General features: G+C 70.5%; 87 protein-coding genes and 1 pseudogene. 43 read left to right on the forward strand and 45 right to left on the reverse strand.

Annotated features, from left to right (window positions below):
- Together ACFVYN_RS24445 and ACFVYN_RS24450 are read right to left on the reverse strand one after the other, a co-directional pair.
- A partial coding sequence (locus ACFVYN_RS24445; protein ID WP_390001812.1) for a HAMP domain-containing protein occupies window positions 1-409 on the reverse strand: 409 nt, incomplete at its 3' end.
- A 244-nt stretch (window positions 410-653) separates the two neighbouring features.
- Window positions 654-1,031: an STAS domain-containing protein gene (locus ACFVYN_RS24450; RefSeq protein WP_390001813.1), complete on the reverse strand. Its 378-nt coding sequence runs from the start codon at window positions 1,029-1,031 to the stop codon at window positions 654-656.
- Window positions 1,032-1,191: 160 nt separating this feature from the next.
- On the opposite strand from ACFVYN_RS24450, the gene ACFVYN_RS24455 reads away from it, so the two are divergent.
- Window positions 1,192-1,671 carry an ATP-binding protein gene (locus tag ACFVYN_RS24455; RefSeq protein ID WP_390001814.1) on the forward strand — a complete coding sequence of 160 codons (480 nt, stop codon included), beginning with the start codon at window positions 1,192-1,194 and terminating at the stop codon, window positions 1,669-1,671.
- Between the two features lie 295 nt (window positions 1,672-1,966).
- Here the strand turns inward: ACFVYN_RS24455 and ACFVYN_RS24460 are convergent, their stop codons facing one another.
- On the reverse strand, window positions 1,967-2,425 hold the full coding sequence (locus tag ACFVYN_RS24460) for an SRPBCC family protein (protein WP_390001816.1): 459 nt from the start codon (window positions 2,423-2,425) through the stop codon (window positions 1,967-1,969).
- Window positions 2,426-2,568: 143 nt separating this feature from the next.
- Here ACFVYN_RS24460 and ACFVYN_RS24465 point away from each other — a divergent pair, with 143 nt between their 5' ends.
- Both ACFVYN_RS24465 and ACFVYN_RS24470 read left to right on the forward strand, forming a co-directional pair.
- The gene (locus ACFVYN_RS24465) at window positions 2,569-3,069 is read left to right on the forward strand and encodes an SRPBCC family protein (RefSeq protein ID WP_390001818.1); all 501 of its coding nucleotides are present in this window, start codon (window positions 2,569-2,571) and stop codon (window positions 3,067-3,069) included.
- Window positions 3,062-4,681 (forward strand): phytoene desaturase family protein, encoded by a 1,620-nt coding sequence (locus ACFVYN_RS24470; protein WP_390001820.1) that lies wholly within the window; start codon window positions 3,062-3,064, stop codon window positions 4,679-4,681. The genes ACFVYN_RS24465 and ACFVYN_RS24470 overlap by 8 nt, the downstream gene beginning before the upstream one ends.
- A gap of 126 nt (window positions 4,682-4,807) precedes the next feature.
- Here the strand turns inward: ACFVYN_RS24470 and ACFVYN_RS24475 are convergent, their stop codons facing one another.
- From ACFVYN_RS24475 to ACFVYN_RS24500, 6 genes are all read right to left on the reverse strand, one after another.
- Entirely contained in the window at window positions 4,808-5,734 is a 927-nt protein-coding gene (locus ACFVYN_RS24475) for a hypothetical protein (protein ID WP_390001822.1), read from the reverse strand.
- Window positions 5,735-5,978: 244 nt separating this feature from the next.
- Window positions 5,979-6,635 carry a TetR/AcrR family transcriptional regulator gene (locus tag ACFVYN_RS24480; protein WP_390001824.1) on the reverse strand — a complete coding sequence of 219 codons (657 nt, stop codon included), beginning with the start codon at window positions 6,633-6,635 and terminating at the stop codon, window positions 5,979-5,981.
- Window positions 6,636-6,713: 78 nt separating this feature from the next.
- Complete coding sequence (locus ACFVYN_RS24485; protein ID WP_390001826.1) at window positions 6,714-7,472, reverse strand: SDR family oxidoreductase; 759 nt, start codon at window positions 7,470-7,472, stop codon at window positions 6,714-6,716.
- A complete protein-coding gene (locus ACFVYN_RS24490) occupies window positions 7,469-8,257 on the reverse strand; it encodes an enoyl-CoA hydratase/isomerase family protein (RefSeq protein ID WP_390001828.1) in 789 nt (262 codons plus the stop codon). Before ACFVYN_RS24490 ends, ACFVYN_RS24485 begins: the two co-directional genes overlap by 4 nt.
- On the reverse strand, window positions 8,254-9,897 hold the full coding sequence (locus ACFVYN_RS24495) for an AMP-binding protein (RefSeq protein ID WP_390001830.1): 1,644 nt from the start codon (window positions 9,895-9,897) through the stop codon (window positions 8,254-8,256). The genes ACFVYN_RS24490 and ACFVYN_RS24495 overlap by 4 nt, the downstream gene beginning before the upstream one ends.
- Window positions 9,894-11,651 carry a CocE/NonD family hydrolase gene (locus ACFVYN_RS24500; protein ID WP_390001832.1) on the reverse strand — a complete coding sequence of 586 codons (1,758 nt, stop codon included), beginning with the start codon at window positions 11,649-11,651 and terminating at the stop codon, window positions 9,894-9,896. The genes ACFVYN_RS24495 and ACFVYN_RS24500 overlap by 4 nt, the downstream gene beginning before the upstream one ends.
- A gap of 165 nt (window positions 11,652-11,816) precedes the next feature.
- Between ACFVYN_RS24500 and denD the strand changes: the two genes are divergently transcribed.
- Window positions 11,817-12,833, forward strand: a complete 1,017-nt coding sequence (gene denD, locus ACFVYN_RS24505; RefSeq protein WP_390001834.1) for a D-erythronate dehydrogenase — start codon at window positions 11,817-11,819, stop codon at window positions 12,831-12,833.
- A 39-nt stretch (window positions 12,834-12,872) separates the two neighbouring features.
- Here denD and ACFVYN_RS24510 read toward each other — a convergent pair whose 3' ends face one another.
- From ACFVYN_RS24510 to ACFVYN_RS24525, 4 genes are read right to left on the reverse strand one after another with little or no spacing between them, the layout of a single operon-like run.
- Window positions 12,873-13,886 carry a DUF5914 domain-containing protein gene (locus ACFVYN_RS24510; protein WP_390001836.1) on the reverse strand — a complete coding sequence of 338 codons (1,014 nt, stop codon included), beginning with the start codon at window positions 13,884-13,886 and terminating at the stop codon, window positions 12,873-12,875.
- Window positions 13,883-14,890: a phytoene/squalene synthase family protein gene (locus tag ACFVYN_RS24515; RefSeq protein ID WP_390001838.1), complete on the reverse strand. Its 1,008-nt coding sequence runs from the start codon at window positions 14,888-14,890 to the stop codon at window positions 13,883-13,885. Before ACFVYN_RS24515 ends, ACFVYN_RS24510 begins: the two co-directional genes overlap by 4 nt.
- On the reverse strand, window positions 14,887-16,410 hold the full coding sequence (gene crtI, locus ACFVYN_RS24520; protein WP_390001840.1) for a phytoene desaturase family protein: 1,524 nt from the start codon (window positions 16,408-16,410) through the stop codon (window positions 14,887-14,889). Before crtI ends, ACFVYN_RS24515 begins: the two co-directional genes overlap by 4 nt.
- Complete coding sequence (locus ACFVYN_RS24525; RefSeq protein ID WP_390001842.1) at window positions 16,407-17,729, reverse strand: polyprenyl synthetase family protein; 1,323 nt, start codon at window positions 17,727-17,729, stop codon at window positions 16,407-16,409. Before ACFVYN_RS24525 ends, crtI begins: the two co-directional genes overlap by 4 nt.
- Window positions 17,730-17,978: 249 nt before the next feature.
- On the opposite strand from ACFVYN_RS24525, the gene ACFVYN_RS24530 reads away from it, so the two are divergent.
- The 7 genes from ACFVYN_RS24530 (at window position 17,979) to ACFVYN_RS24560 (ending at window position 24,721) form a co-directional block, all read left to right on the forward strand.
- The gene (locus ACFVYN_RS24530) at window positions 17,979-18,566 is read left to right on the forward strand and encodes an RNA polymerase sigma factor (protein ID WP_390001844.1); all 588 of its coding nucleotides are present in this window, start codon (window positions 17,979-17,981) and stop codon (window positions 18,564-18,566) included.
- A 150-nt stretch (window positions 18,567-18,716) separates the two neighbouring features.
- Entirely contained in the window at window positions 18,717-19,910 is a 1,194-nt protein-coding gene (locus tag ACFVYN_RS24535) for a lycopene cyclase family protein (RefSeq protein ID WP_390001846.1), read from the forward strand.
- A gap of 63 nt (window positions 19,911-19,973) precedes the next feature.
- Window positions 19,974-20,705 (forward strand): methyltransferase domain-containing protein, encoded by a 732-nt coding sequence (locus ACFVYN_RS24540; protein WP_390001848.1) that lies wholly within the window; start codon window positions 19,974-19,976, stop codon window positions 20,703-20,705.
- Window positions 20,702-22,288: an FAD-dependent oxidoreductase gene (locus ACFVYN_RS24545; RefSeq protein ID WP_390001850.1), complete on the forward strand. Its 1,587-nt coding sequence runs from the start codon at window positions 20,702-20,704 to the stop codon at window positions 22,286-22,288. Before ACFVYN_RS24540 ends, ACFVYN_RS24545 begins: the two co-directional genes overlap by 4 nt.
- 5 nt (window positions 22,289-22,293) lie before the next feature.
- Window positions 22,294-23,094, forward strand: a complete 801-nt coding sequence (locus ACFVYN_RS24550; RefSeq protein WP_390001852.1) for an alpha/beta fold hydrolase — start codon at window positions 22,294-22,296, stop codon at window positions 23,092-23,094.
- Window positions 23,095-23,096: 2 nt separating this feature from the next.
- A complete protein-coding gene (locus tag ACFVYN_RS24555; RefSeq protein WP_390001854.1) occupies window positions 23,097-24,386 on the forward strand; it encodes a PP2C family protein-serine/threonine phosphatase in 1,290 nt (429 codons plus the stop codon).
- Window positions 24,383-24,721 carry an STAS domain-containing protein gene (locus ACFVYN_RS24560; RefSeq protein ID WP_390001856.1) on the forward strand — a complete coding sequence of 113 codons (339 nt, stop codon included), beginning with the start codon at window positions 24,383-24,385 and terminating at the stop codon, window positions 24,719-24,721. The genes ACFVYN_RS24555 and ACFVYN_RS24560 overlap by 4 nt, the downstream gene beginning before the upstream one ends.
- An 18-nt stretch (window positions 24,722-24,739) precedes the next feature.
- Here the strand turns inward: ACFVYN_RS24560 and rph are convergent, their stop codons facing one another.
- Window positions 24,740-27,343 (reverse strand): rifamycin-inactivating phosphotransferase, encoded by a 2,604-nt coding sequence (gene rph / locus ACFVYN_RS24565; protein ID WP_390001969.1) that lies wholly within the window; start codon window positions 27,341-27,343, stop codon window positions 24,740-24,742.
- 253 nt (window positions 27,344-27,596) lie between these two features.
- Between rph and ACFVYN_RS24570 the strand changes: the two genes are divergently transcribed.
- Entirely contained in the window at window positions 27,597-28,100 is a 504-nt protein-coding gene (locus ACFVYN_RS24570; RefSeq protein WP_390001858.1) for a MarR family winged helix-turn-helix transcriptional regulator, read from the forward strand.
- A gap of 8 nt (window positions 28,101-28,108) precedes the next feature.
- On the opposite strand, the gene ACFVYN_RS24575 is transcribed toward ACFVYN_RS24570, so the two are convergent.
- From ACFVYN_RS24575 to ACFVYN_RS24605, 7 genes are all read right to left on the reverse strand, one after another.
- Window positions 28,109-29,296 carry a PP2C family protein-serine/threonine phosphatase gene (locus tag ACFVYN_RS24575; RefSeq protein WP_390001860.1) on the reverse strand — a complete coding sequence of 396 codons (1,188 nt, stop codon included), beginning with the start codon at window positions 29,294-29,296 and terminating at the stop codon, window positions 28,109-28,111.
- Window positions 29,274-31,136, reverse strand: coding sequence for a PP2C family protein-serine/threonine phosphatase (locus ACFVYN_RS24580; RefSeq protein WP_390001861.1), 1,863 nt, complete (start codon window positions 31,134-31,136; stop codon window positions 29,274-29,276). The genes ACFVYN_RS24575 and ACFVYN_RS24580 overlap by 23 nt, the downstream gene beginning before the upstream one ends.
- Complete coding sequence (locus tag ACFVYN_RS24585; RefSeq protein WP_390001863.1) at window positions 31,120-32,205, reverse strand: SpoIIE family protein phosphatase; 1,086 nt, start codon at window positions 32,203-32,205, stop codon at window positions 31,120-31,122. The genes ACFVYN_RS24580 and ACFVYN_RS24585 overlap by 17 nt, the downstream gene beginning before the upstream one ends.
- Window positions 32,202-32,645: an anti-sigma regulatory factor gene (locus ACFVYN_RS24590; RefSeq protein WP_390001971.1), complete on the reverse strand. Its 444-nt coding sequence runs from the start codon at window positions 32,643-32,645 to the stop codon at window positions 32,202-32,204. The genes ACFVYN_RS24585 and ACFVYN_RS24590 overlap by 4 nt, the downstream gene beginning before the upstream one ends.
- Window positions 32,645-33,070 (reverse strand): STAS domain-containing protein, encoded by a 426-nt coding sequence (locus ACFVYN_RS24595; protein ID WP_390001865.1) that lies wholly within the window; start codon window positions 33,068-33,070, stop codon window positions 32,645-32,647. Before ACFVYN_RS24595 ends, ACFVYN_RS24590 begins: the two co-directional genes overlap by 1 nt.
- Entirely contained in the window at window positions 33,067-33,966 is a 900-nt protein-coding gene (locus ACFVYN_RS24600; RefSeq protein ID WP_390001866.1) for an STAS domain-containing protein, read from the reverse strand. Before ACFVYN_RS24600 ends, ACFVYN_RS24595 begins: the two co-directional genes overlap by 4 nt.
- A gap of 131 nt (window positions 33,967-34,097) precedes the next feature.
- On the reverse strand, window positions 34,098-35,273 hold the full coding sequence (locus tag ACFVYN_RS24605; RefSeq protein ID WP_390001868.1) for a PP2C family protein-serine/threonine phosphatase: 1,176 nt from the start codon (window positions 35,271-35,273) through the stop codon (window positions 34,098-34,100).
- A gap of 187 nt (window positions 35,274-35,460) precedes the next feature.
- On the opposite strand from ACFVYN_RS24605, the gene ACFVYN_RS24610 reads away from it, so the two are divergent.
- Window positions 35,461-35,895: a MarR family transcriptional regulator gene (locus ACFVYN_RS24610; protein ID WP_390001870.1), complete on the forward strand. Its 435-nt coding sequence runs from the start codon at window positions 35,461-35,463 to the stop codon at window positions 35,893-35,895.
- 283 nt (window positions 35,896-36,178) lie between these two features.
- Here ACFVYN_RS24610 and ACFVYN_RS24615 read toward each other — a convergent pair whose 3' ends face one another.
- On the reverse strand, window positions 36,179-37,285 hold the full coding sequence (locus tag ACFVYN_RS24615) for a hypothetical protein (protein ID WP_390001871.1): 1,107 nt from the start codon (window positions 37,283-37,285) through the stop codon (window positions 36,179-36,181).
- Window positions 37,286-37,287: 2 nt separating this feature from the next.
- Entirely contained in the window at window positions 37,288-38,355 is a 1,068-nt protein-coding gene (locus tag ACFVYN_RS24620; protein WP_390001873.1) for a hypothetical protein, read from the reverse strand.
- 184 nt (window positions 38,356-38,539) lie between these two features.
- Between ACFVYN_RS24620 and ACFVYN_RS24625 the strand changes: the two genes are divergently transcribed.
- Window positions 38,540-38,887 carry an antibiotic biosynthesis monooxygenase family protein gene (locus ACFVYN_RS24625; protein WP_390001875.1) on the forward strand — a complete coding sequence of 116 codons (348 nt, stop codon included), beginning with the start codon at window positions 38,540-38,542 and terminating at the stop codon, window positions 38,885-38,887.
- Window positions 38,888-38,927: 40 nt separating this feature from the next.
- Here the strand turns inward: ACFVYN_RS24625 and ACFVYN_RS24630 are convergent, their stop codons facing one another.
- Together ACFVYN_RS24630 and ACFVYN_RS24635 are read right to left on the reverse strand one after the other, a co-directional pair.
- Window positions 38,928-41,240: an FdhF/YdeP family oxidoreductase gene (locus ACFVYN_RS24630; protein ID WP_390001877.1), complete on the reverse strand. Its 2,313-nt coding sequence runs from the start codon at window positions 41,238-41,240 to the stop codon at window positions 38,928-38,930.
- A 63-nt stretch (window positions 41,241-41,303) separates the two neighbouring features.
- Window positions 41,304-41,924, reverse strand: a complete 621-nt coding sequence (locus ACFVYN_RS24635) for an SRPBCC family protein (protein ID WP_390001973.1) — start codon at window positions 41,922-41,924, stop codon at window positions 41,304-41,306.
- Between the two features lie 420 nt (window positions 41,925-42,344).
- Here ACFVYN_RS24635 and kdpF point away from each other — a divergent pair, with 420 nt between their 5' ends.
- From kdpF to ACFVYN_RS24655, 4 genes are all read left to right on the forward strand, one after another.
- Entirely contained in the window at window positions 42,345-42,434 is a 90-nt protein-coding gene (kdpF, locus tag ACFVYN_RS24640) for a K(+)-transporting ATPase subunit F (protein WP_037775329.1), read from the forward strand.
- An 8-nt stretch (window positions 42,435-42,442) separates the two neighbouring features.
- Window positions 42,443-44,143 carry a potassium-transporting ATPase subunit KdpA gene (gene kdpA, locus ACFVYN_RS24645; RefSeq protein ID WP_390001879.1) on the forward strand — a complete coding sequence of 567 codons (1,701 nt, stop codon included), beginning with the start codon at window positions 42,443-42,445 and terminating at the stop codon, window positions 44,141-44,143.
- Between the two features lie 98 nt (window positions 44,144-44,241).
- A complete protein-coding gene (gene kdpB, locus ACFVYN_RS24650) occupies window positions 44,242-46,344 on the forward strand; it encodes a potassium-transporting ATPase subunit KdpB (RefSeq protein ID WP_390001881.1) in 2,103 nt (700 codons plus the stop codon).
- Between the two features lie 5 nt (window positions 46,345-46,349).
- The gene (locus ACFVYN_RS24655) at window positions 46,350-46,982 is read left to right on the forward strand and encodes a potassium-transporting ATPase subunit C (protein WP_390001883.1); all 633 of its coding nucleotides are present in this window, start codon (window positions 46,350-46,352) and stop codon (window positions 46,980-46,982) included.
- Between the two features lie 33 nt (window positions 46,983-47,015).
- Here the strand turns inward: ACFVYN_RS24655 and ACFVYN_RS24660 are convergent, their stop codons facing one another.
- Both ACFVYN_RS24660 and ACFVYN_RS24665 read right to left on the reverse strand, forming a co-directional pair.
- Complete coding sequence (locus ACFVYN_RS24660; protein WP_390001885.1) at window positions 47,016-47,300, reverse strand: hypothetical protein; 285 nt, start codon at window positions 47,298-47,300, stop codon at window positions 47,016-47,018.
- Between the two features lie 227 nt (window positions 47,301-47,527).
- On the reverse strand, window positions 47,528-48,427 hold the full coding sequence (locus ACFVYN_RS24665; protein ID WP_390001887.1) for an NAD(P)-dependent oxidoreductase: 900 nt from the start codon (window positions 48,425-48,427) through the stop codon (window positions 47,528-47,530).
- 130 nt (window positions 48,428-48,557) lie between these two features.
- On the opposite strand from ACFVYN_RS24665, the gene ACFVYN_RS24670 reads away from it, so the two are divergent.
- Window positions 48,558-49,154, forward strand: coding sequence for a TetR/AcrR family transcriptional regulator (locus tag ACFVYN_RS24670; RefSeq protein ID WP_390001889.1), 597 nt, complete (start codon window positions 48,558-48,560; stop codon window positions 49,152-49,154).
- 34 nt (window positions 49,155-49,188) lie between these two features.
- Here the strand turns inward: ACFVYN_RS24670 and ACFVYN_RS24675 are convergent, their stop codons facing one another.
- Together ACFVYN_RS24675 and ACFVYN_RS24680 are read right to left on the reverse strand one after the other, a co-directional pair.
- The gene (locus ACFVYN_RS24675) at window positions 49,189-49,737 is read right to left on the reverse strand and encodes a GNAT family N-acetyltransferase (protein ID WP_390001891.1); all 549 of its coding nucleotides are present in this window, start codon (window positions 49,735-49,737) and stop codon (window positions 49,189-49,191) included.
- A gap of 43 nt (window positions 49,738-49,780) precedes the next feature.
- Complete coding sequence (locus tag ACFVYN_RS24680) at window positions 49,781-50,338, reverse strand: TetR/AcrR family transcriptional regulator (protein ID WP_390001893.1); 558 nt, start codon at window positions 50,336-50,338, stop codon at window positions 49,781-49,783.
- 113 nt (window positions 50,339-50,451) lie between these two features.
- Between ACFVYN_RS24680 and ACFVYN_RS24685 the strand changes: the two genes are divergently transcribed.
- From ACFVYN_RS24685 to ACFVYN_RS24705, 5 genes are all read left to right on the forward strand, one after another.
- Complete coding sequence (locus tag ACFVYN_RS24685; RefSeq protein ID WP_390001895.1) at window positions 50,452-51,474, forward strand: NADP-dependent oxidoreductase; 1,023 nt, start codon at window positions 50,452-50,454, stop codon at window positions 51,472-51,474.
- A gap of 136 nt (window positions 51,475-51,610) precedes the next feature.
- Window positions 51,611-51,853 (forward strand): DUF5302 domain-containing protein, encoded by a 243-nt coding sequence (locus ACFVYN_RS24690; protein WP_390001897.1) that lies wholly within the window; start codon window positions 51,611-51,613, stop codon window positions 51,851-51,853.
- A 221-nt stretch (window positions 51,854-52,074) separates the two neighbouring features.
- A complete protein-coding gene (locus ACFVYN_RS24695) occupies window positions 52,075-52,953 on the forward strand; it encodes an LLM class flavin-dependent oxidoreductase (protein ID WP_390001899.1) in 879 nt (292 codons plus the stop codon).
- A 105-nt stretch (window positions 52,954-53,058) separates the two neighbouring features.
- Window positions 53,059-53,199 carry a hypothetical protein gene (locus tag ACFVYN_RS24700; protein WP_390001900.1) on the forward strand — a complete coding sequence of 47 codons (141 nt, stop codon included), beginning with the start codon at window positions 53,059-53,061 and terminating at the stop codon, window positions 53,197-53,199.
- A 133-nt stretch (window positions 53,200-53,332) separates the two neighbouring features.
- Window positions 53,333-53,590: an acetyl-CoA synthetase gene (locus ACFVYN_RS24705; RefSeq protein WP_390001902.1), complete on the forward strand. Its 258-nt coding sequence runs from the start codon at window positions 53,333-53,335 to the stop codon at window positions 53,588-53,590.
- Between the two features lie 45 nt (window positions 53,591-53,635).
- On the opposite strand, the gene ACFVYN_RS24710 is transcribed toward ACFVYN_RS24705, so the two are convergent.
- On the reverse strand, window positions 53,636-56,290 hold the full coding sequence (locus tag ACFVYN_RS24710) for a glycosyl hydrolase (protein ID WP_390001904.1): 2,655 nt from the start codon (window positions 56,288-56,290) through the stop codon (window positions 53,636-53,638).
- Between the two features lie 390 nt (window positions 56,291-56,680).
- On the opposite strand from ACFVYN_RS24710, the gene ACFVYN_RS24715 reads away from it, so the two are divergent.
- Window positions 56,681-57,112 (forward strand): ATP-binding protein, encoded by a 432-nt coding sequence (locus tag ACFVYN_RS24715; RefSeq protein WP_390001906.1) that lies wholly within the window; start codon window positions 56,681-56,683, stop codon window positions 57,110-57,112.
- Between the two features lie 207 nt (window positions 57,113-57,319).
- Here ACFVYN_RS24715 and ACFVYN_RS24720 read toward each other — a convergent pair whose 3' ends face one another.
- Window positions 57,320-58,459, reverse strand: coding sequence for a PucR family transcriptional regulator (locus ACFVYN_RS24720; RefSeq protein WP_390001908.1), 1,140 nt, complete (start codon window positions 58,457-58,459; stop codon window positions 57,320-57,322).
- Between the two features lie 87 nt (window positions 58,460-58,546).
- On the opposite strand from ACFVYN_RS24720, the gene ACFVYN_RS24725 reads away from it, so the two are divergent.
- The 3 genes from ACFVYN_RS24725 to ACFVYN_RS24735 all read left to right on the forward strand — a co-directional run bounded on the left by ACFVYN_RS24725 (window position 58,547) and on the right by ACFVYN_RS24735 (window position 61,683).
- Window positions 58,547-59,602, forward strand: a complete 1,056-nt coding sequence (locus ACFVYN_RS24725; RefSeq protein ID WP_390001909.1) for a ferredoxin reductase — start codon at window positions 58,547-58,549, stop codon at window positions 59,600-59,602.
- Between the two features lie 7 nt (window positions 59,603-59,609).
- The gene (locus ACFVYN_RS24730) at window positions 59,610-60,728 is read left to right on the forward strand and encodes a fatty acid desaturase family protein (protein WP_390001911.1); all 1,119 of its coding nucleotides are present in this window, start codon (window positions 59,610-59,612) and stop codon (window positions 60,726-60,728) included.
- Between the two features lie 658 nt (window positions 60,729-61,386).
- Window positions 61,387-61,683: a hypothetical protein gene (locus ACFVYN_RS24735; protein ID WP_390001913.1), complete on the forward strand. Its 297-nt coding sequence runs from the start codon at window positions 61,387-61,389 to the stop codon at window positions 61,681-61,683.
- 125 nt (window positions 61,684-61,808) lie between these two features.
- On the opposite strand, the gene ACFVYN_RS24740 is transcribed toward ACFVYN_RS24735, so the two are convergent.
- A complete protein-coding gene (locus ACFVYN_RS24740) occupies window positions 61,809-62,540 on the reverse strand; it encodes a dienelactone hydrolase family protein (protein WP_390001915.1) in 732 nt (243 codons plus the stop codon).
- Between the two features lie 495 nt (window positions 62,541-63,035).
- On the opposite strand from ACFVYN_RS24740, the gene ACFVYN_RS24745 reads away from it, so the two are divergent.
- Genes ACFVYN_RS24745 through ACFVYN_RS24755 form a run of 3 tightly spaced genes read left to right on the forward strand, consistent with a single transcriptional unit; the run spans window position 63,036 to window position 65,608 of the window.
- A complete protein-coding gene (locus ACFVYN_RS24745; protein WP_390001917.1) occupies window positions 63,036-63,833 on the forward strand; it encodes a hypothetical protein in 798 nt (265 codons plus the stop codon).
- Window positions 63,775-65,235, forward strand: a complete 1,461-nt coding sequence (locus tag ACFVYN_RS24750; RefSeq protein WP_390001919.1) for an aminotransferase class I/II-fold pyridoxal phosphate-dependent enzyme — start codon at window positions 63,775-63,777, stop codon at window positions 65,233-65,235. Before ACFVYN_RS24745 ends, ACFVYN_RS24750 begins: the two co-directional genes overlap by 59 nt.
- Before the next feature lie 37 nt (window positions 65,236-65,272).
- Window positions 65,273-65,608, forward strand: coding sequence for a hypothetical protein (locus tag ACFVYN_RS24755; protein ID WP_390001921.1), 336 nt, complete (start codon window positions 65,273-65,275; stop codon window positions 65,606-65,608).
- An 86-nt stretch (window positions 65,609-65,694) separates the two neighbouring features.
- On the opposite strand, the gene ACFVYN_RS24760 is transcribed toward ACFVYN_RS24755, so the two are convergent.
- A complete protein-coding gene (locus ACFVYN_RS24760; RefSeq protein ID WP_390001923.1) occupies window positions 65,695-66,396 on the reverse strand; it encodes a TetR/AcrR family transcriptional regulator in 702 nt (233 codons plus the stop codon).
- A gap of 148 nt (window positions 66,397-66,544) precedes the next feature.
- Here ACFVYN_RS24760 and ACFVYN_RS24765 point away from each other — a divergent pair, with 148 nt between their 5' ends.
- Both ACFVYN_RS24765 and ACFVYN_RS24770 read left to right on the forward strand, forming a co-directional pair.
- Entirely contained in the window at window positions 66,545-67,618 is a 1,074-nt protein-coding gene (locus tag ACFVYN_RS24765) for a medium chain dehydrogenase/reductase family protein (protein WP_390001925.1), read from the forward strand.
- A gap of 952 nt (window positions 67,619-68,570) precedes the next feature.
- Window positions 68,571-69,635, forward strand: a complete 1,065-nt coding sequence (locus ACFVYN_RS24770) for an inositol monophosphatase family protein (protein WP_390001927.1) — start codon at window positions 68,571-68,573, stop codon at window positions 69,633-69,635.
- On the opposite strand, the gene ACFVYN_RS24775 is transcribed toward ACFVYN_RS24770, so the two are convergent.
- The 3 genes from ACFVYN_RS24775 to ACFVYN_RS24785 all read right to left on the reverse strand — a co-directional run bounded on the left by ACFVYN_RS24775 (window position 69,568) and on the right by ACFVYN_RS24785 (window position 72,278).
- Window positions 69,568-71,430, reverse strand: a complete 1,863-nt coding sequence (locus ACFVYN_RS24775; RefSeq protein ID WP_390001929.1) for a protein kinase — start codon at window positions 71,428-71,430, stop codon at window positions 69,568-69,570. The two genes, ACFVYN_RS24770 and ACFVYN_RS24775, sit on opposite strands and share 68 nt — an antisense overlap.
- Window positions 71,431-71,746: 316 nt before the next feature.
- Window positions 71,747-71,974, reverse strand: a complete 228-nt coding sequence (locus tag ACFVYN_RS24780; RefSeq protein ID WP_390001931.1) for a response regulator transcription factor — start codon at window positions 71,972-71,974, stop codon at window positions 71,747-71,749.
- Window positions 71,975-72,059: 85 nt separating this feature from the next.
- On the reverse strand, window positions 72,060-72,278 hold the full coding sequence (locus tag ACFVYN_RS24785) for a hypothetical protein (RefSeq protein ID WP_390001933.1): 219 nt from the start codon (window positions 72,276-72,278) through the stop codon (window positions 72,060-72,062).
- 124 nt (window positions 72,279-72,402) lie between these two features.
- Between ACFVYN_RS24785 and ACFVYN_RS24790 the strand changes: the two genes are divergently transcribed.
- Window positions 72,403-74,829 (forward strand): SpoIIE family protein phosphatase, encoded by a 2,427-nt coding sequence (locus ACFVYN_RS24790; protein ID WP_390001934.1) that lies wholly within the window; start codon window positions 72,403-72,405, stop codon window positions 74,827-74,829.
- A 158-nt stretch (window positions 74,830-74,987) separates the two neighbouring features.
- Here the strand turns inward: ACFVYN_RS24790 and ACFVYN_RS24795 are convergent, their stop codons facing one another.
- Genes ACFVYN_RS24795 through ACFVYN_RS24805 form a run of 3 tightly spaced genes read right to left on the reverse strand, consistent with a single transcriptional unit; the run spans window position 74,988 to window position 78,079 of the window.
- Window positions 74,988-76,118: an OmpA family protein gene (locus ACFVYN_RS24795; RefSeq protein ID WP_390001936.1), complete on the reverse strand. Its 1,131-nt coding sequence runs from the start codon at window positions 76,116-76,118 to the stop codon at window positions 74,988-74,990.
- 18 nt (window positions 76,119-76,136) lie between these two features.
- Window positions 76,137-76,883, reverse strand: coding sequence for a hypothetical protein (locus ACFVYN_RS24800; RefSeq protein WP_390001938.1), 747 nt, complete (start codon window positions 76,881-76,883; stop codon window positions 76,137-76,139).
- Complete coding sequence (locus ACFVYN_RS24805) at window positions 76,880-78,079, reverse strand: hypothetical protein (protein WP_390001940.1); 1,200 nt, start codon at window positions 78,077-78,079, stop codon at window positions 76,880-76,882. Before ACFVYN_RS24805 ends, ACFVYN_RS24800 begins: the two co-directional genes overlap by 4 nt.
- 200 nt (window positions 78,080-78,279) lie before the next feature.
- Between ACFVYN_RS24805 and ACFVYN_RS24810 the strand changes: the two genes are divergently transcribed.
- From ACFVYN_RS24810 to ACFVYN_RS24820, 3 genes and pseudogenes are all read left to right on the forward strand, one after another.
- A complete protein-coding gene (locus ACFVYN_RS24810) occupies window positions 78,280-78,714 on the forward strand; it encodes a hypothetical protein (RefSeq protein ID WP_390001942.1) in 435 nt (144 codons plus the stop codon).
- 106 nt (window positions 78,715-78,820) lie between these two features.
- Window positions 78,821-79,240: a hypothetical protein gene (locus ACFVYN_RS24815; RefSeq protein ID WP_390001944.1), complete on the forward strand. Its 420-nt coding sequence runs from the start codon at window positions 78,821-78,823 to the stop codon at window positions 79,238-79,240.
- Window positions 79,241-79,813: 573 nt separating this feature from the next.
- Window positions 79,814-80,898 (forward strand): annotated as a pseudogene (locus ACFVYN_RS24820) (protein kinase family protein).
- A gap of 461 nt (window positions 80,899-81,359) precedes the next feature.
- On the opposite strand, the gene ACFVYN_RS24825 reads toward ACFVYN_RS24820, so the two are convergent.
- Window positions 81,360-82,085 (reverse strand): sugar isomerase domain-containing protein, encoded by a 726-nt coding sequence (locus ACFVYN_RS24825; protein WP_390001946.1) that lies wholly within the window; start codon window positions 82,083-82,085, stop codon window positions 81,360-81,362.
- Window positions 82,086-82,167: 82 nt separating this feature from the next.
- On the opposite strand from ACFVYN_RS24825, the gene ACFVYN_RS24830 reads away from it, so the two are divergent.
- The 3 genes from ACFVYN_RS24830 to ACFVYN_RS24840 all read left to right on the forward strand — a co-directional run bounded on the left by ACFVYN_RS24830 (window position 82,168) and on the right by ACFVYN_RS24840 (window position 85,798).
- A complete protein-coding gene (locus ACFVYN_RS24830) occupies window positions 82,168-82,875 on the forward strand; it encodes an SDR family oxidoreductase (protein WP_390001948.1) in 708 nt (235 codons plus the stop codon).
- Window positions 82,876-83,950: 1,075 nt separating this feature from the next.
- Complete coding sequence (locus ACFVYN_RS24835) at window positions 83,951-85,147, forward strand: MFS transporter (RefSeq protein WP_390001950.1); 1,197 nt, start codon at window positions 83,951-83,953, stop codon at window positions 85,145-85,147.
- A 258-nt stretch (window positions 85,148-85,405) separates the two neighbouring features.
- Window positions 85,406-85,798 (forward strand): peptidase inhibitor family I36 protein, encoded by a 393-nt coding sequence (locus ACFVYN_RS24840; protein WP_390001952.1) that lies wholly within the window; start codon window positions 85,406-85,408, stop codon window positions 85,796-85,798.
- A 464-nt stretch (window positions 85,799-86,262) separates the two neighbouring features.
- Here ACFVYN_RS24840 and ACFVYN_RS24845 read toward each other — a convergent pair whose 3' ends face one another.
- Window positions 86,263-87,168: a LysR family transcriptional regulator gene (locus ACFVYN_RS24845; protein ID WP_390001954.1), complete on the reverse strand. Its 906-nt coding sequence runs from the start codon at window positions 87,166-87,168 to the stop codon at window positions 86,263-86,265.
- A 127-nt stretch (window positions 87,169-87,295) separates the two neighbouring features.
- Here ACFVYN_RS24845 and ACFVYN_RS24850 point away from each other — a divergent pair, with 127 nt between their 5' ends.
- Together ACFVYN_RS24850 and ACFVYN_RS24855 are read left to right on the forward strand one after the other, a co-directional pair.
- Window positions 87,296-88,105, forward strand: a complete 810-nt coding sequence (locus ACFVYN_RS24850) for an inositol monophosphatase family protein (RefSeq protein WP_390001956.1) — start codon at window positions 87,296-87,298, stop codon at window positions 88,103-88,105.
- A gap of 54 nt (window positions 88,106-88,159) precedes the next feature.
- Entirely contained in the window at window positions 88,160-88,804 is a 645-nt protein-coding gene (locus ACFVYN_RS24855; protein WP_390001958.1) for an NADPH-dependent F420 reductase, read from the forward strand.
- A gap of 583 nt (window positions 88,805-89,387) precedes the next feature.
- Here ACFVYN_RS24855 and ACFVYN_RS24860 read toward each other — a convergent pair.
- From ACFVYN_RS24860 to ACFVYN_RS24875, 4 genes are all read right to left on the reverse strand, one after another.
- Window positions 89,388-89,600 (reverse strand): hypothetical protein, encoded by a 213-nt coding sequence (locus tag ACFVYN_RS24860; RefSeq protein WP_390001959.1) that lies wholly within the window; start codon window positions 89,598-89,600, stop codon window positions 89,388-89,390.
- A gap of 147 nt (window positions 89,601-89,747) precedes the next feature.
- On the reverse strand, window positions 89,748-90,209 hold the full coding sequence (locus ACFVYN_RS24865) for a hypothetical protein (RefSeq protein WP_390001961.1): 462 nt from the start codon (window positions 90,207-90,209) through the stop codon (window positions 89,748-89,750).
- Window positions 90,210-90,226: 17 nt separating this feature from the next.
- Window positions 90,227-91,102: a hypothetical protein gene (locus tag ACFVYN_RS24870; RefSeq protein ID WP_390001963.1), complete on the reverse strand. Its 876-nt coding sequence runs from the start codon at window positions 91,100-91,102 to the stop codon at window positions 90,227-90,229.
- Window positions 91,099-91,995, reverse strand: coding sequence for an aminoglycoside phosphotransferase family protein (locus ACFVYN_RS24875; protein WP_390001965.1), 897 nt, complete (start codon window positions 91,993-91,995; stop codon window positions 91,099-91,101). Before ACFVYN_RS24875 ends, ACFVYN_RS24870 begins: the two co-directional genes overlap by 4 nt.
- A gap of 532 nt (window positions 91,996-92,527) precedes the next feature.
- On the opposite strand from ACFVYN_RS24875, the gene ACFVYN_RS24880 reads away from it, so the two are divergent.
- Window positions 92,528-92,701 (forward strand): hypothetical protein, encoded by a 174-nt coding sequence (locus tag ACFVYN_RS24880; protein ID WP_390001967.1) that lies wholly within the window; start codon window positions 92,528-92,530, stop codon window positions 92,699-92,701.
- Window positions 92,702-92,864 lie beyond the last annotated feature (163 nt).

Genomic DNA, 92,864 nt, shown 5'->3' on the forward strand with positions numbered 1-92,864 from the left:
TCTCGCCGCGGGCGTCGACGGTGATCTTCTGGGAGAGGTCGCCCTTCGCCACCGCGGTCGCCACCTGGGCGATGTCACGGACCTGGGTGGTCAGATTGCCCGCCATGGCGTTGACCGAGTCGGTCAGGTCCGCCCAGGTGCCGGAGACCCCCGGGACCTCGGCCTGGCCGCCCAGCGTGCCCTCGGTGCCCACCTCGCGGGCCACGCGGGTGACTTCCGACGTGAACACGGAGAGCTGGTCGACCATGCCGTTGAAGACCGTGGCGATGTCCCCCAGCAGACCCTGTCCGTCGGACGGCAGCCGTGTGCCGAAGTCGCCGTCGCGCACGGCGGTCAGCCCGGCCAGCAACTGCAGTAGCTCCTGCTCGCCCGGCGCCTGTTCCCGGGCCTCCGTCGACGTGCTGGTCATGCGCACCCTCGTTCCGCTCCCCACGAGCCCCCGCACCGAGGACTCGGAACCGTGCCGGGCTCGTGAAGGGCCCGCTCACCAGCAACAATCCCGCACCCCACGGAGCTGCGCGATGAGAAATCCGATGAAGATTAACCCAGGTGCCGAGCAGCGACAAAAGGTTGACGGAAGCTTGGCGACATGACGAAAAAAGGAAGGGTGAGGGTGGCATGAGGGTGGCGAGGACGGGTACTCGGCCCGGTTTTCACTGCCCCGGCCGTGTCGCGAGGGCGTCCTCCGGGGTCGGGTGGAAGGGGATGACGGTGTCGAGGCCCACGAGCTGCAAGGTGCGCAGCACAGCGCCAGGCACCACCACGAGCCGCAGCCATCCGCCCGAGGCCCGGGCGGTCTGGAAAGCGGCGATCAGGGCGTTGACACCGCTGGAGTCCATGAACGTGACCCGGCTCAGATCGATGACGACCCGCCGGCCCACGGAGGCGTCCGCCGGAGCCAGGGCCCGTGTGAGGCCGCTCACGCTCTGGTGGTCGATCTCTCCGTCGAGGCCGAGGACGGTGATGCCGTCGACGTCGGTCCGGACCACGGACAATTCGCCGTGACCCGCTGCTTCCCGCTTCTCTGCCACTCGCGTCCTTCGCGCACTCGATGGGGTGTGCCACGTCCTTGGTGCCACCGCTGCCCCAAAAGTCCCGGCGCGATGCATGAGACGGCCCTCGGGTTCGTCCGCAGCACAGGAACAGCGCTGCACAGGAGTAAGGCATGAAACACGGGGTATCCGCGCGCTCATGAACGGGGTACTGGAGATGGTCGGCAGGGTGCGGGTCCTGCCTGAGGAGTGTTCGCGGATGCCGGAAGCCGCACCTGCCGAGGTGACCGTGGCCCTGGACGGAGCGGACGGCTGTATCGCCGACGCTCGGGCCCAGACATCGAAGTTCCTGACGCGGGTGCAGGGCGAGTACGGGCTGCCGGTGTCGGCCCGCACCATGGACCTGGGGCAGCTGGTGGTCAGCGAGCTGGTCACCAACGCGCTGAAATACGCGCCCGGGCCGGTGCTGCTGCATCTGCGCATCAACGACGGCATGCTGGAGATCGAGGTGTGGGACACCGATCCGACACTTCCGCTGGCCCGCGCCGCCGACGCGGGGCGGGTGGGCCAGCACGGTCTGGAGATCGTGATGGCGGTCGTCCAGGGAATCGAGGTGCGCCGAGAGCCGGTGGGAAAGTGCGTCACGGCCCGCCTCACGTTGTCCGACGATCCGATGTAGGGGTCGGCCGAGGGGCGGCGGGCCGTCGCCGGGGCGGCCAGAGCCGGCGGGAGTGACGTATGCCCGCCGGGGCGGTGCTCCGCGCCCTGGCGGGCGAGGACGGCGGGACGGTCCGGGTGCACAGCGCGCCCGGCCGCGGCACCAGGGTCACCGTCAGTCCATCCGTACCGCCCGGAGCGCGAGCCCGGCCGGCCGCCGTCCGCCGCCCGGCCGGGATCACGGCGGGCACGAGGGTGCGCGGCGTCCGAGGGCCGCCCCTCGGCGAAGGCGCCGCCCGCCCCACGCACGAGGAACGTCAGCCGGGACCGATGTCGTTCTCGGCGGCCGTCTTGATGCGGATGCCGAAGGCGGGGGCGTCCTTGCCGGCCGCGGCCAGCGCCAGGCCGACCAGCAGCCTGCCCACACCGTGGCCCTCTAGGACGTTGAAGACACTGACGCGAGTGCGGCCCTCGGCCAGGGACTCCAGGTCGTAGCCGCCCTCGCGCACGGTCACGCTGTTCTTGCTCGCCTCGGTCCAGCGGAGCCTCACCGGCGCTTGGAGTCCGGTGATGCGGAACTCCCGGGCGGTCTTCATACCGGCGTCCTTGACGGTGCTCCGGAAGACCGTGCCCACGGCGGTCGGGGTGTCCGGGATCCTCTCGATCTTCAGGACCCGGGGGCTGAACCGAGGATCGTTGCGCCCGTCGGCGAGGTAGGCGAACACCTCCTGCACCGGCCGGTCGACGTCCACCACCGCTTTGAACTCTCCGGACATGGGCACTCCTCATCGGTCGAGCCGCAATGGGTGCCCGCCGACCCTGTGGGAGGACCGGACATCACGCGAGACGAACGGTGACGGTGCATCCGGCCGACGGATCACGAGGGAAGTTCTCTGCACACACAGTCCGGGAGGTATCCGTGGCTCGTCGCCATCGTCTGATCCGTGTCAGTCCGAGTGCCGTGTGGGACGTCCTCGCCGACGGTCACCGCTATGCGGAGTGGGTCGTGGGAACCAGTTGGTCCGAGCCGGTCCGGGGGAAGTGGCCGCACCAGGACGCGGCGATCCGCTTCCAGGTCCGGCTCGGCCCGGTCCGACTGACCAACGAGACGGTCGTACGCCACTGCGAGGAAGGCGCCCGTCTGGAGCTGGAAGCCCACGCCGGTGTGCTGGGCACGGCCCGCATCGCGATCGAACTGCTGCCCTGGGGCGAGCACTGCCTGGTCATCGTGGACGAGCACCCCCTGCAGGGAGCCGGTGGCCGGCTGCACAACGTCGGCTTCGACGCGCTGATCCAGCTGCGCCACCGCACCATGCTCGCCCGACTGGCCAGGCTGTGCGAGAACCGGGACCGCGACGCCCTTCGTCCGGTGCCGATCCGGTCGGCGGTACCGGGCGCGGAGGGCGCCGGTCATGCCTGACGCGGTGGTGATCGGCGCCGGCCCCAACGGTCTGGTCGCCGCCAACGTGCTGGCGGACGCCGGGTGGAGCGTCGAGGTGCTGGAGGAGCAGCCGGAGCCGGGCGGCGCGGTGCGCCACGACCACGGGGTCGATCCGGCCTTCGTCAACGACCTCTTCAGCTCCTTCTACCCGCTCGCCGCCGCCTCCCCGGTGCTGGCCGCACTGCGCCTGGAGGACCACGGACTGCGCTGGAGCAACGCGCCGAGCGTGCTCGCCCACCCCCTCACCGACGGCAGCTGCGCCCTCCTGGACCGCGATCTCGACACCACCGCCGGGTCCCTGGACGCCTTCGCGCCGGGCGACGGGGACGCGTGGCGGCGGCTGCACGAGGTGTGGCTGACGGTGCGCCCCGACCTTCTGGACGCGCTGTTCACGCCCTTCCCGCCGGTCCGCGCGACGGCCCGCCTGGCGTGGCGGCTGCGGGCCGCGGGCGGTCTGCGGATGGCCCGGACCCTGGTCCTTCCGGTACGGCGGATGGGGGAGGAGGAGTTCCGCGGACAGGGCGGCCGGCTGCTGCTGGCGGGCAACGCCCTGCACGCCGACCTCGCCCCGGAATCGGCGGGCAGCGGCGGCTTCGGCTGGCTGATGGCCATGCTGGGCCAGACGTACGGCTTCCCCGTCCCCGTCGGAGGCTCCGGCGCCCTCACCCAGGCCCTGGTCCGTCGTCTGCAGGCCAGGGGCGGGCGGATCCGCTGCGGGCAGCGCGTCGAGGAGGTCGTCGTCCGCGGCGGCCGGGCCGTCGGCGTACGGACCGCGGCCGGCGACGCGGTGCCGGCCCGCCGGGCGGTGCTCGCCGACGTGTCGGTACCCGCCCTGTACGGGAGCCTCCTCGACCCCGAGCACCTGCCCGCGCAGCTCCTGGACGACCTGCACCGGTTCCAGTGGGACTTCTCCACGTTCAAGGTCGACTGGGCGCTCGACGGCCCGGTGCCCTGGCGGGCCGAGCAGGCGTCGCGGGCCGGCACCGTACACCTCGCCGACGGCGTCGACGAACTCACGCGGTTCGCCGCGCAGCTCGCCATGCGGCAGGTCCCGGACCGCCCCTTCCTGCTGTTCGGACAGATGACCACCGCCGACGCCACCCGCTCCCCGCAGGGCACGGAATCGGCCTGGGCCTACACCCACGTCCCCCAGGAGATCGGTGCCGACGCCGCCGACGAAGGCATCACCGGCCAGTGGGACACCAAGGACCAGGAGCTCATGGCCGACCGGGTCGAACGCCAGGTGGAACGGTTCGCGCCCGGCTTCCGCGCCCTGGTCCGCGCCCGCCGCATCCTGGCGCCCCCGACCCTCCAAGCGCTGGACGCCAATCTGGGCGGCGGCGCCATCAACGGGGGTACGACCGCACTCCACCAGCAGCTCGTGTTCCGACCCGTGCCCGGCACCGGACGTCCGGAGACGCCGGTCCCCGGGCTCTACCTGGCGTCCTCCGGCGCCCACCCGGGCGGCGGCGTGCACGGAGCACCGGGCGCCAACGCGGCACGGGCCGCCCTGCACCGCAACCGGCCCCCCGGCCTCGCCCGCGCCCAACGACTCCTGACCCACCGCGACCGCACGGGAAGCAAACGCTGACCCGCGGCGGGTCGCCGCGACGGCAGTTCCACCGCATTCCCTTGCCCCGGCTGAGCGGGTGTGTCGGTGCCTGGGGGCGAAACTGCCGGATGCGTCACCGCGTGGCGGTGCCGGGAGCGGTCCGGGTCAGGAGCGGTGTGCGCGGCGGGTGCCGTAGAGGGCGGCGGCGCCGAGGGCGATCACGGCGGCCGCGCCACCCGCTATCAGGCCGACCGGCGCGCTGGAACCGGTCTCGGCCAGCGGCGGGGTGCTGTCGCTGGGCGAGGGTGCCGGGGAGGTCGGGGGCGTCGACTCCAGCGGCGGGACGTCGGGCGTGGTGGGCGGGGTGCTGGAGGAGGGGGGCGGGGTGCTGGACGTGGCCGGCGGAGTCGTCTCGTCCGCGGGCGGTTGGCCGGCCGACGGGCTGCTCGGGCTCTCCGGCGTGGACGGGGGGGCCGGGGGAGTGGGGGAGTTCGGCTGCTCGGGGGTGCACGACTTGTCGCCGCCGTTCCACGCGGCGATCAGGTGGTAGGGCGTGACGACGTTGTCGGGCTGGTAGGGCGCGGGTCCGTGACCCTCTCCCGACCCGCCGTCGTAGATGACGTCGTCGCCGTACAGGTCGATCTGTCCGTAGCAGTCCGGCGTCTTCACCGTGAGCTTCTGCCAGGTCTGCTTGGCGTCGTCGGCGCCGGGAAGGTCCGCGGCACCGAGATAGACGGTGGCGTGGTCGACGAGGGTCTGGAGACCGGAGGTGGGCCAGTTGGGGCCCTCGGTGGTGTATTCGGCAAGCGAGACCGGGTACTTGCAGCCGTCGCCGACCGTCTGGCCGGGAGCCAGCCGCACCTCGACGGTGCCGGGGGCGGCGGACCACTGGTGGAAGCCGCCCTGCGAGGTCCAGTCGGCGTCGACCGGCTTTCCGGCGGCGTCGACGATGCGGTACTGCACCGTGGCGGACTGGCAGCCGCCCGCGGGTGTGGCGCTGGCGGCAGCCGCTCCGAAGAGGGGAGTGGCAGTGGCGAGGAAGGCGGTCGCGGCGACGGCGGCCGACGTTCTGGAGCGAGAAAGGCGCGTCAAGATAGGCCCTACCGGTTTTGAGAGTGTGGGAGGTGGCAGGACGCGAGCGGCCGCGGCAGGCGGGAAAGGGGACTGCAAGCCGTGGCGAGCCACGCGTGTCACTTCGCTCGCTTCAGTCGCAGCGAGCGAGCCGCATTCTTGTCGGTCTTCACAATTCCCGTCAATCTTTCACGAGTTCGGCACGCGACGGCGTCCTGGCTTGGGAGTTCTGCGCCGGTATTCGCAGGTCCTGCGGCCGGTTCGGTCAGTCCGTCGTCGGTGCGGGTCCTGACCGGCCCTGCCCCGAACTCAGCCCGTCCAGCAGGAGGTCGCCGAGCTCGGAGAAGGCGTCGCCGGCGGTCAGGCCGGTGCTCTCCAGAAGGACCCCGGACTGGACCGCGTCGATGGTCACCGCCACGACCTGGGCCGCGAAATGCCCGTTGAGTGCGCGGAAGACGCCGGTCCGGACGCCCTCTTCGATCAGTTGGTGGACCCGGTGCGCCGCGGCGGCGGAGTTCTTGCGGTAGATCTGCGCGGTCGGCTCGTAACCGACCATGTCGTCGTAGAAGGCGTGGGAATGGCGGCGCATGGCCGTGCCGACGCCGGCGAGGTAGACCCGGATGCGGTGCCGGGGGTCGGGCTCGGACTGGACGGCCTGTTCGATCTCGACCGTCGCGTCCCGGAAGAAGGCGCGGGTGACCGCGAGGACCAGTTGTTCCTTCGTGGAGGCGAGGCTGTACAGCGTCGCCTTGGAACACCCGAGCCGCTGGGCGAGCTCGTCCATGGTCACCGCGGTGAACCCCTCGGCCAGGATGATCGCCTCGGCCTGGCGCAGCAGTTCGTCCCGCCGACGGGTGTCGACGACCCGCTTGCGTGTCGTCCGGCGTGGTCGTCGGTCGCGCGAGTCAGTTTGGGCCGTCACCGCAGCATTCTCCCATGCGTGCGCCCGCCGGAAGCGGCGGGTGACCCCACCGCCACCGCGCCTACCGTCGAAGCGACGTCACCTGATCGAGGACCCGATGGAGATGCCGCCGTCCACGTCCAGGACGACGCCGGTGATGTAACCGGCGGCCTCACTGGCGAGGAAGGCCGCGGCTTCGGCGATGTCCTCGGGCCGGCCGGTGTGGCGCATGGGGATCTTGTTCGTGAGTTTGTCGCGGGCGGGGCCGTTCATGGAGGCGAGCATGGGGGTCTCGATGAGGCCGGGGGCAATCGCGTTGGCGGTGATGCCGTGGCGGGCGCCCTCCAGCGCGAGGGTGCGGGTCATGCCGACGATGCCCGCCTTGGCGGCCACGTAGTTGGTCTGGCCGAAGTTCCCGCGCCAGGACATGGAGGAGAAGCTGACGATGCGTCCGTAGCCCTGGCGTTTCATGGGCCCGAACGCGGCCCGGGCGCAGTGGAAGCCGCCGGTGAGGCTGACGTCGATGACCGCGTGCCAGTCGTCGTCGGTGATGTCCTCGACGCGGTTGTCGCGGATGATGCCGGCGTTGTTGACCAGCACGTCGAGGTGGCCCAGAGCGTCGGTGACCCCGGCGATCCAGTCGTTGACCTGGGCCGACCTCGTCACGTCCACCACGTCGGTGCGCAGTTCCGCGTCGTGGGCGTCGGTGATGGTCCTGGCGGCGTCGGTGAGGGCCTGTTCGTTGACGTCGGCCAGCGCGACCGTGGCGCCCTCCCCGGCGAACCGGGCCGCCATGGCGAGGCCGAGACCTTGTGCGGCCCCGGTGATGGCGACGACCCGTCCCTGGTAGCGCTTCACGTGTTGTCCGCTTTCGTGGTGGGGGGAGTGAGGAAGGCCCGCAGGGCGTCGGCCACCGAGCTTGCCGGCCAGTTGTCGGCGAAGGTGGCCAGCTCCTCGCGCAGGGCCTGCTCAGGGGCCATGCCGTCGATGCGGTGCAGCAGCGTCTTGAGCCGTTGCTGTGCGGGGCTGTGGCGGTCGGCCAACCGGTGGCAGAGGCGGGTGGCCGTGGCGTCGAGGTCGTCCTCGGGCACGATCGCCTGTATCCAGCCGGTGTGCGCGAAGGCGGTCGCGGGCAGCAGTTCGCCGGTGAGCAGGAGCCGGCGCGACAGGCCCCGCCCGACCGCGCCGGGCAGCCGGACGCTCGACCCCCCTGCCGGCACCAGGCGCCGGTTGAGGTGCCCGTCCCCGATGAGCGTGGTGTCGGCGGCGACGACGACATCGCAGGCCAGCGCCAGTTCGAGACCCCCGGCGACGGCGTGACCGTGCAGCACGGCGACCCATGGCTTCGGGCTGGCCGCGATACGGCTGAAGCAGGCCGACACGTCGGTCAGGAAGTCCACCGGGTTCTCGCCGCGGTCGTGCATCTGGAGGAACTGGTGGAAGTCCCCGCCCGCACAGAAGCTCCGTCCCCTGCCCGCCACCGCGATCACCGCCGTGCCGGGGTCGGCCTCCGCGCTGGTGATCTGTTTGTCCAGGGCCTCGATGAGGGTGACGTCCAGGGCGTTGCGCCGCTCGGGGCGGTTGAGCAGCAGCCATCGGACGGGGCCGCGTTGTTCGACGAGCAGTGGTTGCGTGCCGGTCACGGTGACTCCGGAGTGGCGAGTTCGGTCCGTCGGCGTCGGCGCAGCAGGTAGCGCTGCGTCTTGCCGCTCGGTGTCTTGGGCAGGGCGTCGATGAAGTGGATCCGGCGCGGGTAGGCGTGGGCGGCGTAGCGGGTCTTGACCAGCAGTTGGAGTTCGGCGGCCAGCTCCGGTGAGGCGTCGATCCCGTCGCGGAGGACGACGTACGCCTCGATGACCTCGCCGCGGACCTCGTCGGGGGCGCCGATGACACTGCATTCGGCGACCGCGGGGTGCTGGGCGAGGACGCTCTCGATCTCGAACGGCCCGATCCGGTAGCCGGCCATGATGATGACGTCGTCGTCGCGGGAGGAGAAGAAGAAGTCGCCGTCGGCGTCGACGCGCCCGGCGTCGCCGGTGAGGTACCAGCGGCCGTCCGCGGTGAACTTGGCGTCGGCCTGCCCGGGGATCTGGTAGTCGCGGAAGGTCATCAGCGGGCTGGCGGCGACGTCGATCGCGACCCGGCCGAGCACGCCCGGCTCGACGGGCTCGTCCTCCTCGTCGGCCAGGACGGTCAGGTTCCAGCCTGGCCCTGGCCGGCCCATGGACCCCGCCTTGAGGGGGCGGGCGAGTTCGGGGTGGTGGGGGTTGACCAGGGGCATGCCGACCTCGGTCTGGCCGAAGTGATCGTGCACGGCCAGGCCGAGCGTGGCCCCGGCCCACTCGTTGACCTCGGGAGTCAGGGGCTCACCCGCGCTGGACAGCCGCTGCAGTCGCAGGTTCTGCGGCACGGGCGCCGACGAGGAGCGCAGTCCCCGGTACACGGTGGGGGCCGCGCTGAAGTCGGTCACCTGGTGGTCGACGAGCGTGCGCCAGGTCGCCTCCGGGGAGAACCCGCCGGACAGCAGCAGACTGGGGATGCCGGCGGCCATCGGGGCGACGATGGCCGCGTACAGCCCGTAGGCCCAGCCGGGGTCGGCGGCGCACCAGTAACTGCTGCCCCGGCTGACTCCCAGGCCGTACTCCAGGTAGACCTGCCATCCGGCGACGTAGGAGACGGGGTGGACGACCCCCTTGGGCTTGCCGGTGGTGCCGGAGGTGAACATGTGCACCAGGGGTCCGTCCCCGCTGGTGGTGACGGCGGGTACCGGCTCGGGTGCGGCGGCCGCGACGAGGTTGCCGAGCGACGCGTCGCCGTGGGAGGCCGCGGTTCCGGTGACGACGACGCGGCGTCGAGGGTCGTCCGGCATGTCGGGCCCCGGGTCGAGCTTGTGGCGCTGGTCCGGGTCGACGACCACCACGTGCGCCCCCGCACCCTCCAGACGCAGGGCGATGGCCTGGGGCGCGAACGCGGTGAACAGCGGGACATAGACCGCGCCCAGCCGCCAGATCGCGAGGAGGACGGTGACCAGGTCGGTGCTCTTGCCCATCAGGGTCGCCACCCGGTCGCCCGGACCGACGCCGAGCCCCTGCAGCGCCCGTGCGCAGCGGTGGGAGTCCGCGGCGAGAGCACCGAAGGTCAGCGCCGAAGCCTTGCCGTCGCCGTCGACCACGGTGAACGCGACGTTCTCGGGGGCGTGCCGGTCGCACAGCAGCCAGGGCACATTCAGGGAAGGAGCCGTGAAGGTCGCGGCGAGTTCGGCGACCCGGTCGGCGGCGCTCACTGCTGGTCCTCGCGGTCGGGCCGGTCGATGACGGGCAGGACCAGGCGGCTGGGGTGGTTCGGGCCGTGGTGGATGTGGTTGACCGCGGGAATCATCTGCTCCTCGCTCTCGCGGGCGATGACGCCGCCGGTGTTGGTGTTGCGGTCGTAGCGCGGGAAGTTGCTGCTGGACACGTCCACGCGGATGCGGTGACCGGGAAGGAACACGTTGGAGGTGGCGGTCATGTCGACGGTGATCTCGTAGACCGTGCCGGGCTCCATGAGTTCTTCGGTGGCGAGGCCGCCCCGGTAGCGGGTGCGCAGGATCCCGTCGCACAGGTTGATCGCCTTGCCGTCGGGGAACACGTCGACGAGCTTGGCGGTGAAGTCGGTGTCCACCGCCGACGAGGAGACGAACAGGGTCAGGCTGACCGGGCCGGTGACCTCCACGGCCTCCTCGAGTACCGGGCCGGCGAAGCACAGCACGTCCTCGCGGCCGGCGACCGTCCGCTGGTCGACCGGGCCGCAGAACCCCGGTGTCGTCGGCATGGACGCCCCGCCGGCCGAGGGAACCGGGCGGCGCGGGTCGTACAGGTAGGTCTCGTGCCCGGCGGTGGTCGGCGGTTCGGTCGTCAGGACCCCGTCGCCGTCCGCCGTGTTGGCGTGGCCGGTGCTGGTGAGGTGGAAGTCGGTCCACCTCGTGTCGGGCAGCGGCCACTCCTGCTCGTCGCGCCACTGGTCGATGCCCATCACGAAGATCTTCACCGGGGCCACGTCGTCCAGAGCGGTGGTGTCGCCGCGGAGCCAGCGGTCGAAGAACTTCAGCTGCAGGGCACCGAGGCCCGCCATCTGGGCACTGGCCAGCGGACCGAAGGAGCGGTCGCGGTACACGCCGGTAGGAGAGGGGTTGTGATCCCACGGACCGATGATCAGCCGTTGCCCCTCGCGTGCCTGCGCACTGCCTGCCTGTCGGCGGGCGGTGGTGTAGGTGCGCACGGTCTGTCCGATGTAGAGGTCGTACCAGCCGCCGATGTTCAGGGCCGGGACGGTGACGTTCTTGAGCTCGGGCGTGAGCTCCATGGCGTCCCAGTACCCGTCGTGGGAGGGGTGGGCCATCCAGTCGTCCCACCACTTGCCGTACTCCGCCAGGACCGGAACCTCGCCCGTCGGCAGCACGTCGTTGAGAGGCTCGGGGTACAGCGCCGCCTGAGCGAGCTGCTGCAGCTGGGACACGGAGCCCTTGCCGGCCGCCAGGGACCGCTGCGCGTCGGCCATGTACATCAGGGCGTTCCACATCGTGACCAGGCTCAGTGACATCGCGCCGCCCGCGGAGAACCAGGGCGACTCGTAGTTGTCGATCGAGGTGAGGGCGGGCGCGATCGCCTTGAGGGCGGGAGCACCGGTCACCGCGGTCTCCCACTGGACCATCCCCAGGTAGGAGGCCCCGAACATGCCCACCGTGCCGTCCGACCACGGCTGGTCGGCGATCCAGACGACGGTGTCCTCGCCGTCGGCCCGGTCAGCCATGTGAGGAACGAACTCGCCTTCCGAGCGGTGCGTGCCCCGGCAGTCCTGCACCACCAGCGCGTAGCCGGCCTCCAACAGAGCCCCCAGGTCGGGCATGGAGCCGTGACCGAGGGCCAACACGTCCTTGCCGTACGGCATGCGCACGAGCAGCGTCGGCGCCTGGCCCTGGGCCGGATGCCACACGTTGGCGGCGAGCGCGACGCCGTCACGCATCGGGACCCGGACGTCTATCTCGTACAGGTGCTGCATCGGTACTCCTCGTCGAGCCGACGGCGTTGTTCAGGATGTGGGTACGTTAGGCAGTACTTTCGTACCCTGTCAATTACCCTGACGTGAGCCCTGACGTGAGCCCTGGCCGGGGCCGACAGGGGTAGACATCGGGGGGATCGGCCCGCCTGCGGAGGAGATGAACCGGTGAGAATCGTCGTGACGGGTGCGTCCGGGTTCCTCGGACGACTGCTGGCCGGTGCGCTGGCGCGGGCGGGGGTCTTCGGCGGGGAGCCGGTCAGCCGTCTGGTGCTGGTCGACCGGCTGTCCCGCGCCAGCGCGGCACAGGGTGACGAGGTGCCCGTCCAGGTGGTGCACGGAGAACTGCCCGAGCACCTGGACACGGTGTTCGCCGAGCCGGTGGACGTGCTGTTCCATCTCGCCGCCGCGGTGTCGGCCGAGTGCGAGGCAGACTTCGACCTCGGGATGCGCGCCAACGTGGACGTCACGCGCGCTCTGCTGGAGGCGACCCGGGCGCAGTCCCGCTCGGGCGGGCCGGTGACGCGGATGCTGTTCGCCAGCAGTGTCGCCGTCTACGGCTCCCACCCGGCCCTGCCTCTGCCGGCGGCGGTCAGCGAGACGACGGTGCCGGTACCGCGATCTAGTTACGGCACCCAGAAGCTGATCTGCGAACAGCTCATCGCGGACTGCACCCGACGCGGCTTCGTCGACGGGCGTGTCGTGCGGCTGATGACGGTGGCGGTACGTCCGGGCAGGCCCAACGCGGCCGCCTCCGGATTCCTGTCCGGCATCGTCCGTGAGCCACTTGCGGGGCTACCCGCCGTCTGCCCGGTCGATCCCGCGCTGAAAGTGGCGCTCTCCTCGCCCCGGCGCACCATCGAGGGCATCCTCCGGGTCGCCGAGGCCGAACGCGGCACCGGGCCGGGCCACTTGGAGGGCCCGCTACCGGTGAATCTGCCCGCCCTGACCGTTTCGGTCGCCGACATGCTGGCGACCCTGCGACAGGTGGCCGGTGACACGGTTGCCGACCGGGTCACCCTCGCTCCCGACCCCGCGGTCGAGTCGATCGTCGGCTCATGGCCGGCCGTGTTCGACCACCGGCGCGCCGCCGCACTGGGACTCGGCCCCGACCCGAGCTTCCTGTCGGTGCTCCGGGACTACCTCGCCGATCACCCCGGCGCGGTCACCGCCCCGTTCGACTGAAGTCCGTCAGCAGTCCGTCAGCAGTCCGTCAGCAGTCCGTCAGCCGGGGAAGCGCCCCGTGGAGCGCAGCAGCCAGCGGCGTTCGGCGTAGGCCAAGTCGTCACGCCACAGCCGCCCGGCACCCGCCGTCATCAAGCGGCGCAGGACCGGGGCAGCCGAGCGGGCCACGGCGAAGCCGGGACGCGCGGAGGAGGCCACGACCGCTTCGACGACGGCGGTGCGGGGCCGGCCCAGCTCGTCCGGGCCGAGCGGGGTCACGTGGGTCTCGACCACGGAGCCCAGACCCTCGCCCTCGGTGATGCGCATGAGGACTGTCCGTGGCTCGGGCGTGGTGAACCTGGCCCGCACCGGCACGACGAACCGCCCGGCGACCTTGAAGGACACGTCCACGGTGAACCCGTCCTCGACCGCCCCCTCGGCGCCGGGCGTGCCGACCACGGTCAGATCGACGAAGGAGTACGGGTGGAACCAGGCCCCGTGCCACGGGTCCAGCCGGTTGGCCAGGACATCCTCGGGCTCGCAGATCCCCACCCCGGCATAGACGGCGGCGACGGAGCGCGACAACCGCGGCCGGGGCGCAACGACCGGTGCCCGTGTCGGCGGTTCACCGCCGACCTGGTCCAGACGCACCCAGACCAGCACTCCGTCGTCGTGCACGGGCAGCGGCTCCCAGCCGGCGAACGGCCCGCCGTCCAGGGCGAGTCCGTGCCAGTGGCAGACGAGGGTCCCGCAGCGCACCGGGCTGTCGGCGAGCGGTGCCCCCAGGTGCGGGCAGATGCCGGGACCCGCCGCGAGCCGCCCGTCGGCGGTGCGCCACACCACCACCTCCTGCCCGGCCACCGTCGCGGACAGCGGCCGGTCTGCGCGTACGTCCCGGGCGGCACCGACGACGTACCAGTTGCCGGACGAGCGGGCCTGGGCCCGCTTCAGTGCCTCGGCGATCACGCCGGGCCGGGCCTGCCGCCACGTCGGCTGCTGCTTCTCCCAGCGCACCGGGCGGCGCCGCAGGGCGAGCGGGAAGCGGGCACGGTCTGCAGGTCGCCGGGCTTTCATGCGATCCTCCGCAAGGGTGAGGGAGTGTCGGCCGCCGTGCCCGGTACGGGTGCAGCCCGGTCGCCGGCCCTCCTGTGCCGCAGCCGTGCGGCGACCACCCGGACCAGGCCGTCGAGGGCCACGACGGCGCGGCGGCGTCCCGGGACCACCGCACGGCGCTGCACCGAGCGGTACCCGTCCGCGGCGACCGCGTCCAGGATTCCGCCGTACAGGACGAAGGCGGTGCGGATGCACGGGCGGGAGACCGGGTCGAGCATGGCCGGGCCCGGGGCGGCCGCACGGTAGAGCTCACGGGTCAGCCGCTCGAACTCCCGCAGGGCGGCGGTGATCCGGTGGTCGGGCCGTCCGGTGTCCCGGCTCCAGCGCAGCAGGTGCCGGTCGACGCCGTGGGCGGCCAGCAGGTCGGCTGGCAGATAGACGCGGCCTCGGTCGAGGTCCTCGCCCACGTCCCGCAGGAAGTTGGTCAGCTGGAACGCCACGCCCAGGGCCGCCGCGTGCGGTGCCGCCTCCTCGCGCGGGACGACCGTGCCGAGCACCGGCAGCATCTGCAGACCGATCACCTCCGCCGAACCGTAGGTGTAGGCGCGCAGGTCGGTGTAGGTGGCATAGGCCGTGGTGTCGAGGTCGGCGCGCATCGCCGTCATGAAGTCGGTGAAGTGGCGGTGGTCGATGTCGTAGCGCAGCGCGGTGTCGGCCAGGGCGCGGACGACCGGTTCGGCGCTGTCGCCCGTGCTCAGTCCTTTTTCCAACTGGTGCTGCAGGCGGGTCAGTTGCTCTGCTCGCTCGGCGGGTGTGGTCGTGGCGTCGAGCGTGTCGACGATGTCGTCGGCCCAGCGGGCGAACCCGTACAGCGCGTGCACGGCCGGTCGGCGTGTCGGCGGCAGCAGACGGGTGGCGAGGAAGTACGTCCTGCCGTGCCGTGCGTTGAGCTGCCTGCATCGGGTGTACGCCTGCCGCAGGACCGGATCGGTGACGCCTGCCGCGTCGAGTTCACGGGACGTCATACGGGCCTCCGTTCGCGCGTTGCACGTACTGCGGGGAGGGCACGGCCGGTGATGCGTGCGGCGGCGAGCTTGCCCGACAGCAGGACGGTCGGCACGCCGACGCCTGGGGTGGTGCCGCAGCCGGCGAGAACGGCGTTGACCGTGCCGCGCACCAGGTTGCGCGGGCGGAACGGACCGGTCTGCGCGAAGGTGTGGGCGGCGGAGAAGGGCGAGCCGGCCGCATGGCCCTGGGCCTGCCAGTCGGCCGGAGTGACCAGGCACTCCTCGTCGATGGCGGCGGCGAGGCCGTCCAGGCCCCGCCGTTCCAGTTCCGTGAGCAGACTGTCGCGGTAGCGCGGCCCCAGTTCGCCCCAGGCGGCCGGGCCGGGGCCGAGCGCGGTGTTCGGGCAGGGCGCCAGGATGTAGTGCAGATGGTGGCCGGGCGGGGCCAGGCCCGGATCGGTGGCGGTCGGACGCGTGATGAGCAGGGACGGATCGCTCATCAGGCGGCCGGTCTCGGTGAGTTCGGAGAACGTCTGCCGCCAGGCCGCCCCGAAGGAGAGGGTGTGGTGGGCCAGCCAGGGCCAGGTGCGGTCCGTGCCGGCGTGCAGGATCACGGCGGACGGCGAGAACCGCAGCCCTACCGGCCGTTTCGGGGCGCGGCCCAGCAGCCGGTAGGTGACGGGAAGGTCGGGAGTGAGGACGACGGCGTCGCAGGCGATACGGCCGGTGTCGGTGACCACGGCGGTGATCCGTTCCCCGGAGCGTTCCAGGCGCGTGACCGCCTCCCCGAAGCGCAGGTCGGCCCCCGCGTCCGCGGCGGCGGCCGCCATCGCCCGGGGCAGGGCGTGCATGCCGCCGCGCGGGAACCAGACGCCCGCCACCGTGTCCATGTAGGCGATGACGGCGTACGCGGCCAGGGCGCGTTCCGGGGCCACCCCCGCGTACAGGGACTGGAAGGAGAAGACGCGCCGCAGCCGCTCGTCGTGCAGGAAGCGTCCGATGCGCGCGTCCAGACGCCCGAACCCGCCGAGCGCGGCCAGGCGTGCGAGGTCGGGATGGAGCAGGCGCAGGGGCGAGTCGAAGTCGGCGTCGATGAAGCGCCGCATCTGCACCCGGTACAGCCGCTCCAGCCAGGCGCGCAACCGCCGGTATCCGGCGGCCTCGCGGGCCCCGGCGAAGCGCTCGATCTCCGCCTCCATCGCCTCCGCGCCGGTGTGGACGTCCAGGGTGCTGCCGTCGGCGAACCGGGCCCGGTAGGCCGGGTGCAACGGCACCAGTTCGATCCGGGCGCGCAGGCTGTCGCCGACGGCGGCGAACGCCTCGTCCGCCAGGTGGGGCATCGTCAGCACCGTGGGTCCGGTGTCGAAGTGGTAGCCGCCGCGGACGATCCGCCCGGCACGCCCACCGGGTGACGCGTCGCGTTCCACCACGGTCACCCGGCGTCCCGCCCCGAGCAGGTGCAGGGCGGCCGCCAGTCCGGACAGGCCGGCGCCGACGACCACCACATGGTCGGTGCGCCCGGGCACGGTACGAGTCATCGGTCGGCCCCTTCGCCGGTCGCCGGGTTCAGGGAGAGGGGGACCACCTCGGAGGCCGCGGTGTCGGCCACGCCGCCCGCGGAGCGCAGGAGCCCCCGCAACCGCCTCGCGGGTCCGGGTTCGAGTGAGGCCGCGTCCAGGTGGCGCAGTCCCTGGGCGACCAGCCCGCGGATCTTCTCCTCGACGGTGTCGCGCGCGCCCGTGGACACGAACACATGGAGCACAGCGGCGAGTTCGGCGTCGGAGGCGTCCGTACGGCCGAGTGTGTCGCGCAGCAGGTCCTGGGCACGTCGGTCACCCGAGGCCTCGGCTCGCGCCTGCGCGACGGCGGCGAGGTAGGTGGGTTTGCCGCTGCGGATGTCGCCGCCCCGGGGCTTGCCGGTGTCGCGCGGATCCGCGAAGGCGTCGAGGAGGTCGTCGCGCAGTTGGAAGGCCAGCCCGACGCGGCGGCCCGCCGACGACAGGGCCCGGGTGGCGGCGGGGCCGGCGTCGGCCAGGGCCGCCCCGAGCGCGAGCGGGCGTTCCACGGAGTACCGGGCGCTCTTGAGGCAGGCGGCGCGGATCGCCCGGGCCCCGGAACGCGCCGAGGTGGCCTCGCCCTGCACGTCCAGGTACTGCCCGGCCACCATCTCCGTGCGCAGGGCGCTCCACAGCTCCCGGACCCGTCGCGCGGCGGAGCGCGGCATCTCGGTGTCCGCCACCACGTCGTCCGCCCAGGCCAGGGCCAGGTCACCGGCGAGGATCGCAGCTGCCTCCCCGAGGCGCCCAGCGCGCCCCGGGGCACACGCACCGGCGTACTGGGCCGCCACGTCGACATGCAGGGCGGGCTGTCCGCGGCGCAGCCGCGCGCCGTCCATCACGTCGTCATGGACCAGGGCACAGGTCTGGAGGAGCTCCAGGGCGGCACCGATCCGCAGCGCGGCCTGCGCCTGCCAGGGCTCGCCGCCGCCGCAGGCCCGCAGCGCCCACCACACGAAATGGGCACGGCCGAGTTTGCCGCCGCTCCGCGTGAAACGGGCGACCCGCGCGGCCAGGTCCTCCCCGAAGAGCGGATCCACGGCCTCGGCCGCGGCCACGTGATGCTCGAGCAGATCGCCGAGGACCGCGCGCACGGCGTGCGGCACGTCCGCGTCCACAGCACGCGGGTCGTCGCCGTACGCCGGAGGTGTCTCGGGCGGGGAGGCGCGCTGGTGATCACCTCGGCCGTGGCCCGTCTCCGCGGCCGTCCGGTGGGCCGGAGCGGGGGAGACCTGCTCGGCGGTCGCCGGTGCGCACGGACTCCGGTCCGCGCGGTGGTCCTTTGCCACGGTGGAGCTCATGCCGGTTCCCCTCGGGATTCTCGTGTTCGGAGCTGGCGTCGTCATGACCGGTTCGCCTCGGATGGCGGAGACGGATGCGGGGCGGAACGGGAAGGCATGGAAGGGACCGGGTCCCACGCGGGTGCGTGTTCCCCTCGCCGGCTCGATTCGATGCGAAGTCGATGCAAGTTGCCCCATACGCGTGGAATCCGCACGGTGGAAGGGCCTCGGTCGCTCTCGACGACCACCAGGCCCAGCGGAGGAGTGACGATGACGACCGCACAGCGAACCGGCCGGGACATCGACGAGCGCGAGCTCGTGGACGGGTTTCGCACAGGGGACGAGGCATGCCTCGCGGCCGTGCACCACCGGTGGGGCCCCCTCGTCCACGCCCTCGCCCGGCGCTCCCTGGGGGATGCGAGGGAGGCGGAGGATGTCACCCAGCTGGTGTTCCTCGCCGCGTGGCGGGGCCGGGCCGGATTCGCGCCGGACCGCGGGACCCTGCCCGGCTGGCTCACGGGCATCGCCCGCCGGAAGATCGCCGACGCGCTCGCCGCCCGCACCCGGCGCAACGAACTCGTCGCCGCCGTAGGCGCCCAGTTGCTGCTGCGGGCCCACGACGAGGCCGTGCTGCCGGAGACCGCCCTCGACCGTGTCCTGCTCGCCGACGAGATGTCACAGCTGCCGGCACCGCAGCGCCGGGTGCTCAACCTCGCCTTCTACGACGACCTCACCCAGACCCAGATCGCCGAGCTCACCGGCTGGCCGCTGGGAACGGTCAAGAGCCACGCCCGACGGGGGCTGCGGCGCCTCGCGGGGCGGCTCCGCACGGACGATCCCGTCGAGTGCGCGGCGTGACATCGACGCGGAATCGATCCACATCGTCACCGTGGGAAAAGGTGACACAGCAGGTGACATAGCCAGGTGACATCCGCATCCGGACGGGTATCGCGACCGGAATATCACCACACGGCGGCACGGCGAGGGCGCGGAGGGGAGTGAGCGGCCATGGACGAGGCGGACGTCGCCATCATCGGAGCAGGAGCCGCGGGCCTGTCCCTGGCCCACCGCCTCTCGCACCCCGCCCCCGGCGCGCGGCGCCTGTCCGTCGTCCTCGTGGACGCCCCACCAGGACCGCTGCGCCCGCCCCGGCGCACCTGGTGCTTCTGGGAGACCGGCCGCGGACCCTACGACGCCGCGGTCACCAGGTCGTGGCAGCGGCTGTGCGTGCACCCGCCCACGGGGGAGCCGATCGAGCACGACATCTCCCCGCTGCGCTACAAGATGATCCACTCGGACGATTTCGAGTCCCTGATCGAGCACGAGCTCGCCCGCAGCGGACAGGTGCGACGCGTCGAGGCCACGGTCGAGAGCGTCGAGGGACTCCCGCAGGGTGCGCGGATCGACACCCGTACGGCGGACGGGCGCCCCGAATCCCTGCAGGCCCGCTGGGTGTTCGACTCCCGGCCGCTGGGCAGCGTCCCCGCGGCCCGGACGACGCTGCTCCAGCACTTCCACGGCTGGTTCGTCCGCACCGGCCGTCCGGTCTTCGACCCGGCCCGCGTCGAGTTCATGGACCTGCGCACGTCCCAGCCCGCGGAAGGCCTCTCCTTCGGCTACGTGCTGCCCACCCGCCCGGACCAGGCCCTGGTGGAGTACACCGAGTTCTCGTCGGCCGTCCTGTCCGCGGACGCGTACGACAAGGCCCTGGACCACTACACCGGCACCGTGCTCGGGCTGCGGGACTTCGAGGTGACCGGCACCGAGACCGGCGTCATCCCGATGACCGACGCCAGGTTCGCACGGCAGACGGGCCCGTCGGTCTTCCGTATCGGAGCGGCGGGCGGAGCCACCCGGCCCTCGACCGGCTACACCTTCGCCGGCGTGCAGCGGCAGACCGCGGCCGTCGCGGCAGCCCTGCTCCGAGGCCGGCGGCCCCTGCCCCCGCTGCCGCACTCGCCCCGCTCCCGCGCCATGGACGCGGTCCTGCTGCACGCCCTCGACAGCGGCCTGGTCGACGGCGCGGACTTCTTCGCACGCCTGTTCACAAGGATCCCCATGACCCGGCTCCTGCGCTTCCTCGACGGCGGAACCCGACCGCACGAAGAACTCGCCATCGGTCTGCGCACCCCCGTCCTGCCCATGCTGCGAGCCGCCGCGCAAGTGCCCCGGCTGCCCCGACGCCCCTTCCCCAGACCCTGACCCGCGGTGCGGCCCGCCGCTCCCCGACTTCGACTCCGCGACCGACCCGCCCCAGGAGGCAGCGTGACCGTGCTGCGTGACGCGGACCTGGCCGCCGCATTCGACCACGCGGCGCACAGGTACGACACACTCGTGGCCGCCAACCCCGGCTATCACGCCCAGCTGCGCCGCTCGGCCCGCCGGCTCGGCCTGCCCCACCGGGGCACCCGGCTGCGCGTGCTGGACCTCGGCTGCGGGACCGGAGCCTCCACCGCCGCGCTCGCCCGCGTGCTGCCCGACGCCGACATCACGGCGGTGGACGCCTCCGCCGGGATGCTGGACCGTGCCATGGCCAAGCCGTGGCACGGCAAGGTCAGGTTCGTGTGCGCGCCGGCGGAGGCGCTCGCCGAGGCGGGCGTGGACGGACCCTTCGACGCGGTGTTCGCCGCCTACCTCTTCCGCAACGTCGCGGACCCCGACGCCGTGCTGGACACCGTCCACGACCTGCTGGCCCCGCACGGCCGGCTCGCCGTGCACGAGTACACCCTCAGCGGCCGCCCGCTCGACCGGGCCGTCTGGACGGCCGTGTGCCGCGGCCTGGTGCTGCCCGTCGCCACCGCCCTCGGCGACGGCGACCTGTACCGCCATCTGTGGCGCAGCGTCGTCGAGTTCGACACGGTCGACCGTTTCACGGACCGCGTGCGAGCGCGGGGGTTCGACCGCGTACGGGCCCTGCCCCTGCCCGGCTGGCAGACCGGCATCACCCACACCGTCGTCGCCCGCCGCGCCGCCCCGTCCGCCGGGAGCGGCCGGTGACCGCCGCCACGGCGGGCCCCGCCCGCCCCGGACGGGACCGGCACGCCGTCCTCCTGCCCCCGCCGCCCGGAGCGACCCGGGTCGGCGGGCAGCCGCGCAGTACCGCCGTCGTCGGCGGCGGCATCGCCGGCCTCGCCGCCGCCACGGCGCTTGCCGAACGCGGCGTCGACGTCACGCTCTACGAACGCGAGGCCTACCTGGGCGGGCGTGTCGGCGGCTGGAGCACCGACCTGTACGACGGGACCACCGCGACCATGAGCCGCGGCTTCCACGCCTTCTTCCGCCAGTACTACAACCTGCGCAGCCTGCTCAGCCGTACCGGTAACCCTCCGGGCCGCCTCACCGGCCTCCCCGACTACCCGCTGCGGCACCGCGACGGACTGCGGGACAGCTTCCGCAGAGTGCCGCGCACCCCGCCACTGAGCGCCCTGGGCTTCGTGGCGCTGAGCCCCTCCTTCCGCTGGCGGGACATGGCGCGCATGAGCCCCGCACGGGCCCTTCCCCTGCTGGACGTCCGCGTCCCCGACGTCTACGCCGAACTGGACGCCGTCAGCGCCCACGACTTCCTCGCGTCCCTGCGCTTCCCGGCGGCCGCACGCCACCTGGCCTTCGAGGTCTTCTCCCGCAGCTTCTTCGCCGACCCCCGCGACCTCTCGGCCGCCGAGATGGTCCTGATGTTCCACATCTACTTCCTCGGCAGCTCCGAGGGACTTCTCTTCGACGTGCCCGACGACCCCTTCCCGACCGCCCTGTGGGACCCCCTCGCCAAACACCTCGCTCACCACGGCGCCGACCTGCGCCTGTCCACCCCAGTCGAGAACGTCTCGCCCACCGCGGACGGCGCCTTCACCGTCGCCACGGACCGCGAGGAGAGGCGGTACGACACCGTCGTCCTGGCCCTCGACACCGCGGGCCTGCGCTCCCTGGTCGGCCGCTCACCCGGGCTCGCCGACGCCGCCTGGCGTGAACGCGTCGGCCGGCTCCGCACCGCCCCGCCCTTCCTCGTCTCCCGGCTCTGGCTCGACCGCCCCGTCGACGCCGGCCGGCCCGGATTCCTCGGCACGGCCGGATACGACTCGCTGGACAACGTCAGCGTCCTGGAGCGCTGGGAGCAGGAGGCCGCACGCTGGTCCGCCCGCACCGGCGGTTCCGTGGTCGAACTCCACGGCTACGCGCTGCCGCAGAACGCCGACCCCGACGCGCAGGCCCGGCACCTGATCACACAGCTGCGGAACGTCTACCCCGAGACCCGCGAGGCGCGCGTCCTCGACGCACGGCACGAGTGGCGGCAGGACTGCCCCCTGTTCCCCGTCGGCGGATACACCGACCGCCCCGCCGTACGCACCCCGCAGCCCGGCCTGATGCTCGCGGGCGACCTGGTGCGTACGGACCTGCCCGTCGCCCTGATGGAACGCGCCGCCACCAGCGGATTCCTCGCCGCCAACGCCATCCTGCAATCGTGGGCGGTACGAGGCCACCCCCTGTGGACGGTGCCCAACGGCGGCCGCAACCGCCTGCTTCGACGGCTCGGCCGGGGCGGTGGAGGGGGCGTCACGGCGCGCGTCGGCGACTTGAGAGACTGATGGGTATGGACATCCTCAGCAGAAACCATGTGACCGTCACCGGCAACGCGCAAGGGCCGACGGTGGTGCTGGCACATGGCTTCGGCTGCGACCAGAACATGTGGCGGCTGACCGTGCCCGCCCTGGCCGACGACTATCGCGTGGTGCTGTTCGACTACGTGGGGGCGGGCCGCTCGGACGCGACCGCGTTCTCGGCGGACCGGTATGCCTCTCTGGACGGGTACGCCCGGGACGTCGTCGAGGTGTGCGAAGCGCTCGACCTGCGCGACGCGGTGTTCGTGGGCCACTCCGTCAGCGCGATGATCGGCGTACTGGCGGCCGGCTTGGCTCCGGAGCGGATCGGCGCGCTGGTGATGGTCGCGCCGTCCCCGCGGTACATCGACGACGAGGGCTACCGGGGCGGGTTCAGCGCCGAGGACATCGACGAACTGCTGGCGTCCCTGGAAGCGAACTATCTCGGCTGGTCGGCCGCCATGGCCCCGCTGATCATGGGCAACGCCGACCGGCCGGAGCTGGGCGACGAGCTCAAGAACAGCTTCTGCGCCACCGACCCGGACATGGCACGCGTCTTCGCCCGGACCACGTTCCTCTCGGACTCCAGGGACGACCTGAAGAACGTGAGCGTGCCGACGCTGGTGCTGGAATGCACCCAGGACGTGATCGCCCCCCGTGAGGTCGGCGCCTTCGTCCACGAGACGATTCCCGGCTCGACCCTGGTCACGCTCGACGCCACCGGCCACTGTCCGCACCTGTCCGCCCCCGAGGCCACCAACCGGGCGATCGTCGGCTTCCTCGCGAGCCTGTGATGATGTGCCGAGCCGGCCGGCAGCCCGACCCCCAGGACGCCGACCGCGACGACACCGCGGACGCGGTGTTCGCCGCACTGCTGGAGGACAGCGCCGAGGACCTCTACGAGGACGCCCCCTGTGGATACCTCTCCACGCTGATGGACGGTACCGTCGCGAAGATCAACGGCACCCTGCTGGACTGGCTCGGCCTGGAGCGGGAGGCCGTCGTGGGCCGGATGCGGTTCACCGACCTGCTGACCGTCGGCGGCAAGCTGTATCACGAGACGCACTTCGCGCCACTGCTGCGGATGCAGGGCGAGATCAGCGGAATAGCCCTGGAGATGAAACAGCCCGGCGGCGGCCGGATCCCCGTGCTGGCGTCGTCCGTCATCAAGAACGGCACCACCGGGCAGCCCCTGCTGATCCGCACCACCGTCTTCGACGCCCGGGACCGCCGCGCCTACGAAGAGGAACTCCTGCGCCGCCGTGAAGCGGCCGAGGAAGCACGCCGGCAGGCGGAGGCCGACCGCGCCCGACTGCAGGAGGCGCTCGCCGTACTCCAGCAGTCGCTGCTCCCGGACACCCTGCCGCCGGTACCCGGTGTGCAGACGGCCGCCCACTACCACACGGCCTCACCCGACCGGCTGGGCGGCGACTTCTACGACGTCTTCCCCCTCGACGGCAAGCGCTTCGGGTTCTTCCTCGGCGATGTGTGCGGCAAGGGACCCCAGGCCGCCGCACTCACCTCGCTGACCCGCTACACCCTGCGCGCCGCGGCACTGCACGACCCCGAGCCCGTCTCCGCCCTGAGCATCCTCAACACGGTGCTCCACGAGCGGTACGCAGGCAGCGGCGACCCCCGCTACTGCACCGCCGTCTTCGGCACCCTCGAACCCGATCCGGAGACCGGGCAACTGGCCGTCCACCTCGCCGCGGGCGGTCACCCACCGGTCATCGTCCTGCGCGCGGACGGCACGGCCGACTTCCTGCCCACTCCCGGCGGCCTTCTCGTCGGCATCCTGCCCTCCGCGCGCTTCGCCGACGCCAGGACCGTGCTCGGCCCCGGCGACACGCTTCTTCTCTACACGGACGGCCTGACCGAAGCCCGCACCGGCCAGGACCGCACCGCTCTCTACGGCGACGAGGCGCTGCTCGCCTTCGTCACCGGGCACGCGGGCAAGTCACCGCACGCCCTCGTCCAGGCCCTGACCGGACTTCTGGACAGTTTCGGCGACGGCCTCGACGACGACACCGCCCTGCTCGCGATCGGTGTCCCCGCCTCCGACCCTCGGACGAGAAACGAACGATGAGCCCGCTGAAAATCACCACCCGAGACGCCGCGACCGGCCCCGTTCTGAAGCTTTTCGGTGAACTCGACTACGCCAACGTCGCCGAACTGCGCGCGGTCCTCGACGAGCTCTCCCTCCAGCCGGGCCAGTGCCTGGTCCTGGACATGAGCGGACTGGAGTTCTGCGACTCCAGCGGCATCACCGCTCTGATCGCCGCGCGCAGCAGCGCACAGGCCGTCCAGGCGGACGTCGCCCTGGCGGCCGTACCGCCGCACACCCTGCGCGTGCTGCGCATCGTCGGCCTCGATCAGATCTTCACCATCCACCCCGACGACGCGAGCGGCGCTCGAACCTGAGCCGATCGGCCGGCCCGGTCAGTCCAGGATCTCGATGTACCCGTCGGTCCCGTGCACGCGGATCCGCTGCCCGTCCCGGATCCGCCGGGTGGCCTGTTCGACGCCCACGACGGCCGGCAGGCCGTACTCCCGGGCGATCACCGCGCCGTGGGTCATCAGACCGCCCACCTCCGTCACCAGGCCGGCGATGGCGACGAACAGCGGCGACCAGCTGGGGTCCGTGAAGGTGGTGACGAGGATGTCGCCCGCTTCGAGGTCGGCGTCCGCGATGTCGAGGACGACGCGGGCCCTTCCCTCGACGGTCCCGGTGGAGACGGGCAGGCCGACCAGGGCGCCGGCCGGCACGTCGTCGCGCCGGTACGCCCCGTTGAGAGCCTCGCCGTCCGAGGTGAGAACCCGGGGCGGGGTGAGCGCCTGGTACGAGCGGAACGCCTCCTTTCGCTGCCGGACGAGCCGGTCGTCGACCCGCTTCGAGCTCACGGCGTCGCGGAACTCCTCGAAGGTGAGGTAGGAGACGTCCTCCTTCTCGGCGAGCACGCCCGCCTCCACGAGGCGCTCGGCCTCCGCGAACAGGGCCTGCTTGTAGACGAAGTAGCGGCTGATGATGGCGTACTTCGGGTACTCCCGGTACCCGATGAAGGTGCGGACCCGGTCGATCATGCCCTTGGTCTCGTCGGCCTTCCGCTCCCCGTCCGGCAGGGCTCGCAGACGCGACAGGACCTCCTGCTCCTTCTTCTGCGCCCGTTGGCGCCCCTGCTCGAAGCGCCGCCGGGCCGCGCCCGGTTCGAAGTTCCTGACGTGGTCGAGGATCACCGGAACGAGCGTGCCGGGGCGCTCGCGCCAGCGCGGCCTCGTGATGTCGATCTCGCCGACGCAGCGCATGCCGTACCGGTCGAGGTAGGCCTCGATGGCGTCGCGTGCCTCGGTCCCGCCCGGGAGCTTCGCCAGCTGGTCGAGGAAGCCGTCGTCCCCGACGCTCTCAAGGAACGCGACCACCTCCGGATGCGGGCGGATCACGTCCGCGACGTCGAGCAGCGCGAGTCCCATCTCCGAGGTGACGTTGCCGGGGGCGGACAGGGTCAGCGTGTCAGCCGCGTTCTTCTCGCCGAGCCACTCCTCCAGCTTGTCGTTGAGCCACCATGTGGCCTCCATTCCCGCCATGATCGCCTTGAAGTTCAGCGGATCGGTGAGGACTCGTTTCTGTTCCTCGAAGGCCTCCAGCAGGAAGTCGAACAGCTCCGGTCCGCTCTTCGTCCGGATCTCGCGGCGGAGGGCGGCGATGGACGCCTGGCTGCGCTCGATCAGCCCGGTGACGACGGCCGGATCGGTCTCGACCGGGTCGGACGCGCCGCCGGTCCGCGGCCTGCCGACAGGTACCTCTGCGTCCGGGAGCGAGGGGACGAAGTCCTCGCGGTCCAGGACGGTCTCCAGCGCGTCCCTGACCAGCGGATCACCCTTGCCCATGAGGTCCAGCAGGCCGGCCCGGCTCGCGGGCGAGGCCAGGCGCCGGGTGATGTCGACGAACAGCCTCCCGCCGGCTTCGTACATCTGCACGATGGCTGCCATCTGCCACATGGACAGGCCCAGCGGCTTCATGGGGTCGGTCATCATCTGCTGGTGGCCGACGGAGACGTAGACGTGATTCTCCTGGTCACCGCTGTCCGGGACGGGGAACAGCGTCGTGATCGGCCGGCTCTGCACGATGTGGAAGTCGTCCCCGACCAGACACCATTCGATGTCCTGCGGGCGGCCGAAATGCGCTTCGATCCGTCGCCCGAGCTCCACGAGCCGGACCGCCTGCGCATCCGTCAGCGCCGGCTGCTCCTGCCGCTGCGCGTCGACCGCCACCTCCCGCGTACCCCCGGCCGGCAGAGCCTGTACGGCCCGCTGCTTGGCGGAGATCGTCCTGGCGACGACCTCGCCGTGCCGCACCTTGAAGACGTCCGGGTTCACCAGACCGGAGACAAGGGCCTCGCCCAGGCCGAATCCCGCGTCCACGGTGGCGACCGTCCGGTTGCCCGTGACGGGATCGGCCGTGAACAGGATGCCGGACGCCTGCGGGAGGACCATCCGCTGCACGACGACGGCCATACGGACCGTACGGTGGTCGATGCCGTTGCGCCGGCGGTACGTCACCGCCCGCTCGGTGAACAGGGAGGCCCAGCACCGGCTGACATGCCGGAGGATCGCCGTCGGCCCCACGATGTTCAGGTAGGTGTCCTGCTGGCCCGCGAAGGAGGCCGTGGGCAGGTCCTCCGCGGTCGCGCTGGACCGGACGGCGTAGGCGGCCTGCTCATCGGACCGGGCGAGCGCACCGGTGATCGCCTCCGCCAGATCGTCCGGGACGGCGATCCCCTCGATGGTCCGGCGGATCTCCGCGCTGAGCGTGCGGATCGCCTCCTGGTCGTACGGATCCACGCGCGCGAGCTGATCCAGTTGTGCGTCGAGCGACGGCGTCGACTCCACGACCCGCCGGTAGGCGTCCGTCGTCACGCAGAAGCCCGTCGGCACGCTGATGCCCTCCATCCGCGACAGGCTGCCCAGGTTCGCCCCCTTGCCGCCGACGACGGCGATCCGGCTCTCGTCGACCTCCTGTAGATCCAACACGTACTGCTCGGTCAGGTCTGACAACACGTCGTTCCCCCATTTACGCAGGTTGTGGCCTCGGCCGACGATTCTGCGGGGTGACCGGGGGCTTGCCGCAAGCCCCCCTGCGCGCTATAACTTGGGTAACGGCAAGGAGAGTTCTCTCCTTGCCTTTTCCTTTTGCCGTCCTCCGGAGCGGACCACGTGCTTGCTCGACGGCGCATCGGGTACCGCGTTTGAATGAGGGTGGTATCTGCATGGCCAAGCGATTACTGAAAGCGATGGGTGTGTGACTCGTCTCAGTGGCTCGGGGGACGACCAGTCGAGCGGACCGGGTGACGACCCACTCTCCGTCGCGCTCGAGGTCGCCGACGCCGTGGACGGTCTCGCGAACCTGTGGTCGGTGGCCGCGCAGGGAGCGAGCCTGAGGCTGTCACCCCACCAACTGAGGGCGCTGCGGATCCTGGAGTCGGAACCGGGGCTCAATCTCACCACCCTGGCGGAGAGCATGGAGATAGGCCCGCCGACCGCCAGCCGGCTGTGTGACCGCCTTGAGGCCGCCGGTCTGCTGGAGCGTCTGCTGCACCCGCACCGGCGACGCGAGGTGCAGCTCGTTCTCACGGTGCGCGGCCGGCACGTGCTCGACGAGGTGGCCGCGCGCCGGTCGCAGGCGCTCGCCGCGGTCCTCGCGGCCATGGGGCCCGGCGAGCGGGCGGCGCTGAGCGGGGGGCTGCGGGCCTTCCTGAGCGCTCAGGGCGACACCGACAAGGACACCGACGGCCCCGGACGCTGACCGCGGGGTCAGCCCTGGCGGCCGGTCCAGTCGAGGCACACCACGGCGGCGTCGGACAGCAGTTCCTTGCTGCCGTAGTGCTCGATCAGTGCGCCGACGACCGCGCGTGCCGTCTCGTGCGGCGGCGCGGCACGAGTGGCGCCGAGGACCTGGCGCAGCACCCGCTCGCCGAACAGGTCACCCGTGGCGGAGCGGGTGCCGTGGACGCCGCTGCTGACCGCGATGAGCCGGTCGCCGGGCTCGACCTGGAACGTCTGCTCCGTGTAGAGGGTCTCCTCGAACATGCCGAGCGGCATCTGCGCCTCCAGCTCGACCCGCTCGGTGCGGCCGCCGCGCTGCTGGAACAGTTGCGGAGAGCCCGCGTCGACGGCGTGCACGAGGCCCGTGGCCAGCTCGAAGCGCAGCAGCAGGGTGGAGGCGTACGCCTTGCCGCCGTACTGGGCGTAGACGGCCTGGTCGGCGAGGCAGGCCTGGTCGGCGAGACGTATGCCGGCGCGGCGGGCGTTGCGCAGGGCGCCGGTCGTGAGACCGGCGAGCAGGGAGGCGTCGATGCCCTGTCCCATGCCGTCGGTCATGGTGAGCACGAGGTCGTCGGCGCCGGTGGACCAGTCGAAGGTGTCGCCGCCGATGGCGTAGGCGGGTTCGAGGTGGGCGCCGATGACGTACTCCTCGCGGGCGCAGCCGCGGCCGGGCAGGAGCTGCCACTGCATCTCGGCGGCCAGGGTCAGTCGACGGGTGCGGCGGGCCCGGAGGTAGAGGTCGGTGTCGCGGTCGGCGGTGGCGACCTCGTGTCCGAGCGCCGTGGCGAAGTCGCCGAGCTGGAGCACGGTGCGCGGGTCGACGGCGCCCGCGGGCAGATGCACGGAGAGGACGCCGAGACGGTCGCCGCGCACGGTGATGGGCAGATGCGCCCGCTGGCCCGCCGGGTCGGGAAGGACTTCGAGCACCGGTTTCTGGGTGAGGAAGGCACTGCCCGCGGGCCCCTCGTGGGCGGAGACCGCAGGGCCGGTCTGCGGCAGGTGCGTCACCGGCTGCAGGACGGCCAGGCCGTAGTCGGCGAGGAGCACGCTGACCTCCTGGGCACCCACCCGCTCGGCGAGCAGACGGCGGGCGGTGGCCACGAGTGCGTGCGGCGCGGCCGCGCGCAGTTGTGCTTCCGCGGACGGCTGCGGTTCAGAGACTTTCACGGAATCCACCCTCTCGCCTTGTGTCCTTCACGCTACCGCGCGGGGACGGGCCGACAGGCGGTTCGCAGTCGGAGGGCGAGCGGTCGGAGGGAGAGCGGCCGGCTGTGCGGGGCCGCTCCCGCGCCGCGGGGTTCACGGTGTGGCACAGCAGCAGGCAGACGTCGTCGTCGCGTTCGGAGTCGTACAGGAGGGGTTTGAGCAGCGCGTCCGCGGCGGCGTCCAGGTCCTGTTCCAGCTCCGGTGTGGTCAACGCCTCCAGGGCGCGGCAGAGCCGTCCGATACCGGGGTCGATGCCCTGTCCCCGGCGTTCCACCAGGCCGTCGGTGTACAGCACCAGGGACGAGCCGGGGGGCAGGTCGGTCCGGTGGTCCGTGTACACGTAGGGCAGCGGGATGCCCAGCATCACGCCGGGTTTGGCGTCCAGGACCCGTACGGTGCCGTCGGCGGCGCGCACGACGGCGGGCGGGTGGCCTGCCGAGGCCCAGACGACCTCCGGTTCGCCCGGCCGGAAACGGGCGATCAGCGCGGTGGCGTACAGGTCCGGCTGGAGGTGGCCGAGCATGTGGTGGAGCCGCGTGAGGATCTCGCCGGGGGTGGCGTTCTCGACGGCGTAGGCGCGCAGGGCCGTGCGCAACTGGCCCATCACGACGGCGGCGTGCAGCCCGTGGCCGGTGACATCCCCTATGACGGCCAGCAGGCTGCCGTCGGGCTGGAGGAAGGCGTCGTACCAGTCGCCGCCGATGTTCATGCCCCAGGTGGCGGGAAGGTAGCGCGCGGCGAGCAGCAGTCCCGGCGGGGTGGGCAGGTCCGTGAGCTGGGCGCGCTGCAGGGCTTCGGCGGTGTTGCGGGACCGCTGGTAGCGGTGGGCGTGGTCCAGGGCGACGCCCACGCGGCGGGCCAGCTCGACCAGCATCACGGAGGTGTCCTCGTCGAATCGGGGGCCGGGGGCGGTGAGGGTGAGGACGCCCAGCAGGCGCTGTGCGACGAGGGGGATGGCCAGCAGCGGCCGCTCGGGGGACAGGGCGGACGGCGGGAGATCGTCGACGCCGGGAAGGCTGCCCGGGTGGGCGGCGGCGTGCTGGGGGCGGCCCGTGCGGGCGGCGGCCACGGCGGCCGCGGAGTGCTCCCGGACGCGGTGCGCGCGCTCGTCGTCGTGTTCCTCGTACTCCTCCTCGTCGAAGAGCCAGACGTCGAGGCGTTCCGCGTACTCGGGCACCAGCACCTCGGACAGGCGGCGCAGGATGGCCGTACGGCTGAGGGACGACGTGATGGCGGCGCTGGCATCACCGAGGAAGGTCAGCAGGCGGCGGGCCTTTTCGGCCGCGGCGCGTGCGGTCCGCTCGGCTTCCAGGAGCTCCTGCTGAGCGCGTGCCGCGGCCTCCAGGTCGGCGTGCAGCGCCAGAACGCCCTGGTTGGTCTGGTGCAGTTCCTCCCGGTGCAGCCGGACCAGGTTCTCCTGCTCGTCGAGGAGGCTCAGCACGGCCGCGGTGTTCTCGTCGGCGCTCAGCAGGGCCTGCGGCAGCGAGGGGGCGACGCGGCGGCGCTTCCGGACGGGCCCGTGCGGCAGCGAGCAGGTGAGTAAGGGTGTCTCGTCCGGTGGGGCCTGCTCGCGCTCGCCGGCCGGGCTCAATGACACCTCGAGCAGACCGGACTGCCGGACGTGGAGCCGGAGTTGCCACTCACCGCCCTGGCCGAGGCAGTGGCGCAGACGTGCCGTGAGCGCCGTCAGGAAGCGGGCCCGCTCCAGGGTCGGCGCCCCGCCGTCCGTGGCGATGCGGTCGACGGCGGCGCGGGCCCGGGCGGCGTCGGCCACCGACGCGATCTTCCAGACGTCAGGGGATGCGGTCATACGGGTCCGTCCGGGGGTCAGGGGCCAGTACGGCCACACTGGCGTCGTCGCGCAGGGGGCGGGCGGCGCTGCCGGCGTCCCGCAGGACGACCGCGGCCACCACGGCCGGGTCGTGGGCGGCGAGTCGGGGATCGCCGGGGGGCTCCCAGCGACTGGGGAGCCCGTCGCTGTGCAGGACGAGCAGACTGTCCGGCGTCCAGACGCTCTCGCGCAGGGGCACGGTGGCGGGGAAGTGGGCTCCGACGATGCCGGGGTGGGAGATGAGGGGCTGCCACGTGCCGTCGGTGCGCAGCCTGGCGCCGATGTTGCCGACCCCGGCGAAGGAGAGCCGGCCGCTGTCCTCGTCCAGCTGTGCGACGCCGACGGCCGCGCCTCGCGTGGCCCGCAGCGCGGTGTGCAGCCGCCGCAGGATCTCGGCCGGCGGCAGATCGGCGCACCGGCGCAGTTCCTCCACGGCGGCCGTGGAGGCGTCGGCCGCCTTGTCCCCATGGCCGAGTCCGTCCACGAGCATCAGCGTGACCCGTGGACCGGAGCGCACGTGGCTGAAGGCGTCTCCGGAGTTCTCGGCGTAGGCGAGGGAGGTGGTGATCCCACCGGCCCGGGTGCCCGAACCCGACCGGGCCTCCTGGGGGCGAGAGCGGCCGGGGCCCCGTGCCGGGGTGATGCGGGCCACCGCGACGGTGCCGCTCCCCGGTCTGCTGTGCAGGTCGAACTCGGCGGCGATGCGCCGGCAGGTGCCCAGGCCCGCACCGAGGGACGAAGAGGCGGTGGTGTGACCGTCCCGCATCGCCGCCTGGACGTTGTCGATGCCGGGTCCGTGGTCGAGCGAGGCGATCTGCACGCAGGGCACGTCCTCGGCGAGCGTGTCGGAGAGGGCGGCCAGGTTGATGAGGATGTGGCCGCCCCCGGCGTGCTTGACGAGGTTGGTGCCCAGTTCGGTGGCGACCAGCGCCGCGACCGCGGTGGCGTGCGCGTCCAGGCCCGCCGCGGCGCAGGCGGCTTCGGCGGCGACCCGTACGTCCCGGACGCGGGTGCTGTCCTGGACCGGGATGTCCCAGACCCGGCTCAAGAGGCACCTGTGCGGGGCGCGGGCAGGCCGGAGACCCAGTCGGTGATGGTGACGGTGGTGCCCTGACCGGGGCGGGTGTCCAGAGCGAACTCCTTGACGAGCCGCTTGGCCCCGCTCAGTCCCAGGCCCAGGCCGTTCCCGGTGGTGTAACCGTCGGTCATGGCGAGCTCGACGTCCCGGATGCCGGGGCCCTCGTCGACGAAGGACAGCCGCAGCCCGCGATGGGTGCCTTCTGCCAGTACGGTCATCTCCATGTGGCCGCCGCCACCGTGGACGAGGGTGTTGCGGGCCAGCTCGCTGGCCGCGGTCACCAGCTTCGTCTGCTGGACCAGGTTGAAACCGAGGTCGGCAGCGCTCTGGCGCACTTGTTGCCGTACCCAGGACAGGTCCGCATCCGAGGCGATGGACAGGCGCGTGGTCGAGGCGATGGGGGCATGCATCATGCACCCTCTTCCGGATGAGCGGTCGGAGCTGCCGAGGACGCGCGGCCCAGCAGGGACAAGGCTTTCTCGACGTTCAGGGCGGTTCCCAGGCCGGGCAGGGTCAGACCCATCTCGACCAGGGTGATGGCCACGACGGGACGCATGCCGGCCAGTACGGTCCGGGCGGCCAGCAGGCGTGCGCTCGCGGCGATCTCGGCCAGGACGCGGCCGAGGAAGGAGTCGACGATCTCCACCCCGGAGATGTCGATCACGACACCGTTCACCGGCGTCGCGCTGGACGCGATCCGCTGGGAGATGTCGTGCTGGAGCTGTTCGGCCACCCCGTCGCGCAGCTCGCCCTGCAGGGTGACCAGCAGGACGTCTCCCAGCGCCAGTACCGGCACCGGGCCGGGGCCGGATTGCGTGGCGAGGAAGCCGGTCACCGCGGACTCGCTCCCGCCACCGGGCGTGGGGAGACGACGATGCCCTGCTGGGTGAGCGCGTAGGCCAACGCGTCGGCGAGACCGGCCCGCGTGATGATCGAGCCGAGGTCGATGCCGAGGTGGACGATGGTCTGCGCGATGGCGGGACGGATCCCGGAGACGATGCACTCCGCGCCCATCAGCCGGGCCGCGGCGACCGTCTTCATCAGGTGCTGCGCCACGAGGGAGTCCACGGTCGGGACGCCGGTGATGTCGAGGATGGCGTACGCGGCCCGCTGGTCCACGATGGCTTCCAGCAGGCTCTCCATCACGACCTGGCTGCGGGCGCTGTCCAGGGTCCCTATCAGCGGCACGGCGACGACGCCGTCCCACAGCTTGATGACCGGTGTGGCCACCTCCATCAGCTGCTGGCGCTGCCGTGCGATGAGCTCCTCGCCCGCGCTCACCGTCGTCTCCATGATCACCAGGCGGAGCGTGGCCATGAGGACCGCCAGCGCCTGGGCACACGCGTTCCCCAGCATGTCGTCGGCGGCGTCCTCGAACTCCGAGCGCAGCAATGCGGTCACCGGCTCGCGCAGATCCGCGACCTCGCCGGCGATCTGCACCGGCGTGAACCCGGCCCGGGCCCGGGCCGCGGCCATCCGGCCGAGCTGGTCGCGCACGGTGCCGAAGCCGGGAGCGTCGACATCCTCGAGACGTCCGGAGCGGGCCACCTCGGCCAGGGCGTCCACCACGGCTTTGCCCGCCTCGACCGCCTCGTCCCGGGAGACGGTGAACACCGTACGGAACAGGGCGGCGTCCGCCCAGCGCTGGGCGATCTGCTCACGACGCCGCTCCAGGAAGGCGCCCAGCTCCTTCGCCGTCTCGAGGGCTGTGTCGTGCTCCGGCACCTGCATCGTCTCCTGCCTGCGAGCCCATTCGGCCCGCCGAGCGGTCAGGCCACGTGGCAATTATTGCCGCATGGCAAACGTTAACGCGAGCGTGTGCGGCGAACAACATGCCCCCGCCGCAACGGACAGGCTCGCGGTCAGTCGGACTGCTGCGGCCTGCCGTGCCAGTCCAGGCACACGATCAGCGCGTCGTCGTCCGGCATGGCGTCACCGCGGTGTCCGGTCAGCTCCCGCAGGACGGCGCGCGGCACCTCGGCGGCGGGCAGCAGGCGTGTGGAGTGGATGGCCCGGACGAGAGCCGCTTCCCCGTACGCCTCGCCCCTCGGGGAGGCCACGGCATGGACCCCGTCGCTGACGAAGACGAACCGGTCACCGGGCTCGGCGTGGAAGTCCTGCGCGATGTAGTCGGTCTCCTCGAACATGCCCAGCGGGAGCTGGGCGTCGAAGGCGACCCGCTCCACGGCGCCGCCGCGCAGCCGCAGCAGCTGGGGGGAGCCGGCGTCCACGACGCTCGCCCGGCCGGTGGCCAGGTCGAACTCGAACATCAGGACGGACAAGTAGCAGCGCCCCCGGTAGTGGGCGTAGACGGCCTGGTCGGCCAGGGCCGCCTGGTCGGCGATGGACAGCCCGGCGCGCCGGGCGTTGCGCAGCGCGTTGATGGCGAGGTTCGTCAGCAGGGACGCCTCTATGCCCTCGCCCATGCCGTTGGTGACGTACAGCGTCAGCCGGTCGGCGGTGGCGGACCAGTCGAAGTTGTCGCCGAAGATGGCGTAGGCCGGTTCCAGCTGGGCACCCAGCTCGTACTCGGGGCGGGAGCAGGCGCGGCCGGGGAGCAGCTGCCACTGCATCTCGGCGGCCAGCGTCAGCCGGTCCTTGCGGCGCGCCTGGAGGTACACGTCGGTGTCGCGCTCCGCCACGACCACCTCGTGCCCCAGCACGTCGGCGATGTCGGCCAGCTCGGACTCCCACCGCTGCGTGGCGTCGCTGTCGGACAGGGTGACGGACAGCACGCCGAGCCGGTCGCCGCGCACACTGACCGGCAGATGCAGACGGGTTCGCCCGCCCTTCCCTTCCTCCCGGTACGGCTTCTGCGAACCGAAGGCCCGGCCAGCCGGGCTGTTGTGCACCGACACCGGTTCCAGGGTGTGCGGCAGGACCGACACGGGCTGGAGCACGGTCAGGCTGTAGTCGGCCATGAACAGCTCGACGTCCTCCGCGCCGTACTGCTCGATCAGTACGGCGCGGATGGCGTCGAGCAACTCGTGGGGGGCCGCTGTGCGCAGGGCGCGTTCAACGGCCAGAAATCTCTTCATGATGACAAAACACCTGTCCTTCGCCGGACGACGTACGGGCCTCACTCACGAGGCCGGCTCGCTTCCACCGTCCCGGTCCTGTGTGGTCAGCGCGCGCGCCTAGTACGCTGACAGGCACCCCGGTGCCTGCGAGAATGTGATCGTGACTGCCTTCCGTCGCCGCTCAGAGCCTGATGAGGTCGCACGCGTGACCACCACGGCCGTCGAGCTGCTGGAGCTCGTGTGGGGCCGGGCCTCGACCTCGCCCACCTCCGCGTCGCAGCTGCGGGTGCTGCACGTCCTCGAGCACCACGACGGCATCAACCTGCGCACCCTCGCCGAGTGCCTCGCCTCGACCCCGCCGTCCACCAGTCGGCTCTGCGACCGGCTGGTGGCGGCCGGGTTCGTCGAGCGGGTCGTGAGCGAGGAGAACAGGCGTGAGGTGCGGCTGCATCTCAGTGGCCGGGGCCGCGCCTTCCTCGTCGACCTGCGTGCCCGCAGGGAGAGGCAGTTGCAGACCGTGCTGGCCGATATGCCCGCCGCCAAGCGGGTCGCGCTACTGGAAGGACTGGAGGCCTTCTGCGTCGCCGCGGCGACGCAGATACACGACGACACGGCGGAGCCCGGCAACCGGACCGCCTGACCCGACGGTCGCGCCGACGGCGTCTTTGTCACCTCTCGACATGGGTGACCAGTACACGGAGTGGTCTCCGTCCACCGGAGCATTCCAGGTCCTTCCCCGTACGTCCGACACGGCTACTGTGTTGGTTCCCGGCTTTTGTTGTCAAACGGCAACAGTGTGCGTCCGACTGCCTTACCCGGACTCGGATACCCCGTCGCGGCGAGTTCTTCGGCGGGTGTGCGGTATGTCTCTCGAACGAGGGAAGCCGGGCATGCCCGCAGCCGTGCGGGGAAGGAGATTCTGCTCAGCCGAAGCGCAGCGTACGCGGGGCGAAGGCGCCCTCGGGGCCGTCGGCGCGGCCGACCGACCACACCGTGTCGGTGCCTGGCACCGGCGCGAGCCGCAGTGTCCGGGAGTCTCCCTCGCCGGCCACCGCCGGTTCGTCGTACTCGGTGAAGGACTGACCGTTCCAGGCGAGGAAGTCCGGTCCGGAGACCAGCGGCGGAGAGCCCGGCGGGCCCCATTTCTGCGAGCGGGCCACCGAGACCCAGGCCAGCTCGCCCGATGTGGAGGCCGCCAGCGAACTGACCCCGCCGAAATCGGTGGGCACGGTCACCCTGCTCCACGTCTGTCCGTCGAAGCGGAGCAGCAGCGGCGGGATCGGCCGCCCCGGCGGACCTCCGATGAACCCGGCCGTACCGCCCGCCCACACCTCGGTCGCGGAGACCGCCAGCACACTGCCCACGGCCGAGCGCGGGGCCCCGTCCACGATCGTCTGCCGCCACGCCTGCCCGTCCCAGTGGGACACGGCCGCACCCGAGTCGGTGGCGCCCGCGGCCCAGACGTCGTCGGCGGCTTTGACGTGCAGGCCGTAGACGACTCCCGGCGGCACGGGCATGTCCCGCCAGCCGTCCTCGTCCCGGCGCAGCAGTGCCTGGGCGCCGCCGCGCGAACCGATCAGCCAGGTCTCACCGCCGCCGGCGACGACCTCGGTCAGCGCCACACCGGACGGGGGCCGGCTCTCGGACCAGGCGGTCCCGTCGAAGCGCAGCAGACGGGCGCCGCCCGCCGCGTCGCGGCCCACCGCCCAGACCGCGGTCGGGGAGGTGGCGGCGACGGACAGCAGCTCACCCTGCCAGCCGAGTCCGGGCAGGCTCTGGCGGTGCCATGCGGTTCCGTCCCAGCGCAGCACCAGCGGGAAGCCCGGCGCCTCGCGCCCGACGGCGTCGGCGCCCACCGCCCAGGCCAGGTCCGGGCCGAGGGCCACGGCCTCGTTCAGCGCGGCCTGCGGGCGGACCTGGGCCGGGACCGGAACATGCTGCCAGGACAGGGGTTCCGCCGCGGCCGAGCTCATGACGGCGATGAGGGTCATGGCGACGGCGAGGGCCGCGACGAGAAGTCTGCGTGCCATGGTCAGCCTCCCAGCCGCTCGCTCATCAGGTTCGGTTTCGAGCCGTAGATCTCGACGGTGCCGAACGCCAGCAGAGCCGACCCGGCCCTGGCCAGCGCACGTGGCTTGACGTCGATCGCGTTCGCGCGCTCCGGGCCGTAGGAGAAGGTGGTGCGCGGGCCGTCCACGCGCGCGTACTTCGACTGGAACGCGCGGTCGCTGCGCACCGGCAGCCACAGCGCGCCGTCCGGGCCGCGCACCATGGCCTCGGTGGAGGTGTCGCCCAGCGGCGGGTACGTGGTGCGCCAGGCGTGCCCGTCGAACGTCATCAGGTAGGTGCGGCCCACGCCGTCGGTGTACCGGCTGCCGCCGATCGTGATCCGGCCGGACGGTTCGAGCAGCAGGGTGTGCACGTTGCTGTCCGGCGGCAGCGGCACCTTCGCGTCCCGCCACGCCGTGCCGTCCCAGTGGAGGACGGTCGTCCCGGTGCTGGTGTCCGCCCAGGCCCAGGCGTCCGTGGCGGTACGCGCGGTGATCCCCATCAGGTACAGCACGCCGTCGGGGGTGGCCTGCGTGGTCCAGCCGGAAGCGTCGTGGCGCAGCACCTTCAGCCCGGTGTCGTCCTCGCCGACCACCCAGGCGGCTCCCGGTACGGCGGTGAAGTCCTGGTAGGTCCACAGGGTCTGCGGCAGCGGGACGGTGCTCCAGCCGCCCGCCGACCGGCGCAGGATCTCGCCAGCGCCCGCGCGGTTGTGGAGGATCCACACGTCCGCGCCGACGAACTGCACCTTGCCGAGCCAGCCCGGCTCACCGGCGCCGGGGAAGGTGGTGTCCCGGCTCCACGCCGTGCCGTCCCAGCGGTACAGCATCGGCCGCAGGCCATCAGCGGCCTGCTCGTACCCGGTCGCCCACGCTTCGCGCGGCCCGCGGGCGGCGACGTCGGACACGGTCACGGGCGGGGTGGCCGCCGGCACCGGCAGCGCCGACCAGCTCGGCGTCATGCCCTTGTCCGGTGTCACGGCCGCGGCCGGCGACACCACCGCGGCACACGCGACTATCCAACAGACGACGACCGCACGGAGACCGTTCACGAGACCTCCCAGAGCACGCAGGTCGCACAGGCTATTGGCGTTCACGACCGGTGGACAGGCGGCATTCGGCCGATCGTGGCCCGTGGGAACACGGTTCGTCGGCCGGGTAGGAGGGTTGTGCGGTCGGGCCGGGACGGGAGATCGTTTGAGGCCATACCGCCGGTGCCGTCCGTGGAGGACCTCCGTGACCGATCCTGCGCCGGCCTCGCTGCCCGCCCCGCCCTACTACGCCGTGGTGTTCACCGCCGTGCGGACCGCCGACGACAACGGCTACCGGGACACGGACGAGCGGTTGTTCGAACTGGCCGCCGAGCAGCCGGGATTCCTCGGTGTCGATGCCGCTCGCGGTGCGAACGGCCTCGGGATCACGGTGTCGTACTGGAAGGACGAGGACTCCATCGCCGCTTGGCGCGAACATGCGGAGCACGCTCTGGCCCGCGCGTACGGACGCGAGCACTGGTACGCCTCGTTCTCGCTCCACGTGGCCAAGGTCGAGCGCGCCTACGGGTTCACCCGCCCGGCAGACGTATAGGCCCCGTCGCTGCCCGTCCCTTTCGGCTTCGGCGTGCTCCTCAGACGGAAGCCGGGGCCGCCCGGTCGGACGTGGGCTCCAGGCGGACGACGATTCCCTTCGACGTGGGCTGGTTGCTGATGTCGGCGACGCTGTCCAGCGGCACCAGGACGTTGGTCTCGGGGTAGTAGGCGGCCGCCGAGCCCGGTGCCGTGGGGTAAGGGACGACCTCGAAGTCCTGGGCGCGGCGCTCGGTGCCGTCCGCCCAGACGCTCACCAGGTCGACGCGGTCACCCTGCGCGAGGCCGAGTCCGGACAGGTCGGCCGGATTGACGAGTACGACGGTGCGGCTGCCGTGGATGCCGCGATAGCGGTCGTTGAGCGTGTAGGGGACGGTGTTCCACTGGTCGTGCGAGCGCAGGGTCTGCAGCAGCAGGTGACCCTCGGGCGCCTTGGGGACCACCGGCTCGTTGCGGGTGAACAGCGCCTTGCCGACCGCGGTGTTGAACACGCCCTCGTTGACGGGGTTGGGCAACTGGAAGCCACCGGGGCGCGTCACCCGCGCGTTGAAGTCGTGGAAGCCCGGCACGATGCGGGAGATGCGATCGCGGATCGTGCCGTAGTCCCCTTCGAACCGGTCCCAGGGGATGTCCGGCTGGCCGCCGAGGGTGCGGCGGGCGAGCCGGCACAGGATCGCGACCTCGCTGAGCAGCAGGTGGGAAGCGGGTTCGAGGCGCCCCTGGGAGGTGTGCACCTCGCTCATGGAGTTCTCCACCGTGACGAACTGCTCGCCGTCGGCCTGGACGTCACGCTCGGTGCGGCCGAGCGTCGGCAGGATCAGCGCCGTGTCACCGCAGACGGTGTGCGACCGGTTCAGCTTGGTGGAGATGTGGGCCGTCAGCCGGCACGAACGCATCGCCTCCTCGGTGACCTCGCTGTCGGGAGCGGCGCGTACGAAGTTGCCGGCAAGGGCGAGGAAGACCTTGATGCGGCCCTCGCGCATCGCCTTGATCGAGTTGACCGAGTCGAGCCCGTGCGGGCGCGGCGGGTCGAAGCCGAACTCCTTCTGGAGCGCGTCGAGGAACGAGTCCGGCATCTGCTCCCAGATGCCCATCGTGCGGTCGCCCTGGACATTGCTGTGCCCGCGCACCGGGCAGACACCCGTACCGGCCCGCCCCAGGTTGCCGCGGAGCATCATGAAGTTGACGATCTCCCGGATGGTAGGCACGCCGTGTTTGTGCTGGGTGATGCCCATCGCCCAGCACACGATGACGCGCTCGCTGCGCAGGACCTCGTCGCGGACCTTCTCGATCTCCTCGCGGGTCAGGCCGGTCGCCGCGCGCACGTCGTCCCAGTCGACGGTGCGGGCGTGCTGGGCGAACTCCTCGAAGCCGGAGGTGTGCGCGTCGATGAAGTCGTGGTCCAGGACGGTGCCCGGCCGGGCGTCCTCGGCTTCCAGCAGCAGGCGGTTGAGGGCCTGGAACAGGGCGAGGTCGCCCCCGGGCTTGATGTGCAGGAAGCGGTCGGCGATCTGGGTGCCGCGTCCGACGACCCCGCGTGGCTTCTGCGGGTTCTTGAAACGCCGTAGCCCCGCCTCGGGCAGCGGATTGACCGCCACGATGCGGGCACCGTTGCGCTTGGCCTCCTCCAGGGCGGACAGCTGACGCGGATGATTCGTGCCGGGGTTCTGCCCGACCAGGAAGATCAGGTCGGCGTGGTGGAGGTCGTCGAGACTGACCGTGCCCTTGCCGGTGCCCAGCGTCTCGCTCAGGGCGAAGCCGCTGGACTCGTGGCACATGTTGCTGCAGTCGGGCAGGTTGTTGGTGCCGAAGGCGCGGGCGAAGAGCTGGAGGACGAAGGCGGCCTCGTTGCTGGCCCGGCCCGAGGTGTAGAAGACGGCCTCGTCGGGGGAGGAGAGCGCGGTGAGTTCCCCGGCGAGCACGCCCAGGGCGTCGTTCCAGCCGATGGGCTCGTAGTGGTCGGAGCCCGGCCGCTTGACCATCGGCTCGGTGAGCCGGCCCTGCTGGTTGAGCCACATGTCGGAGCGTCCGGCGAGGTCGGAGACGCTGTGCTCACGGAAGAAGTCGGCGGTGATCCGGCGTCGGGTGGCCTCGTCGTTGATGTGCTTGGCGCCGTTCTCGCAGTACTCGTTGCGATGGCGCTGCCCCGGGGCCGGATCCGCCCAGGCACAGCCGGGACAGTCGATCCCGCCCACCTGGTTCATGGCCAGCAGGTCCACCCCCGTCTTGCGGGGGGACGTCTGCTCCAGGGAGTACTCCAGCGCGTGCACGACCGCGGGAACCCCGGCCGCCCACTTCTTGGGCGGTGTCACGGAGAGGGTGGTCTCCGGCTCGTCGCCGGGCGGGTTCTGCATCGCATCGCCTTTCTCTTGCCGCGACTCGCTCGCCGCTGTGTCCTGCCGCGTCCGGTACGAGGGTCAGCCGACGGGCCACTGGGCCACCCGGCTCCTCGGCGGTTCCGGGTGGTCGTGCTGTACCCGGCCGTTGCGGATGGTGCCGCGCCAGGCCCCGCCCTCCTGCCCCAGCCCCTCCATGAACAGCTTGAAGTTCTGGAGCTCACGGCGCACCAGCCGGGTGATCACCTGGGTGACCCTGGACGAGCCGGTGAACCGTTTCGCGGTTCCGCGTGGCTCCAGCAGCATCCGGACGGTGATGGCCGTGCCGCCCGACTCCGTCGGCCGGAACTCGACCTCGCCCTGGTGGGAGGGCCGCTGCTCCAGGCCGCGCCAGGCCAGGTAGGTGTCGGGGTCCTGCTCCACGATCTCCACCGCGAAGCGACGGCGCAGCGGCCCGTAGCCGATGGTCCACGTGGTCACGGTGGGCCTGACCTGCTCCACACCGTGCACCACGCTCGAGAACCGGGGGAACGTCTTGAACTGCGTCCACTGGTTGTACGCCGTCCGCACCGGCACCGCGACCTCGACGGTCTCCTCGACGTGCTGCCTGCGCAGCGGCCGGCGGCGCGTGACGCCGTCGGCGTCGGGGCGCATCCCCGGCGTGTTCGGGACGGCCTGCTGGGAGTCGTTGTCACGCGCCATCGTGGCCTCTCCTCCGGTGAGGGATCCGGTGCGTCGCACACCCGGCCCCTTCGTGTGTCAGGGCTTCTCTACCGGTTCCCACATCGGCGTTTTCGAGTCGCCCCAATGCGCGTCGCCCCGATGCGAGGCACCCCGATGCGCCGGATTCCCGCTCGGGCTCGGCTGGGGAGCTGTAGTGGGCTCGACTCCCGGGGCTGGTTCCAGCCGTCCTCGGCGTAAGAGTCCCGTCAAGGGGGCGGGGGCCGCCGTAAGGGAGCCGTCAAGGGCAGACCGCATCCGGTGACGTGCGGGGTTTGCTCGTCCTGTCCGTTTTTCTCCGAGCCTCTTCCAGGAGTTCGTGATGGCCGATCTGGCCTTCGTCCTCACCACGGTCGCGGTCTTCGCGCTGGTGGCCTTCGTCGCCAAGGGGGTGACGAGGCTGTGACCGCCGAGAACACCGTCGGCCTGGTGGTGGCCGTGGCCCTGCTGGGCTATCTCGTCCTCGCCCTGATCTTCCCCGAGAGGTTCTGAACCACCCCATGGGTCCCGTACTCGCCGGCGTCCTTCAGCTGCTGGCCCTCATAGGGGCGCTGGCGCTCGCCCACATCCCCCTCGGCACCTACATGGCCGGGGTCTACTCCTCCGACAAGCACTGGCGCATCGAGAAGTGGATCTACAAGGCCATCGGCGCCCACCCCGACACGGAGATGCGCTGGCCCGCCTACCTGCGCGGAGTCCTCGCCTTCTCGGCCGTGTCGGTCCTCTTCCTCTACCTCCTCCAGCGGCTCCAGGGCGTACTGCCGCTGTCGCTCGGCTTCAAGGCCATCGACCCGGACCAGGCGTTCAACACCGCGGTCTCCTTCGTCACCAACACCAACTGGCAGTCCTACTACGGCGAACAGGCCATGGGCCATGTCGTGCAGACCGCCGGCCTGGCCGTGCAGAACTTCGTCTCGGCGGCGGTCGGCATGGCCGTCGCCGTGGCGCTGGTGCGCGGGTTCGCGCTCCCCCACTCTCGGCTTCGCTCGAGCGGGGGGACCCCCATCCGCACCGGGGAACTGGGCAACTTCTGGTCCGACATGGTCCGCGGTGTCACCCGCATCCTGCTGCCCGGCGCGTTCCTCGCGGCGATCGTGCTGGTCGCCTGTGGCGTGATCCAGAACTTCGCCGGGATCCATGAGGTGGGCCAGTTCATGGGGGGCTCGCAGCAGTGGAACGGGGGCGCCGTCGCCTCCCAGGAGGCCATCAAGGAACTCGGTACCAACGGGGGCGGCTACTTCAACGCCAACTCGGCGCACCCGTTCGAGAATCCGACGCCCTTCACCAACCTCCTCGAGATCTTCCTGCTGCTGGTGATTCCGTTCTCGCTGACCCGCACCTTCGGGGTGATGGTCGGCTCGGTCAAGCAGGGCTACGCGATCCTCACGACCATGGCCGTCATCTGGGTCGGCTTCGTCGCCCTGATGATGTGGACGGAATTCGCCCACCACGGACCGGCGTTGCAGATCGCCGGCGGCGCGATGGAGGGCAAGGAGGTCAGGTTCGGCGTCGGTTCCTCCTCGATCTTCGCGGTGTCCACGACCCTGACGTCGACAGGCGCCGTGGACTCGTTCCACTCGTCCTTCACCGGGTTCGGCGGCGGCATCACCATGCTCGGCATGATGCTGGGCGAGATCGCGCCCGGCGGCACCGGCTCCGGGCTCTACGGGATGCTGGTCATGGCCGTCATCGCGGTGTTCATCGCCGGTCTCATGGTCGGTCGTACCCCCGAGTACCTGGGCAGGAAGATCGGCGCCCGCGAGATCAAGCTGGCCGCCTGCTACATCCTCGTCACCCCGGCGCTGGTGCTCGTCTTCACCGCCGCGGCGATGGCGCTGCCCACGCCGGGCAACTCGATGACCAACACCGGGGCGCACGGGTTCTCCGAGATCCTCTACGCCTACACGTCCGCCGCCAACAACAACGGCTCGGCCTTCGCCGGACTGAACGCGGACACCCAGTGGTTCAACACCACCCTGGGTCTGGCCATGGTCCTCGGCCGCTTCCTGCCCATGGTGTTCGTGCTGGCGCTGGCCGGCTCGCTCGCCGAGCAGCAGCCCGTGCCGGCGACGGCCGGCACCCTGCGCACCGAAAAGCCGCTGTTCACCGGGTTGCTGGTGGGCGCGATTCTCATCATCACCGGTCTGACGTACTTCCCGGCGCTCGCGCTGGGCCCGCTGGCCGAGGGGCTGGCGTCATGACCACGCGTACGGGGACCACGCGTACGCGGACCAGACGTACGGGGACCACGCGTACCGGGACCACACGCTCCCGGACCGCTCGCGACGAAAGCGAAGAGATGTCCACAGCCACTCCCACCCGGGCGCCGCACAGCGACGACGTCCCCACCGGGCACTCGTCTCCCGAGGGCCGTGTCGGCGCGGGCCTCTTCGACCCGAGGCAACTGCTGAAGTCACTGCCCGACGCCTTCCGCAAGCTCGACCCGCGGGTGATGGTCAAGTCGCCCGTGATGTTCGTGGTGTGGATCGGCTCCGCCCTGACCACCGCCTTCTCCTTCAAGGACCCCGGCGACTGGTTCGGCTGGACCATCAGCGCCTGGCTGTGGCTGACGGTTCTCTTCGCCAACCTGGCGGAGGCGGTCGCCGAGGGCCGGGGCAAGGCGCAGGCCGACACCCTGCGCAAGGCCAAGACCGACACCGTCGCCAGACGTCTCGTGGGCGATCGTGAGGAGCATGTGCCCGGCACCGGTCTGCGGATCGGGGACCTGGTCGTCTGCGAGGCCGGCGACATCATCCCCGGCGACGGTGACGTCGTCGAGGGAGTCGCGTCGGTCGACGAGTCGGCGATCACCGGTGAGTCGGCCCCCGTCATCCGGGAGTCGGGCGGCGACCGCTCGGCGGTCACCGGCGGCACCAAGGTCCTCTCCGACCGGATCGTCATCAGGATCACGACGAAGCCGGGCGAGACCTTCATCGACCGGATGATCAACCTGGTCGAGGGCGCGGCCCGGCAGAAGACGCCCAACGAGATCGCCCTGAACATCCTGCTGGCCTCGCTGACGATCGTCTTCCTGCTGGCCGTGGCCACGCTGCCGCCGCTCGCCGACTACGCGGGCACCCACCTCACGATGGTCGTGCTGGTCGCCCTGCTCGTCTGCCTCATCCCCACGACGATCGGCGCGCTGCTCTCCGCGATCGGCATCGCGGGCATGGACCGGCTCGTCCAGCGCAACGTCCTGGCGATGTCCGGCCGGGCGGTCGAGGCCGCCGGTGACGTCTCCACGCTGCTGCTCGACAAGACCGGCACCATCACCCTCGGCAACCGGCAGGCGGCGGAGTTCCTTCCGGTGAAGGGCAGCACCGAGGCCGAGCTCGCCGACGCGGCCCACCTGTCGTCGCTGGCCGACCAGACGCCCGAGGGCCGCTCCGTGGTCGTCCTGGCGAAGGAGAGGTACGGGCTGCGTGAGCGCCATCAGGGTGATATCGCGGGCGCCGACTGGATCGCCTTCACCGCGCAGACCCGCATGTCCGGCGTGGACGTCGACGGCAGGAGGGTGCGCAAGGGCGCGGCCGGTTCGGTCATCGCCTGGGTCGAGGAGCAGGGCGGCACGGTCGCCGAGGACGCCGGGACCCTCTCCGACCGGATCTCCGAGGCCGGCGGCACTCCGCTCCTGGTGGCCGTCGAGGACGAGCGGGGGGCCCGGGTCCTCGGAGTCGTCCACCTCAAGGACGTGGTCAAGGAGGGCATGCGGGAGCGGTTCGAGGAGCTGCGCCGCATGGGCATCAAGACCGTCATGATCACCGGTGACAACCCGCTGACGGCCAGGGCGATCGCCGAGGAGGCGGGCGTCGACGACTTCCTCGCGGAGGCCACTCCCGAGGACAAGATGGCCCTCATCAAGCGCGAACAGGCGGGCGGCAAGCTCGTCGCGATGACCGGTGACGGCACCAACGACGCACCGGCCCTGGCGCAGGCGGACGTGGGCGTCGCGATGAACACCGGGACGTCGGCCGCCAAGGAGGCCGGCAACATGGTCGACCTCGACTCCGACCCGACCAAGCTGATCGAGATCGTCGGGATCGGCAAGCAACTCCTCATCACCCGGGGCGCGTTGACGACGTTCTCCATCGCCAACGACGTCGCCAAGTACTTCGCGATCATCCCGGCGCTGTTCGCCGCGGTCTACCCGGGCCTGGACAAGCTCAACATCATGGGCCTGTCGTCGCCGGATTCCGCGATCCTGTCCGCCGTCGTCTTCAACGCGCTGATCATCATCGCTCTCGTGCCGCTCTCCCTGAAGGGCGTGCGGTACCGGCCGGTGAGCGCGGACAAGTTGCTGCGGCGCAACCTCGGGATCTACGGCCTCGGCGGGCTGATCGCGCCCTTCGTCGGCATCAAGATCATCGACCTGCTCGTCTCGCTCATCCCCGGGATCGCGTGAAGGCCATGAACAACTCCTTTGTGAACACCGCCCGTCTGCTCGGCGCGGGTCTGCGGGCACTGCTGGTGTTGACCGCGCTCACCGGCATCCTCTACCCGCTGGCCGTCACAGGTGTGGCCCAGGCGTTCTTCCACACCGAGGCCAACGGCTCGGAGACCAAGGCGGACGGCAAGGCCGTCGGCTCCTCCCTCATCGGTCAACAGGGCTACAGCCTCGGCTACTTCCAGCCCCGGCCGGCCGACGGACTGGGAAAGAACTCGGTCAACACCCAGTACACACTGATCCTTTCCGGCGCCACCAACCGCTCCGCCGACAACCCCGAGCTCGTCACGTGGGTGAAGGAGGCCAAGGCCAGAGTCGTCAAGGACAACTCCACCGCCGACTACAAGGTCAAGCCGTCCCAGGTACCCGCCGACGCGGTCACCTCCTCGGGCTCCGGCCTCGACCCGGACATCTCCCCGGCCTACGCGCGGCTCCAGGTCCACCGGGTCGCCGAGCGCAACGGCCTGTCCGTCGCGCGGGTCGAGAAGCTGGTCGAGGACCACACCGAGGGCCGTACGCTCGGCTTCATCGGCGAGCCCCGGGTCAACGTCCTCGAACTCAACATCGCCGTCAAGGAACTGGTGGCGAAGACGTGAGGGCGTGACCCGGCTGCGCCACCTGTCCGAGGCTCAGCGCGTCGCGGCGCGTGTCCCGCGGCGGCGCAGGGCGAACACCGTGGTCGTGGCGACGGCGGTGGTGAGGGCGGCGGCGAGGGTGATCGGCAGGGCCGGTGAGGAGCCGCCGGTGCCGACGACGTTCTGTGCCCTGGGATCCGCGACGTAGGGCGCGTACGGCGCCTTGGCCGATGCGGCTGATGCGACCTGTGCGCCCCTGGCCGCACCGGTGTCCACGGCGGTCAGTACGCCCGCCGTCACCCCTGCCGCGACCAGGAGGGCGCCGGCCGCGAGCAGCACGGGACGCCGCCGCAGGACCGGGACGGGTGGAACGGTCCTGGCTCCGGCTCGGGTGGGGACACGCCGGGGCTCCAGTGGGTCGTACGGGATGCGTCGGGGGCGCCGACAATCGCAAGCGGGCCGCCGGTCGCGAGGCGTGTTCCCGACCAGCTCCTGACCGGAGCAAAAGCCGGAGTTCGTCGGCAGTTCATCCATGGCGCGCGCCGGGCGGCGCCACGCGGCCCGGCTCAGGGTCGCCTGGAGACTCCTCCAGCCCTCGGGCCGGTGCGGCTCTCCAGGGCGTGCAGGACGGCCACCATGTCCTCGTCGCCGTGGCCCTGCTCGACGGCCTCGCCGTACAGGGCGTGGCAGACGTCGAGGAGCGGGGAGGCCAGACCGGCCTTGCGGGCGGCCTCGGCGATCAGCCGGTTGTTCTCCAGGACGTTGGTGGCGGCGGCCTGCACGGTGAAGTCGCGGGCCAGCAGCTTGGGTCCCTTCACCTGTGAGACCGCACTGGCCATCGGGCCCGCGTCCAGGACGTCCCGGAGCAGGCGCTGGTCGAGGCCGTGGCGGTCGGCGAAGTGGAACGCCTCGGCCAGCCCGGTGACGAGGGTGATCAGGAACAGGTTCACCGAGAACTTCATCAGCAGCGCGCCGGGGACCGCGCCGCAGTCGAACGTCTCCCGGCACATGGCGGCCAGCAGCGGGCGTACGGCGGCGACGGCGTCTTCGTCACCGGCCGTCATCCCCACCAGTTCACCCTGCTCGGCGGGGATGCGGGAGCCGGAGACGGGAGCCTCGACATACCGTCCGCCCGCCGTCCGGACGGCGTCCTGCAGACCGGCCGAGTACTCGGCCGAGGTCGTGCCCATGTGGATGACGGTCCGTCCGGCCACGAGAAGGACGAAGTCCGGGGTACCGCGACCCAGTACGGCGTCCACGGCGGCCTCGTCGGCCAGCATGAGGATCACGGCCCCGGCCCGGGCGAAGACCTCGGCCGGGCTCCCGGCGACCTCCGCTCCGGCGGTACCCAGGGCCTCGCTCCGGCCGGGAGTGCGGTTCCACACGACGAGAGGCGTCCCGGCCCGGACGAGGTTGAGGGCCATGGGCTGCCCCATGGTTCCCAGGCCGATGAATCCCACGGACACGAGGCACCGCCATTTCCGGCTCACGCCGAAGCCGAGCCGTTGCCGCACGCTATGACAGCGGTCATAGTAAGCGCGGCTATGACGGCGGTCATAGAGTGCATCCGAACAGAACCGGACGTGGAGGTCGGAGATGGCGGTGTCCGAGAGGGGAGCTCGGGAGCGGATGGTCTTCAGCGCGGCCCAGCTCATCCGGCGCGACGGGGTGGCCGCCACCGGCATGCGGGAGGTCGCCGCCCACGCCGGTGCGCCGCGCGGTTCGCTCCAGCACTACTTCCCCGGCGGCAAGGAGCAACTGGTCAACGAGGCCGTGGAGTGGGCCGGCCGGTACGCGGGCAACCGGGTCGCCCGATTCCTCGCCGCCCTGCCCGAGCCGACACCGAGCGGGCTGTTCGCCGCGATGGTGCGCCAGTGGACCGACGAGTACGAGAGCGCCGGGTTCGCCGGCGGCTGTCCGGTCGCCGCCGCCACGGTGGACTGGGCGGAGTCCACCGCGTCCACGCGGACGGCGGTGGCGGAGGCGTTCGCGACCTGGACCGGTCCGGTGGCCCGGGCACTGGCCGACATGAACGTGCCCGAGGAACGCGCCGGAGCGCTGGCCACCCTCATGGTCAGCGCCTTGGAAGGAGCGATTCTCATGGCCCGGGCGGAGCGGGACATACGTCCGTTGACGACCGTGAGCCGCGAACTCGGCCCCCTCCTCGACGCCGCGGTGAGCCGGGAGGGCTGACCGGTTCTGCCACGGCGGGAAGGAGTGGTACTCCCTACGCCGGCGGCGTCACCGGAGCCCACATGCCCATCCACTGCTCGGCGTCCCACTTCACGAACCGTCGCACCTCGACGAACCCCAGCTTTGCCGCCAAGGACATCGAGCGGGCATTGGCGGTCTGGGTGTAGAGCACGACAGGCACCCCGGGAACGGCGTCCGCGAACCAGTCGAGTGCCGCTGCGCACGCCTCGGCCGCGTACCCGCGCCCCCATGCCCGCGGAAGGAACAGATAGCCGATCTCGGCCTCGCCGGCATCCGGCCGCACCTGCCCCCGGCGCTCGGCATCGCGCCGGCTGACCTCGACGGTTCCGATCATCGCTCCGTCGAGCTCGATCACGAAATGGCCGGGGCGCTGCCCCGGCGTCTCGGGCACCGAGCGCTCGAGCTCATCGCGCGGTTGCGGGCCGCCGAGATAGGTGTGCACCTCCGCTGAGGAGAGCAGCTCGATGAACGCCGGACGGTCCCTCGCTTCGGACGCGCGCAGCACGAGCCGCTCCGTTCTGATCGGGTCAACTGGCCAGGAGGCAGGGGCGAGTTGAGTCATGGTGGGCAACATATCGTGCGGCCGTCAGAGAACTCGATCTCGGCTAGGGGGCCGGGGACGGCGTCAGGAGCGCGCTCGTGACCACCTCGAAGAGGTGATCTGCGCGGGCGGCGAGCGAGGGCTGATCGCTGAGCCAGGCCAGTGAGCCGGCCAGCGCGAACAGGTCGGTGCCGTCGACGTCGCCGCGTGCCAGGCCCTGCGCCTGGGCGCGGGTGAGGAGGTGCGTGCCGGCGGCGCGCATCGCGACGCACGAGGCGTGCAGCGCGGACTCCGGGTCCTCGATGGCCGTCACCATCAGCTCCACGACGCCGCGGTAGTTGTGCGCGCAGGCGACGAAGTCGCGCAGCCACGAGATCAGCGCGTCGTCGGGCTCCCTCGACGTCTCGAGGACACCCGCCTTGACCGCCAGTTCGTCGAAGTTCGTGCGCAGCAGCGCTTCGAGCAGGGCCTCGCGGGTGGGGAAGTGACGGATCAGCGTGGCGAGTCCCACGCCCGCCCTGCGGGCGATGTCCCGCAGCGACGCGTCGACGCCCTGCTCGGTGATGACGGCGCCCGCAACGGCGAGCAAGTGGTCGTGATTCTTTCTGGCGTCGGCTCGCATGTGCCCCTCTTGACTATCCGGATCACTGATCCATATATTCGGATCAGTGGTCCGGATAACCGGATCGCTGATCCGGACAAGCGTATCCCGCCGCGCGGACAGAGGAGAAAGTGATGCCGACACACACGATGAGGGCGATCCGTCTGCACGAGTTCGGTGGCCCCGAGGTGCTGCGCCACGAGGAGGTGCCGGTTCCCGAACCCGGCCCGGGTGAGGTGCTCGTGCGCGTACACGCCATAGGCGTCAACCCTCCTGACTGGTACGCCCGGGGAGGAATGCCCGACGTATCTCCCGAGCTCAAGCCCCCGGTCGAGCTCCCCCTGATTCCGGGGACCGACGTCTCGGGCGTAGTGGAAGCCGTCGGCGCAGACGTCGACGACTTCGCGGTCGGAGACGAGGTGGTCGGCCTTCTGCGCTTTCCCACCGCACTCCAGGGCAGCGCCTACGCCGAGTACGTCACCGCGCCGGCGTCCGACCTCGCGCGCAAGCCGGCTTCCGTCGACCATGTGCACGCCGCCGCTCTGCCCATGTCGGGGCTGACGGCGTGGCAGTTCCTGATCGAACTCGGGCACGACCACCCCTCGCCGTTCCAGGCGACCCGGCACCGGCCGATGCCGCTCGACCGCGAGACCACCGTGCTCGTCAACGGCGCTGCCGGCGGAGTGGGCCATCTCGCACTCCAGCTGGCCAAGTGGAAGGGGGCCCGCGTCATCGCCGTGGCGTCCGGCGCCCACGAGGCGTTCCTGCGCGAACTCGGCGCCGACGAGTTCATCGACTACACCAAGGAGCGTCCGGAAGAAGTCGCCCGGGACGTCGATCTCGTCCTGGATGCCGTCGGGGGCCCCGACAGCAGGCGCTTCCTGCGCACCCTCAAGCGCGGTGGAGCCCTCTACCCGGTGTACTTCGGAGAGTTCGACGACGACGAGAACACGAGGCTGGGCGTGACCGTCACGGCCACCCAGGTCCGCTCGAACGGCGCGCAGCTCGCCGAACTGGGACGCCTGCTCGACGCGGGCACGGTCCGCGTCGCGATAGACAGCACGTTCGCGCTCGCGGACGCCAGGGCGGCCCACGAACGCGCCGCCCGCGGACATATCCGGGGCAAGATCGTGCTTACGGTCGCTGAGAACTCCTGACGAGGGGGTTCCCGTGTGAGCTCCAGGTCTGGGCGGTCGACGCCGGTGGAGCGGCCGGGTGGACGGACACCGGCGCCACGTAGGGCGCCCGGCATGACAAGCTGTGCTTCCCACTGCCCGAACCCAGGAGGTCACGATGACCGCAGAAGCTGCATCCCCAGAAGGTTCGGAGCCGGCCGAGCCCGAGACGTCACCGCTCGCGCCCGACAGCGACGGCAACTACGACCTCAAGCAGAAGTTCCGCGAGGCACTGGCGCGCAAGCGCGGTGCGCAGGCGGAGGCCGCCGACCTCGCCGCCAACCCCAACGCGTCGAAGATCCGTGGGACACACGGCCCGGCGTCGAGCCAGCGGTCGTTCCGGCGCAAGAGCGGGGGCTGAGCCGGAGCGGCACCGGAATCCGAGTGGGGCGCTCGATGTCCCCGCGACCGTTTCCGGGCACCTCACGCCGTGCCGTCGGCTGAGGTGCCCGGAGCGTGTCTCCGCGCGACGATCTGCGTCGCGTGTGGAACGGCCCCGCGCCGACAGACCGGTGGTCGTGGCCGAGGGCCGGCCTCGATACACCGTTGATCGATGTGTCAACGCCACATAGGTTCCGGCGTATGACAAACGTACGGATCGGTGTGATGTACGACCGCGACTGGGCCCCCGAGGGGCTGCCCGGGTTCGCGCGGCAGGCCGAGGCTCTTGGCGTGGACGACGTGTGGGTGGTCGAGGACCTCGGCTGGAACGGCGGGGTGTCGGCGGCGGCCGTGGCCCTGGGAGCCACGGAACGCATCAGGGTCGGCATCGGCATCGCCCCCGCCCCCTTGCGCAGCCCGGCGCTCCTGGCGATGGAACTGGCCACGCTGGCAAGGGTGTTCCCCGGACGCCTGGTGGCCGGGATCGGGCACGGCGTGCAGGAGTGGATGGCCCAGGTGGGAGCCGCGGCGCGCTCCCCGCTGGCCCTGCTGGAGGAGACGATCACCTCCGTACGCGCGCTGCTGCGCGGCGAGCGGGTGGAGCTGGCAGGACGCGAAGTCCACCTGGACGGCGTCCAGTTGACGCATCCCCCGGTCGAGGTCCCGCCGGTGGTCGCGGGGGTGGTGCGCTCTCGTTCCCTGGAACTGTCCGGACGGGTCGCGGACGGCACCGTCATCGCGGAGGGACACGGCCCGCACGACTTGGAGAACGCCCGCGCGTTGACCGTCAAGGGCGGCGCCGCGTCCGACCACACCCTGACGGTCTTCGCCTTCGCCTGCGTCGGTGACGATCCCGATCAGGTGGCCCGGACCCTTCACCCGCACGTCGAGGGCCACGGCGCCTGGCTCGGCCGCCCGCCGCACGAGGTGTTCACCGTCTCGGGCCCCGCACCGCAGGCCGCCGGACACATCCGCGAGCTGGCGACGGCCGGTGCCGACACGGTCGTACTGCGGATCACCGGCGCTGATCCGCTGCGGCAGCTGAAGGCCGTACTGGAGGCGGTCGGGCAGCAGGACTGAGGGGTGGGGCATGCTGGTATCCGGTGGAGCCGGGCCGGGAGGTGCACGGATGCGACGAGGATGGGCTGGGGGCTGGATGATCGCGGGGATGGTCGTCCTGGCGGCGTGCGGCGGCTCGTCCGGCGGGGCGTCCGGGAGCGGCTCCGCGACGCCGTCGACGGGTGCGCCGACGTCCGCGTCCGGGACGCCGCCCACAAGCCCCGCAACGAGCCCCGCTGCGAGCCCCTCTGTGTCACCGACCGCTAGCCCGACCGGACGGACCCCGTCCGCGTCGGCCTCCGCACCCTCCTCGCCGAAGGGCTGTGCCAGCGGGCACGTGGACGTCACCGTGTCCCCAGGTGATCCGCCCCGGCGCGAGGTGTGTGTACGACCCGGGACCGTGGTGTCGCTCGTCCTGCGCCCTCGCACGGACGGCAAGCGGTGGACCGCCATACGCAGTTCGGCGCGGGCCTTCGTCCTGCCGTCCGGCTGGCAGCTGGACGCGGACGGCACCGCGAGGGCCGCGCTGCGGTGCGCGGGCACTCGGGGTGGCGCCGCCGACATCACCGTCCTGGCGAAGGAACCGGATCTGGCGGGCACGGGCAGCGTGGCCTTCACGCTGCAGGTGAACGTGGTGCCGCACACGACGGCGGGGTGACCCCGGAAACCGGGATCACCCCGCCGTCGCGACACCGATGGTGCCTCAGTCGCAGTCGCGCACCTTGATCGAGTAGATGCCGCGGCCGTGGGTGGCCGCGTACAGTGTGCGACCGTCGGGGCTCAGCTTCAGCTGGAGCACGGCGACGGCCGGGAGCGAGCCGACACGCTGCCAGCTCGAGCGGCCGGGCGCACGGTAGACGACGCCGAGGTCGGTGCCGACGGCGAGGCCGCCGTTCGGCGTGACGACCGCGGAGTCGGCCGGCACGTCGGGGAAGTTCTTCGAGATGTCCTTCCAGGTGGTGCCGCCGTCCTTGGACTCGAAGACGTGGCCGACGCCGGCCCCAGGCCCCTCGGTCCACTGCCGGGAGAACCCGCTCACCGTGAGGTACACGTGGGCGGCGTTCTTCGGGTCCACGGCGAAGCCGCTGAGGTAGCGGTTGGGTACGGTGCCGTTCGCGCCGGTGGCCGGCAGGGCGATGTCGTGCCACCCGGTACCGTCGGCGTTCCCGACGGCGATGCCGCGGGTGAAGCCCTGGTTGTTGCAGGGGCCGCACCAGGCCGCGTACACCTTGCCGCCCGAGGCGGCGACGGCGGTCGCGGTGTGGCCTTCGCCGAGGTCGTAGACGCTCTTCCACTCGTCGCCGCTGCGGATGGCGTAGCCGTGGGTCTGCACCCAGACGTGACGGCCGCCGGCGATCCAGGTCGAGCTGTTCTTCGCGTCGGCGGCGAGGGGGGCGATGAAGCGTGCCTCGCCGGTGGCGTTGTCGGCCGGGGCGACGTTGTACGACGTGGCCTTGCTCGGATCGTCGATCCAACTGCCGTCGTTGACCGCGCAGTTCTGCGTCACCTGAATGGAGAGGTAGACGTACTCCTCGGCGATGTTGCAGCCGTTGGCGGGGTCGGTCAGGGTGTCACCGCCGTCGCCGCCGAAGTTGGAGCCCATCACCTTGTCGTTGCTGCGCAGGACGGACTGGCCGTTGTCCTGCAGACCGCCGGTGACGGAGACGCCGCCGTGGTCCAGGTCCTTGCCGACACCGACCGAGTAGTACTGGAGGGTGTCGATGGTGCCGTCGTTGAGCGAGGTCCAGTCGGTGGCGTGCCCGGAGGAGTCCTGGGAGCCGTTGACGGGGCGCTTGTAGACGCCTCCGTCGTTGCCGACGTACACGAAGCTCTTGCCGTGGTAGCGGCCGATCGCGACGCCGTGCTGGTCGGAGTGGGTGGTCGGGTTGCAGTCACCGGTCTGCTTGGCCGGGTCGATGCTCCAGCAGGGGAAATTGAAGTTCCAGTACGGCCCGACGGTCGACCAGCTGCCGCCGCCGTCCTTGGTCTCGTAGACCTCCTCCAGACCCGCGTACACGTGCTCGGGGTCGGCAGGGTCGACGGTGAGGAACTGGTTGTACCAGGCCTGCACGCCGGGCATGTAGCCCGGAGAGGTCAGCGCCGAGCCCGAGGCGGCCAGGCCCTGGTAGTCGGCGATCTTCGTCCAAGGACCGCCGGGAGAGCCCGACTTGGAGACGTAGATGCCCTCCAGACCGCTGTCCGGATTGGTGTTCAGCTGCTCCGGCGACTGGTCGATGGCGTAGTACCGGGAGCCGTCGGCGGAGCGGGCGAAGGTGACGCTGCCGACGTTGTCCGCGTCGGTCGGCAGGTCGCCGAAGCCGCTGGTGATCCGGGTCCAGGCGCCGTTCACCTTGGTGTAGAAGCCGTTGTAGTCGTCACCGCTGCGCCAGCCGACCGCGAGAACCACCTTGGAGGGGTTCTTCGGGTCGATCGCGATGTCGTTGGTGATGTTCTTGTACGCGGCGCTGGGATCGGCGGCCTTCGAACCGCCGGGCAGATAGTCGGGGTTGGGCGCGAACTCGAGCTTCCAGGCGCCGCCGAGCTTCTTCGTGGAGTGGCTCCACACGCCCGCGCTGGTCGCCGCCCACACCTTGCCCCCGGCGAAGCGCAGCTGGTGGACGGTGGTGGACTCCAGTTGGTCCCCGCCGACCCGGCTGCGCTTGGAGAACGTGCCGTGGTGGGGGTCGGACAGGACGTAGACCCCGCTGCCGAGGTAGGCGTCCGCGTTGGTGGTCGCCTCGCCGGTGCCCAGCCACAGCCGTCCGCCGCCGTCGAGCGCGAGCGCGCCCGTGGACTGTGAGGGAAGCCGGTCGCTGATCGGCTTCCAGTGGCCGCCACCGCCACGGGAGCGCCACACGCCGCCGCCCGCGCTGCCCGCGTACACGTACCCGTCGTCATCGGCGGCCACCGCGGCCATCCGGCCGGTGACATTGCCCGAGCCGCCGCTGGAGTTGGAGTCGATGTCGCGGTAGCGCGGGTCGTCGGAGTTGTACGGCAGATCGGTGACATTGCGCCAACTGCCGCCGGTACGCGGCAGTTTGCTGAGGCTGCTCCATGCGGCCCCGTACGCTCCCGGGGCGACGATGCCGGGCGAGGTGCGGGCCTCGGCGTACTGATCCGCGCCTTCGGCGATCTCGTCGGCCTCGTTGCCGTCGTCGCCGTCGTCCTCCTTCACCTTGGGGCTCATGGCGCCCACCGACTGCGCGCGCTCAGCGGCGAGTTGGGCGAGTGTCCGGGCTCCGAAGGGGCTGCTGCCATGTGTGCCGGGCGCGGCGCTCGCGGGTATCGCGATGAGTCCGGCGGTTGCGGTGATGGCGCAGGTCGTGAGCCATCGTCTTCTATGAGTTGGTGCTGACACCAAGTCCTCCCAAGCGGGCGGTGATACGGCCGTCGCTGGAGACCTGATCACGCGCGGGAGGGACCATCCGGGGGTTTGGGCAAGCCTTGACCGGAACCTGCCCGCGTGATGCGCAAGCACTTCCGAGGTGAACGAACCAGCCGGCAGTGCTGGTTGCGCGGACTGGACGATTGGTACACCCTCTGGCCCTCACTGCTGTGGCGTTCCGCCGTAGGGCCGAGCCTGGTTCGCGTGCCTCGGCATCATTCCGATCGAACGCATCGTGACCGACAACGCCCCGCACGTGCCCTGTCCGGCTCCACGAAAGGCCTCGTCATGCCTGTTGGCACGAGGGCCGGGTACACGGTGCGTGCACGGGACGTTTCGTGGGCCAAGAAAGGAAGTCGGCCAGTGGCGGTGAAGGCGATGGGGTGGGCGCACTCGTTCCCCATGTCCCAAGGAGTGCGCGTCGGCCGGGAGTGGACGCGCAGGCGTCTTGAGTCGCTGCCTTGGACCGCTGCCGAACCGGACACGGTGGACGCCATCGTGCTGGCGGTGTCCGAGCTGATCACCAATGCGCACATCCACGCGCACAGCGACGCACAGATGGTCCTCACCTGGGACGGTGACTGTCTTCAGGTGAGTGTCCACGACGAGGACCCGTCGCTGCCGCAGCAGCGCGAACCGGAGAAGGGCGCGGTCTCCGGCCGCGGGGTGTCCATCGTGCGCAAGCTCGCCGATGAGTGGGGGATGAGGTGTCAACGGCACGGCAAGACGGTGACGGCATGCTTCCGCCCCGCCGACCCCGCTGCCACCACCGGCCCCGAGGCAAGCGGCAGTTGAGTTCTGCTCAGTGGGGATGAAGCCCCCTGTGGAGGACAGGTGTCACGTGTCCGGCATGAGGATCAGGTGACGACCCGTACGTCCGACTCTGGATTTCGCTCGGCTGCGGCCGACCGGACAACGCGTGGTGGGCACGAGTCCTGGACGGTTCGTGGACGCGGTCGTGGACTCGCTCGTGGACTCGCTCGTGGATGGTCGAAGCCCGCGTCAGCTGACCCGAAGACCGACCGCCAGCGTCAGTTCAAGGACCCGGTGCGGCGAGGCGAGATCCGGAAACAGCTCCCGCACCTGCGACATCCGGTACCGGACGGTCTGGGGATGGACGAACAGCGCCGCCGCCACCTCGTCCCGCCTGCCCTGGTGCAGCAGCCACGCCCGCAACGTCTCCTCCAGCCGCCGTGCGGTCGCGTCGGGCAAGGTCCGCAGCGGTGCGAGGGCTCGGGCGCGCAGGTCTGCGAACGCGTCCATGTCGGCGCTCAGGACCAGTTCGGGCAGGTGGTCCTCGGTGTCGCGAATATCGGAGGAGAGAGAGCGCGCGCGTACGGCTCGGGCGTACGAGGCGGACGCACGAGTCCATGGCCGGGCCGGACCGACCACGGCGGTGCGGTCGGTCAGCTGCCGCAGGAGATGGGCGCGGTCGGCATCGGGGACGAGCAGCACACCGGTGGCATCCGGCAGATCGTCGAGGACGAGGGTGCTCGGGTCGAGCGCGCGGTAGGCAGGCCGGGCCTGGGCGGCGGGCAGCAGGACCGCGGTCAGCGCGACCGGGGGCTGCCATCCGGCCCGTTGGGCAGAGGCCAGCAGCACGTCCGGGCTCGCGCCGGCGAGGAGGTCGCGGGCCAGGTGTTCCAGGTGGCGCTCGTGGTCCCTGCCGCGGGCGGCCAGTTCGTCGGCGTGGCCCGCGGCGCTCGCGGCGGAGAGCTCGTCGATGTAGGCGAAGGTCAGCTCGGCGAACTTGGCGACCTCGGCGGCGGGCAGACCTGCGGGTACGGCGCCCGCCGCCAGGCATCGCCAGGCCACGCGGGCGCCGACGCGGTAGGCGCTGAGCAGAGCGTCCATCGAACGGCCGTCGCGCACCTCGCCGCGGCCCAGCTCGTAGGCTGCGTCACCGGCGTCGACGCCCTTGGTCTTTCCGCTCGCCAGGTCCAGATAATGGCCCAGGGCGGTGCGGACGGCTCGGCGGATGGTGCCGCCCATGCTGCCCGAGAGGGCGTTGGCGTAGGGAGGGACCTCGTCGATGATCGCCTGGACGACCTCGTCGGCGGTGGTCTTCAGTGCGCCCCGAAGTGCGGTGACCGTCGTCTCATCGAGGGCCAGTTCGCTGGCCCTCTGGATTGCATGACTCACGTTTCTATTCCCTGCGAACAAATCAGCCAGCCAGATTTACGTCCTGCGGTCAGGACTTTACGCCTTGAGGCGCAGCAAGCTGGGGGTATGACGAGTACAGCCCTCCGCAGCAGGGCGTGGAAACTGCTGGAGATGGTCACGACGCCGCTGCTGCCGTCGGACTACCTCGACCTGGTCAGTCCGCTGCGTGCGGGCGCTGACCTGCGTGGGCGCATCGAGGCCGTGCACCCCGAGACAGCTGACGCCGCGACTGTCGTGATCAGGCCGGGACGGGGCTGGCGCGGTCACACGCCCGGTCAGTACGTGCGGGTCGGCGTCGACGTCGACGGGGTGCGCCTGTGGCGTGCCTACTCCATCACCTCGCCGACCGACCGCCAGGACGGGCGCGTCACGATCACCGTGAAGGCGATCCCGGACGGCAAGGTCAGCAACCACCTGGTCCGCAGAGCGAAGCCGGGCACGCTGATCCAGCTCGACCAGCCGACCGGTGACTTCGTGCTGCCGCGGGCCAAGCCCGCCAAGGTGCTCTACCTGACGGCCGGCAGCGGCATCACGCCCGTGATGGGCATGCTGCGCGACACCGAGTTCGACGACGTCGTCATGGTCCACTGCGCGCCCCGGCCGCAGGACGTGATCTTCCGCAACGAACTGCACGACCTGGTCGGGGACAAGAAGCTGCGGCTCACCGAGGTGCACACCGACACGGACGGCCAGCTCGACATCGCCCGGCTCGACGAACTCGTGCCCGACTGGGCCGAGCGCGAGACCTGGGCCTGCGGGCCCACGGGCCTGCTCGACGCCGCCGAGAAACACTGGAGCGAGCACGGCGTCCCCGAGCGCCTGCACATCGAACGCTTCCGCCCCAGCATCGTCGTCGCCGGTGACGGCGGCGAGGTCACGTTCAGCGTCAGCGGCAGGACCGCCGACGCGGACGGCGCCACGCCGCTGCTGGACATCGGCGAGGAGGCCGGCGTGCTCATGCCCTCCGGGTGCCGCATGGGCATCTGCTTCGGCTGCGTCACGCCCCTCAAGGCGGGCGCCGTCCGCGACCTGCGCACCGGCGAGATCACCGAGGCCGAGCCGGGCGTCCTCATCCAGACCTGCGTGTCCGCCGCGGCGGGCCCCTGTGACATCGAACGGTAGGAGCACCTTGACCGCCATCGACCCCACCGCCCACCTGACCGCGGAGCAGATCGAGGAGCTCGGCCGCGAGCTGGACGCGATCCGCGACGAGGTGATCGCCGGCCGCGGCGAGAAGGATGCCGCCTACATCCGCAAGGTCATCTCGGCGCAGCGCAAGCTCGAGCTGGTCAGCAGGGGCGTACTGCTGTTCTCGCTCTTCCCGCCCGCGTGGCTGCTCGGTACCGCCGGACTGTCCGTGGCGAAGATCATGGACAACATGGAGATCGGCCACAACGTCCTGCACGGCCAGTGGGACTGGATGCGGGACCCGAAGATCCACTCCACCACCTGGGACTGGGATCACGTCTCGCCGGCCGAGCAGTGGAAGCACTCGCACAACGAGCTGCACCACACGTACACCAACGTGATCGGCAAGGACAACGACCTCGGCTACGGCATCATGCGCGTCGACGAGGACCAGAAGTGGCACCCGATCCACCTCGGCCAGCCGCTGTGGAACTTCATCAACGCCTGCTTCTTCGAGTACGGCATCGCGGCGTACGACCTGGAGCTCGGCAAGAACCTGGACAAGCGCCGCCGCAAGAGCCCGGAGTTCCGCGCGCGGGCCAGGGCCGTGGGCCGCAAGATCCGCAAGCAGGTGCTCAAGGACTACGTGATCCACCCGCTGCTGTCGGGCCCGTCGTTCCTCCCCACGCTCGCCGCCACGTTCACCGCGAACCTGGTCCGCAACATCTGGTCCCACTCGGTGATCATGTGCGGGCACTTCCCCGAGGGCGTACAGGTCTTCGAGCGCCGGTCGATCAAGGGCGAGACGCGCGGCCAGTGGTACCTGCGCCAGATGATGGGCTCTGCCAACATCAGCGGCAGCAAGGCCATGCACTTCATGACCGGCAACCTGTCGCACCAGATCGAGCACCACCTGTTCCCGGACCTGCCGAGCAACCGGTACGCCGAGGTCGCGGTGAAGGTGCGCGCGCTGTTCGAGAAGTACGACCTGGAGTACGTCACCGGTCCGCTGCCCAAGCAGGTGTTCTCCGCGTGGCACAGGGTCTTCCGGCTCTCGCTGCCGAACAGGAAGCCCGAGGTCAAAACGCCGGACCGCGAGCGGGAGCTCGTCGCCGCCTGATTGCCGGTACGGGTTCAGGCCTCCCGGACGTACCGGCCGTACCTGCGGCACCGCCGGGTTCGGTGAGATGCGGTGCGGACGCTGGGCTATCTCGACGTCAGACCGTACGACACGGGATCCGGCGCAGCCAGTGTCCGGCCGCGCCGGGCCCCCGGCGAGGTGTTCCAAAGCGCTGGGCGTGAACTGCTGGTGCCGGGCCTTCGCCGCCGCCAACGAGGGCCTGCTCGTCAAGACCCCTGATGGCGGGGCACATCGCCGGGGCTGCCGCACTGGCCCTACGTCCAGGCCGTCGATGCCGCCCTTGCCGGCCTTGCCGTGCTGAGCAACCCGCCGGGTCCGTCCGGGCCAGCTCCTCGGCAATCTTGGCCACCGTCTCCCGATGGTGCAGTGCGAGGTGAGCAGTTCTGGACGACGAACGCGACGGCCGGGCCCGGCTCAACCGACGCAGTGAGGGAGACGACCTGTGCGAGCCGACGTCCACGCCGCCACCACCACCCTGGAGCACGACGGGCCGCCCTACGTCCAGGGACTCGTCAACCGCGGCGCCATCCAGACCCAGTAGCCCCGCACCACCTCGCACGGGCCCGGCCACCACTCAGGCCGGGCCCGCCGCCGTCTCCGCACCCTCGTTGTCGGTGGCGGCTGCAAAGCTGATCGGATGAACGGAGACGAGCAGTTGCTGAACGGCCGGGTCTACGGTGCCGACCACGACGACCCCAACCCCGGCCCCCTCCCGCACCGGACCTACGCCGAACTGGTCGGCGGGCCGCTGGACGGCCTGCTGCTGGACATCCATGGATGGCGGACCGAGGAAGTCGACGATGGCGTCGCCCTGTCCACCGAGCTGACGCGGTGGCCCGGCGGCCGTGCCCTGTACGACCCGCACCCCAACGAGCCCCGCATGCCCGGCCCGGGTGTGATGTGCCGCTTCTACTACTCAGGCGACACGCCCTGACCGCCCACCCGGCCATGGCCGGAGCACCCGGACCACGGGCCCGGCCATGGCCGGAGTAACCAGATCTCAGTCCCGGCCATGGCTGGTCAGCGCGCCGGCGAACCCTGACGCCGGTGGCAGCGGGTTCAGCCGAGATGCCGGGCGAAGAACCTCAGCGTGCTGTCCACCTCGAATGCCGGGACCTCCCCGTGCTTGCCGGGGTTGGCATGCAGCGTCTTCTCGGCCGAGGCCAACGCTTCGAACAGAGCCAGGCTCTGGGCTCGCGGCACTCGCTCATCGTCCCACTGCACCAGGAACTCCACCGGGACGGTGATCTGTCCGGCGACCTCGGCTGATGCCAGAGCCCCGCCCAAGCCCAGCACCGCCGCGCGGACCCGGGGTTCGGCGGCGACGAACGGAACGCCGAGCCCGCACCCCAACGAGACCCCCCAATAGCCCACCGGACCCGCGCCGACGTGCTCGAGTTGTTGGACCGCGTCCAGAACCGCCCGCCATTCCGGCACCGTCTGGCGGGCTACGAGCGCCTGGAAGTCAGCGATCAGCGGAGCCAGTTCTTCACCGGCCTCCACGCGAGCCTGGTTCTCGGCCGCGAGCCGGTCGTACTCCTCGACCTTCGGCCGGTCGCCATGGGCGGGCACGTCGACCGCCACGACCGCGAAGCCGCACTCGGCCACGAACCGGCGTGCACGGGACAGGATGTCAGGGGCCTTTTTGTGCTGACCACCGCCGTGTCCCATCATCACCATCGGACGAGTACCGGCTGAACCTTGCGGCGTCCACAGCACGCCGGGAATCTCACCGAGGACGAAGAACTGCTCTCGGACGCCGTCGCACGACGTCTCAAGGGTGAAGCGCATAGCGTTTCAAGCCTTTCGGGATGCCTCCGCGGGCACTCCCTGGGCCATGCAGGGGAGGGAGGCCCGACCTGTCAAAGTGTTGATCGGTCTCACCTCCTTGAGTTCGCAGCAGCGCACGGCGGCGGAAAAGGTACCACGAAGGGCTTCGCCCGCGCCGGGACAGCAAGGTTGCCCGACAGGGCGAACGCGCACCTGATGCGGCATTAACTGCTCAGCTGTCTCGTGAGGTTGGTGCCGCCGGCCTTCAGAGGCTTCCTCCGACAACGTCGCACCCCGCCGGCCACCGCGTCCGCCGGCGCCACCAGGGAAGGTCCCCACGCGGCCTCACCCCCTACCCGACAGCTGCCCGGCCGGTAGGCACCGTGCCGATGGGTACTCGGCGTGTCCCCGCGTACGGGCGTGCGGCGGCAGGCATGTGCGTGAGGGGACGGCAGCAGGGCGCAATGCGTCGATGCCTCACCGCGGGGGAGGCGTCGACGAGAGAGGGAGATGGTGATGCCGGGGACCTGGTTGATCGGTGAGCGTTCCGCCAAGGCGGGCAGCCGGCAGGAGACGCGGTCGCGGCCGTGGCGGGCGGTGCCGCTGGGTCACGCGGAGCGGGACGGGTCGGGTCCGACGGAGAGGGACTCGCTGGACGAGCTGGAGCGCCTGACGGCGACCGACGGGACGGCCGACCCGGTCGCGGAGCCCTCCGCCGAGGAGCGCCGGGGCATGGCCGCGATCGCCTTCGACACCGACGAGTGGCTGCAGCGCACCCGCACCCGCACCGTGCAGGGCGGGGCCGGCCACAGCGTGCTGGAACGCGTGTGGACCCGGCCCGCGGCGGAAGCCGTCACCCTGCCCGGCGGGGACCCCGACGATCCCGCCCGCGACGTGATCCCGGCGGTCGTCTCCGCCGACATCACCCTGCGCCCGGTGCCCGACCAGCACGCCGACGACGTCATGCGGCAACTGCGGCACGGGGTGGCCGAACACACCAGGGACGGCTTCGAGTACAACGTCCCGCACCGCACATCCGCAACGGCGGGGGAGCGCCCGCCGCCCTGCTCGCCGAAACCGTCGACGCCCCCGTCCTCTTCTACGGCACCGGACTGCCCGAGGACCAATGGCACGACTCCGACGAGAAGGTCGAGGTCCAGTCACCGCTCCAGGGCGCCGAGACACTCGCCCACCTCCTCGAAGACCTCCCCGACCGTCTGCACCCAGGACAACACCGGACAGAAGGAGAGCAGTGATGGACCACTCACGTGTCCCCGTGCTGGAGGCTCTGCAGGAGTTCCGGCGCCGTGGTGACGTGGTGTACGGGCCTCCGGGGCACAAACAGGGGCTGGGGGCCGATCCACGGGTGGTGGACATCGTCGGCGAGGGCGTGTTCGCCTCGGATGTGCTCTCCCTCAACGGGCTCGACGACCGTCGCGAGTCGCAAGGGGTTCTGACGCAGGCCGAGGAGCTGATGGCCGACGCGGTCGGCGCCGAGCAGGCGTTCTTCTCCACCTGCGGCAGTTCCCTGTCGGTGAAGACCGCGATGCTGGCGGTCGCCGGTCCGGGCGAGAAGCTCCTCATCTCCCGCAACGCCCACAAGTCCGTGATCGCCGCGGTGATCGTCAACGGCGTGGAACCGGTGTGGGTGCATCCGAAGTTCGACGCCGAGCGGCATCTGGCACACCCCCCGGAGCCGGAGGACGTACGGCGCGCGCTGCGGGCGCACCCGGACGCCAAGGGCATGCTGCTGATCACGCCCACCGACTGGGGCTCGTGCGCGGACATCCGCGGTGTCGCGGAGGTCTGCCACGAACAGGACGTCCCCCTGATCGTCGACGAGGCATGGGGGGCGCATCTGCCCTTCCACCCCGATCTTCCGTCCTGGGGCATGGACGCCGACGCCGACCTGGTCGTCACCAGCGTCCACAAGATGGGCGGTGCCATCGAACAGAGCTCCGTCTTCCACCTTCAAGGCGACCGGGTCTCCCCGGAGGTGCTCAAGCAGCGCGAGGACCTGCTGGGCACCACCAGCTCCTCGTCCCTGGTGTACGCCACCCTCGACGGCTGGCGCCGTCAGATGGCCGAGCAGGGCTACGACCTGCTGGACGCTGCGCTGCGCCGCGCCGCACGCATCCGCAAGGCCGTCGCCGACCTGCCCGGACTGCGCCTGATGGGCCAGGAGGTCGTCGACGCGGGCCTGACCGCGGAACTGGACCTGTTGAAGATCACCATCGACGTGCGGGAACTGGGCATCAGCGGCATGCAGGCCGCCGAATGGCTGCGCGCCCACTGCCACGTCGACTTCGGCTCCTCCGACACCTGCCGGATCAGCGGACAGATCACCCACTCCGACAACGACCGTACCGAGAACCTGTTCATCGACTCCCTGCAGCGCCTCGTCGACCACGCTGACAGCATCGAGACCCAGCCCGCCGTGCGGCTTCCCGAGCCGCCCGCACTGGAGCTGGAGCAGGCCATGCTTCCGCGCGACGCGTTCTTCGCGGCCGCGGAGCATGTGCCGGCCCGTAAGGCCGTCGGACGCATCGCCGCCGAGACGATCAGCCCCTACCCGCCCGGTGTGCCTGTCGTGGCCCCCGGGGAAGTCATCACCGCCCCCGTCGTGGACTACCTGACCAGCGGCGCAGCCGCCGGCATGCTCCTGCCCGACGCCGCCGACCCGACCGCCGAAACCCTACGGGTGACGGCTCAGTAAGCGATACGTACCGAAGGCTCACAGAAAGGAACTGTCCATGACGAAGGACCAAGGAAACCCTCACTCCGAGCAGCAGGCGGAACAGGCCGCCCGGAACGCCCGTCAGGCAGAAGAGGAACGCGCGGAATCCCAGCCGTTCAGCTATCCGTATCCGGAGCGCCGCGCGAACGTCCGGGCCACCCGCCACATCACGCGGGAGGAGGCCGACGCGGACGTCACTCCGGGAGTCCCGGGCGGTTACGGCAGCACCGGGGGCGGTCAGCCGGGTGGAAGCGCCGGAATCAACCCCGACCGTGAAGGCACATTGGACCCGTCCGAGTACGCGGACACGATCGGTGCCGGGGACGTCGCCGGCGAGCGCGACCAGGACTGAGTGCTCGGACCAGACCAGCCACTCGCGGACCTGCCCTGCAACGGCAGGGCAGGCCGGTCGTGAACGGTGACCTGAGCGTGCGCCGCTCAGGAGCCGTCCGGTTCCAGTGACCGGACGGCGTTGTCGATCTCCGAGTCAATCAGCCGCTGCGCCTCCAGAGGACGGTTGTCGAAGACGCCGGTGAGTTCGAGGCTCACGATCCCGTGCACCCGTGACCAGATCAGGATCGCGGCGCGTGCGGCGCGCGGTGAGGTGTCCGGCCGCTGCTGGGAACGCGCCCACTGCCGCAACTGCCCGTCCAGCGTGCGGTCGCCGCTGCCGCTGTCGGCCGCCGGGCTTCCCTGCACGGCCGTCAGCAGGTCGATGAGCAGCGCCATCGCCTGGTCCAACGGCGTCCGTGCGGTGACGTTGCCGGGCAGCTCCCCGGCCTGCTCGCCGAAGAGCATCCCGTAACGACGCCGGTACCGCAGGGCCCAGTCACGGTATGCGCCGACCAGCTGCCGCAGGCGCGCCCGGGGCGCCCGCCTGCTGCCTTCCACCGCCTGGCTCATCGCTGCCACGAGCTGCTCGTAGGAGAGCGTCACCAGGTGTGCCACCAGCGCGTCACGCGACGGGAAGTAGCGGTAGACGGCCGGTGCGGACATCGCCATGCCCCGGGCCAGCGCCGCGATCGACAGGGCGTGGATGCCGTCCGCGTCGATGATCGCGAACGACGTGTCCTCGATCTCCTTGAGGGTCTGCGCCCGAAGCCGCTCGCGCCTGGTAGTGGTCTGCGGTGGGTTAGTCATAGTCACATCGTAAGTGACCATCGGGGTTCGGACTGGCCGTTCCTTCTGTTACGACCCGTAGCTGAATGCTTGACAAGTCTGACGTGCAGTCGCATAGTTACGGTCATTAACAGAGCGACGCAGATTCGCATCTCTTGAGGAGTCGACCATGGCCGAGTTGAACGCCGTCACCGGTGACACCACAACCGTCACCGAGGTGGTACTGCCGGGCAAGGTCGCACCGACCGGCCTGCAACTGTCGCGGCGGGCGCTGCCCGCGCCCGCCGCCGGGCAGGCACTGGTGCGGGTCGAGTCGACCGCGGTGTCCTTCGCGGAGAGCGCGATGCGCCGGGGCCGCTACTACGGCCAGCCCGCCTTCCCGTTCGTCCTCGGATACGACCTCGTCGGCGTCGTCGAGGCAGTCGGACCCGGCGTGGACCGCACCCTGGTCGGCCGCCGGGTCGCCGCGCTGACCAAGACCGGCGGCTGGGCCACGGCCGTACTGCTGACCGCCGCCGACCTGGTCGAGGTGCCCGACGGAATCGACCCCGACGAGGCGGAGACGCTGATCGTCAACGGTCTGACCGCCTACCAGATGCTCCACGCCAAGGCGAAGGTGCGGGCCGGACAGACCGTCCTCGTGACGGGCGCCGCCGGGGGAGTCGGCTCGGTCCTGGTCCAGCTCGCCCGGCACGCCGGTGTCCGCGTGATCGGCACGGCGAGCCCGCGCCAGCACGAGGCGCTGCGCGCCCTCGGCGTGGAGCCGGTCGACTACCGCGACCCCGACCTGGCCGCTCGCGTCCGGGAACTGGCCCCCGACGGCGTGGACGCCGTGTTCGACCACCTCGGCGGCGCGAGCGTCACCCTCTCCTACCGACTGCTCAACCGCACCGGCACGCTGGTCTCCTACAGCATCGCGGCCGCGCTCGACGGCACCCGCCCGATACTGCTCGACTTCCTGCCCCTGCTCGCCAAGCTGGCGTTCTGGAACCACCTGCCCACGCGCAGGCACGCGAGCTTCTACGACATCTGGGCGGGCGCCGGCAAGCCGGACTCGGCCAAGCGCGAAGCGTTCCGGGACCGGACGCGCAGGGACCTCACCCACGTCCTCAACCTGCTGCGCGACGGCGTGCTCACCGCACAGATCGCCGCCCGCTTCCCGTTGGCCGAGGCGGCCGCGGCGCTGGAACTGGCCGAGTCATCCGCCCGCACGGCCCCCGGCAAGGTCATCCTCACGCCCTGACGGCCGAGCCCGGACGGCGACCCGAACGAGTGCCCGAAGGGCTTCTCGAATGAGTCATCCGGTTCTGCGGGTGCAGGGCGAGCACGCCGACGGCGCGGTGCGCGTGTCGAAGGCGTGGCGGAGCGGATCGCCGGGTGCGGGCAGCCCGTGGACCGCGAGGGTCCAGTCGTCCTCCGGCTGAGCGAAGCCGGGCTGCCCTGTCACAAGCGTCTACCAGACGGCCTCGGCGTCATCGGCGGCTGCGATGATCAGCCTCTGTTGGGTGCGGATGAGGGGGGAACCCGTGCGGGATCCGCGGGCCGGACAACGGCGATCCCCACCCGGGGCCGCCCTCTTGAGCCTTCCGCCGATGAGCGTGTGAGCAAGTCAGGCGTCTCGCCGAGGACCTGCTCGAAAACGGAAGGTCATCCAGGACACGGTCCACCACCAGGGCGCCACTGGCCTGGTGCTGCGCGTCCTGTCGCCCACGCCGACCCTGGCGGCGCCGATACCTCATGTGTCCTTCCCTTCGCTTCCTCCCCGTGTTCGGGACGCAGACCTGTCCGTGACCGAACGCGAGGCGAAACCGAGCCCGTACAGCAGGACACCGGTCAGGGAGCTGCCGGAGTCGTAACCGGTATTCCAGCGCGGTGCCGAGGAACGTGTACTTGCCCCACCAGCCCAGCATCACCAGGAAGGTCGCCAGTACATACGCCGGGACCCGCGGCGTCAGAAAGGCCCGGCCCGCCACCGTGTCCATCCCGCCGACGGCCCGGGGTGCCCTCCGGCGCGCAGGCGGAAGCCGTTCGGGGCCGCTCTCCCCGGCCGGTCAACTGCCGCCGTGGACCGACAACAGGAAGATCCAGGACGGCTCCGACGCAGTGTCACAGGAGCCACGAATTGATAATCTCACCGCGCCTGCACGCTCCGTCCGGAGCCTCAACGGTGGACCATGGCGGGAAGGGCAAGTCCCGTGAGGGACCTGACGGACCTGGGAATGGCTCACCGTCTCGCCGACCATGCGGATGTCATCGCCCGACACCACTTCTCGACCGCGGCGGTCGGTTCCGGGATCAAGAGCGATGGGAGCCCGGTCACCGAAGCCGACCGGGAGATCGAAATCGTCCTTCGCTCCCTGGTCCGTCAGGAGTGTCCCGACGACGCGTTCATCGGTGAGGAGTTCGGCGCCCATGGACACGGCAGACGGCGCTGGATCATCGATGCCGTCGACGGCACCACGAGCTTCCTCGCCGGTGAACCCGAGTGGAGCACATTGATCGCTGTCGAGGAGGACGGCCGCATCACCCTGGGCATGGTCTCTGCTCCTGCCCTGGGGCGCCGGTGGTGGGCAATGCCGGACGCGGGCTCCTGGACAGGGCCATGCCCCTGCACTCCAGACGCTACGGCGCACCGATTGGCCCTCAGTGAAGGTGGAAGTGCCCAGAACGCGGTGATCGGCATCTGGCCGCCGCCGCCCAGGCTGAACCAGCAAGAACGCGCCGTGGCCGAGCGACTGGCCCGTGGTGTCGACCAAGTGCGACCGCCGATCGACTGGACTGCGGCAGAACCCACCACGCCGGCACCCCGCAAACCGTCCACCGGGTCCGGCACCTGCCACGGCGCCCTCCTGGTCGCGAGCGGTCAACTGGACGCCTTCCTCCTGATGAGAGCCGGCCCCTGGGACATCGCGCCGCTGATCCCCATCGTCCAAGAAGCCCGTGGCACCTTCAGCGACCTCACCGGCCGGCACCGGAGCCGCGCTGTTCGCCCGCCCCGGGCTCCACCAGCAACTCCTGGACATCGCAGTCCCCGCCAAATGAGCGGCACCCGACCTCGCCTTCGTAGCCCGTCTGCTGACGAGAAAGACCGCAGGGCGGCGTTGAAAATGCCGACAGGGGCGGCGTTCCCGATGCCGACGAGGGATGACGACGGCGCCCCGCCGTCTTCGACGGCGGACCGGATCAGTCACCTCACTTGGACAGTGCTGAACCGGGCGGGAGTTTTCGTCCTGCTTCAGGCATCGCCAGCTGGCACATGACGTATCGGAAGCCTTGGTTCCATGTCTCTTCGGCGTGAATCCAACCGGACAGCTCGCGCGTGGAGCTCTTGTACGACCCGAACCGCTTGGTGCACAGATCGTAATACGCGTCCCACGCGCCGAACTTCAGGTTCGCGGGCGCTTTGACGTAACCCAGACCCTGAAACTCATGCGGTTTGTCGCAGTTCACCAGGAGAAAGGCGTAGTTGTTCTCTCCCAGTTTCTCGGTGTTGTAGCAGTCACCGGTCGCGCTGTTCTCGACGAAGATCTGTTCCCCCTGCTTGCGGTAGTCACCCACCTCGCCGTAGAGGCTGACGGTCCGCCCGAAGAGCAGGCAGGCCGTGTTTCGGACGCCGCTGTTCCAGCCCGCCTCGCTGGGGACCAGAGCGAAGGGCTGGACATCGACCATCTTGCGCACTGTGTTCCGCAAAAGGCCTGTGCAGATCCCCGGGCCGTTGGTCCTCGCATCGGCCAGAGAGGTAGTTGCGTTCACGTCCAGGACCTGGCCGTCCGGGTAGGTCTTGCAGTTCACGATGGTCAGTCTGGGCAAGCCTTTGAGTCTTCCCTCGGGCCAGGAGGCATGGACGCAGTCCCCGGGTTTCAGCGTGCGGGTCAGCCCCACCGCCTCCCCGTACGGCTGGCCCGGATCGCTCTTCGGGGCCGTGGTGTCCGGACCCTGGAGCAGTTTGGTCCCCGCCCATACTCCGCCGCCGATGAGCACGAGTACGGCGGCGACGACACCCCAAGCCCGGCCTGAAGAGAGCTTGGCGCTCCGGTGATGTCGCGGTCGCGGCGGAGTCTTCGCGGGCGACGGGCTCTCCTCGGTCGGTGGCGCGCCAGGAGGCGGCCGTGAGGCCGCTTCTTCCGGCAGCGGCGTCGTCTCCGGCTCCGCGACGGCCCGCCTGTGTGCTCTCGGTTCCTCACCCGGCGTGGGGGTAAGCCCGGCGAGCCTGCGCATCGCCTCGTCGCCCCCCATCCGCTGTTCGGGATCCTTGGCCATCAGGCCGGTGAGCACCGGTCCCAGCTCTCCGGCACGGGACGGCGCTGAGGGTTCCTCGAAGAGCAGCGCCGAGAGGGTCTCGTAAGGCGTCGGCCGGTCGAAGGGCCCGTCCCCCTCCACGGCGTAATACAAGGTGGCGCCGAGTGAGAAGAGGTCGGAAGCCGGGCTCGGTGCCACGCCGCGGGCGCGCTCCGGTGCCAGGAATCCTGGGGTTCCGATGAACCCCGACGTTGCGGTCAGCCGTGTTTCGCCCGAGTCCGGCTGCAGCGAGATGCCGTAGTCGGCCAGCAAGATCTGCCCGTCGGCCGCGCTGCCTCGGGTCTGGGCGTCGGGTGCCGTCAGCAGGATGTTGGCCGGTTTGACGTCCCGGTGCAGAATCCCGGCCTGGTGGCCCGCCGTCAACGCGTCGAGGACAGCCACACCGATTCGCGCAGTGTCGGCGGGGGAGAGCGGTCCCTGGTCACGCACCACCTCGGCGAGATCCCTCGCCCCGGGCACGAATCCCATCACAATCCAGGGCAGGCCGTCTTCTTCCACGATGTCGTACACGGTGGCGACGTGCGGATGGCTACGCAGCCGGGCAGCGTGTCGCGCCTCGACTCGCGCACGGGTGATCCGGGCGCCCAACTGGTCCTCAGGGATTCCTGTGGGGAGGGTTATCTCCTTGAGGGCGACCTCGCAGTCGAGTGTCTGGTCGTAGGCGAGCCACACCCGCCCCATCCCCCCGGCCCCCAGCCTGCGCAGCAGCCGGTACCGCGCCGCTACAAGGCGCTCGGCACCGTTGCCCTCCGCCATGGCGGACCTCCATCATGTCCCAACACCATGATAGATCTATAAATACTACTAAATTGCCTTACGTGCTCACCAGTTACTCGGGGTGCTTCGACTCGGCGTGCCATTGCCTGAGTCCTGCGTTCGCGTTCCAGAGCGGTGTCAGTCCTGACGCGCTGGGGTTCACGGGTAAGGGCCGTTTTCCCGCACGCGGGCTGGCCCGGCCGGCTGAGGCCATGCGGGCCGGGGGGCCAGCCGTGCACCCGATTCGGTGCCGCGTGTCGCCAACCGTTTCGAGATCGCCGACACTCATGACGGCTTTCCGTCAGGTGCCCGGGCGTCACAGCCCCAGCGAAACGGCCAGCCGCGTGAGTTCCGCCATGCTGTTGATGCCGAGCTTGGCCCGGATGCGGCGGAGATAGGCGTCGACCGTGTGCTGGGAAAGTCCCATGTGGCGCGCCGTTTGAAGATAGGTGCACCCTGCGGTGATGTGCCGCAGGGTCTCCCGCTCCCGTGGGGCCAGGGAAGGCACGAGCGCCTCCGTGTGCGGCGTGGCTGTGAAACTCATGGAATGTCTCCGGCAGGTCGGCTGGGCCCTGACTGCTCACCCTTGAATAGGGGACGCTTGAGGCAAATGCACCTTTTGGTAGGTTTCACGCGTGGAGGTCGAGGTTCGGTTCCACGCTGCCGCACGTTTCCTGGAGATCTTTTCGCGCGGTCCCCACCATCGAGAACGTCCAGGCAATGAGCGGCAACGCGGCGCGACGCAACCGATGAGTGTGGGCAACGCGGTCGGGCACTTCATCGGCGCGCCGGATCCAGGCATGCGGGACGGCGGCGTTGCGTTGGTGTTCCGCGTCGCGCAGGATCATGCTGGTCGGTAGAGCCCTGGCCGGAACCGCTGCCGGTGGCTGCCACCCATACGACGATGATCACGACGATAGGTTCCTGCGGCGCGTCATGACCTCGGAATGAGCAGGGGCGAGATGATCGACGATGGAGCGAGTGCCAAGCCCTGAACGGCCGGACGAGCCCGCCGACGAGTCGGCGTTCACGGCCACTGCCACCCTCAATGAGCAAGGTGTTGTGACGGGGTGGAGTGAAGGCGCCCGGCGGCTGCTCGGATACGCGGGCTCCGAGGTCGTGGGGCGGCCCGCCGCCGGGCTGCTCGCAGATGGAAACCGCGACACGAACGCGTGGCTCCGGGGCGCGCGGGAGCGGTGCAGCGGCACTGTGGCGCTGCGGCACCGGGACGGTCAGCGGCTGGAGCTGCATCTCCTCGCGCACCATCAGGCCTCGCACGGGGGGACGGCCGAGTGGCATCTTGTGTCCGCTGCGTCCGCTCTGTCCGGGAAGCCGTATACGCCCGACGGTGAACCGCTCAAGGCATGGGCGTTCTCTCAATCGGCTGACGTCCTGGCGATCTTCGACACTGACCTGCGGATGGTGGCGGCGAGCGTCGGCATGGAACGTGCGCTGTCCTTTCCCGAGGCCGAGATGTGCGGACTGCGCCTGCCGGAGATCGCGCCGTGCGCCATGAGCGACGAGGTCGAGAGCAGGATGCGCCTGGTGGTGAAGAGCGGCGGGCAGCAATACCTGGAGGCCTCCATCGCCCCCACAGGGATCAGTCCGGAGAGCGACTGGTCGACATCTCTGGCCCCGCTGAAGGACGCGGACGGCCAGGTGCGTGCCGTGTGCCTGACGGCGCACTCCAGGCCCGAGGGGTACCGCGTCAGGCGGCGGATGCTGTTGAACGACGCCCGCGCCCGTATCGGCACCACGTCGGACAGGGCGCGTACCGCGCAAGAACTGGCCGAGACCGCCGTTCCTTTGCTCGCGGACTTCACAGCCATTGACCTGCTGGACTTCCCCCAGCAGGGCCACGAGCCAGGCTCGGTCCCCTCGCCGGTACCGGTCACCGTGCGCCGCAGCGCTGTGCGCTCGGTCCTGGAGGGGAGCCCGGAGTCCGTGGTCGCGGTGGGCGAGGCGGTCACCTACGCGGCACTGACACCTCCCGCCGAGTGTCTGGCCGCGGGCCGACCTGGGCTGTACCAGATGACCGACTCATCCTTCGCCCGGTGGGCAGACCAGGACCCCTCAGCCGCCTGGATCCACACCTACGGAACACACTCCATGATGATCGTGCCGTTGCGTGCCCACGGCACCACGCTCGGCGTGGCCCTCTTCAGCCGCCACCAGCGGCGGCAACCCTTTACACCGGACGACCTGACGCTGGCCGGGGAGCTCGCGGCGACAGCGGCCGTCAGCATCCACGACGTCCTGCGGGCCGCGCCGGAGCGCACGTCGACCATGACTCTGCAGCACAGCCTGCTCCCGCACGCGCTGCCCGGTCGGACGGCACTCGAGATCGCCTATCGCTACCTGCCCACGGGCACCGCCGTCGGCGTGGGCGGCGACTGGTTCGACGTGATCCCGCTGTCCGGGGCACGGGTGGGTCTCGTGGTAGGTGATGTCGTCGGCCATGGCATTCGTGCTGCCGCCACCATGGGCCGCCTGCGCACCGCAGTGCGCACTCTGGCCGATGTCGACCTGCCGCCGGACGAGCTGCTGACCCACCTCGATGATCTCGTCATCCGCCTGGCCGCCGACGAAGGCGATACGGACCCCTCTGCCGAACCCACCTCAGGAATTGGTACTACCTGCCTGTACGCGGTCTACGATCCGGTCTCCCGCCGCTGCACCCTGGCCCGTGCGGGCCACCCCCTACCCGCCGCAGTCACTCCGGATGGCACCGTCTACTTCCTCAATGTACCCCCAGGCCCACCACTGGGACTGGGCGGTCTGCCCTTCGAGACCCTGGACATCGAACTGCCCGAGGGCAGCATCCTCGCCCTCTACACCGACGGTCTGCTCGAAGCCCGCGACCATGACATCGACGAAGCCCTCGACCACATGTTCACGGCCCTCTCTTCCCGCGCCCCGACTCTGGACACGGTCTGTGACAGGATTCTCGCGCCTGTGCTGAGAAACAGCCCCGCGGACGACATCGCCGTGCTCCTCGCGCGTACCCGAGCCTTGGGCGCCGACCAAACAGCCGCTTGGGACCTGGCTTCCGACCCCGCCATCGTTGCCCAGGCCCGCAAACACGCCACCGACCAGCTGACGGCCTGGGGACTGGACCATGCTGCCTTCGTCACCGAACTGATAGTCAGCGAACTCGTCACCAATGCCATCCGCTACGGCAAACCACCTATCCACCTGCGACTGATCCACGACGGCAGCACCCTGATCTGCGAAGTCTTCGACTCACGCAATACCTCCCCGCACTTGCGGCGGGCCCGGGCCTTCGACGAAGGAGGGCGCGGCCTGCTCCTGGTCGCCCAGCTCTCCGAGCGCTGGGGCACACGACATGCCACCACCGGCAAAACCATCTGGGCTGAACAGTCGCTTTCAACGCCATAGGCATACGAATCGGCGGCGCAACCGTTCCGGCTCCCGCACGTCACCGGCCCGGGCCGTCAGTGCTCTCGCCTCCGGCCGGTGCCGCGCCGCCTGCGGCCGGACCGGTCGGCTCCGGGTGCGGAACCCGGAGCCGACCGCAATGCCCACACGACGGGCGATCAGTGAAGAGTGCAGGTGATGACGACCCTCCTGTTGGCGCGGCGTCCCTCTTCGGTCCGGTTGCTCGCGACGGCTCCGCTGATCCCGCGTCCGACGGCCTTCAGCCGTGAGGGGGAGACCCCCTGCGTCTGGAGGTAGCGGCTGACAGCCCTGGCCCGCGCCAAGGACAGGTCCCGTGCCTTGTCTGCCGAGCCGCCGGGGACCGAGGCCGCGTACCCGGCTACCTCGGCGGTGGCGGCGGGGTAGGTGCGGGTCAGGACGGTGGTGATCCTCGCGAGGTCGCGCTGGGCCGTGGAACGGAGGACGGTGCTGTCACCGGCGAAGAGGACGCCTGCGGGAAGCGGCACCATCACCTGGTGCTTCTTCACCCAACGGGCCCGGGCGATTTCGGTGCCGGACCCGGGGAGGGAAAGGAGACTGTCACTGCTCCACTCCACAAGCCGGCCTCCGCAACGGGAGAACATCTGCCGGAACAGTTCACGCAACTGGACCTCGCGCAGTGAGTCCAGGGCACCTGTGGGCGTCCGAGCGGCGCCGACCATGTGCACGCGCCATCCCTTGCACTCACTGATCATGCCTTGTCGGGCAACGGCCGAAAGGGTGGTTTCCGGGTCAGCGAGGGCCACCGGATCTGTCAGCTTGAGTGGTGGCGTGTCCTGCAGCCCGCTCCCGAAGAGGACGACGTCGGTGATCGGCGGGCGGTGCGGAAGGGCGTGAAGGCTGTCGGAGAGGTCACGGATCCCGCTGAGGACGTCGACCCGGCCGGTGGGAGCGTTCCGCTGGGACGACAGGACAGCGCGGACGAGTTCTCGCTGGAGCTTCTTCCGCTGAATCTCCTTGAGCAACTGATTGGGGCCATGCCCGACGACCTGCTTGTTGAAGGCAGTCGCCGGTGCCCGGCCGGCAGTGACGTTCTTGAGGACCACGTGCGCGCCGCTGCGTCCCGCATCCTCGGCGATCATCTTCGCGTCCGCCGTATTGGCGTGACTGGCGGTGCCGGTCACCAGGCCGATCACAGACGTTTCGTCGCCGCTCGCGTCGGCGGAAGCGGCCGCGGTGGCGGGTTGGCTGGTCAGGGTCAGGAGCATCGTCAGCAGGACGCCGACGAGGGTGATGATCTTGGCTTTCACAAGGGTCTCCGGGTGGGGTCAGCAGGAGGCGGACAAGGGACGCAGCTGCAGCCCGAGAGCGCCGGCGAGAACGGAGCCCGCCTGCCAGGTGAGGGCCTGGTTGTCGAACGCGGGCAGTCGGGTGATGGAGGCGACGCCGGGCGCTTCCCAGCCGACGTGTCGGGCGCCGTCGCCGACGAGCATGAGGTGGACGACGTGCTCCGGAAGGCCGGCGAGGGCTTCTTCGAGGCCTTCGCCGGGATCTTCCCCGTCGGTGATCAGGAGCACCGCATGGACGTCGCCGGGGGCGGCCTTGGGGAGCATCCGGGCCGCCCGTCGAAGGGCTGCCGCCGGCACTGTCAAGCCCAAGTTCGGTCTCTGGTCGAGGGCTTGGCGCAGGGTGCGCATCCGCCGGCTGACGGGCACCGGGCCGGCAGCGAGACGTGCGGGTGCGGTGCTGCCCCAGTGCAGTACTCCGCACCGGCCACCGCCGTGCCGGCGCATCCACTCGATCACCGAACGCGAGGCTGCATAGCGGACGGAGCGGGGGTCGGTTCCGTACGGAGGCTGAGTGGAGCCGCTGTCATCGATGGCAAGGATCACGGTGAGGCGACGGAACGCGTCCTCGACGGCGGCCGGGGTTGCCCCGCTGACGCCGGGCAGGCGGACCACGGTCTCCGGCTTGGCAAGGGCGGCTCGGGGGAATGCCGGCAGGGGGTGGGTGAGGCCCTTCATGTGGGCGACGGACACCCCGCGCATCCTGACGGTCCGCATCCGGACGGTCATGCGTCGACCTCCCCGAGGTAGTCGTCTTCGTGCACGAGGTGCAGCGGCTGAGTGCGCGAGGAGGCAGTCCCGACCTGCAGAGCCGCCCAGCGGCGATCGAGGGTCTCGCAGCTCACCGGGGCAGGGGCGCTGAGGATGCTGTCGTCCGCGACGTCCGGGTATTTCAGCAGTTCCTGCACGCTGCAGGGCACATCGACGTCCGGCACCTGTCCCTCGAAGAGCGGCTCGCCGGCCGGCTCCGAGTGACCGTGCATGACCGCACGCCGGTAGAGGAAACCGGCCCGAATCGTGTCCCCGCAGACCGCTTCGACGCCGGCCCGCGCCGAGGTGACCGCGCCATGGTGCGCAGTCACCACCCCGTTCACGGCGGCGGCACAGCGCCCTGCACGACGGCGCAGACGCTGATAGCGGCTCACCGCCCGTGAAAGCCTTCGCTCCTGCTGGCGCAGCGCCGTCCCGTACGGATGAGCGCCGTGTACGGAGATCGCCACGGCCACCGCGAACAGCCCGGCCTGGAGAGCCACAAAGGCGATCGTCATGGCCTCGACGCCGTTCGCCGTGAGGTACGCACCGCGCACGGCGGCCACACCGAGGGCGAGCATCAGACCACCGCCCACCGCCACGCCGATGACGATCTTGACGTGGGTGCGGACCCGCTGGTCCGGATCCCGATGCTCCCGTACCGCCTCACCCAGGACATGCGCGGCGGCGACCATGCCGCTCACGACGGGTGCCGCCGCTACCTGCAGTTCCGACACGGGCAAGAAGGAGACGAAACGATGATCGCTCACGCCCAGCACGGCCATGGCGATCGACGTCAGTGCCAGATCGCCCAGAACGATCAAGGCGAGGAAGCAGATCGCCGGCCTGCGGGAAGCCGGGCGCAGCAGACCGTGATCGGCGATCCTCTGGACAACGTCACGGCGCTCGGAATCCTCCCGCCCGACGGTCGTGAGCGCCGAGCCGGCGTTCTGGGACGTGGACTCGAAGGCAGCCTTCAGCCTTTCGTAACGCGTCCGGACCTGCACGAGCCGCCCGTCGAGGCGGACGCGGATGGCACTGGTGTGGGCAATCGTCGTGTGCAGTACGGCGAGCAGTCCGTACAGAATCTTGTTCGGGCCCCACCGCGCCGCGCCCATGGCGGCTTCGCCGTCAAGCGACCCCATCTCCGTGACCGTGAGGTCGTCGTAGCGCACGGGCAGTTCCTTGCCCGGCCGTGCCCTCAGGGCGGACCAGTGCCCGCGCGTGAGCTGATTGGTGTTGATCATGTCTTCCTTGTCTGTGCGTGAGGGATCTCAGGTACGGAAACGGGCCGGCAGACGAACACCGACGAGCCATCGGGAATGATCGAGGCTAAGACACCATGTTTCGGACATTGACCTCCCGCAGAAGCGCAATGCAGAAAATGGTGATAGGTATCGCCAAGATGGCGATTGCGCTTCCGATAACGACTCCAGGCATGGCTATCGCTTTGTCGTCCCCGGGCAGCCCCTTCCATACCTTTCCGAGGCGGGTCTTCACCCAGGCGGCTATACCTGCCGACGCGATGAGCAGCCCGAAGACGATTGATGCTGCACCGCCTGATGCGATGCCGGATACGAAGGCAATGATGCCTACGGCCGTCACCATGAAAATTGAAGCCGCAATGAACTTGTGTCGCGGTTCGACGGTGAACGTCGTGGTGCCGTCGGAGTTCTGGGCGATGGGCATCCATCCGACGCGCCAAGCGCACAGTTCACAAATTCCGCGCTTGTCCATCTGTGTGCTGCAGTTTTTGCACTGCATTGTGCTGCCCATGTTCTTCTCCCTGCGCGATTCTCGGTCGCTGTAGTCCGGCTTCTATTCCGGACGAGGCGACTGGTCATCTGGACGATGTGAACCAATGCCTCAAGCAAGCCATGCGCAAGGGGTTGCGTCATGCCCCGCATTCCCGGGGCTTGACCGAGAACGCCGACCGCGCTATACGCGGGACGGTCGACCGGGAGCACGAACACCGAACTGCCGAGGCGATGTCGAAGACCCAGTTCATCATCGGCACGCCCACGAACTCGCGTGCTGATAGCTTCGCGTCCGTGATTGTGTATCCGCTGTGGCATGTCGGCCACCAGAACGAAGCAGGCGACGACGGCTCGACAGTGCACGTCGATGAGAGCGGCGTGTTCTGCGACGAGGCGGACGGCGACGACGTGAAGCTGCTGGGTATCTACTCAACCCTCGAACGGGTCGAAGGACGTATGCGTCAGGCTCGACGCCTTCCGGGCTTCCGTGATGAATCGGAGTGCTTCTACTTCGACGCCTGCGAGCTCGATGAGGACAACTGGACCGAGGGCTTCGTTCGAGTTCCGCCGGGCGAATAGGCCGGTGGGTAGAGTCCGGGAGGGATACCGTTCGGTGGTCACGTCAGGGCCAGGGCTTCGGTGTTGTTGCATGACCTTCGGTTCGTGGGCGGCGAGGGTCACGGGTGTTGCGGTGAAGGCCGGCCGCGATGTGCTTCAGTCCGGCCGTGCGGAGGGCTCCGATGGCGGGGTTGCGCCAGGTGGCCGTCGCGCGGGGTGCGTTGCCGGTCCGCAGCTGGGAGGCGCCTTCGGCGAAGGTGGTGTCGCGGACGGGGTGCAGGGCCTTGATCTTCCAGTGGTCGCGGACGAGTCGGGCGAGCTGGGCTGCGGTGATCTGCTCGGTGATCTGCTCGGTGGTCAGGCCGGTGACGGCGTAGACCGTCTTGACGGTGGTCCTCCACGATCGTGGAAGCCGTGCCTGTCATGTTCTGGTGGCACCGCTGAGCTGACAGATCGTCACCGACCAGGCGTCACGCGACTGCACCGAAGCCTTGTTGCGACCTCAGCGGAGCTGAGCATGACGGCTTGCCCGGATGGGAAGCCGACACGATCAGAGCAGGGGAGTACCGCGTGGTGACGCACGAAGAGCCGTCGATGCCGGACCGGGAATTGCCGCGCTCCGAGCGCCTGGTTGGTTACGGGACCGTGCGCACTCAGCTCTCCTTGCTGAGCGACCGCCGGCTCGGGGAGGTCGTGGCAGCCGCTTCCCCGCTCGGGTCGGGCATCGGCGGAAGGTCGGCAGAGGTGGACAGCAACGGAACGCGCGTCTTCATCAAGCGATCCCTTTGACGGACACCGAGTTGCGACCGGAGAACGCGCGGTCGACGGCGAACGTCTTCGGACTGCCGATGTTCTACCAGTACGGGGTGGGCTCGGCCGGTTTCGGAGCCTGGCGGGAGCTTGCCGTGCACACCATGACCACGAACTGGGTTCTGGGCGGCGAGTACGCGGGCTTCCCGTTGATGTACCACTGGCGGCTTCTTCCTGACTCCCCTCCCGAAGGATTCACCGATGCGTTCGGGGGCCTTGAGGGGGCCGTCGCGCACTGGGAGGGATCACCCGCCGTTCGTGACCGGCTGGAGGCCATCGGCCGGTCGTCGTGCAGCCTGGTGGTCTTCATGGAGCACGTGCCGCACACACACTCGCCGGATGGCTGGACGACCACCACGAAACCGCCGCTCCGGCGGATGGGGACAGCGCCACCCTTCCGCTGGGCGGAGGAAGCCTTGATGAGCGGAGCCGCCTTCATGAGTTCTCGCGGACTTGTCCACTTCGATGCCCACTTTGCCAACGTCCTGACCGATGGACGCCGGCTCTACTTCGCCGACTTCGGACTTGCCCTGAGCTCCCGCTTCGACCTTTCGGCGGACGAGTCCACCTTTTTCGCGGACCACCTCGCGTACGACCGCTGCTACACCGCGAGCCACCTGCTCCAGTACCACTTGCTCGACGGCGTTCGCGGTGACACAGAACGCGAAGCCTTCCTGCGCAACTGGATCGCGGGCCGACGGCCCGGCGACATCCCGCCTGAGATCACCGCCATCATCGACCGGCACGCCCGCCCTGCCCTCGTGGTGGACTCCTTCCTCCGCCGTCTGCTCACCGAGAGCAAGCAGACCCCGTTCCCGGCCGCGGAGATCGAACGACAGTTGGGCGCCGACGCCACCATTCCGAGCTGATCTGCACCCTCGTGCGGGACCGACCACGCCGGCGCACACCCCATGACCCCGGCCATGGCAGGTCAGCGTGCGGGTGTGCCTTGCCGGTTGCCCGCGCGTTCGGCGCGCCCTGGACGACTTCGTCCGGGGAGGTGCCGGCGTCGCGGGCTTGGCGGTCGCCTTGGCGTCCGTGTCCCTCGCCGCGCTCTTGCGGACGGAGTCCTGCAGCACGGTCGTCAGCCCCTGCGGCGGCTCCGCACAGGGTGCACAACCGGGCGCTCTGCCGCGTAGGGCCTCCGCTCAGCCGCACATCGCCTCGGTTGGTGCACCTGGCAACGAGGCCATAAGGCCCGGGTGATGCTCAGTCTGATCATGCCAACGGGACGAAGCCGGTGACAGGGACCTCGACGCGATCGCACGCGAGTCGCGTTCCGTTCCGGCACCGCCTCCTGTCCCGGAGGAGTCACGGCCGCTTCAGTGGCTCACAGCATCGGGATGGCTGCCCGGTGGTCGTCGAGGTATCGCTGGTTGATCGCGTCGCCGTCGGGGAGGTTGGAGCTGCGCCAGAGGGGGAGGGTCACCTGCTGGGTTACGGAGAGCCGGGCCAGACGGGCCAGCAGCAGATCCCACAGGTAGGCGGAGCAGATGGTGGATATCGACGCGGTCGCTCCGCTCGGCGTGGGCACGACCGCGTCACCGGGCGGGACGGCGGTGTCGAGCACCGTGTCCGCCACATCCCCGAGCTTGGCGAAGGACCGTGCGGGCGCCTGTGCCATGTGGAGACGTGAGGAGACGGCCACGACGTAGGCCCCGCGCTTCTTGAGTTCGTGGGCCGCTTCGACCGGGAACGCGTTCACACCCGAGTTCGAGAAGACGACGGCCAGATCGCCCGGCTGGACGCCCGCCGGGGCCACCAAGGTCGCCGCCAGCCCGCTGACCCGTTCCAACTCGGTACTCGCCTGCGCGCCGTTCAGCGGCAGCAACGCCGGATGGAACAAGGGGCGTACACAGCTCAGTCCGCCGGCACGGTAGAAGGTCTCCAGGACCGCGGCCACGCTGTGGCCCGCCGCGGTGGTGTGCACGATACGACCGGTGCGTGTCACCTCGAGCAGCCGCGCCGCCACCACGTCCAGGGCGGCGGTGTTGTCTTCCTCGATCATGCGGAGATGGGCGCGCATCGCGGCCCCGAAGTCGTCACGAAAGTCCACGGATCTCTCCTTCGCTGGCTGGTGGCAAAACTTAGCACAGTGGTCTAGACCGGTTGCGTCCGTGATGGCTAGTCTGACGTGCATGAACGATCCCGTCTTCCTGATCACCGGAGCCTCCGGAGGCATCGGGGCCGCCACCGCCCGGCTGGCCGTCGACTCCGGATACCGCGTGGTCCTCGCCGCGCGAACCCACCGCTCCCTGACCGAACTTGCCGCGGAGCTGGGCGGTCCCGACAGCGTCCTGCCGGTCGCCTGCGACGTCACCGACTGGGACCAGCTCAGCGGACTCGTCCGCCGGGTCCAGGACACCTGGGGCCGGCTGGACGTTGCCTTCGCCAACGCCGGAGCCAGTGTGGTAACGAGCTTCCTCGGTAACCGGGGCGCACCGCCCGACCAGTGGCGGGACATGGTGCTCGCCAACGTCTACGGACCCGCCCTGACGGCACGTGCCACGCTGCCCGCCCTGGTCGCCTCCGGCGGTCACCTCGTGTTCACCGGATCGGCCGCCGGCCGGGGGGTACGGCCGGGCAACCTCTACTCCGCCACGAAATGGGCGGTCAACGGCCTCGCCCAGAACATCCGTGCCGAGTGTGTCGGCACCGGCGTCCGCGTCACCCTTGTCCAGCCCGGCCTGGTCGACACCGGCGGCATCCCGCCCGAACGTGCCGACGACCCGAAACTCGAACCCGGCGACATCGCCCGCGCGGTCCTGTATGCCGTCACCCAACCCGCCACCGTCGACGTCAACGAGATTCTTATCCGCCCCGTCGGCCAGGGCGCCTACCGCTGAGCGGGTTTCTCCGACTGGGATCTGATCTGAAAGCGCTGGTCACGGCCACGCGCTGGTGGCTGTGACCAGGTGGCTCGGGAGCGGACGGTGAGTTTCCCTGGTGCGTGGCGACGCTTTCTTCTTCCTGTTGTCCACTGTCCCGCCGATGTTCTCCGCCTTCGGCTTCGTCGGGTAACTGGCCGCGGGACATCCCGCACCTCGCACCCCACGGTCCGGGCGCTGCGCGACGTACTGGTCCCTGGTCCGGTGGCATCAGTCCGGGTCAGGAATCGTTGGAAGCGGAGCGACGCCGGTGATGTGGTGATGCCGTGCAGCAGAGGTGTCAGCTCCTGCGCGGCTCCGCACAGCGTGCACGACCGGGTGCTCTGCCGCGTAGGACCCGGTGCACATCGAGCAGCGGTGCGCCCACCAGTCTTCCCTCGTAGTCCGGTGCGTGCAGAACGGACGGGGCCGGGCCGCGGCACTCACGCAGCTTCGCAAGCACCCACCCTGAAGGCCGGCGCACCGGCGACCACCTCGACTCCGTGCCGAGCCTGAGGACCGGTGACTCCGAGCAGCCGTATCCGGTGAAGCAGTTCTTCGGACGCACCGATGGCACGGAGCCGTGTGGGAGCATGGCGGACCAGCCAGACAGTCAGCTCGGCACGCATCTCTGCCCCATCTCCCAACGTCCCAGGGCAGTCGGTCACCGGGCAGGTCGTATTCCCACTGTGGTGCCGCTCCGGCCGACCTCGGCGCTCAGTCTGTGGACCTCTTGCCGAGTCTGGCCGAGGTTCGTCACGCACGTTCGCCTTCGAGGACTCCAGCAGGGCCGGGCCGGCCGAACTGCCACAGGCTGACGATCGCAACGGCCCCTTCCTCTGTTCGTTTCTGCCCGCCGTTCCTCTACGCTCAAGTACGCTCAAGGGCGTCATCAACTACCACATGACATCTGCCCGGTGACGGAGTCAGGCGTGGGGTGCGCGTCCCCGTTCCACGCCACTACTGGACGGCTTCAGGCGCAGCCACGGGCCGGCACATCCGGACGCCGACGACCCCGTTGGTGCGTCCCGCCGGGCGGCGAAAGGGATGCGCCGTGCCTTCGGCTTCGGCGAACTACCGCACTCTGCTGCGCACTTCGGGTGCCGCGGCCTTCTTCATTCCCTCCGTTGTCGGGCGTCTGGGCATCGCCATGACGGGGATCGGCATCGTCTGGCTGGTGCACGCACGCGCCGGGTCGTATGCCGCCGCGGGCCTGGTCACCGGCGGGTTCGCTGTCGCGGACGCCGTCGCCGGACCCCAGATCGGGCGCCTTGTCGACCGGTTCGGACAGGCGCGGGTGCTTCCCTGGGCGTTGGGCGCACATGCGGGCGCCGTGGCGCTGCTGCTCGCCGGCGCCGTTCCGGACCTCGTCGCCGGAGTGCTCGTCGGGGCAACGCTGCCCCAGCTCGGCGCCCTGTCCGCCGCTCGCTGGTCCGCCCTGCTGTCCGGCGAACGGGCCACCGCACTACCCACCGCCTTCGCCTTGGAGGCCCTCGCCAACGGCTTGTCCTACCTGGCCGGCCCCGCCCTGGTGAGCGTCCTCGGTGCGGCGGGTCGGCCGGGCGCCGGCGTCCTGCTCGCCGCCACGCTCGTCGTCGGAGGCGGCCTCACCCTCGCCGCCGAGCGTGGCACCACACCAACCCTCACCGGCTCCGCCGAACGCCGGCACGCCGGACGCGCCCTGCTCCGCGCCGCATTCCTGCGACAGGTCGCGCTCGGCCTCACGCTCGGGGTGTTCTTCGGCGCGATGCAGGTGTCCGTCACCGCATACGCCGTCGGACGCGGCACACCGGACGCGGCAGCACCGCTCTACTTCGCCTCCAACTGCACCAATCTGCTCGGAGGTTGGGCCTACGGAGCATGGCGTCACGGCGGTTCAGCCCGACGCCACCAGGCCGCGGCCGCAGCCGGCCTCGCCCTCGCGAGCTTCCCGTTGACCATCCTCGATGCGCCCCTCGCGATCGGCGGCACCCTCGCCCTGACCGGACTCGCCGTGCCGGTCCTGCTGATCCTCACCTCCGTGCTCATTGAGTCGTCGGTCCCGCGCGCCGTGCTCACCCAGGCGTTCACCTGGGGGAACTCCGCAAGCGCCGCAGGAATAGCAGCCGCCGCGGCGGTCGCGGGACGGGTGGTCGACGCGGGCGGTGCACACGGCGGCTTCGCCGTGGCGGTGGTGGCCGCGATGGCGATGACGGTCCTGGCGCTCGGCGGTCTGCGGGACGCGTCAGCAGCCAAGGACGAACGACCTTGACGCGGGTCGGAGGACGGCCACCATCAGGACGCCGAGGAAGAAGCCGCAAGTCCCCACTGCCTCGACGTCCGGCGGACTTTTCGTTCTGGGGGAGGTATTCCTGGCTGTGTCAAAGTTCAGACCTTACCAATGAACTCATACGGCGGGAAGCGGGCAGCCGCTCAATTCGGGTGAGATCGAAAGGTTGGCGTCGTTCCTTCGGCACCCCCTAGATTCGGTGAAGTCAACCCACAGCATCTCTTCGAGGAGAGTTTGACTATGACCGAAAATCGCGGCGGGAGCCGTCGGACGTGGGTGCGTGGCATGGTGGCAGTCGCCACCGGCTTTTCGGCCGTTCTCACCATGGCCTCCACCGCCGACGCGGCGACGCACAGCGCCGGGACCGCCGCATCAGCGTCGGTCAGCTGCCCGTACAAGTACTTCTGCGCCTATCCGGGACAGGATTTCACCGGTACCCCGATACTCATGTACAACTGCGTCGAATACGACATGCCGTGGTCGAGTGTGGGTTCGTGGATCAACAACCAGACCCCGGGAACCCGCGCGCAATTCAGGAGTTCCGACCATGTGACGCGCTGGAGCGATAGTGGTGCCTACGACTCGGACGCCTCCGCCGACTGGTCATGGGTGTGGTGGGTGAAACCCTGCTGAGAGACGACTGGGCCAGCGGCGACAGGGGACTCCCCGCCATCGGATGCTTCTCCCACGCCTTCCTCGCGCGGCGACGGCTCACCCCCGGGGGATAGGCCACGACTGATGAAACAACGGCCCTGGAGTACATGCGGCGCCGTGCATCCGGCGCATGAGGCCGGAGAAGACCGACGGCCCAGGCCGCCCGCCAGCGCGAAGGCTCACGCTGCGGGCGGCCGCACGCATGCGACCAGAAGCCGCACGAGAAACGGAACTCCGTCGAAGGGCCGGCCACCGGCTCGGGTGGCATCGGGCGGTGGCTTGTCGTCCCGTGCTCCGTGCCGATGTCCCCGACCGGATCACTGCGACAACCCGAGCGGGAGACTGCCTCATCGGGATCTCCCACAGCCCGTCCGGAGCAATCAACTCCACGGACTCTCGCCCCATGTTGGGTCAGCGACCGCCTCAGCCACGTAGGACTCGATCTAAGACGGGATGAACAGGGCCTGGAGGGTTCGGGTGGCTGTTTTGCGGAGCCAGGCGTGGGCGGGGTCGTTGTCGTGGCGCTGGTGCCAGAGCAGGTGGAGGGGCACGTCGGTGAGGTCCAGCGGCAGCGGCAGTGTGGTCAGGCCGAGCTGGTGGCGGGCGGAGCGAGTGGCCGCGTCGGGGAGGGTGACCACCAACTCGGTTTCGCGGGCGAGTTGTAGTGCCGTGGCCGTGGTGGGGGCGGAGGCGATGACACGGCGCTCGTGACCCAGTGCGGTCAGTGCGTCGTCGATCCGGTCGTGGAGGTTTCCGCGCCGGGAGACGATGAGGTGATCGGCCGCCGCGTACCTCTCGGCGGTCACGGGCTGTTCGGTGAGCGAGTGGCCTGGGCGGACCGCGACGACGAGCCGGTCGCGGCCGATGAGGCGGTGGCGGATGTCGGGCAGGGACGGCGGGCCGGCACTGGAGGCGAGGTCGACCTCGCCGCGGCGCAGCTCGGGGGTGTCGTCGCCGGGCTCGGCGGTCAGCCGCAGCCGCACCCCGGGAGCCTGGCTGTGCACCGCGGCGATCAGGGCGGTCCCGCACGTGGTGGCGAGGGCGTCGTGCCAGCGGACGGTGAACACCCGCTCCAGAGTCGCCAGATCGAGCTCCGTCTGAGCGGACAAGAGGTGGTGGGCCTGCTGTACCAGGGCGTGGACCTGGGTGCGCATGGCCAGGGCGCGGGTGGTGGGAGTCATGTGCCGCCCGGTGCGGACCAGGATCTGGTCACCGGTCGCCTTGCGGATACGGCTCAGTGAGCGGCTCATCGCAGGGGACGTGACGTGCAGGCGGGCAGCTGCGCCTTGGACGCTTCCTTCCTCCAGGAGCGCGTCCAGGGCGGTGAGCAGGTTCAAGTCCAGTTGCATGGCAGTAACTGTATAAGTGAAAACCATGCACTTGTTGTTAACTGCCGCAGCTCCTACCTTCGAGATGCGGGGCGGAGGACAACTTCCGGATACACACCCCGCTTCTACCGAATCCAAGGAGCCCGCCATGACCACAGCCATGCCTTCCGGCCTCGACGCCACGCTCCTGTCCGCGGTGACCGCTGTGGTGGAGGACGCCGGAGTCACCCTGCGGGAGCGCTACACGACCCATGCCCGGGGCGTGAGCCTGGAGGAGATCGTCGGCGAGATCCACGCGAACGACGACGCGGTCCTCGCCGTGATGCGCGAGCCGCTGCTCCGGGCGAGGCCGGGGTCGCAGTGGGCGGAGGACGAGCTGGCCGGCGGGGCCCTCCCGGAGGGCGAGTGGTGGGTCGTCGACCCGGCAGAGGGCAACATCAACCACGTCCACGGCATGGCGGACTGGGGCATCACCGCCACCCTCGTGCGCGACAACCAGCCGGTCCTCACGGTCGTCCACCTTCCGCTGACCGGCGACACCTACACCGCCACCGCCGGCGGCGGCGCCCACCTCAACGGCCGTACCCTGACCGTGTCGGCGAAGAACGACCTGGGTGCCGCGCTGATCGGCACCGGCCAGGCCCGGCCCGGCGAGAGCACCGACACCTTCCGCCGCATCGGCGCTTCGGTCACCGCCATGCTCACCGCCGGTCTCGTCGTGCGCGTGTCCGTCCCGGCCACGCTGCAGCTCATCCACGTCGCCGCCGGACGCATGGACGCCTTCTGGCAGTTCTCCGACGTCCGCTCCGGCCTTGTCGCCGGCGCCCTGCTGGTCACCGAGGCCGGAGGCACCGTCACCGACCTGGACGGCAAGCCCTGGAACGCGGCCAGCCGCGACTTCCTGGCCGCGGCCCCCCACATCCACACCGCCGCGCTCGACGTCCTCGCCTCGATCTGACACTCCAGCACGAAGACCCAACCTGGCCCCCACCCAGACCGCAAGGAAGCCCCTATGACCAGCATCGGAATCCTGGGCGCCGGCCGCGTCGGCACCAACCTCGCCCGCACCCTCAGTGCGGCGGGACATGACGTCACGCTCGGCCGCCGCAAGAGCGGCGACGAGAGGGACACGCCGCCCGCGGACGGCACCGCGGTCCGCTACGCCGATCACTCCACCACCGCCCGCACCGCGGACATCGTCATCAACGCCACCCCCGGTGACACCTCCCTGGACCGGCTCACCGCCCTGCGGGCCGAACTCGCCGGCAAGATCCTCATCGATGTCTCCAACGCCACCCACGACGCCGACGACGGCCTGCCCGGGGACCTGTGCCACCCCGGCAGCAGCCTCGCCGAACAGCTCCAGGCCGCCCTTCCCGACACCCACGTCGTCAAGACCCTCAACACCATGCTGTTCACGGTCATGACCGCCCCCGGGGAACTGACCATCCCGCCCACGGCCTACCTGTCAGGAAACGACGAGCAGGCCAAGAAGACCGTCACCACCCTCCTGGGCGACCTGGGCTGGCAGACCGACTGGATCGAAGACCTCGGCGACATCACCACCGCCCGCGCGACAGAGGCCATGATCCTCGTCGTCCCCCACGTCCTGCGCCGCCACGGCTTCACCCCCTTCGCCGTCTCCCTCGCCCGCTGACCCGCCCGTTCGGAAAGACGTGCCCCGGCCGTTACCCGCCCGACAACGCCGGGCGGGTAACTAATGGCCGAGCGGCACCGGGTGCGCCGTACGGTCGAGTGGTCCAGCCGCAACCGGCGGCCGCCCACGGCCGTGGATGTGCCTTCGGACAGCAGCTGCTGCACCGCCGTGTACCACGCGGTGGTTCGGGCGACCAGTCGCCTTGGGTGCCCCAGGACGTCCCGGGTGCCGTCCGGCGAGACGAACGGCATCGCTTCCGGGGTGATTCCGCCGGCCTTGTGGACGCGGGTGGCGGACTCCGTGACGGGCAGGGGCGTCGCGAACGCCTCGCAGATTCGCTGGTGATGGGCCGACCGTCTTCTCTACGGCTTCGGCGAGGTTGCGCAGCAGGTGTCGGCCGTCGCCCGCCGTTCGCCGGGCTTGCGGAGCCCCGCTCCAGGCGCCTTCGGCGTAGGAGTCGGCCCGGGCACGATAGATGACCTCGACTTCCGGATGGCCGCGCAGCCAGGAGGCCAGCGGCTCGGATTCCGGCCCCGCCCGCATTGACCGGGCGCCGCTCTTCCAGGGCCACCAGGATCGTGGCCTACGAGTCGCCCTTGCGCAGAGCGAAGTTGTCGACCCCGAGGACCCGCACACTGCTCTGAGGTGTCTCCGGCACATTGCGGAGGAGTTCAAGGAGCTTGTCCTTGGCGACGCGGATGCTCGGCGCCGACGCGAGCCGCACACCCGGACGGCCTGCCAGAGATACGGCGATCGAGGTGAGCAGTGTGCGCAGCAGTGGCGTGTAACCGGGCATACGGGCCACGACACCGCCCCGGATGGCGTGTTCGGAGCTTTGCTGAGGGTCGGGACGCGCCGTGCGATCCTGGGAGGTGGATGGGCTCTTTCGGCGGTGCCTCGTCTGTCCATCAGGTGTCGTCGGGACTGCGCGTGAGAGATCCGCCTATCCAGAAGGCAGTGCCTTTTGATCTTTGCTCAGTGAGCGCCGTATGGCGTTGACCAGCTGCGCCTGTGCTTGGGCGGGCGCCCTGCTGGCCCGGGCGAACTCCTCTTGGCTCAACGGATTATGCGCGGGGTCGTGTGCCGGGTCGCGCGCTACTTTGTAGAGGAACGCGTTGATGGCGTTGACGAAGTTGTCGATCTCCGCCGCGACGGCCGCGGGGGCGACCAGGCTGGCACGGGTCAGGGTCGCGCTCCACTCGCTCCAGTCGTAGTCCCAACTTCCTCGAGCGGCATGGGCGCGACTGATGGGCACCGTGAACTTGGCGTAGCGGCTGACCAGTTCCTGATAGGCGAGCAGCTGCTTGTCCCGCAGCCACTGACGGTCCTGGGCCCGGTGCGATGTCTGCGACCAGGACCGGCAGGGATCATCTCCCGTAAGAGTGGGTTCGGCGCGCCCGGGCATTGCTTCTTGATGCGCGGTCAGAAGCTCCAGCTGTAGAGGCTGCTTTCCGTCTTCACTGCAGATCCCGCGAGTCGGGCAACCTCGTGCAGGACCGCCAGCAGGTCATCGTCAGTCATGTCGTCCCCGTCCTCGGACCAGAGCCGTGTGGTCCAGCGGCCTGCGAGTTCTTCGAGTTCGGCGGAGCTCGCGTTGGCCAGCGCTCGAGTCAGCCGCTTGGGCAGAGCGAACACCTCAACGCCGTCGTTCACGGGGGTGGCGACCCACTCCGGCCACGTCCACCCAAGGAGCTGCTCAAGCGGTGGGGGCTCGGCCGAAGGCTGCTCGAAGTACATGTCCCACTCGGCGATGGCACGGTCCGGCTCAATGAAACGGCAGGTCACCGTCTCAAATGCCTCACCCGGCCCTCGCAGCCGCGTCGCAGCAGCGGCTGCGTCGCCGGGGGCGAGGAAGCACACCGAGCTTTCGCCGACAAGGCCATCGTCGTTCTTGCCGTTGTCACCAGTACGGGGTGATGGGGGAAGCTGGTGAGCCCGCGGCCGGTGATGGTGACGGCGTAGTCGGCATTCGAAGGGGCTGTGTGAGCGGCCCAGCGGCAGGCGGAAGTGATGCCGAGTCGACGGGCACGGTACGACAACGGGGAGCTCTGCGGCGAGCTCGTTCACGGTCGTATTGCGAGCTGGGCGGGCACAGATGCCGATCTCGTTGTGGCAGCGGGTGAGGTGCTGGGCGGAAATTGGTTGACCTGCGTAATTACCTGCAATCAGCCAGGGGCTCTGGTTCGTATTGCTATGCGTTCCATGATCGTGGCGCCGCCCGGCGAGTTCGAGGATGAGGCGGTCGAGCGGGGTGAGAAGGACGGCGGGTACCGGGTCAAGGACAAGGACAAGCGTCAACCGTCTGTGAGAACGCGATCGAGCGCTGCCCGGCCGGCGGGTCCCCACGCCGGCTTGCCGCCAGGAAGGCCCCGGTCTCCGTTCTGGCCCATGAGCATGAGGAACAGGCTTTTCATAGCAGCCAGCCCGCGGGCCCGCCGGATCGTCGCCTCGTCCGCCTGCGCGTACACGTCGAAGAACCGTGAGGCGGCGCCCGAGGGAAGGAGCAGCCATGCGGCCGCGAGGTCCCACGCGGGATCGCCGGCGAACATGGCGTCGAAATCGATCACGCCCGAGAGCGTCCCGTCCGAGACGACGACATTCGCGGGATGGAGGTCACCGTGCAGCCATACCGGTGGGCCCTCCCACTCGGGGGCCGCCACGGCATCGTCCCAGACGGCCCGGACGTCGGCGGCGATGTCGCCCGGGTCGACGGCTTGCAAGAACTTCTCGAAGCCGTCCGTGCACGCCTTGGGGTGACCGCCCCGGTCAGAACTGGCTGGTGCCTCGGCGGGCGCCTCCACATGGAGCGCCCTGAGGAAACCCGCCAGAGTGTCAGCCGCGTGCTCACCGCGGCTGATCGAAGTGCAGTCCAGCGGCTCGCCGGGAACCCACGTCATCACGGTCCAGTGCTTGGGGAAGCGCGCAGACGGTTCACCGTTCCGCACCGGGACCGGTACCGGGAGCGGTAGGCGTGGGGCCAGGACGGGCAGCCATCGGCGCTCGTTCAGCTGGAGCTCCGGGGTGGGGGCCATACGCTGCATGCGCACGGCCAACTCGTCCCCGAGCCGCCACATTTGGTTGCCCCAGCCGCCCGCCACCTCGCGGATGGCCAGCCCTGCAAGATCCGGATGCTGCTCCCGCAACAGCTCGCGGACCAAGTCTGCGGTGATCTCGATCTCGGAGGTGGTCATGCAGAGACACAGTACTGGGGCAGGCGAAGCGACTCTCGCTCTCCGGAAGATCCAGCCACTCGACCTTCGCGCCAAGAGATGAGCCTGACACGTTGGTTGGAACCAGTGACGTTCGGCGAGCGGGTGATTGCTGGTCGGTGAGACAGACTTGGGACGTGGGCGGCCCGCTGCAGCTCGGAGCAGGACGGGCTCCACCACGGGCAGTCGCCAGACGTGTAACGGGTGCGCCCGGTCTCGTCCCATGCGGTGGGTCACGGACAGGTTGGGCAATGACCCCGCTCAGTCCGGGCCGCACGGCAGGGTGCCGGATTCTCAACTCTCCTACTCAACCTTCCGGTTGGCCGACCGTCGCGAAGTCCCGCTCCAGCTCGCGCACTGACGCTCCATCGGTAGCTGAACGGACGTACGGAAGCGGGGTGGTGGTTCCCTGTCCGGGCAGCGAGCTTCACCGCGAACGGACTCCTGCCCGTTGCCCTTCAGGGGCGGGAGCTCCCACCACGAACAGCCCGCCCCGGTCAGGTCACACCAGCGCATGGTGATCCGCGCGCCGTCGTCGGCGGTCGTGTGGTGCTCGCTGGTCTGCATATCGGCCGGGATCGGCTGGGCCGTTCCCGCGGCGCCGGTCATCGGCTCCCGCATGGCGCGCCCCGCCGCGATGTCCCCCTTTGCCGGTGGTGTGGCGTCCGCCATCGCGCCCGCCATCTGAGCCGGCGCCTCAGAGATCCGGGATCCAGCTGAGTGCCAGGACCTCTTCCTTTCGGTGGAGGAACGGCGTCAGGCGTCTGGTGTCTGGCGTCAGTGGTCAGGCGGCGGTGGGGATGACGATGACCTTGCCGTGCACGGTGCCTTCGGTGGCCCGGGCGTGGAGC

Origin of the sequence: Streptomyces sp. NPDC058307 (assembly GCF_042880295.1) — a bacterium.
GTDB lineage: Bacteria > Actinomycetota > Actinomycetes > Streptomycetales > Streptomycetaceae > Streptomyces.

Coding starts and splice junctions, on each gene's coding strand:
- ACFVYN_RS24455 (WP_390001814.1), top strand. CDS start 1,192: ATGAACGGGGTACTGGAGATGGTCGGCAGGGTGCGGGTCCTGCCTGAG.
- ACFVYN_RS24460 (WP_390001816.1), bottom strand. CDS start 2,425: ATGTCCGGAGAGTTCAAAGCGGTGGTGGACGTCGACCGGCCGGTGCAG.
- ACFVYN_RS24470 (WP_390001820.1), top strand. CDS start 3,062: ATGCCTGACGCGGTGGTGATCGGCGCCGGCCCCAACGGTCTGGTCGCC.
- ACFVYN_RS24500 (WP_390001832.1), bottom strand. CDS start 11,651: ATGCAGCACCTGTACGAGATAGACGTCCGGGTCCCGATGCGTGACGGC.
- ACFVYN_RS24510 (WP_390001836.1), bottom strand. CDS start 13,886: ATGAAAGCCCGGCGACCTGCAGACCGTGCCCGCTTCCCGCTCGCCCTG.
- ACFVYN_RS24515 (WP_390001838.1), bottom strand. CDS start 14,890: ATGACGTCCCGTGAACTCGACGCGGCAGGCGTCACCGATCCGGTCCTG.
- crtI (WP_390001840.1), bottom strand. CDS start 16,410: ATGACTCGTACCGTGCCCGGGCGCACCGACCATGTGGTGGTCGTCGGC.
- ACFVYN_RS24525 (WP_390001842.1), bottom strand. CDS start 17,729: ATGAGCTCCACCGTGGCAAAGGACCACCGCGCGGACCGGAGTCCGTGC.
- ACFVYN_RS24530 (WP_390001844.1), top strand. CDS start 17,979: ATGACGACCGCACAGCGAACCGGCCGGGACATCGACGAGCGCGAGCTC.
- ACFVYN_RS24535 (WP_390001846.1), top strand. CDS start 18,717: ATGGACGAGGCGGACGTCGCCATCATCGGAGCAGGAGCCGCGGGCCTG.
- ACFVYN_RS24550 (WP_390001852.1), top strand. CDS start 22,294: ATGGACATCCTCAGCAGAAACCATGTGACCGTCACCGGCAACGCGCAA.
- ACFVYN_RS24555 (WP_390001854.1), top strand. CDS start 23,097: ATGTGCCGAGCCGGCCGGCAGCCCGACCCCCAGGACGCCGACCGCGAC.
- ACFVYN_RS24560 (WP_390001856.1), top strand. CDS start 24,383: ATGAGCCCGCTGAAAATCACCACCCGAGACGCCGCGACCGGCCCCGTT.
- ACFVYN_RS24580 (WP_390001861.1), bottom strand. CDS start 31,136: ATGACCGCATCCCCTGACGTCTGGAAGATCGCGTCGGTGGCCGACGCC.
- ACFVYN_RS24590 (WP_390001971.1), bottom strand. CDS start 32,645: ATGCATGCCCCCATCGCCTCGACCACGCGCCTGTCCATCGCCTCGGAT.
- ACFVYN_RS24600 (WP_390001866.1), bottom strand. CDS start 33,966: ATGCAGGTGCCGGAGCACGACACAGCCCTCGAGACGGCGAAGGAGCTG.
- ACFVYN_RS24605 (WP_390001868.1), bottom strand. CDS start 35,273: ATGAAGAGATTTCTGGCCGTTGAACGCGCCCTGCGCACAGCGGCCCCC.
- ACFVYN_RS24615 (WP_390001871.1), bottom strand. CDS start 37,285: ATGGCACGCAGACTTCTCGTCGCGGCCCTCGCCGTCGCCATGACCCTC.
- ACFVYN_RS24630 (WP_390001877.1), bottom strand. CDS start 41,240: ATGCAGAACCCGCCCGGCGACGAGCCGGAGACCACCCTCTCCGTGACA.
- ACFVYN_RS24635 (WP_390001973.1), bottom strand. CDS start 41,924: ATGGCGCGTGACAACGACTCCCAGCAGGCCGTCCCGAACACGCCGGGG.
- kdpA (WP_390001879.1), top strand. CDS start 42,443: ATGGGTCCCGTACTCGCCGGCGTCCTTCAGCTGCTGGCCCTCATAGGG.
- kdpB (WP_390001881.1), top strand. CDS start 44,242: ATGTCCACAGCCACTCCCACCCGGGCGCCGCACAGCGACGACGTCCCC.
- ACFVYN_RS24655 (WP_390001883.1), top strand. CDS start 46,350: ATGAACAACTCCTTTGTGAACACCGCCCGTCTGCTCGGCGCGGGTCTG.
- ACFVYN_RS24670 (WP_390001889.1), top strand. CDS start 48,558: ATGGCGGTGTCCGAGAGGGGAGCTCGGGAGCGGATGGTCTTCAGCGCG.
- ACFVYN_RS24675 (WP_390001891.1), bottom strand. CDS start 49,737: ATGACTCAACTCGCCCCTGCCTCCTGGCCAGTTGACCCGATCAGAACG.
- ACFVYN_RS24680 (WP_390001893.1), bottom strand. CDS start 50,338: ATGCGAGCCGACGCCAGAAAGAATCACGACCACTTGCTCGCCGTTGCG.
- ACFVYN_RS24685 (WP_390001895.1), top strand. CDS start 50,452: ATGCCGACACACACGATGAGGGCGATCCGTCTGCACGAGTTCGGTGGC.
- ACFVYN_RS24690 (WP_390001897.1), top strand. CDS start 51,611: ATGACCGCAGAAGCTGCATCCCCAGAAGGTTCGGAGCCGGCCGAGCCC.
- ACFVYN_RS24695 (WP_390001899.1), top strand. CDS start 52,075: ATGACAAACGTACGGATCGGTGTGATGTACGACCGCGACTGGGCCCCC.
- ACFVYN_RS24725 (WP_390001909.1), top strand. CDS start 58,547: ATGACGAGTACAGCCCTCCGCAGCAGGGCGTGGAAACTGCTGGAGATG.
- ACFVYN_RS24735 (WP_390001913.1), top strand. CDS start 61,387: ATGAACGGAGACGAGCAGTTGCTGAACGGCCGGGTCTACGGTGCCGAC.
- ACFVYN_RS24740 (WP_390001915.1), bottom strand. CDS start 62,540: ATGCGCTTCACCCTTGAGACGTCGTGCGACGGCGTCCGAGAGCAGTTC.
- ACFVYN_RS24745 (WP_390001917.1), top strand. CDS start 63,036: ATGCCGGGGACCTGGTTGATCGGTGAGCGTTCCGCCAAGGCGGGCAGC.
- ACFVYN_RS24750 (WP_390001919.1), top strand. CDS start 63,775: ATGGACCACTCACGTGTCCCCGTGCTGGAGGCTCTGCAGGAGTTCCGG.
- ACFVYN_RS24755 (WP_390001921.1), top strand. CDS start 65,273: ATGACGAAGGACCAAGGAAACCCTCACTCCGAGCAGCAGGCGGAACAG.
- ACFVYN_RS24760 (WP_390001923.1), bottom strand. CDS start 66,396: ATGACTAACCCACCGCAGACCACTACCAGGCGCGAGCGGCTTCGGGCG.
- ACFVYN_RS24765 (WP_390001925.1), top strand. CDS start 66,545: ATGGCCGAGTTGAACGCCGTCACCGGTGACACCACAACCGTCACCGAG.
- ACFVYN_RS24775 (WP_390001929.1), bottom strand. CDS start 71,430: ATGGCGGAGGGCAACGGTGCCGAGCGCCTTGTAGCGGCGCGGTACCGG.
- ACFVYN_RS24780 (WP_390001931.1), bottom strand. CDS start 71,974: ATGAGTTTCACAGCCACGCCGCACACGGAGGCGCTCGTGCCTTCCCTG.
- ACFVYN_RS24785 (WP_390001933.1), bottom strand. CDS start 72,278: ATGATCCTGCGCGACGCGGAACACCAACGCAACGCCGCCGTCCCGCAT.
- ACFVYN_RS24790 (WP_390001934.1), top strand. CDS start 72,403: ATGGAGCGAGTGCCAAGCCCTGAACGGCCGGACGAGCCCGCCGACGAG.
- ACFVYN_RS24800 (WP_390001938.1), bottom strand. CDS start 76,883: ATGACCGTCCGGATGCGGACCGTCAGGATGCGCGGGGTGTCCGTCGCC.
- ACFVYN_RS24810 (WP_390001942.1), top strand. CDS start 78,280: ATGCAGAAAATGGTGATAGGTATCGCCAAGATGGCGATTGCGCTTCCG.
- ACFVYN_RS24830 (WP_390001948.1), top strand. CDS start 82,168: ATGAACGATCCCGTCTTCCTGATCACCGGAGCCTCCGGAGGCATCGGG.
- ACFVYN_RS24840 (WP_390001952.1), top strand. CDS start 85,406: ATGACCGAAAATCGCGGCGGGAGCCGTCGGACGTGGGTGCGTGGCATG.
- ACFVYN_RS24845 (WP_390001954.1), bottom strand. CDS start 87,168: ATGCAACTGGACTTGAACCTGCTCACCGCCCTGGACGCGCTCCTGGAG.
- ACFVYN_RS24850 (WP_390001956.1), top strand. CDS start 87,296: ATGACCACAGCCATGCCTTCCGGCCTCGACGCCACGCTCCTGTCCGCG.
- ACFVYN_RS24855 (WP_390001958.1), top strand. CDS start 88,160: ATGACCAGCATCGGAATCCTGGGCGCCGGCCGCGTCGGCACCAACCTC.
- ACFVYN_RS24860 (WP_390001959.1), bottom strand. CDS start 89,600: ATGCCCGGTTACACGCCACTGCTGCGCACACTGCTCACCTCGATCGCC.
- ACFVYN_RS24865 (WP_390001961.1), bottom strand. CDS start 90,209: ATGCCCGGGCGCGCCGAACCCACTCTTACGGGAGATGATCCCTGCCGG.
- ACFVYN_RS24875 (WP_390001965.1), bottom strand. CDS start 91,995: ATGACCACCTCCGAGATCGAGATCACCGCAGACTTGGTCCGCGAGCTG.
- ACFVYN_RS24880 (WP_390001967.1), top strand. CDS start 92,528: ATGGTGATCCGCGCGCCGTCGTCGGCGGTCGTGTGGTGCTCGCTGGTC.